Source organism: Roseibium marinum (genome assembly GCF_002906165.1).
Classification (GTDB): domain Bacteria; phylum Pseudomonadota; class Alphaproteobacteria; order Rhizobiales; family Stappiaceae; genus Roseibium; species Roseibium marinum.
Genome location: NZ_PPCN01000010.1, coordinates 1 through 115,343 on the forward strand (window position 1 = coordinate 1; position 115,343 = coordinate 115,343).

Annotated in this window: 91 protein-coding genes and 3 pseudogenes (1 of these 94 running past the window's edge); 34 read left to right on the top strand and 60 right to left on the bottom strand. The window is 61.2% G+C overall.

The genetic code is table 11. The features are described from left to right. Positions 1 to 110: 110 nt before the first annotated feature. Positions 111 to 359, bottom strand: a pseudogene (locus tag CLV41_RS19795) (integrase core domain-containing protein); the annotation flags it as partial. Between the two features lie 145 nt (positions 360 to 504). On the opposite strand from CLV41_RS19795, the gene CLV41_RS19800 reads away from it, so the two are divergent. After that, complete coding sequence (locus CLV41_RS19800; RefSeq protein WP_103224173.1) at positions 505 to 831, top strand: antibiotic biosynthesis monooxygenase family protein; 327 nt, start codon at positions 505 to 507, stop codon at positions 829 to 831. Positions 832 to 1,538: 707 nt separating this feature from the next. Here CLV41_RS19800 and CLV41_RS19805 read toward each other — a convergent pair. From CLV41_RS19805 to CLV41_RS19815, 3 genes are all read right to left on the bottom strand, one after another. After that, positions 1,539 to 2,855, bottom strand: a complete 1,317-nt coding sequence (locus CLV41_RS19805) for a GNAT family N-acetyltransferase (RefSeq protein ID WP_103224174.1) — start codon at positions 2,853 to 2,855, stop codon at positions 1,539 to 1,541. Between the two features lie 85 nt (positions 2,856 to 2,940). After that, a complete protein-coding gene (locus tag CLV41_RS19810) occupies positions 2,941 to 3,732 on the bottom strand; it encodes a glycerophosphodiester phosphodiesterase family protein (RefSeq protein ID WP_235867194.1) in 792 nt (263 codons plus the stop codon). A gap of 41 nt (positions 3,733 to 3,773) precedes the next feature. Continuing rightward, on the bottom strand, positions 3,774 to 4,238 hold the full coding sequence (locus tag CLV41_RS19815) for a RidA family protein (RefSeq protein WP_103224175.1): 465 nt from the start codon (positions 4,236 to 4,238) through the stop codon (positions 3,774 to 3,776). Positions 4,239 to 4,553: 315 nt separating this feature from the next. On the opposite strand from CLV41_RS19815, the gene CLV41_RS19820 reads away from it, so the two are divergent. Further along, a complete protein-coding gene (locus CLV41_RS19820) occupies positions 4,554 to 5,432 on the top strand; it encodes a cell envelope integrity EipB family protein (protein ID WP_103224176.1) in 879 nt (292 codons plus the stop codon). Positions 5,433 to 5,461: 29 nt separating this feature from the next. Here the strand turns inward: CLV41_RS19820 and CLV41_RS19825 are convergent, their stop codons facing one another. Genes CLV41_RS19825 through CLV41_RS19835 form a run of 3 tightly spaced genes read right to left on the bottom strand, consistent with a single transcriptional unit; the run spans position 5,462 to position 7,768 of the window. Next, entirely contained in the window at positions 5,462 to 6,757 is a 1,296-nt protein-coding gene (locus tag CLV41_RS19825; RefSeq protein ID WP_103224356.1) for a DNA polymerase IV, read from the bottom strand. A 50-nt stretch (positions 6,758 to 6,807) separates the two neighbouring features. Then, on the bottom strand, positions 6,808 to 7,476 hold the full coding sequence (locus CLV41_RS19830) for a hypothetical protein (protein WP_103224177.1): 669 nt from the start codon (positions 7,474 to 7,476) through the stop codon (positions 6,808 to 6,810). After that, a complete protein-coding gene (locus CLV41_RS19835; RefSeq protein ID WP_103224178.1) occupies positions 7,469 to 7,768 on the bottom strand; it encodes a DUF3572 domain-containing protein in 300 nt (99 codons plus the stop codon). Before CLV41_RS19835 ends, CLV41_RS19830 begins: the two co-directional genes overlap by 8 nt. A gap of 139 nt (positions 7,769 to 7,907) precedes the next feature. On the opposite strand from CLV41_RS19835, the gene CLV41_RS19840 reads away from it, so the two are divergent. Next, positions 7,908 to 8,279 (top strand): response regulator, encoded by a 372-nt coding sequence (locus tag CLV41_RS19840; protein ID WP_103224179.1) that lies wholly within the window; start codon positions 7,908 to 7,910, stop codon positions 8,277 to 8,279. A 580-nt stretch (positions 8,280 to 8,859) separates the two neighbouring features. On the opposite strand, the gene rpmG is transcribed toward CLV41_RS19840, so the two are convergent. The 12 genes from rpmG to ruvX form a co-directional block, all read right to left on the bottom strand. Then, positions 8,860 to 9,027 (bottom strand): 50S ribosomal protein L33, encoded by a 168-nt coding sequence (rpmG, locus tag CLV41_RS19845; RefSeq protein ID WP_068410285.1) that lies wholly within the window; start codon positions 9,025 to 9,027, stop codon positions 8,860 to 8,862. Between the two features lie 219 nt (positions 9,028 to 9,246). Next, entirely contained in the window at positions 9,247 to 9,648 is a 402-nt protein-coding gene (locus CLV41_RS19850) for a RidA family protein (protein ID WP_103224180.1), read from the bottom strand. Positions 9,649 to 9,738: 90 nt separating this feature from the next. After that, complete coding sequence (locus CLV41_RS19855) at positions 9,739 to 10,485, bottom strand: NUDIX hydrolase (RefSeq protein ID WP_103224181.1); 747 nt, start codon at positions 10,483 to 10,485, stop codon at positions 9,739 to 9,741. Further along, a complete protein-coding gene (locus CLV41_RS19860; protein WP_408014121.1) occupies positions 10,482 to 10,964 on the bottom strand; it encodes a DUF983 domain-containing protein in 483 nt (160 codons plus the stop codon). The genes CLV41_RS19855 and CLV41_RS19860 overlap by 4 nt, the downstream gene beginning before the upstream one ends. Continuing rightward, positions 10,961 to 13,213 carry a ribonuclease R gene (gene rnr, locus CLV41_RS19865; RefSeq protein WP_103224182.1) on the bottom strand — a complete coding sequence of 751 codons (2,253 nt, stop codon included), beginning with the start codon at positions 13,211 to 13,213 and terminating at the stop codon, positions 10,961 to 10,963. Before rnr ends, CLV41_RS19860 begins: the two co-directional genes overlap by 4 nt. Positions 13,214 to 13,275: 62 nt before the next feature. Next, positions 13,276 to 15,957 carry a type I DNA topoisomerase gene (topA, locus tag CLV41_RS19870; protein ID WP_103224183.1) on the bottom strand — a complete coding sequence of 894 codons (2,682 nt, stop codon included), beginning with the start codon at positions 15,955 to 15,957 and terminating at the stop codon, positions 13,276 to 13,278. A gap of 176 nt (positions 15,958 to 16,133) precedes the next feature. Then, positions 16,134 to 17,270 (bottom strand): DNA-processing protein DprA, encoded by a 1,137-nt coding sequence (gene dprA, locus CLV41_RS19875; RefSeq protein ID WP_103224184.1) that lies wholly within the window; start codon positions 17,268 to 17,270, stop codon positions 16,134 to 16,136. Continuing rightward, positions 17,267 to 17,932: a glycerol-3-phosphate 1-O-acyltransferase PlsY gene (gene plsY, locus CLV41_RS19880; protein ID WP_103224359.1), complete on the bottom strand. Its 666-nt coding sequence runs from the start codon at positions 17,930 to 17,932 to the stop codon at positions 17,267 to 17,269. Before plsY ends, dprA begins: the two co-directional genes overlap by 4 nt. Positions 17,933 to 18,120: 188 nt before the next feature. After that, on the bottom strand, positions 18,121 to 19,422 hold the full coding sequence (locus CLV41_RS19885; RefSeq protein ID WP_103224185.1) for a dihydroorotase: 1,302 nt from the start codon (positions 19,420 to 19,422) through the stop codon (positions 18,121 to 18,123). Between the two features lie 12 nt (positions 19,423 to 19,434). After that, positions 19,435 to 20,400 carry an aspartate carbamoyltransferase catalytic subunit gene (locus CLV41_RS19890; RefSeq protein WP_103224361.1) on the bottom strand — a complete coding sequence of 322 codons (966 nt, stop codon included), beginning with the start codon at positions 20,398 to 20,400 and terminating at the stop codon, positions 19,435 to 19,437. Between the two features lie 134 nt (positions 20,401 to 20,534). Then, positions 20,535 to 21,461: an AEC family transporter gene (locus tag CLV41_RS19895; protein WP_103224186.1), complete on the bottom strand. Its 927-nt coding sequence runs from the start codon at positions 21,459 to 21,461 to the stop codon at positions 20,535 to 20,537. A 74-nt stretch (positions 21,462 to 21,535) separates the two neighbouring features. After that, positions 21,536 to 22,021 (bottom strand): Holliday junction resolvase RuvX, encoded by a 486-nt coding sequence (gene ruvX / locus CLV41_RS19900; protein WP_103224187.1) that lies wholly within the window; start codon positions 22,019 to 22,021, stop codon positions 21,536 to 21,538. A gap of 461 nt (positions 22,022 to 22,482) precedes the next feature. Between ruvX and CLV41_RS19905 the strand changes: the two genes are divergently transcribed. From CLV41_RS19905 to CLV41_RS19915, 3 genes are all read left to right on the top strand, one after another. Further along, positions 22,483 to 23,187, top strand: coding sequence for a metal-dependent hydrolase (locus CLV41_RS19905; RefSeq protein WP_103224188.1), 705 nt, complete (start codon positions 22,483 to 22,485; stop codon positions 23,185 to 23,187). A gap of 62 nt (positions 23,188 to 23,249) precedes the next feature. Next, positions 23,250 to 23,798, top strand: a complete 549-nt coding sequence (locus CLV41_RS19910) for a cupin domain-containing protein (RefSeq protein WP_103224363.1) — start codon at positions 23,250 to 23,252, stop codon at positions 23,796 to 23,798. Positions 23,799 to 23,877: 79 nt separating this feature from the next. Then, positions 23,878 to 24,582, top strand: a complete 705-nt coding sequence (locus tag CLV41_RS19915) for a VIT1/CCC1 transporter family protein (RefSeq protein WP_103224189.1) — start codon at positions 23,878 to 23,880, stop codon at positions 24,580 to 24,582. Positions 24,583 to 24,681: 99 nt separating this feature from the next. Here CLV41_RS19915 and CLV41_RS19920 read toward each other — a convergent pair whose 3' ends face one another. The 3 genes from CLV41_RS19920 to CLV41_RS19930 all read right to left on the bottom strand — a co-directional run bounded on the left by CLV41_RS19920 (position 24,682) and on the right by CLV41_RS19930 (position 27,846). Beyond that, positions 24,682 to 25,878 (bottom strand): lytic murein transglycosylase, encoded by a 1,197-nt coding sequence (locus CLV41_RS19920; RefSeq protein ID WP_103224190.1) that lies wholly within the window; start codon positions 25,876 to 25,878, stop codon positions 24,682 to 24,684. A gap of 145 nt (positions 25,879 to 26,023) precedes the next feature. Continuing rightward, complete coding sequence (locus CLV41_RS19925) at positions 26,024 to 26,506, bottom strand: hypothetical protein (protein WP_208987626.1); 483 nt, start codon at positions 26,504 to 26,506, stop codon at positions 26,024 to 26,026. Positions 26,507 to 26,649: 143 nt separating this feature from the next. Beyond that, positions 26,650 to 27,846, bottom strand: coding sequence for an SH3 domain-containing protein (locus tag CLV41_RS19930; RefSeq protein WP_170107264.1), 1,197 nt, complete (start codon positions 27,844 to 27,846; stop codon positions 26,650 to 26,652). Positions 27,847 to 28,180: 334 nt separating this feature from the next. On the opposite strand from CLV41_RS19930, the gene CLV41_RS19935 reads away from it, so the two are divergent. From CLV41_RS19935 to CLV41_RS19945, 3 genes are all read left to right on the top strand, one after another. Further along, positions 28,181 to 29,368, top strand: a complete 1,188-nt coding sequence (locus CLV41_RS19935) for an ABC transporter substrate-binding protein (protein WP_103224192.1) — start codon at positions 28,181 to 28,183, stop codon at positions 29,366 to 29,368. A gap of 114 nt (positions 29,369 to 29,482) precedes the next feature. Further along, positions 29,483 to 30,070 carry a TetR/AcrR family transcriptional regulator gene (locus tag CLV41_RS19940; protein ID WP_103224365.1) on the top strand — a complete coding sequence of 196 codons (588 nt, stop codon included), beginning with the start codon at positions 29,483 to 29,485 and terminating at the stop codon, positions 30,068 to 30,070. A 111-nt stretch (positions 30,071 to 30,181) separates the two neighbouring features. Beyond that, positions 30,182 to 31,288 carry an alkene reductase gene (locus CLV41_RS19945; RefSeq protein WP_103224193.1) on the top strand — a complete coding sequence of 369 codons (1,107 nt, stop codon included), beginning with the start codon at positions 30,182 to 30,184 and terminating at the stop codon, positions 31,286 to 31,288. Positions 31,289 to 31,431: 143 nt separating this feature from the next. On the opposite strand, the gene CLV41_RS19950 is transcribed toward CLV41_RS19945, so the two are convergent. After that, positions 31,432 to 33,804 (bottom strand): hypothetical protein, encoded by a 2,373-nt coding sequence (locus CLV41_RS19950; RefSeq protein ID WP_103224194.1) that lies wholly within the window; start codon positions 33,802 to 33,804, stop codon positions 31,432 to 31,434. 363 nt (positions 33,805 to 34,167) lie between these two features. Here CLV41_RS19950 and ilvD point away from each other — a divergent pair, with 363 nt between their 5' ends. Beyond that, positions 34,168 to 36,012, top strand: a complete 1,845-nt coding sequence (gene ilvD / locus CLV41_RS19955; protein ID WP_103224195.1) for a dihydroxy-acid dehydratase — start codon at positions 34,168 to 34,170, stop codon at positions 36,010 to 36,012. Positions 36,013 to 36,444: 432 nt separating this feature from the next. Beyond that, on the top strand, positions 36,445 to 39,639 hold the full coding sequence (gene amt, locus CLV41_RS19960; protein WP_235867199.1) for an ammonium transporter: 3,195 nt from the start codon (positions 36,445 to 36,447) through the stop codon (positions 39,637 to 39,639). A 43-nt stretch (positions 39,640 to 39,682) separates the two neighbouring features. Here the strand turns inward: amt and CLV41_RS19965 are convergent, their stop codons facing one another. The 3 genes from CLV41_RS19965 to CLV41_RS19975 all read right to left on the bottom strand — a co-directional run bounded on the left by CLV41_RS19965 (position 39,683) and on the right by CLV41_RS19975 (position 43,880). Continuing rightward, positions 39,683 to 40,621 carry a hypothetical protein gene (locus CLV41_RS19965; protein ID WP_208987627.1) on the bottom strand — a complete coding sequence of 313 codons (939 nt, stop codon included), beginning with the start codon at positions 40,619 to 40,621 and terminating at the stop codon, positions 39,683 to 39,685. 400 nt (positions 40,622 to 41,021) lie between these two features. Further along, a complete protein-coding gene (locus tag CLV41_RS19970) occupies positions 41,022 to 41,405 on the bottom strand; it encodes a hypothetical protein (protein WP_103224196.1) in 384 nt (127 codons plus the stop codon). A 294-nt stretch (positions 41,406 to 41,699) separates the two neighbouring features. Continuing rightward, a complete protein-coding gene (locus tag CLV41_RS19975; RefSeq protein WP_103224197.1) occupies positions 41,700 to 43,880 on the bottom strand; it encodes an anthranilate synthase component I in 2,181 nt (726 codons plus the stop codon). A gap of 409 nt (positions 43,881 to 44,289) precedes the next feature. Here CLV41_RS19975 and sthA point away from each other — a divergent pair, with 409 nt between their 5' ends. Continuing rightward, positions 44,290 to 45,690: a Si-specific NAD(P)(+) transhydrogenase gene (sthA, locus tag CLV41_RS19980; RefSeq protein WP_103224198.1), complete on the top strand. Its 1,401-nt coding sequence runs from the start codon at positions 44,290 to 44,292 to the stop codon at positions 45,688 to 45,690. 207 nt (positions 45,691 to 45,897) lie between these two features. Further along, entirely contained in the window at positions 45,898 to 47,319 is a 1,422-nt protein-coding gene (locus CLV41_RS19985) for an 8-oxoguanine deaminase (protein WP_103224199.1), read from the top strand. 33 nt (positions 47,320 to 47,352) lie between these two features. Here the strand turns inward: CLV41_RS19985 and CLV41_RS28180 are convergent, their stop codons facing one another. Further along, positions 47,353 to 47,739, bottom strand: a complete 387-nt coding sequence (locus CLV41_RS28180; RefSeq protein ID WP_235867207.1) for a rhodanese-like domain-containing protein — start codon at positions 47,737 to 47,739, stop codon at positions 47,353 to 47,355. Next, positions 47,734 to 48,132: pseudogene (locus CLV41_RS28185) on the bottom strand (FKBP-type peptidyl-prolyl cis-trans isomerase); the annotation flags it as partial. The gene CLV41_RS28180 and the pseudogene CLV41_RS28185, both read right to left, overlap by 6 nt. A gap of 298 nt (positions 48,133 to 48,430) precedes the next feature. On the opposite strand from CLV41_RS28185, the gene CLV41_RS19995 reads away from it, so the two are divergent. After that, positions 48,431 to 49,984, top strand: a complete 1,554-nt coding sequence (locus CLV41_RS19995) for a class I adenylate-forming enzyme family protein (protein WP_103224201.1) — start codon at positions 48,431 to 48,433, stop codon at positions 49,982 to 49,984. Here the strand turns inward: CLV41_RS19995 and CLV41_RS20000 are convergent. Then, positions 49,981 to 50,556, bottom strand: a complete 576-nt coding sequence (locus tag CLV41_RS20000) for a MarR family winged helix-turn-helix transcriptional regulator (protein ID WP_235867200.1) — start codon at positions 50,554 to 50,556, stop codon at positions 49,981 to 49,983. The two genes, CLV41_RS19995 and CLV41_RS20000, sit on opposite strands and share 4 nt — an antisense overlap. Positions 50,557 to 50,792: 236 nt before the next feature. On the opposite strand from CLV41_RS20000, the gene CLV41_RS20005 reads away from it, so the two are divergent. Then, positions 50,793 to 51,770 (top strand): DMT family transporter, encoded by a 978-nt coding sequence (locus CLV41_RS20005; RefSeq protein WP_103224202.1) that lies wholly within the window; start codon positions 50,793 to 50,795, stop codon positions 51,768 to 51,770. Positions 51,771 to 51,804: 34 nt separating this feature from the next. Here CLV41_RS20005 and CLV41_RS20010 read toward each other — a convergent pair whose 3' ends face one another. Both CLV41_RS20010 and CLV41_RS20015 read right to left on the bottom strand, forming a co-directional pair. Then, a complete protein-coding gene (locus CLV41_RS20010; RefSeq protein WP_103224203.1) occupies positions 51,805 to 52,698 on the bottom strand; it encodes an ROK family protein in 894 nt (297 codons plus the stop codon). Position 52,699: 1 nt separating this feature from the next. Beyond that, positions 52,700 to 53,416 carry a class II aldolase/adducin family protein gene (locus CLV41_RS20015; RefSeq protein ID WP_103224204.1) on the bottom strand — a complete coding sequence of 239 codons (717 nt, stop codon included), beginning with the start codon at positions 53,414 to 53,416 and terminating at the stop codon, positions 52,700 to 52,702. A gap of 166 nt (positions 53,417 to 53,582) precedes the next feature. Between CLV41_RS20015 and CLV41_RS20020 the strand changes: the two genes are divergently transcribed. After that, positions 53,583 to 54,539, top strand: a complete 957-nt coding sequence (locus tag CLV41_RS20020) for a DUF6030 family protein (protein WP_146048610.1) — start codon at positions 53,583 to 53,585, stop codon at positions 54,537 to 54,539. A 4-nt stretch (positions 54,540 to 54,543) separates the two neighbouring features. On the opposite strand, the gene CLV41_RS20025 is transcribed toward CLV41_RS20020, so the two are convergent. Next, on the bottom strand, positions 54,544 to 55,470 hold the full coding sequence (locus CLV41_RS20025) for a pirin family protein (protein ID WP_103224206.1): 927 nt from the start codon (positions 55,468 to 55,470) through the stop codon (positions 54,544 to 54,546). Positions 55,471 to 55,618: 148 nt separating this feature from the next. Here CLV41_RS20025 and CLV41_RS20030 point away from each other — a divergent pair, with 148 nt between their 5' ends. Continuing rightward, complete coding sequence (locus tag CLV41_RS20030) at positions 55,619 to 56,143, top strand: P-loop NTPase family protein (RefSeq protein ID WP_103224207.1); 525 nt, start codon at positions 55,619 to 55,621, stop codon at positions 56,141 to 56,143. A gap of 84 nt (positions 56,144 to 56,227) precedes the next feature. After that, positions 56,228 to 56,833: a thiamine phosphate synthase gene (locus CLV41_RS20035; protein WP_103224208.1), complete on the top strand. Its 606-nt coding sequence runs from the start codon at positions 56,228 to 56,230 to the stop codon at positions 56,831 to 56,833. Between the two features lie 45 nt (positions 56,834 to 56,878). On the opposite strand, the gene CLV41_RS20040 is transcribed toward CLV41_RS20035, so the two are convergent. Then, positions 56,879 to 57,760 (bottom strand): LysR family transcriptional regulator, encoded by an 882-nt coding sequence (locus CLV41_RS20040; protein ID WP_103224372.1) that lies wholly within the window; start codon positions 57,758 to 57,760, stop codon positions 56,879 to 56,881. 297 nt (positions 57,761 to 58,057) lie between these two features. Between CLV41_RS20040 and CLV41_RS20045 the strand changes: the two genes are divergently transcribed. The 10 genes from CLV41_RS20045 to CLV41_RS20095 all read left to right on the top strand — a co-directional run bounded on the left by CLV41_RS20045 (position 58,058) and on the right by CLV41_RS20095 (position 71,013). Further along, the gene (locus CLV41_RS20045; RefSeq protein ID WP_103224209.1) at positions 58,058 to 59,557 is read left to right on the top strand and encodes a CoA-acylating methylmalonate-semialdehyde dehydrogenase; all 1,500 of its coding nucleotides are present in this window, start codon (positions 58,058 to 58,060) and stop codon (positions 59,555 to 59,557) included. 181 nt (positions 59,558 to 59,738) lie between these two features. Continuing rightward, positions 59,739 to 61,598, top strand: a complete 1,860-nt coding sequence (gene cydD / locus CLV41_RS20050) for a thiol reductant ABC exporter subunit CydD (RefSeq protein WP_208987629.1) — start codon at positions 59,739 to 59,741, stop codon at positions 61,596 to 61,598. After that, positions 61,595 to 63,265, top strand: coding sequence for a thiol reductant ABC exporter subunit CydC (gene cydC, locus CLV41_RS20055; protein WP_103224210.1), 1,671 nt, complete (start codon positions 61,595 to 61,597; stop codon positions 63,263 to 63,265). Before cydD ends, cydC begins: the two co-directional genes overlap by 4 nt. 268 nt (positions 63,266 to 63,533) lie before the next feature. Further along, a complete protein-coding gene (locus tag CLV41_RS20060; protein ID WP_103224211.1) occupies positions 63,534 to 65,138 on the top strand; it encodes a cytochrome ubiquinol oxidase subunit I in 1,605 nt (534 codons plus the stop codon). A 5-nt stretch (positions 65,139 to 65,143) separates the two neighbouring features. Continuing rightward, positions 65,144 to 66,301, top strand: coding sequence for a cytochrome d ubiquinol oxidase subunit II (gene cydB / locus CLV41_RS20065; RefSeq protein WP_103224212.1), 1,158 nt, complete (start codon positions 65,144 to 65,146; stop codon positions 66,299 to 66,301). 12 nt (positions 66,302 to 66,313) lie between these two features. Next, positions 66,314 to 66,433 (top strand): cytochrome bd-I oxidase subunit CydX, encoded by a 120-nt coding sequence (gene cydX, locus CLV41_RS20070; protein ID WP_103224213.1) that lies wholly within the window; start codon positions 66,314 to 66,316, stop codon positions 66,431 to 66,433. Positions 66,434 to 66,676: 243 nt separating this feature from the next. Next, positions 66,677 to 67,153 (top strand): TRAP transporter small permease subunit, encoded by a 477-nt coding sequence (locus tag CLV41_RS20075; RefSeq protein WP_208987630.1) that lies wholly within the window; start codon positions 66,677 to 66,679, stop codon positions 67,151 to 67,153. Then, positions 67,150 to 68,706, top strand: a complete 1,557-nt coding sequence (locus CLV41_RS20080; protein WP_103224214.1) for a TRAP transporter large permease — start codon at positions 67,150 to 67,152, stop codon at positions 68,704 to 68,706. Before CLV41_RS20075 ends, CLV41_RS20080 begins: the two co-directional genes overlap by 4 nt. 19 nt (positions 68,707 to 68,725) lie before the next feature. Continuing rightward, a complete protein-coding gene (locus tag CLV41_RS20085; RefSeq protein WP_103224215.1) occupies positions 68,726 to 69,790 on the top strand; it encodes a TRAP transporter substrate-binding protein in 1,065 nt (354 codons plus the stop codon). A 416-nt stretch (positions 69,791 to 70,206) separates the two neighbouring features. Then, on the top strand, positions 70,207 to 71,013 hold the full coding sequence (locus CLV41_RS20095) for a hypothetical protein (RefSeq protein ID WP_103224217.1): 807 nt from the start codon (positions 70,207 to 70,209) through the stop codon (positions 71,011 to 71,013). An 86-nt stretch (positions 71,014 to 71,099) separates the two neighbouring features. On the opposite strand, the pseudogene CLV41_RS28400 reads toward CLV41_RS20095, so the two are convergent. Next, positions 71,100 to 71,294: pseudogene (locus tag CLV41_RS28400) on the bottom strand (aminotransferase class III-fold pyridoxal phosphate-dependent enzyme); the annotation flags it as partial. A 170-nt stretch (positions 71,295 to 71,464) separates the two neighbouring features. Continuing rightward, positions 71,465 to 72,259 carry an IclR family transcriptional regulator gene (locus CLV41_RS20105; protein WP_103224219.1) on the bottom strand — a complete coding sequence of 265 codons (795 nt, stop codon included), beginning with the start codon at positions 72,257 to 72,259 and terminating at the stop codon, positions 71,465 to 71,467. Positions 72,260 to 72,635: 376 nt separating this feature from the next. On the opposite strand from CLV41_RS20105, the gene CLV41_RS20110 reads away from it, so the two are divergent. Next, entirely contained in the window at positions 72,636 to 74,738 is a 2,103-nt protein-coding gene (locus CLV41_RS20110; RefSeq protein WP_103224220.1) for a TonB-dependent receptor, read from the top strand. Positions 74,739 to 74,921: 183 nt separating this feature from the next. Here the strand turns inward: CLV41_RS20110 and CLV41_RS20115 are convergent, their stop codons facing one another. From CLV41_RS20115 to CLV41_RS20145, 7 genes are all read right to left on the bottom strand, one after another. Further along, complete coding sequence (locus CLV41_RS20115) at positions 74,922 to 76,160, bottom strand: saccharopine dehydrogenase family protein (RefSeq protein ID WP_103224221.1); 1,239 nt, start codon at positions 76,158 to 76,160, stop codon at positions 74,922 to 74,924. A 50-nt stretch (positions 76,161 to 76,210) separates the two neighbouring features. Next, positions 76,211 to 77,308, bottom strand: a complete 1,098-nt coding sequence (locus tag CLV41_RS20120) for a carboxynorspermidine decarboxylase (RefSeq protein WP_103224222.1) — start codon at positions 77,306 to 77,308, stop codon at positions 76,211 to 76,213. Positions 77,309 to 77,413: 105 nt separating this feature from the next. Then, positions 77,414 to 78,457 (bottom strand): methyltransferase, encoded by a 1,044-nt coding sequence (locus CLV41_RS20125; RefSeq protein WP_103224223.1) that lies wholly within the window; start codon positions 78,455 to 78,457, stop codon positions 77,414 to 77,416. Between the two features lie 152 nt (positions 78,458 to 78,609). Beyond that, positions 78,610 to 79,365 carry a 2,3-dihydro-2,3-dihydroxybenzoate dehydrogenase gene (dhbA, locus tag CLV41_RS20130; protein WP_103224224.1) on the bottom strand — a complete coding sequence of 252 codons (756 nt, stop codon included), beginning with the start codon at positions 79,363 to 79,365 and terminating at the stop codon, positions 78,610 to 78,612. 19 nt (positions 79,366 to 79,384) lie between these two features. Further along, on the bottom strand, positions 79,385 to 80,251 hold the full coding sequence (locus CLV41_RS20135; protein ID WP_103224225.1) for an isochorismatase: 867 nt from the start codon (positions 80,249 to 80,251) through the stop codon (positions 79,385 to 79,387). A 9-nt stretch (positions 80,252 to 80,260) separates the two neighbouring features. Next, complete coding sequence (locus CLV41_RS20140; RefSeq protein ID WP_103224226.1) at positions 80,261 to 81,895, bottom strand: (2,3-dihydroxybenzoyl)adenylate synthase; 1,635 nt, start codon at positions 81,893 to 81,895, stop codon at positions 80,261 to 80,263. Positions 81,896 to 81,929: 34 nt separating this feature from the next. Continuing rightward, on the bottom strand, positions 81,930 to 83,111 hold the full coding sequence (locus CLV41_RS20145; protein WP_103224227.1) for an isochorismate synthase: 1,182 nt from the start codon (positions 83,109 to 83,111) through the stop codon (positions 81,930 to 81,932). Between the two features lie 80 nt (positions 83,112 to 83,191). Here CLV41_RS20145 and CLV41_RS20150 point away from each other — a divergent pair, with 80 nt between their 5' ends. From CLV41_RS20150 to CLV41_RS20160, 3 genes are all read left to right on the top strand, one after another. Next, positions 83,192 to 84,838, top strand: coding sequence for a condensation domain-containing protein (locus tag CLV41_RS20150; RefSeq protein ID WP_103224228.1), 1,647 nt, complete (start codon positions 83,192 to 83,194; stop codon positions 84,836 to 84,838). 17 nt (positions 84,839 to 84,855) lie between these two features. Continuing rightward, positions 84,856 to 87,939, top strand: a complete 3,084-nt coding sequence (locus CLV41_RS20155; protein WP_103224229.1) for an AMP-binding protein — start codon at positions 84,856 to 84,858, stop codon at positions 87,937 to 87,939. Between the two features lie 84 nt (positions 87,940 to 88,023). Continuing rightward, on the top strand, positions 88,024 to 89,412 hold the full coding sequence (locus CLV41_RS20160; RefSeq protein ID WP_103224230.1) for a condensation domain-containing protein: 1,389 nt from the start codon (positions 88,024 to 88,026) through the stop codon (positions 89,410 to 89,412). 62 nt (positions 89,413 to 89,474) lie between these two features. Here the strand turns inward: CLV41_RS20160 and CLV41_RS20165 are convergent, their stop codons facing one another. From CLV41_RS20165 to CLV41_RS20185, 5 genes are all read right to left on the bottom strand, one after another. Beyond that, a complete protein-coding gene (locus CLV41_RS20165; protein ID WP_103224231.1) occupies positions 89,475 to 92,513 on the bottom strand; it encodes a condensation domain-containing protein in 3,039 nt (1,012 codons plus the stop codon). A 319-nt stretch (positions 92,514 to 92,832) separates the two neighbouring features. Next, a complete protein-coding gene (locus tag CLV41_RS20170) occupies positions 92,833 to 93,798 on the bottom strand; it encodes an ABC transporter substrate-binding protein (RefSeq protein WP_103224377.1) in 966 nt (321 codons plus the stop codon). A gap of 14 nt (positions 93,799 to 93,812) precedes the next feature. Then, on the bottom strand, positions 93,813 to 94,877 hold the full coding sequence (locus tag CLV41_RS20175; protein WP_103224379.1) for a FecCD family ABC transporter permease: 1,065 nt from the start codon (positions 94,875 to 94,877) through the stop codon (positions 93,813 to 93,815). Further along, positions 94,877 to 95,890: a FecCD family ABC transporter permease gene (locus tag CLV41_RS20180; protein WP_103224232.1), complete on the bottom strand. Its 1,014-nt coding sequence runs from the start codon at positions 95,888 to 95,890 to the stop codon at positions 94,877 to 94,879. The genes CLV41_RS20175 and CLV41_RS20180 overlap by 1 nt, the downstream gene beginning before the upstream one ends. Further along, positions 95,890 to 96,675 (bottom strand): ABC transporter ATP-binding protein, encoded by a 786-nt coding sequence (locus CLV41_RS20185; protein WP_103224233.1) that lies wholly within the window; start codon positions 96,673 to 96,675, stop codon positions 95,890 to 95,892. The genes CLV41_RS20180 and CLV41_RS20185 overlap by 1 nt, the downstream gene beginning before the upstream one ends. Positions 96,676 to 96,787: 112 nt before the next feature. On the opposite strand from CLV41_RS20185, the gene CLV41_RS20190 reads away from it, so the two are divergent. Together CLV41_RS20190 and CLV41_RS20195 are read left to right on the top strand one after the other, a co-directional pair. Next, positions 96,788 to 98,095, top strand: coding sequence for an NtaA/DmoA family FMN-dependent monooxygenase (locus CLV41_RS20190; protein WP_103224234.1), 1,308 nt, complete (start codon positions 96,788 to 96,790; stop codon positions 98,093 to 98,095). Between the two features lie 67 nt (positions 98,096 to 98,162). Next, positions 98,163 to 99,296: a type III PLP-dependent enzyme gene (locus CLV41_RS20195; RefSeq protein ID WP_103224235.1), complete on the top strand. Its 1,134-nt coding sequence runs from the start codon at positions 98,163 to 98,165 to the stop codon at positions 99,294 to 99,296. 226 nt (positions 99,297 to 99,522) lie between these two features. Here CLV41_RS20195 and CLV41_RS20200 read toward each other — a convergent pair whose 3' ends face one another. The 13 genes from CLV41_RS20200 to CLV41_RS20260 all read right to left on the bottom strand — a co-directional run. Beyond that, positions 99,523 to 102,321, bottom strand: a complete 2,799-nt coding sequence (locus CLV41_RS20200) for a VWA domain-containing protein (protein ID WP_103224236.1) — start codon at positions 102,319 to 102,321, stop codon at positions 99,523 to 99,525. Positions 102,322 to 102,346: 25 nt separating this feature from the next. Next, on the bottom strand, positions 102,347 to 104,107 hold the full coding sequence (locus tag CLV41_RS20205) for a hypothetical protein (RefSeq protein ID WP_103224237.1): 1,761 nt from the start codon (positions 104,105 to 104,107) through the stop codon (positions 102,347 to 102,349). A 13-nt stretch (positions 104,108 to 104,120) separates the two neighbouring features. Further along, the gene (locus CLV41_RS20210) at positions 104,121 to 104,657 is read right to left on the bottom strand and encodes a hypothetical protein (protein WP_146048611.1); all 537 of its coding nucleotides are present in this window, start codon (positions 104,655 to 104,657) and stop codon (positions 104,121 to 104,123) included. Positions 104,658 to 104,671: 14 nt separating this feature from the next. Next, positions 104,672 to 107,824, bottom strand: coding sequence for a phage tail protein (locus CLV41_RS20215; RefSeq protein ID WP_103224239.1), 3,153 nt, complete (start codon positions 107,822 to 107,824; stop codon positions 104,672 to 104,674). 70 nt (positions 107,825 to 107,894) lie between these two features. Continuing rightward, entirely contained in the window at positions 107,895 to 109,409 is a 1,515-nt protein-coding gene (locus CLV41_RS20220; RefSeq protein ID WP_103224240.1) for a putative baseplate assembly protein, read from the bottom strand. 11 nt (positions 109,410 to 109,420) lie between these two features. Next, positions 109,421 to 109,807, bottom strand: coding sequence for a GPW/gp25 family protein (locus tag CLV41_RS27840; RefSeq protein ID WP_103224241.1), 387 nt, complete (start codon positions 109,805 to 109,807; stop codon positions 109,421 to 109,423). Continuing rightward, positions 109,804 to 110,190 carry a hypothetical protein gene (locus CLV41_RS27845; RefSeq protein WP_103224242.1) on the bottom strand — a complete coding sequence of 129 codons (387 nt, stop codon included), beginning with the start codon at positions 110,188 to 110,190 and terminating at the stop codon, positions 109,804 to 109,806. Before CLV41_RS27845 ends, CLV41_RS27840 begins: the two co-directional genes overlap by 4 nt. Before the next feature lie 19 nt (positions 110,191 to 110,209). Further along, the gene (locus CLV41_RS20235) at positions 110,210 to 110,935 is read right to left on the bottom strand and encodes a hypothetical protein (protein ID WP_103224243.1); all 726 of its coding nucleotides are present in this window, start codon (positions 110,933 to 110,935) and stop codon (positions 110,210 to 110,212) included. A gap of 1 nt (position 110,936) precedes the next feature. Then, positions 110,937 to 111,404 carry a phage baseplate assembly protein V gene (locus CLV41_RS20240; RefSeq protein WP_103224244.1) on the bottom strand — a complete coding sequence of 156 codons (468 nt, stop codon included), beginning with the start codon at positions 111,402 to 111,404 and terminating at the stop codon, positions 110,937 to 110,939. Positions 111,405 to 111,413: 9 nt separating this feature from the next. After that, on the bottom strand, positions 111,414 to 112,532 hold the full coding sequence (locus CLV41_RS20245) for a phage late control D family protein (protein WP_103224245.1): 1,119 nt from the start codon (positions 112,530 to 112,532) through the stop codon (positions 111,414 to 111,416). Then, positions 112,532 to 112,846: a LysM peptidoglycan-binding domain-containing protein gene (locus CLV41_RS20250; protein ID WP_103224246.1), complete on the bottom strand. Its 315-nt coding sequence runs from the start codon at positions 112,844 to 112,846 to the stop codon at positions 112,532 to 112,534. The genes CLV41_RS20245 and CLV41_RS20250 overlap by 1 nt, the downstream gene beginning before the upstream one ends. Further along, entirely contained in the window at positions 112,843 to 113,412 is a 570-nt protein-coding gene (locus tag CLV41_RS20255) for a CIS tube protein (protein WP_103224247.1), read from the bottom strand. The genes CLV41_RS20250 and CLV41_RS20255 overlap by 4 nt, the downstream gene beginning before the upstream one ends. Before the next feature lie 3 nt (positions 113,413 to 113,415). Then, positions 113,416 to 115,343, bottom strand: partial view of a hypothetical protein gene (locus tag CLV41_RS20260; RefSeq protein WP_103224248.1) — the 3' portion only. It continues 253 nt past the right edge of the window; the window shows 1,928 of its 2,181 coding nt (coding positions 254-2,181); its start codon lies off the right edge, out of view — the gene reads right to left on this strand; its stop codon occupies positions 113,416 to 113,418.

Consider the following 115,343-nt stretch of genomic DNA (forward strand, 5'->3'; position numbering starts at 1 on the left):
ATCGGCGCGTTCCTGTTCGCTGGCGTGCGCTGTCTTTTTTTGAACGTGATAGCGTTGCGGGCCAGGAAGCGATCAACAGAACTGGTCGATGTTCTAGATGTGGTTTCTGATCAGGTTGTTCCGTTGAGGGCCTGATTTGGCGTTTTGCCATTGATGCCCATGTGTGGCCGTTTGTTATTGTACCAGTCAAGCCATCTTGGCAGATCGGTCTCTCGTGTCAGGGATGATTTGAAGGGGATGGCATAGGCCCATTCTCTGAGCATGGTCTGGATGAAGCGCTCCGCTTTGCCGTTTGTTTTAGGCGTATAGGGCCGGGTTCTGATGTGGCGGATGGAAAGCCTTGCCAAGGTTCTCCGGAACAGCTTCGCCTAAGCATGCTTAGGCCGAAAGAGGCAGGGACTTGATTGTATAGGGACCGGACATGCGTTACCAACAAGCCTCCCTCCCATCCCCATATTGCCCGCCCCCACAAAACGTGCCAGCCTTCCGGGGAGGAGGAGAGTCATGCCTGAGATATCCAGTGACCGGGATTGCCAGACCGTCATCACCACCTTCGAAATGACGCCGGGGACCTGTTTCGACCTTCTGGACGAGCTGAAGGATGCCTACGAGGAGTTCATCCGTCATCAGCCGGGGTTCATCGGCGCGGGGCTTCATGTCAACGACGCGCAGACGCGCATCGCCAACTATTCGCAGTGGCGGCGGCGGGAGGATTTCCTGGCGATGCTGAGGTCGCCGGAAATGCGCGAGCGCAACCGCCGCATCAGCGGGCTGTGCAAGAGTTTCGAACCGGTCATGTATGACGTCGCGGAGAGTTTCGAGCAGCCCTGACACGGTTCGTCTTTGTGGGACGGGCATGGCAAGGGGCGTTGCCGGGGCCGGCTGTCGTCCTTGAATTACATTCCTTCTCCGTCATGCCATGGCTCGACCATGGCATCCATGCCGCTCCGTTGCCACGAACCCGGGCCTGATCTTTTTAAGATGCCCGGCATGGATTGCTGGGTCAGGCCCTGAGTTCTGCTTGTTCCGGATCTGACCATTCGAGGCGGACACTGCGAACACCCGATAGAGGCTCTGGAAACGAGTAGACCCCGGCTCTGCGCTGCGCTTGTCCGGGGAGTCAACCGGGGGGATGTGGGGGCAAGATCGATCATCCGTATCCATGTGCCGCCACCACACCCTGCATCCCCGGCCTCGAGCCGGAGTCTTTCTCAGCTTCGTCCGGTTTCGGGGAAGGTCCCGGCGCAAGGCCGGGACAGCGCGGTAGGTGTGGTGGGCGTTCGGTCTCGTTCCGGGGGAATAGCCGAGGGGGATGCGGGCTCGGGATCGTCCGTATTCGCGGGCGGTCACCACACCCTGCATCCCCGGCCTTGCGCAGGGGTCTTTCTCAGCTTCGTCCGGTTTTGGGGAAGGTCCCGGCTCAGGGCCGGGACAGCGCGGTATGTGAGGGGCAGTCTCGTTGGTAACAACGACGCGCTGTGTGGCCGCGCGACCTGCGCGGTCGGAGGCCATGGCAGTGCGGCTGGCGCTTTCCGCGTTCAGCCGTCTTTCCGGAACGGGGCGTGCTCGGCGAGGGCGGCGTTCTCGTGTTCCACCGCCGCGCGTTCGTGTTCGAGGAAATCGGCGATCGCGTCGTGCAGGCCCTCATGGGCGATCCAGTGGGCGGAATAGGTGGTGGCGGGCAGGTAGCCGCGCGCCAGCTTGTGCGCGCCCTGCGCACCGGCTTCCACGCGTTTCAGGCCGTGGGCGATGGCGAAATCGATGGCCTGATAGTAGCAGAGCTCGAAATGCAGGAACGGATGGTGTTCCGTGCAGCCCCAGTTGCGGCCGAACAGCGTGTCGGAGCCGATGAAGTTGAGCGCGCCGGCGACGTAGCGTCCATTGCGTTTGGCCAGCACCAGAAGCGTGCGGTCGGCCAGCCGTTCGTTGATCAGCGAGAAGAACTCGCGGTTGAGATAGGGCCGGCCCCATTTGCGGCTGCCCGTATCCGTGTAGAAGGTGTAGAACGCGTCCCAATGGGCCTCGGTCAGGTCTGAGCCGGTGGCCCATTCCACCTCGATGCCCTCGGCGCTCAGCGCCTCGCGGCGTTCCTTGCGGATGGCCTTGCGCTTGCGCGAGGCGAGATCCGCCAGGAAACCCTCGAAACTGTCGTAACCCTTGTTTTCCCAGTGGAACTGCTGGTCGGTGCGCTGCAGATAACCGAGATCGCCGAGATTGTCCCATTCCGGTTTGGTCAGGAAAGTCGCGTGGACGGAGGACGCGCCGGTCCGCTTGCAGACCTGAACCAGGCCGGCGGCCAGCGCCTGCATTCCTGCTTCCCGGTTGACGCCGGGCCCGGTCAGGAACCGTCTGCCAGTGGCGGGGGTGAAGGGCACGGAGACCTGCAGTTTCGGGTAATAGTCGCCGCCCGCCCGGTGGAACGCCTCGGCCCAGCCGTGGTCGAAGACATATTCGCCCTGCGAATGGCTCTTCAGATAGGCGGGCACGGCGCCCAGAACCGCACCTGTATCGTCTTCCAGAAGCATGTGCCGGGGCAGCCAGCCGGTTTCGGCGGTGGCGCAGCCCGACGCTTCCAGGGCCTCCAGGAACGCATGCGACAGAAAGGGGTTGAAGGCGGTTTCTTCAGGCAACAGCCCGGCATCGTCAACCAGAGCGACGGCAAGGTCGTCCAGGCCGGAACATCGGGCATCTTTTTGCAGGACACCGCGGCCCGTCAGCTGCCAGCCGGGATTGGCGACCTGATCCCAGTCTTCCCGCGAGACATCCTTCAGTGACGACAGGATGCGCAGGGTTGCAGTTCGATCCGCTCCGGCCGACGCCGGTCCCTTGCCGTCCTTTGTGGGGAATGAGGTCATGCGTCAGAAAGAACCACGATTTGAAACCATGATCGAAATGTAGCGTCGCCATTTTGCAGTGCAAGAGGTTCGGGCCCGTCCCGGGTCAAATCGTGGGATTTTTGTCCGGATCGAAGCCTTCGAAAACGATCTGGTCGGCATATTGCGCCGCTTTCTCGCGTTGCTCGCGGGTGCGCACCGTCCAGCACATGATCGGAAGCTTGCACAGCGAGCGCAGCAGGCTGGGCCCGGCCTTGGGCAGGTCCTTGATGCCGTAGGAGATGAAATGCGGCCTTGTGCGCGGCGCGTGCAGGATATGGCGCAGGATGAACCGGTCCATGCGGCCGTGCAGGCCGTAGGCGGGACCCGGTTCCGCCCCGTCCGCCACGATGCCGCGCAGGACGGAGGGGTTGTGGCCCCGGGCGATGGACAGCATGTCCGGATCGAAGGTCTTGATCGCTGCCGGTCCCCTGTAGGCGGCCACCTGATCGGTGACCCGGCGCACAAATACCCCCTGGGCGTCCCGGCGCAACAGCGACTTGATCTCGATGACCAGCGCAACCCTGCCGTCGACAAGGTCGAACAGGTCCTGCAGCAGCCACAGCCTGTCGGCCCCGGTCTTCATGTGGATCTGCACAAGGTCGCGCGAGGACCGGTCTATGACCTTGCCGGTCCCCTCCGTCAGCCGGTCGAGCGTGTAGTCGTGGAACACCAGCGCCTCGCCGTCGGCGGTTTCCTGCACGTCCACCTCGATGGCGAAATCCTTCTCCACCGCCCCGGCGATGGCGGCCGGCGTATTCTCGATGATGCCGTTATCGGCGTCATGATAACCGCGATGCGCGATCGGGCGGGCGAAAACGGCCTGGAGATCCGGGGTCATGGCTTGGGTCTCGATCATCAGGGGCGGCGCCGGTGAAAAGCGCGGCGCCGAAAGGAAGACTAATCCGCGATTTCGAAAATAGCCTCGATCTCGACGGCCGCGCCGAAGGGCAGGGAGGCCGCGCTGACGGCGGAACGGGCGTGCCGGCCCTTGTCGCCCATGGCCTCCACCATGAAATCGGAAGCGCCGTTGATCACCTGCGGCTGCTCGGTGAAATCGGCGGTCGAATTGACGAAACCGACGATCTTGACGAGGCGCGTGGCCTTCTCAAGATCTCCCAGCGCGGCCTTAGCCTGCGCCAGAAGATTGATGGCGCAGAGCTTCGCAGCGGCCTTGCCGTCCTCGAGGCTGACATCGGCGCCAAGCTTGCCGGTGACCTGGATCTTCCCCTCTTTCATCGGCAATTGTCCGGAGATGAAGAGCTGGTTGCCGGTTCTGACGAAGGGAACGTAGTTGGCCGCGGGCGCGGCGGCCTCCGGCAGGGTGATCCCGAGGTCGGAAAGGCGGGCTTCAATGGTGCTCATAAGGGGTCTCCGCGCTGGAGTGTCTCGTTGAATTCTGCTGTCCGCAGGCCTATGTGAGGTTGTCCGGTGTCTTGGCGTAATTCGTCTGACGTGACAAGGCCAAATTCTTCGCCATCGCGACAAGGAAGCTGTGGAGGAGGGGACGCGGACCTGCCGGAAAGTGCCTCTTCCAGCGGATTTGTGTGAGATATAATCCGCACTTGAAGTTTTCACGGGCAACTGCTTATTCGCTCTGGCGAAACGGGCGGTTTGCCGCATAATGTCCGGCACGGGCCCCGGTGGCGCGTACCCCCGGACGAAAAAGAGGTTTGATTGATGCAGTGCGTTCCCAAGTCCGTATCCCTGACATTGCGGGGAGTGCTGCTTGCAATTGCCGTGTCGTCCGCCGCGGCAACCGGAGTTGTCGCCGGAACCATGGGACCGGGTGCGGCGTACAAACTGGTGCCGCACCGGGCCGTCTACGACATGAAGCTGGGCGATATGGAAGAGCAATCCGGCATCGCGGGCCTGAGCGGACGGATGGTCTATGATTTTTCGGGCAGCGCCTGCGAGGGCTACAGCGTCAATTTCCGTTTTGTGACCGAATTCCAGGATGCGAACGGCGGCTCGCAGATCACCGATCTGCAGACCACCTCCTTCGAGGAGCCGAAGGCGGCAAGCTACCAGTTCCTGTCGAAAACCTTTGTCGACCAGGAACTGGTCGAAGCGACGCGCGGGACGGCGCGCGCGGGCGCCGGGGCGAAGACGGTCGAACTGAAGGAACCTTCGGAAAAGTCGCTTGAAATCGGCCGCGAGGTGCTTTTTCCCACGGAGCATCTTCTCGCCGTGCTGAAATCGGCCGACGAGGGTGTGCATTTCCTGGCGGCCGACATTTATGACGGGGCGGAAACCGGCGAGAAGGTCTACGCCACGACGACGGTGATCGGCGCCAGGACGCTCAGCCCGGTCAAAGCCGGGGCGCAAGGGCCGGAGGCGCCGCTTGCCGGTCTTTCCTACTGGCCGGTCACCGTCGCCTATTTCGATCCGGCCGAGGAGAACGCGAGCGGCGAACTGCTCCCCGTTTATCAGTTGTCCTTCTGGCTTTACGAGAATGGTATCAGCGGACAGCTGAAACTCGATTATGGCGACTTCACCATCCAGGGCCGGATGGCGGCGCTGGAACTCTACGAAGAGGTCGAGTGCCCCCGGCATTAACGCGACCACGCAATAGTCAGCTGGGAAATTCAGGTCTTTTTTGCTTTTTCCGCCACTTTGGCCGCATGGGTCAGGCCGAGCTCGACGGCCGATTTGCCGAATTTGTCCCGCAGCCGGTCCACGGCCAGTTCGGCGTTCTTGCGCCGTTCGGCGGACTGATCGAGAAGATCTTTCGGGTCGGCGCGCTCCGCGGGTTCCAGATCGCTGACACCGATGCCGATCAGCCGGAATTTCCGGCCGTCGGTCTCAATGTCAAGAAGGGCCTCGCCGGCGGCGTAAATCCTGTCGGCTAGCTGCGTCGGGTCGGCCAGATGCCGCGCGCGCGTTGTCGTTCTGAAGTCGGCCGTCTTGAGCTTCAACGTGATACCCCGTCCGCAAATCCCGGATTTTTTCAGGCGGGCGGAGACTTTTTCCGACAGGCTGCGCAGGATCGGCCGCAAGGTGTCCAGAGTGGAGATATCCGTCCTGAACGTCGTTTCAGACGAAACGCTCTTCGCGCCCCGGCCCGGTTCGACCGAACGTGTATCCTCACCATTGGAAAGCTTGGCGAGACGCAGTCCGATCGACCCGTAACGGCGCGCGAGATCGACGGACTCCATCGTCTGCAACTGGCCGATGGTGCGGATTCCGTCTCTTTCCAGCTTCTGCTGAAAGACCTTGCCCACGCCCCAGATACGGCCGACGGGCATCGCCGCGAGCACGGTTTTCGCCTCCGCCGCACCGATCACCGAGAAACCGCGCGGTTTTTCAAGGTCCGACGCCAGCTTTGCCAGGAACTTGTTCGGCGCCAGGCCGACGGAGGCGCTGATGCCGATATCGTCTTCGACATCGCGGACGAATTTGGAAAGCGTTTCCGCCGGTGTCGCATGGTGCAGGCGCTGTGTTCCCGTGAGGTCCAGAAACGCCTCGTCGATGGAAAGAGGCTCCACTAGCGGCGTCAGCGCGCGCATGCGTTCGCGGATTTCCTTGCCCACCCGGGCATATTTTTCCATGTCCGGCTTGATGACCACCGCATCGGGACAGGCTTCCAGCGCCTTGAACATCGGCATGGCCGAGCGAACGCCGTAGATGCGGGCGATGTAGCAGCAGGTCGACACGACCCCGCGCTGGCCGCCGCCGACGATCACCGGCTGGTCGCTGAGCTCCGGATTGTCGCGTTTTTCAATGGCGGCGTAAAAGGCGTCGCAGTCGATATGGGCAATCGACAGCATGTCCAGTTCCGCATGCCTCACAAGCCGCGGGCTGCCGCAGGACGGGCATCGGGAGGATGCCGCCTCAAAGCGGTTGCCGCAGTCCCGGCAAAGGGCTCGATTTTCCGGAACCATATGGATCACAACAGGGTCTGGCGCGAAGGCTTGCTGCTCCGCTTGTATCATTACCGTTTCAGGATACCGCCGATAAAGGCCGCAGTCTCCTGCCAATCGCCCGTGACAAGGTCGATATGGCTTTCGCGCAGCAGCGATCCCCGGAACCTTGCATCGGCGACAAACTGGATCTGGGTGGCCGACGGCAGCGAGGCACTCACCGAACTGTGGTTGGTCGGGCTGTCGTCGATGAAGACGAAGGGACCGGGACGCCCGGCGGCAAGTGCGGCGACCGCGCCGCCTTTCGGTCCGGAATTGGCGAGCACGGGATATGGAATGCCCATGCCCGACAGCAGTTTTTCGCGCTGCGGCTTGTTGTGACCACCGGGCAGATTGGTCAGCAGCACGATTTCCCAGTCGCGCGCCAGTTCGCGCAGGGCGGCATCCGCGCCCGGAACCATATCCTGCCGATGGCTGGTTTCATCGAAAAAGGCCAGCAGGTGCCGGCGCACGTCGTCCGCCGGGAGCGCCGTCCGGTCGGCCTTGCCGCCGATATTGCCCGTCAGCCGGTATTCGTGTTTCAGAAAGACGAGATCACGCGCGTCCAGATAGGCTTCAAGATGGGTGATGAATTGCAGGATCACCTCGTCGACGTCGCAGACGATCAGCGGTCTGTGCGCGAGGGGAAGAGCCCGGATCTGGTCGAGGACCTCGGGAAGAACCGGTGTCGGTTCAGGCATGGTCTTCCTGTCCCCCGGCAAGGGCATATCGCGCCGCGGCCATCATGGTCGGCCTGACGCCGGAATTTTCGCAGAACGCCAGCAGGAGCGCTTCATCCATCATGTAGAACTCAAGCACTCCGGCCAGAAACCCGGGCTCTTCCGCGGCTTCCCGAATCACGTCCGGCCCGATCCCGGACATGGCGAGGAAACGCCCGACCTGTTCCGGATCCCGGCTGAGCTGCAGAAGCGCCTCTGTGGCGATCCCTTGCGCTTCTTCAACGGACAATGACTTTGCCTGTATATTTTTCATTGTGTTTTTTTGCCTTTCTGAAACGATTCCGGGTTAGAACAAACCTAATGTAGGCCGGGGGCAGGTTCTACCGCGGACAATAAAACGCCGCGATAACGATAATTGGAACCGGCTTTCAGCCGGATAAAGGGCCGGAAATATGGCAAAAACCGTGTTGATCGTAGAAGACAACGAGCTGAACATGAAGTTGTTTCATGATCTGCTCGAAGCACACGGTTACAATACCTTGCAGACCCGTACCGGGATCGAAGCCCTGCAACTGGCCCGTGAAAACCGGCCGGATCTGATCCTGATGGATATTCAGTTGCCGGAAGTCTCGGGTCTTGAAGTCACCAAGTGGATCAAGGAGGACGAGGATATCGCCTCAATCCCGGTCATCGCTGTAACAGCCTTCGCCATGAAGGGCGATGAAGAGCGGATCCGCCAGGGCGGATGTGAAGCTTATATCTCCAAACCGATCTCTGTGGCGAAGTTCCTGGAAACTGTGCGCGCCTACCTGGGCGAAGCCTGAGACACGATTACCCGTGGTTATGTTCCGGATAAAGAACTCGGCAAGGTTTCAGCCAACCGGAAGCCGACTGTTTCGGCTTCCGGTGAGGCGGTTCAAAGTGTCGAGCCTACTGCGACGCCCATATTAAGGTTACAGATTTACTAAGATGACATTGTTCCTGTGTATATTTTACGGAAGATGTTGCATTCAGGTTACAATAGAGTAGTGTGACCGCTGATCGGGGATATCCCCGATGGTCTATTTGGTGAGGGCATGATTGCCGTCGCAACACGCCAGATTAAAGATACCCCTCGGAGTGCTCAGGTCCGCCGCATCTCCTGGGTCCGTGGGGCAGGTCGGCAGGGAACCGGCCGAAGAGTGGCCTCCTCGAATGCCGTGTTCCCGCCGACCACTTTTTTTCCGCCGCAAATCCGTTTGAATTGAGCCAGCTGACCCGGCCTCCGGGCCGGTAGAGTTGCGTGTATCTGCATCCGTCCACCGGCGCTCTGACACCGGTTTGCCGCCGTCATGCGAGGCGTGCCGGGAAACGAAAAACCCGCCGGAAAGGGCGGGTTCTTGCAAAACAGCCTGAACGCCGGATCTACTTGATCTTGGCTTCCTTGAACTCGACATGCTTCTTGGCGATCGGGTCGTATTTCTTCTTGACCATTTTATCGGTCATCGTGCGGGAGTTCTTCTTGGTGACATAGAAGAATCCGGTGTCCGCCGTGGAGAGGAGCTTGATTTTGATTGTTGTTGCCTTGGCCATGGCCTTGGATCCTGTTCCTTGTTGTCGGGCATAGGGTTCTTGCGGCCAGATGGCTGGCGGTGAATCTGCCCCAATGTCTGAAATCAGCGCGAAACCTACTCATCGGGGCGCGAAAGTCAAGCGCTCCCTGCGGTTCGCGGCATGATTTGATGGCTTGAGAGGAAAAAATCTCCGGGGCAGTGTGGGGCATGAGGTCCCCATCCGTCCACCGGTTTCTCCTCACGCCAGCTTCGGTGACCGGCTGGCGACAGCCTTGATCTCAACGATGGCGCCTTCCCGGACAAATCCGTTGACTTCTATGGCGGTCCAGGCGGGATAGGGCTCTTCGACGAATTCCGCCCGGATAGTCTTGAACGTCTCAAGATGGGTCCGCAGACCGACGTGATAGCTCGTCATGTCGACAAGCGCCCCATAGCTGAGGCCCGCTTTCGCCAGGACCAGTCCGACCTTTCGAAATGCATTGCGGATCTGCGTTTCCGGGTCCTCCGGCAGGTCCCCATTTGGCTCCTCACCGGTGAAACCGGTCAGGAACACGAAGTCGCCGCAGGCGAGTCCGGGAGACATTCTCCAGTCCGTGTAGCAGGGCTTCAGTTCTTCGGGAACGACCGCATGCCTCTTCATGAGAAAAACTCCTGATTTTCCGGATTCAACGTATCACCCATGAATATGGAAGAACGGGCGGTGAAAGTCGCGGGGATTCAGGTCAGGACCCTAAATCAGCGTCCGGTTAAAGCCGCCCTTGCGGTAGAAATAGTAGGGGACGGGCGTCTTCGGAGACAGGTCCGGGTCCTTCTCCAGGCGCTCTTCCAGGTCGGCGAGGATCCGGGTGGTGATCATCGGCAGTTCCTTGCCGCGCGCCTCATCCAGGGTGAGCCAGGCGCAGTCCTCCAGTTCCCCGGAGGGTCCCTTGCCGTCCGGCAGACGGTCGGCGACAGCGTCGGCCCACACGGCCAGGAAACGCGTGTCGAAGCGGCGCGGACGCTGCGGTGGCGTGATGGCCCGGGCAATCATGCGCATGCCGCCGAGATCCGGCTGGATGCCCCGTTCCGCGAAGGCTTCAAATCCGCTGCCCAGGTGGAGGGCCGCGCCGGTCGATTTCTTCCCGATGAAAAGACCGGCTTCCTCGTATGTCTCGCGGATCGCGGCAAGGGCCAGGGCACGGACGCGGGCCGCCGATTTGACGTTTTTCAGATCTTCGGAGAGCTTCGCCTCGACGTCCGGATGATAGGGAACCACATTCGTGATCCTGGAATCGGACGGATCGACGCGCCCGCCGGGAAAAACGAATTTGCCCGGCATGAAGGTATGGCGCTTATGCCGCCGCCCCATCAGCAGGCGGACGGTGCCATTGCCGTTGCGATCGAGAATGAGCAGTGTCGCGGCATCGCGCGGCCGAATATAGGGATGATTTCCGGCCTGTTCGTCTTTCGCCAGCTGCTTCTCGAATGATCCGCTCATGAGAGCCTTTCAACGATGGCCGGCGCCGGGGCCGGCACGACCGGCAGATCGTCTTCCGCATCCGGGTCGAAACCGTGCATGTAAAGCGCCCATTGCAGCCCGATCAGCGCGCCCTTGATCGGACGCATGAGGGAAAGGGCAAGCAGGATTGTCAGTGGCAGCCAGAGGCTCATGTGGATCCAGATGGCCGGGTGCCAGAGGACTTCCACCGCCAGCAGCGCCGGGATAATGATGTGGCCGACGATGGTGATGGTGAAGTAGGGCGGGGCGTCGTCCGCGCGGTGATGGTGAAACTCCTGACCGCACTGGGAACAGGCATGAGCGTTCTTCAGGAAGCCGTCGAACACCTTTCCCTGGCCGCAATTCATGCATTTGTTGGCCGCGCCGCGCAGCATCGCCGCCAGGACCGGCCGATGCGCCTTGGTGCTGGTCAGCTCCGCTCCGTCCGGATTGGCGTTTGTCTCATAGAGAACCGTCACGAAGACCTCCTTCGTCTGTGTTTGGCTGGCGAGGTCTTCGTGCGTCCGCCCTTCGGCGGTCCGCGCCGGGCCTTGGGGGCCGCTTTCCGGATTTGCTTGCCGCCTATGCGGCCGTGACTGATCAGTTCGAATGTCAGCGATCCGGCAAACGGCGCGGCATCGACGAGCCTGACCTCTACCTGATCGCCAAGTTGGTAGGTCTCTCCGGTTTTGTCACCTATCAGCGCGTGCGACCCTTCGTCATAGCGGTAATAATCGAGACCGATGGTCGATGCGGGCACGAACCCGTCCGCTCCGGTGTCTTGAAGGCGCACGAAAAGCCCGGATTTCACCACTCCGGCGACCCGGCCCTGGAACGTGGCGCCTATCTGATCGCTCATCCACAGGGCGATCAGGCGGTCGATCGTGTCCCGCTCGGCCAGCATGGCGCGGCGTTCAGCCGCGGATATTTCCGCCCCGATCGCATCGAGTTTGCTTTCTATGCCGTCCTGCAGACCGTCTTTGCCCAATCCGAGGGCCGAGATCAGGCCGCGGTGGACGAGCAGATCGGCATAACGGCGGATCGGCGAGGTGAAATGCGCATAACGGCGCAGGTTCAGTCCGAAATGGCCGATGTTCTGGGGCGCATATTCCGCCTGCGCCTGACTGCGCAGCACCACCTCGTTGACGAGATGCGCATGCGGTGTGTCCTTCACCTTCGACAGGATGCTGTTGAAGGCGGACGGCCTCAGGCCGCCGGAGGTGGGCAGCTTCATGTTCAGCGTGGTGAGAAAATCCTTGAGGGCTTCCAGTTTCTCGGGTGTGGACGCATCGTGAACCCGGTAGAGCAGGGCGGTTTTCTGCTTTTCCAGCGTTTCCGCGGCGGAAACGTTGGCCTGGATCATGAATTCCTCGATCAGCTTGTGCGCGTCGAGGCGTTCAGGCACGTAGACGTGATCGACGGTGCCGTCTTCCTTCAGCTTGATCTTTCGCTCGGGCAGATCGAGGTCCAGCGGTTCCCGGTCGTGGCGGCCTTTCTTCAGCACCTCATAGGCCGCCCAGAGCGGCTTCAGGACACCCTCCAGAAGCGTCCCGGTCGTTTCGTCGGCAATCCCCTCGATGGCCTTTTGAGCCTGTATGTAGGACAGCTTCGCGGCGGAGCGCATCAGGACCCGGTGGAAGGTGTGCTTGAGCTTGCGGCCGGACTTGTCGAACACCATGCGCACCGCGAGCGCGGGCTTGTCTTCCTTTTCCCTGAGCGAGCAGAGCTGGTTGGAAATCCGCTCCGGCAGCATCGGGATCACCCGGTCGGGGAAATAGACCGAGTTGCCGCGCAGACTGGCTTCCCGGTCCATCGGCGAGCCAGGCGTCACGTAATACGCAACATCGGCGATGGCGACATAGACGGTATGGCCACCTTCGTTCTGCGGATCTTCGTCCGGCTCCGCGAAAACCGCATCGTCGTGATCCTTGGCATCGGGCGGATCGATCGTGATGAGCGGGATCTTGCGCCAGTCCTCGCGTTTGCCGAGCTTTTCGACCGGCTTGGCGGCTTCGGCCTGGGCCTCGACGCTTGCCGGAAAGACATGAGGAATGCCGTGCGACTGCAGGGCGATCTCGGAGATCGCCTTTTCCGATTTCATCGTGCCGAAACGTTCGACAATCGAGGCCTGCGGATGGCCGTAGCGGCCGGAACGCGTCACCTGAACGCTGACAAGGTCGCCGTCACCGGCTTCCTTGAGATCGCTTGGGTCTATATCCAGTTCGCGCTGTTTGCGGTCGATCGGCTCCAGATAGGGCGGACGGTCTCCGTCCCGTTTCCTGAGAATGCCGAGGATCGCCCCTTGCCGTTTTTCCAGCACCTTGATGACCCGGGCTGCGTGTGTCGCTTCCCCGCCGGTCTCCGCTTCGCTCAGGCGGATCAGCGCCCGGTCGCCGACGCCCGGCTGCGTTGCCTTGGTCTTGCCGGTCAGGATAAGGATCTTCGGCGGATCGCCCGCCTCTTCGTCCCAGTCCACGGGAACGCCGAGCAGTTCACCGTCCCGGTCCCGCGCCACCAGACTGGCGACGAACACCGGCGGCATGTCGCCGGGCCGGATCATGCGCTTGTTGCGCTTTTCAAGAAGTCCCTCTTCGGAGAGATCCTTGAGCATTTTCTTCAGGTGAATGCGGGCGCCGCCGATGATGCCGAAATGGCGGGCGATCTCGCGCTTGCCCGCGCGCCCCGGATTATCCGCCACGAAGGCGAGAATGTCCTCGCGCGAGGGCATCTCCCCGGGGACTTTTGCGTGTTTGCGATTTGTGTGCTTGCGCGTGCTAACTCGTTTTGCGTTCAAGACGCATCATCCCAGGGGACCTCACCGGACGAAGCATCGACAGGGGCCTTGGCTGTCTTTTTCTCACCCGTTTTTTTGGTCGCCGTTTTCTTGGTTGCGGTTTTCTTGGCAGCCGGTTTTTTTGCCGCCGTTTTCTTGGCGGCGGTTTTGCCTTTGCCGCCCTTCGAGGCCTTGGCGGCGATCAATTCGAGCGCCTGCTCTAGCGTCACCGCTTTCGGGTCGCTGTCATTGGGCAGCGTCGCGTTGATCTTGCCGTGTTTGACATAGGGTCCATAACGCCCGTCATAGACATTGATCGGGCCGCCATCGGGATGTTCGCCGAGTTCCTTCAGCGGCGTTGCCGCGGACCGGCCTCCGGTCTTGGCGCGTTTTTCAGCCAGGGCATCAACGGCGCGGTTGATGCCGACTGAAAAGACCTCATCGGCCGAGGAAAGATTGGCGTAGGTTCCCTCATGCAGCACGAAGGGGCCGTAGCGGCCGATACCGGCGCTGATCATCTTGCCGTCTTCCGGATGCGGACCGACCTCGCGCGGCAGGGACAGAAGCTGCAAAGCCTTGTCCAGATCCATGTCCGGCGCGGACCAGCCGCGAGGCAAGGAGGCCCGTTTTGGCTTGGCTTCCTCGCCGAGTTGCACGTAAGGGCCGAACCGGCCGTTGCGAAGCGACACATCGACCCCGGTTTCCGGGTCCTGTCCGAGGATTTTCGGGCCTTCATCGCCTTCGCCGTCTTCGCCGTTCGGCTTGCCGAGCTGGCGCGTGAAGCTGCATTCCGGGTAGTTGGAACAACCGATGAAAGCGCCCCAGCGGCTGACTTTCAGGGAAAGCTGGCCACTGTCGCAGGTGGGGCACTTGCGCGGATCGGAACCGTCTTCCTTGGCCGGGAAGATATGCGGGCCGAGCAGTTCGTTCAGTGAATCGATAACCTGGGAAACGCGCAGGTCCTTGATGTCGTCGACAGCGCCGGAAAAACCCTTCCAGAAATCGCGCAGGACCTCCACCCAGGAGAGTTCACCGGCGGAGATCTTGTCGAGCTGCTCTTCAAGGCTCGCCGTGAAGTCGAATTCCACATAGCGCTGGAAGAAACTTTCCAGGAAGGCCGTGACGATGCGGCCCTTGTCCAGCGGAATGAGCTGCTTCTTCTCCAGTTCGACATAGTCCCGGTCGCGCAGCGTCTGCAGCGTGGAGGCATAGGTGGAGGGCCGGCCGATGCCGAGTTCCTCCATCTTCTTCACCAGGCTTGCTTCCGTGTAGCGCGGTGGCGGCGTGGTGAAGTGCTGGGACGCTTCGATCGCCTTGGTTTCTCCCTCGACGGAGGCGGCGATCAGGGCAGCGCCTTCGTCCACGGCGGGCAGGCGTTTGGAGCCCTCGTCCTCATCATCGTCGCGCCCTTCCTGATAGAGAGCCAGGAAACCGTCGAAGCGGACAACCGAGCCGGTCGCGCGCAAGTTGGCGCGTTTGCCGGAACCGTCCGCCAGGATCTCGATGGTTGTGCGTTCCAGAACGGCGGATTCCATCTGTGACGCCATGGTGCGCTTCCAGATCAGTTCATAGAGCTTGGCCTGGTCCTGATCGAGGAAACGGGCAACGTCCTTGGGACGGCGGGAAAGGTCCGTCGGACGGATCGCTTCGTGCGCTTCCTGAGCATTTTTCGCCTTGGTGGAATAAATGCGCGGTTTTTCGGGAACGTATTTGTCACCGAAATCCTGACCGATGACGGTTCGGGCGGCGTCGACGGCCTCGCCGGCGATCTGCACACCGTCGGTACGCATATAGGTGATGAGACCGGAGGTCTCGCCACCGATGGATATGCCTTCATAAAGTTTCTGCGCCACCTGCATGGCGCGCGAGGCGGCAAAGCCGAGTTTGCGCGAGGCTTCCTGCTGAAGCGTGGAGGTGGTGAAAGGGGCCGCCGGATTGCGCCTGGCCGGCTTCGAGGCCACGCTGTCGACCTTGAAGCTGGCGTTTTCCAGCATGGTCCTGATCGTGGTGGCGTCCGCCTCGTTGGTGATGTCGAGGCGGCCGATCTTCTTGCCGTCGAAACCGGTGACGCCGGCCTGGAACATGTCGCCGGCCGGGGTCTTCATATTGGCGAATATCGACCAGTATTCCTGCGGACGGAAGACCTCGATCTCCATTTCCCGGTCGCAGATCAGCCGCAGGGCGACCGACTGCACGCGGCCCGCGGACCGGGCGCCGGGCAGCTTGCGCCAAAGCACCGGTGACAGGGTGAACCCGACCAGATAATCGAGCGCGCGGCGCGCCAGATAGGCGTCGACCAGTGGCACATCCAGCTCGCGCGGGTTGGCCATGGCTTCCAGAATCGCCTTCTTGGTGATCGCGTTGAACACCACCCGTTCGATCTGCTTGCCCTTCAGCACGCGCTTTTTCTGCAGCACTTCCAGAACGTGCCACGAAATCGCTTCCCCTTCGCGGTCGGGGTCGGTCGCGAGAATAAGGCGGTCGGCATCCTTCACCGCATTGGCGATCTCCGTAAGCCGCTTCTGGGACTTGCTGTCGACCTGCCAGGTCATGGCGAAATCTTCGTCCGGCTTCACGGATCCGTCTTTCGGCGGCAGATCGCGCACATGCCCGTAGGACGCCAGAACCGTGTAATCGGACCCGAGATATTTGTTGATCGTCTTGGCTTTCGCCGGAGATTCCACAATGACGACGTTCATTATTACCCGAATTATTTTTGCCGGAAACGGGACGTCCGCCCGGTGGAGAACATTATTTTTATGGCGAGACGATCACGGATCACACGCCTTGTGTCAAATGGACCTTTGAACCTTTCCGGTCAACCCGTCCGCTCGCTATACCGGTTATCCACCGGGATTCAGACCGAATCCGGTCCTTAAAGCAGGGCGGAAATCTTATTGCCGCGATGACGCTCGATCTTTCCCGCAAGCTCCAATTCCAGCAAGATGACGTGGATCGAACGGGTATCTGCGCCCAGGAACCGTATCAGTTCATCGAGATCGACCGGCGCCGGCCCCAGGGCGGAAAGCACTTTCTGCCGCAAGCTGTCATCGGGGTCCGGCGGCGGCGAAGGTGCGTTCCGGTCATCTTCCAGAAGCCGTTGCTGAAGAGGCAGCGCGGGTTCCAGGCGTCCGGAGAGACTTTCCAGGACGTCCTCGGCCGAGGTCACCAGCGTCGCACCCTGGCGAATCAGGCCATTCGCGCCTTCCGAGCGCGGGTCGAGAGGAGAGCCGGGAACGGCGAATATCTCGCGGTTCTGCTCAAGAGCGAAACGGGCGGTGTGCAGCGATCCGGAGGCCTTGGCCGCTTCGATGACGATGACACCCAGAGAAATTCCGGAAATCAACCTGTTGCGCCGGGGAAAATCCCGGCCGCGCGGTTTCCAGCCCAGAGGCATCTCGCTGATCACCGTACCGTCCCTGTCCAGGATCGCCGCCAGCAACCGGTCATGTTCGGGCGGATAAAGAACGTCGATGCCACCGGCGAACACCGCCACCGTTCCGGTCGCAAGGGCGGCCTCGTGGGCTGCCCCGTCGATGCCGCGGGCCAGTCCCGACACGATGACGAAATCCTGCTTGCCGAGATCCTGTGCGAACCGTGCCGCCAGTTTTCTCCCCGAAAGCGAGGCATTGCGCGCACCGACGATACCGAGTGTTTTCGGGTTTGCCAGGATCGTGCCGCCCTGAACCGAAAGAACCGGAGGCGGTCCGTCGATATGCCTCAAATGCGGCGGGTAGCCGTCTTCACCGAACGCGACGAGATCCGCGCCCCGTGCGCGGTGAGCCGCCAGTTCCGCTTCCGCATCTTCCGTAGAACACAGCCTGTAGCTTTTCTTGCCGCCGCGCCTGGAAAGCTCCGGGAGGAGTTCCAGCGCCCGCTCGGCGGAACCGGCATGGTCAAGCAGGTCGAAAAATGTCGCCGGACCGATATTTTCCGACCGTATCAGGCGCAGCCAGGCAAGACGCTGGGCGTCCGAGAGGCGGAGTGCCTTATACCGGGCCGGGTTGCTCACCTGCCTCGACCATCCGGTGCGGATGCGGCGTCAGAGACGGGTTTGGAGCTGGAACCGATCCTGCTTTCCCGGCCGCGCAGGAGACGGCCGATATTCTCATGATGTTTCGCCCACAGAAGAACACCCAGAAGCACGAACATTTCCGCCATCTGGAACTGGTGGAAGGCAAAATACAGCAGGATCGGGGTGGAGAGGCTCGCCGTCAGCGCGGAGAGCGAGGAATAGCGGAAGATGAATGCCATGGCGATCCAGATCGCCGCGGCCAGAAGGAACATGGGCCAATATAGCCCAAGCAGGACGCCCAGATAGGTCGCGAAACCCTTGCCGCCCTTGAACTTCAGCCAGACCGGAAACAGGTGGCCGAGAAAGGCGCCGAGACCGGCAATCAGGGCCATCTCCTGGCCGTACATCTGCCCGACGACCAGAACCGCGGCGGTCCCCTTCAGGCCATCGCCCAGCAGCGTTGCCGCGGCCAGGGATTTCCGGCCCGTGCGCAATACGTTGGTGGTGCCGATATTGCCCGAGCCGATCTTGCGGATATCGCCAAGACCGGCCATGCGCGTGACAATCAACCCGAACGGAATGGACCCGAGCAGATAGCCGAAGGCGAGGGCGGCAAGATAATAGGGCCAGGCGAATTCCCAGCTGATCGGATCAGGCACGCTGTTATTCCCCCCGTGAATGCGTATCGTCCCGGCGTCATGCCGTGGCGCGGCCAGAGCATCCATGCCGTGTTGTCGCGCCGTATGCAATTGTTTCCCTGGGCAATGTAACCGCATGAAATGCTGGATCAAGTCCGGCAACGACGAAACCGGTCCGCTCGGTCAGTGGACAAAAGAGCTTCAGGCGATCATGCGTGATTATAGACCGTTTTGCCGGCAACCACTGTGCGGAGCACCCGGCCCGAAAACCGGGCATCAACAAACGGGGAGTTTTTGGAACGGGATCGGATCGCGCTTTTTTCAAGAACCCAGGGGCGATCGAGATCGAAGATGGTGATATCGGCCGGAGCCCCCTTGGCGAGGCGGCCGGTTTCCAGACCCAGCCGGTCCGCCGGGCTGCAGGTCATGGTGCGAAGGAGGGTGATCAGGTCGACCTCATCGGAATGATGCAGCCGCAGGGCGGCGGCCAGCAGGGTTTCCAGGCCGATGGCCCCGTCCTCTGCTTCCGCCCAGGGATGCCGCTTGGTTTCCACATCCTGCGGGTCGTGGTTGGAGCAGATGATGTCGATGGTCCCGTCGGCGACGGCCGCGACCATCGCAAGCCGGTCGTCCTCGTCGCGCAGCGGCGGGGACATCTTGAAGAAGGTGCGGTAGTCGCCGATGTCGTTTTCGTTGTGGGTCAGATGATTGATCGAAACCCCGGCGGTAATGTCGAGACCCCGGCCTTTGCCGGTGCGGATGACGTCGGCGCTGTCGGAGGTGGAGATCAGGTTCGCATGGTATTTGCCTCTGGACATGCCGACAAGGCGCAGGTCGCGTTCCAGCATGATGATCTCGGATTCGCGCGATACACCTGACAGGCCCTTCCAGCTTGCGTTGAGGCCGGCATTCATGACGCCGCCGGCAAGGTCGGGATCCTCGGTGTGATGAATGACCAGCGCATCGAAGTCGCGGGCATAGGTCATCATGCGGCGCATCACCTGCGCGTTCTTGACCGACTTGTGGCCGTTGGTGAAGGCGACGGCTCCCGCTTCCTGAAGAAGACCGATCTCGGCCATTTCCTCGCCTCGAAGCCCCTTGGTGAGGGCGGCAAGGGGCAGAATGTTGACACTGGCGGTATCGCGCGCCCGGCGCAGGATGAAATCCACCAGTGCCGGATCGTCGATCACCGGATCCGTGTCCGGCATGATGCAGATGGTGGTGACGCCGCCGGCCGCCGCGGCCTGGGAGGCGCTTGCCAGGGTTTCCCGGTGTTCGGCGCCCGGTTCACCGACCGAGACGCACATGTCGATCAAACCCGGACAGGCGATAGCGCCCTTGCAGTCGATGATGTCCGCGCCGTAGGGAGCGCCCTGATTGGCCGCTTCCGGTCCGGCGGCGAGGATCGTGCGGTCGGCGATGATGATCGAGCCGGGTGCGTCCAGCCCGCGCGCCGGATCGATCACCCTGGCGTTGGAGAGAACCAGAGGTTTGGGTGCATCGTGAGCCACGGTGAAAGTCCTCTAGATTGTCTCGTTGTTCGGCAGGTTGGCTGCGAGCGCTTCCAGCACGGCCATGCGCACCGCCACGCCCATTTCAACCTGCTCGCGGATCAGGCTCTGTGCGCCGTCCGCGATGGACGCGTCGATCTCCACGCCCCGGTTCATCGGGCCGGGATGCATCACCAGCGCATCGTCCTTGGCATAGGCGAGCTTCTCCGCGTCGAGGCCGTAATAGCGGTAATATTCGCGCACCGACGGCACGAAGGCGCCGTTCATGCGTTCGCGCTGCAGGCGCAGCATCATGACGATATCCGCGCCCTCAAGGCCTTTGCGCATGGAGTTGAAGACTTCCACACCCATTTTCGCGATTCCCGAAGGCAACAGGGTGGAAGGCGCCACAACGCGCACGCGGGCACCAAGAGCATTCAGGAGAATGAAGTTGGAACGCGCCACCCTGGAATGGGCGATGTCGCCGCAGATCGCCACGGTCAGCCGGGCAATCTTGCCCTTGTGGCGGCGGATGGTCAGGGCGTCCAGCAGAGCCTGGGTCGGGTGTTCATGCGGCCCGTCGCCGGCATTGACCACCGAGCAGCCGACCTTGCGGGCCAGCAGATGCACCGCGCCGGCCGCATGATGGCGCACCACCAGCAAATCCGGATGCATGGCGTTCAGCGTCGCCGCCGTGTCGATCAGCGTCTCGCCCTTTTTGACCGAGGACTGGGACACAGCCATGTTCATCACATCCGCACCGAGCCGTTTTCCCGCCAGCTCGAATGAGCTTTGGGTGCGGGTGGAGTTTTCGAAAAAGAGGTTGATCTGGGTGCGGCCCTGCAGGACCAGCCTGCGCTTGTGGATCTGGCGGGAAACCTCGACGGCTTCCTCGGCCCGGTCCAGAAGGCCCAGAATTTCGTGGGGGTGAAGGCCCTCTATGCCCAGCAGATGGCGATGGGGATAAGGGTTGTCTCGATGGGTGTCTTTCGCGGTCATCGAGATCATGCCTATAGGAGGAATCGCCCTGGCGCACAAGACAGGAATTTCACGCGCGCCCCCGCTCTTACCAACTGTCCACACGCTTGCTAAATATTTGAACGGATGGACAAAAAATGAAAGCTGTATTCGGTTCAGGTGAACAGAAGCATGGCCAGAGGGATTGTCACTGTTGCGGCAAGGGTTTGCAGCGTGATGATCTCTCCCATCAGTTTCGCGTCGCCGCCCATCTGCCGGGCCAGGAGATAGGCGTTGCTGGCACAGGGAACCGAACTTGCAATGACGACCACCACGAGCGCGTCACCGCTCACGCCGAACAGCGACGCGAAACCGAAGGCTAGAAGCGGCATGAGGAGGGGGCGCAGAAATGTGCCCATGGTGAGGGCCGGGCCCGGTCGGCGCAGCGATCCGAGATCGAGCCCGGCACCGACGCAGATGATCCCGATCGGCAGGGCCGCGCGTGAGAAAATCTCCAGCGTGTCGTCAACGACGAAGGGCAGAGATATCCCGCCGAGATTGAAGACGAGGCCTGCCCCGATGGAGAGCATGAACGGGTTTGTGTAGAGATCTTTCAGGATCCGCGCCACGCTGGGCGTGGTTGTGCCGGCATAATGCGACAGGACCAGAATGCTGGCCACGTTCAGCGGAGGGATCATGAAAACCATGGCGACCGCGAGCATGGCAAGGCCTGCTTCTCCGGCGACATTGTCGGCGATCGCAAGGGCGATCATTCCGTTCCAGCGCAAGGTGCCCTGAAATATCGACGTGAACCGCTCCGGCGCGATGCCCCAGATACGCTCGATCGCGGGGCGGGCCGCAAGCAGGAGCACAGCCATCAGCGTAATTGACGCCACCAGGCTGAGCCCCATATTGAGAGTGGGAAAGCTGTTGAAATCGGCCTGGGCGATGATCCGGAACAGAACGGCGGGGAACAGCACGTAATAGGCGAGTTTCTCGATACCCCGCCATTGCTCTCCGGTGATCAGACCGGTCCGGGCGATCAGATAGCCGGAGGCAATCACGAGGATGACCGGTATCAGGGCGGCAAGTGTTGTCAGCATTGATGACTATTCGCGTTGGATGAGCCTGGAACTCGGGCCTCGGCGGGACCGGGGTCAGGCAATGGTGGGGTGTCTCAGGTATCTAGTCCCATGAAACCAAGTCGGTCCAGAAAGCCCTGCAGGATATAGGCGGCGGCCATCTTGTCGACGACTTCTGCCCGTCTGGCGCGGCTTGAATCGGCTTCCAGAAGGGTGCGCGTCACGGCCGCGGTCGACAGGCGCTCGTCCCAGTAGGTGATCGGCAGGTCGGTTTTCGGGGAAAGATTGCGGACAAAGGCCCGGGTGGCCTGGGCGCGCGGCCCCTCGCTGCCGTCCATGTTGAAAGGCATGCCGAGAACCATGCCGCCGATTTCGTGCTTTTCGCAGATCTCAAGCAGCTTTTCCGCGTCGGCGGTGAATTTCTTCCGGCGGATGGTCTCCAGCGGTGAGGCTATGCCGCGGCCGAGATCGGACAGCGCCAGGCCGATGGTCTTGGTGCCCAGATCGAGACCGATCAGGCGGCCGCCAGCGGGAAGTGCGGCGATGAAGTCCTCAAGGGAAAGCGCGGGGTCGTTTGCCATTGAACGGCTCTAACAGGGCTTTGCGGCGCATGCCAGCAAAACAATGAAAAGCCGGTCAGATGACCGCCCTGGACTGCTGACAAACTCCGCAGTCATTCCGGGCAGCGTGACGCGAAGCGTCATCGCGTGACCCGCAATCCAGATATCAGCGTGAGCGTATGCGAGCACCAAAACCTGCAAGCTCTGGGAACTCCGGCAATCCTGATGTCTGTACATGCGCGCTCCGGTTCGTTGAGCATGCAGAGGGTGAGCGGAAGTGTTACGGTCATCTGAAAATATGCAGGGAATCCGCTACCGCCGCCGATGGTTTCCGGCACAACTCACGGCGTTTGGGCATTCCCGGCGGCCGGTCACGATGTTGTGTCGGTTTGGCTGAACCGGAAACCCGGCATCAGGCTTGTTGCAGTCCCGCGGCGGCTGATAGCATCCGCGCTTATTGAGAACGGTATCGGGAGACATCGATGAAACTCACATGGTATGGCCATTCCGCATTCAAGATCGAGATCGACGGCGCTTCCATCCTGATGGACCCGTTCCTGACGGGAAATCCATCCTTTCCGGACAGCCTGAGCGTTGACCAGGTCGCCGAGGGGGTGACCCATCTTGTCCTGACCCATGGTCACGACGATCACATTGGCGATTCCATCGAGATACTGAAGAAAACCGGTGCGCAGCTGACGGCTAATTTTGAAATCTGCATGTGGGCGAACCGCCAGGGCGTCGAAAATTTCAGCCCGATGAATACCGGCGGCAAGGTGGACGCCGGACCTTTCAAGGTCGCGCTGACGCGGGCGGATCATTCTTCCTCCAAGCAGAGCGAAGGCGAGGCCATTTACCTGGGCAATCCGCACGGCGTGATCATCGAAGCGTCGGGTGAAAAGGTTCTCTATCACATGGGCGACACCGACATCTTTTCCGACATGGCGCTGATCAACGAGATCTACCGGCCGGGGATCGGACTGGTTCCCATCGGCGACCGATTCACCATGGGCGCGAGAACGGCGGCGATGGCCTGCAGTCGGTATTTCGAGTTCGAGGCGATCCTGCCTTGCCACTTCGGCACATTCCCGGTCCTCGACCAGACTTCGGACGCCTTTGCCCGCGAGCTCGGCGATGCCTCCGGTGCGATGATGACAATTGCGCCCGGTGACAGTATCGACGTATGACAGTGGAACGTCGGCAAGGCGCGCGTGTCTTCCCGGCTGAAGCGATTTCGGAAGAGACAATCATGTCCTGGACCAAATTTCCCATCTGCCTTGGCTTTGCCCTTCTGCTGGCCGGATCGCCCGCGCCGGCGGCCGACAAGTCGATCACGCCCGGCGGCAAACCGGCACCCTCGCAACCGGCCGCAAAACCCAGTTCCAAGGCCGCGATCGAGGCGCAAGCCGCGGCGAAATCGCCTTATGAAAAGGTGCAGGAGGTGTATTCCGGCGATGAGACGATTGCCGGGGAAACGGTTGCCTTTCCGAAAGATAACCCGTCCGTCAAGGCGCTGGTCGTCACGATGGAACCGGGCGAGGTCACCGAATGGCACCAGCATCATGCGCCGCTTTTCGCCTATATCCTGGAAGGCGAGATTACGGTGACCTACGAGGAGATCGGCAAGAAGGTCTACCGCGAGGGAGACGGCCTGCTGGAAGCCATGGATGTTACCCATCGGGGAGAAAACACGGGCGATGGACCCGCGCGCATTCTGACCGTGTTCCTGCTCGGGGACGGCGGCAAGCCGACCGTGATGGAGGCGGCGCCCGGAGACGACAAGGCCAGGGTGGAATAGGCGCTTTCCAACCTGCTGAGCGTCGCTGCGCCCGGTTTGTGGTCCATTGGCGCTCAGTTCAAATTCGAAAGGCAACAAAATGCCCGAAGCGTCCGCTCATCCGGGGGAACCTCACTACATAACACGCAGCGGCTGGTTACGTGCCGCGGTTCTTGGTGCAAATGATGGGGTCGTTTCCGTCTCGTCATTGATAATAGGCGTGGCTGCAGCCGATCCGGACCCGAGCACGGTCATAATCGCGGGCATCGCCGGGCTCTCGGCGGGTGCGATGTCGATGGCGGCAGGTGAATATGTATCCGTTTCATCGCAATCGGACACTGAGAAGGCCGATATCTCCAGGGAAAAGAGTGCCTTGCAGGAGTTTCCGGAAGCGGAATTGGCCGAATTGGCTGCCATCTATCAGGAGAAGGGGCTGAGCGAAAAGACAGCCCTCGTGGTTGCCAGGGAACTCACCGAGAAAGATGCGCTTGATGCGCATGTCCGCGACGAACTCGGGTTGTCGGAAGCGCACGCGGCCAACCCGCTTCAGGCGGCGTTTACTTCTGCGGCGACGTTCAGCGTTGCCGCGGCGATACCCCTGTTGGCTGCTTTTGCCGCACCCGAAAATTCGATTATTCCGGTCGTCCTTGTCGTCACTGTCATCGCTTTGGCTGCTCTTGGCGCGCTAGGAGCCAAAGCGGGTGCGGCACCTGTTTTGCGGGCCACTCTGCGCGTGGTGGTGTGGGGCGTCTTCGCTATGGCGGTCACGGCGGGCGTGGGCTGGCTTTTTGGCGTCGCTGTCTGAGTGGCGCCTGCATCCTGAAGCAACTCACTGAGCATCTTGGTTGCGTTCAACTGAATGAGGGCAAGATGCTTTGGCCGTCCTTGCTGCCAATCAGCAAACCTACAGCCTGTTCAGCAATGCCGGCGTCGGCCATGCGTCCGCGGGCATGCCGAGCTTCTGCTGGACATCCTGGACGGCGGCGCGGGTGCCCGAGCCCAGAATGCCGTCGATCTTGCCGACATCGTAGCCCTTGTTCGTCAGCTTGGTCTGAAGCTGCTTCATCTGCGCATCGTTCAGGCCTTGCTCCGGATTTCCCGCATTGTAGACCGGTGCACCGGCCAGGCGCGTGGCGAAATAGGCGGCGGTGGTCGTGTAGATGAACGACTGGTTCCATTCCAGATAGATGTTGTAGTTCGGATAGGCGAGGAAGGCGGGACCCTTGCGTCCCTGCGGAAGCAGGAGGGATGCGGGAAGGTTTGCGGAAATCTGCCCCCAGCGCGGCTGCACGCCGAGCGACGCCCACTGGGCCCCTGTCCGGGTCTTGTCAAGCCCGGTGGATGCCCAGTCGAGGTTCTGCGGCACGGTCACTTCCTGGAGCCAGGGTTCGCCCTTGCGCCAGCCGAGATGATGAATGAAGGCACCGGCGGTCAGGATCGCGTCGGAAGCGCTTTCCTTCAGCTTCACATGGCCGTCTCCGTCGCCGTCCTTGCCGAACTTGATGATGTCCTCGGGCAGCATCTGCACCATGCCAATTTCACCGGCCCAGGCACCGGTGGTGTTACGGGGATCGAGATCCCCGTGCTGGACCATCTCGATCGCCGCGATGAGTTGAGGACGGAAGAGATGCGGGCGGCGGCAGTCATGGGCGAGTGTCGCCAGGGCGTTGACGGTGTTGAAGTCTCCCTGGACGGCGCCGAAGTCGGTCTCGAGCGCCCAGAAAGCGGTAATGACGGGAGCGGGCACGCCGTAGTCCTGCTGGGTGCGCTGGAAGATGCCCGCGTATTTTTTCATGTTTGCGGCGCCGTTCTTCATCCGGTAACCGGAGATGACCCGTTTGGAGAAATCCAGAAAGGTCAGCTTGAAGACACCTTGCGCCCGGTCGCGGGAAAGCACCTTCCTGTCGATCTGCGCCCCGGCAAGCGTCTGGTCTGCCGCACGCGCCGAAAGGCCCTTGGCGACGGCCTCCTGTTTGACGCCAGCCAGAAACTGTCTGAAATCGCCGCCACATTGCTGGGCAAGGGCAGGCGACCCGGCAAGGAAGAGACCGGCCAGAGCGGCAGCGGCAAAGCGGGGAGAAAAGAGCGCGCGGCGGGTCATCAAAAGTCCTGTCGTCGTTGAGGCTTGTGAAAAGGCAATGCCTTGCTGAAATCGGCCACAGTTGACTTCGCTTCGCCCGCGAGGTCAACCGGGCTCGGGGCACGGAAAGGCGTCTTCCACGACGCAATCGCCTTGGAAATTCCTGCTACTGACAGTTTCCGAAGCCGGATCCGGCTGTAATGCTTCCGTCCGGCGTTTTTCTCAAAGGCGCATTGACACTGGCCGAGGACCGGCAATCGGGTGAAGGTGCGGCCAGGTTCGGCGCCGGGTAGAGCGGGGCGGCATTCACGTCCGAGGTTTGCTGCAGGCACATCTGGTAGGCCATGTCATAAAGCGCCTGCCATCCCCCCGGCAGGGAACCGAGATTGTCCAGGACACCGAGCGCCGCACCCGCCCGCGCCCCGCGCCGGGCTCCCGAAGGTCCGCGCCATGCGCCGCCCGCGACAGCCCCCGCCATGCCTCCGTCGACCGCGTCTCCGACAACATCTCCGCTGCCCATGCGGGCATTGGCGTAATCGGTGGCATAGGTCACGCAGTCGGTGCCGTCCGCGAAAGCAGCAGGGGCAGGGAAGGTGAACTGGACCACGAACGCGATAACGGCAAAGCGGGCAGATCTGGGGGTAAACATGGTCCGTCTCCTGAACTTGGCCGGAGCTTTCCCCGGAGTATTCAAGGCCGGGCACTCATTCCCTCGCCGTCCGGCGAGTGTGGCGATAATGGGTGCATTGTGCCTGTATCAGCTTAACAAGCCTCTACCCGGGCCGGTCGAATTCAATCGACCTGCGGGGCCTTTTCCAGAAACTTCTGGCCGACGTAGCCGGTTTGTCCCTCAAATTGAATGCCACACCACCATGCCCCGCAATCGCCGAACCGGACGTCTGCGCCTGCCGGGATGACGGCAAGGATTTCCGCGTTCTTGTCCGCCGACTGCCGCAGGTTAACGGCTGCGGCAATTTTGCCGGAGTTGGGAAAGGAAGGATCGGCGTTCCGTGTCTCCCCGGTTACCGCGGCGGCTGCATTCCCGTCGGCTTCCGAAACCTCCTGAACCGACATGGCCTGTGTGGCGCCGACGGCCGGTCCGGCCTCACTTGCTGATGTCTGGGCGGAATTTACCGGGACGGCATTTGCCGGAGCGGCGAGGACCGGAAGATCTTGCGTGGCGCTTTCGGCTGCTGCGGCGGGTACGGAAATCTGACGGAGGTCCAGCCGTGCCTGGATCTTGCCTTCCGGGGACCCGGCCGCGTTGGTGTCGACTGCCGTGGCCGAATTGAGCGGCGTTGCGGCCGTCAGACCTTGAGCCGCGAAGGCTTCACGCAACTTGTCCTTGGCTCTGGCTATCTGAAGCCCGTTGGCATCGGCCGTTCCCGCCAGCTCTGTGGCCGCAAGGTCAGGTGTTGAACTGCCCGGGTCAGGGGCAGCTTCTTCAATCAGGCGTTCGATTGTCGTTTCCGCTGCTGTGAGCTGCGCCGCAATCTCCTTGGAACTGCTCTCGCTGTTTCCTAGCAGACCGGTCATGGCGAGCGCGAGGGCACCACCGCCACAGGCGATGATGACAAGCGTGCTGGCGATCAGCGCCCTGAAACCGGGACCATGGCGTACCGGCTCGGATGAGGGGTGTCCGCTTTTGGCCGAACCGGCGGTAACGTGATCCAGTTCCGGGGGAGTGTCACTCTTGTTCGTCCGCTGAAAAACTCTCGGGATCTCAAGCGCCGCCTCTTTCTCGGATGAGACAAGCTTCGGCCTGCGGGTCTCTTCGGGGTCGGGACCGTCGGCCATTGCGTGCATCTGCAGGATTTTTTCCGCAAGGCCGTGCGGCGAAGACCCTTCGTCGGCCTGTGGTCCGTCAGTCGCGGGTTTTCGGATTTCAACCAGCCGCAGATCGCTTTTGGTCGCTGGCAGGTTGGCGGTGTCCGCACTGTTGTCGGGAAACGGATCGCAAGCGGTGGCTGGTGCGGAAAAAGAATACATGTGGCCCTCCTGCTGAAACTGCGTTTTTGGGCATGCCCGGAGCGGTCGACTATTCGATGAGACCATTAATCGCCGTCAATGCGCCGGGAGACGGGCTGCATTGCGGCAGCTCCAAGGAATTTTCGCGCGAATGTGACGCGTATGTGATGCGGTTTTCGTCTGTTTGCAAAAGCCTAACCAGTCTTTGCCATAATCATGGGAGAATCGTTTGCTGACGCGCCGCGGGGATAAACGCTGAAGCATCCCGCGTTCATTCGAACGCGGGATACGATGCTTCGGCGAAAGCAGGTTGACCTGGAGCTGGGCAGCAACTGGAACGAACGGGCAAGACACCATGAAACGCTGCATCTTCCGATTTTTCACGCAGGTAATCAGTCTGGTGGCTGGCCTGATGCTGGTGTGCCAGATGGCGGTGTCGCAGGAGGTTCAGGAATTGAAGATCGGCCTGATGGCGACCCTGTCAGGCCCCGCTGCGGTTTACGGCGAGCAGATGCGCGACGGATTCATGCTTGCCGTCAAGCAATCCAATGGCGCGCTGGGCGGCCTGCCCACCAATGTGCTGGTGGTCGACGACAAACTTGATCCTGCCTATGCCCTCGAGCAGGTGACCAAGCTGATCGATGAAAACGGCATCGATATTCTCGTCGGCGTGAACTTTTCCAAGATCATGCTCGCAGTCCACGACCCGGTGGTGCGGTCGAAAACACTCTTCATTGGAACCCATTCCGGACCGGCGCCAATTGCCGGCCGGAATTGCAGCCGCTATTTCTTTTCAATGGCTTCGCAGGATGACCAGGTTCATGAAACCATGGGCCGGTATGCGAGTTTGAAAGGGTATCAGCAGGTTGTCACGATCGCCCCGGACTATGAAGCCGCCCGCGATGCGGTGGTCGGCTTCCGGCGTCATTTCAAGGGACAGATCGCCCTTGAGATATTCACCAAGCTCGGGCAGACAGATTTTTCAGAAGAATTTGCACAGATCGCCGAAATTGAACCGGACGCGATTTATGCCTTCATGCCGGGGGGCATGGGGGTGGAACTCGTCAAACAGTTTCACGTCTCGGGCCTGAAGGGCATCATTCCCTTTCTGTCGTCCCAGACAATCAATGCTGTGACTTTGCCCTATACCGGCGAGATGGCCGAGGGCCTGTTTTCCGCCTCTCACTGGGCGCCCAACCTGGACAATCCAGCCAACAAGCGCTTCGTGCGCGACTTCGGCAGGGAATACGAATACCAGCCGTCGGTATACGCCGCGCAAGGGTATGACGCCGCCAGGCTCATTCATTTCGCGCTCGAACTGACCGGAGGCATCAAGGAACAGGAAGCGCTGCTGTCCGTCATCAGCTCCGCGCCGTTCGAAAGCGTGCGCGGGGATTTTCGCTTCAACTCCAACCAGTTTCCGATCCAGGATTTTTATCTGGTCGAAGGCGTGAGGCGCACCAGCAAGCTCTACGAAATGGAAGCTGTAGCGCGGGTTTTTGACGATGTCGGCGACGCCTATGCCGGCTCCTGCAGGATGTGATCCCGGCAATCTCGCCTCCGTTGATATGGAAATCTGAAACGATCAGTCCAAAACCGGATTTACAGATCTTGCATTCCGGACTGCATGGTCCATATCAGGGTCATGTCCGACTTGATGTCTTCAAAACACCTGCCTGGAAAAAAGGCGCCTGGACCGGGACGGCCGCGCAACTTCGATGAAGCTGCGGCACTCCAAACCGCGATGTGCGTCTTTTGGCAGAACGGCTTCGAAGCGACCTCCCTTGACGACCTGACCGCTGCCATGGGTCTCAGCCGTTCAAGCTTCTATGGGGCCTTCGGTGACAAGCAGACCCTCTTTCTGAGGGCGGTCGAACAGTATTCGAAAAACGGTATCCGTAATCTCAAGGAGATTGCGGAGGCGACGGAAGGCGATGCTGTCGAGGCGATGATGGAGGCCATCTCGGATCCACATGGCGGGTCGAGAGGCTGTCTCCTGGTCAACTGCGTCACGGAACTCGCGCCCCATGACGCCAAGGTCGCGGAACTCGGCCGCCGTCATCTTGAAAGTATCGAGGAGATCTTTGCAAAGGCGATTGATCCGCAGAACCCCGACGCCGTCCGCGACAGGGCACGCGCCTATACCTCACTTGCAATCGGAACCCTTGCCCTGCGCAAGGCCGGTATTCCCGCCGATCGCATAGCCGACACCCTGAAGCAGGCCAAAACGGTGCTCTCTCCCTAGGAACCGTCTCTGGTCTGCTTCGTTACACCCTAAACGAATGCGCCTGATTATGGACCGAACGATCCATAATCAGGCCACCCGAAACTAACAGACACTCGAAGGAATGTGTTCATGTCAGAACCGAAATTGTTTTCTCCGGCAAAAGCCGGTGCGATCGACCTGAAAAACCGCGTTGTCATGGCGCCGCTGACCCGCAACCGGGCGCGCGCCGAAGACGATACGCCCTATGACCTGCATGTTGAATACTATCGCCAGCGGGCAGGTGCGGGGCTGATCGTTACCGAAGGCTCGCAGATCTCCCCCCAGGGCAAGGGCTACGCCTGGACGCCGGGCATCTATTCCGATGACCAGGTGGAAGGCTGGAAAAAGGTGACCGATGCGGTCCACGCCGAAGGCGGCAAGATCGTCATTCAGATCTGGCACGTCGGCCGGATATCGCATCCCGTTCTCCAGCCCGGCGGCGTTGACCCGGTCGCCCCTTCCGCCATCGCCGCGAATTCCAAGACCTTCGACGGCACCCAGTTCATCGACACGCCGATGCCGCGGGCACTGGAGGAAAACGAGATCCCCGGTATCGCGGAAGATTTCGCCAGGGCAACGCGAAACGCTCGCAAAGCCGGCTTCGACGGGGTCGAGGTTCATGGCGCGAACGGTTATCTGATCGACCAGTTCCTGAAGGACGGGGCCAACCAGCGTGATGATGCCTATGGCGGTTCCGTTGAAAAGCGCATGCGGTTCCTCAAGGAAGTGATGGATGCCGTAACCGGAGCATGGAGCGCCGACCGTGTCGGCATCAGGCTGAGCCCGTTCTCCAACGCCAACGACATCACCGACAGCAATCCGCAGGAAACATTTTCCCATGCGATCCGGCTGCTGAACACCTACGGGCTGGCGTATCTCCATCTGGTCGAGGGGCAGACCGGCGGTCCGCGCGATATTCCCGAAGGCGGCGATCTTGCAGCGCTCTACGCGCTCTTCGACGGAACCAGAATGGGCAACAACGGCTATGACCGCGCCTCCGCGATCGAGGCCGTAGAAAGCGGTGCGCTTGATCTTGTCGCCTTCGGCCGTGCGTTCATTTCCAACCCGGATCTTGTCGACCGGCTGATAAAGAACGCCCCCCTCAATGAGCCCGACAGGGACACATTCTATGGCGGTGGCGAGAAGGGTTACACGGACTATCCCACCCTGGCGGAGAGCTCTGTCGCGGCGCAATAAGCCAATCCGGTTTCAGGCTGCCCGACATCCACCCCCTCCGGGGCGGTCTGAAGGATAGCCGGTGCGGGCTTCCGCCTGCACCGACTTTCTTTTGTCTAAGGGAAACTAGCTGAAACGGCGGTTGGTGGACGCTAAAGCCATAATCATAGATCGTCGCTTTCTCTGGACGTCGGTGGTTTACACGCGAGTGTTACCGGAGTGTCCGGTGAGACAAGCTTGAGCAATCGGAGCATCTTGTCGGCTTGCTGACCGTCACATAGGAAGTTTTGCAGTTTTTCTGAGTTTTTTTCCGAAAGACGCCACCCCAACGGTATTTCATTAAATGCGTCATAAGGCTCAATCACATGAAGTTTTCCGATGCCTGAACGGGAACGTTTGGGGTTGAAATATTCAGAGGCCACTTCCCGGGAGGTTTGAGACCGTTGAGACCAGGTTTTCAGAAGCCCCATTGGTGGCGTGAGGCCCAGTCCATAGGATGTATCCGATATCAAGCGGTCTGTACGCAGATTGATAGTGATCATATGGATCTTGACCTTGCACCACATGCTTTCCCCACTGCCCGTTGGGCAGCCGAACTGGACATGGTCCCTTAACAGCGTTACGATTCTGAGGGCTTGCTCCGTCCCGGAGGATTCAACATAGCCACCGTCGATATATTGTGTTTCGGCTGCAAAAAGCCTGAACTGTTTGGTTTTCCCTTCTTCCGTGTTAGCGCACTCTGAAGATAATGTGAGCCGCGTCAGGGCTCCTGCTGGTGAAGCATAGGGAAACCTCGCGCTCAGGACGGCGGCTTGGATCAGCGAAAGATCCCGGTTTTTCTCAAATCGCTGAGTGTCGGTCAATTTGATTGGATGGTCGGAGCAGTTTTCCATCGGCTTGTAAATAGTATGTCTCTCAGGCCGCTTTGCGAGAATTTCCCGGAATGTAGCGTCCTCTTGCGGGAAGCCTGTTACAGGTCTATTTTTGTCAGAATAACGACCGTGCAGTTTGAAGGGAGAGGATGCAACAGTTCGGCCAGAATTCAGTTCGGTAGTGTTAAGAACAAGAGCTGGAAGCCCGCTATCGGCTTTCCAATGCAAGCTGGCAGCATTTTCGAGATACTGCCTTGATCCGTCCTCATGACGGGAAACCGCAGAAAGGATGGCATTTTCAAGGGCGATTGCTCTGTCAGGAAAGGAAATGGGCCAAGTTGGCAAGAAGCGCTGCGGATAATCGAGTGTGACAAAATTGGCGACGATAGGCGCAAGAAGATCCTCATTGAGAATTTTGAACAGCTTGGGTTCGAGGAGGGCTTCCTCGTTTGCGCACTTCTTTCCTTTGCCCATCGCAATGAGCTGATTTTTCAGCAGCGCTCCATGGAGCGCTGCGCCGACCGAGCCACCGGATACGCCACTGACTGCAAATACGTGCTTGGAGAATAGGCCGCAGCCTTCGGAGGCTAGGCTGTCATCCAGCTTACTGAGGAAAAAGGCGGCGTTCTGAGCAGCATAAATTCCGCCACCAGCGGCCGCGACGATAAAAACCGGTATTTCCTGATCCGCGGCAATGTTTGCCGAATTATGGGTCTTATGGTTCAGCCATGCGTCGAATGCAGCATGGAGTTCGAGGGGTTGATTATCCGCATCAATGGATAGAAGCGGTTCAACTTCGTGATTGTTTGTCCAGTCATAATAGGCAAGGAAAGCGGTCCAGAGACCAAGTAAAATCATGTAAGGGACTTTGGTGCGCATATGTCCCCATGCAAGATAGGTTGCAAATATCAGGATGACTATAAAAAAGCCGACACCGTAGGTTAGAATACCAAGAGTTTGTGGTATCGTAATACCGAAATTAAGGATAACAAAAATATTGACGACCAAGAATGTTAGAAAGATATACCTTAGGTCTCTGAATTCCTTCTCGAGAAGTATTGAAACAAAAGAAAAAATTCCATGTCTTGTTCTGGCAAAGAGCAAATAAATCCAAGCGGCGGAAAGCGAAACACAGAATAATGAGGGGATATATAGTGTTTTATCTTGGGTGATCTGTCCGCTCTTCCAGGCAGCATAGGCAACGGTGAGCAGCGGAGCCACCGCCAGTATTCTAGGCAGCCATCGTCGAGTCCAGCTTCTCGTATCATTCTCGGAGCGGTAGTCCTGATTCAAATCCACTTGCAGGCAGCTGCCGTTGTCATTCCTGTTTGTTAGCCAACGTGAGGTGAACCAGATCGTAAACGGGAAGAAAACAAACAAGGTTGCTGTGCTCGACAACAGAGTGACAATGGAAATCCATCTTTTCTCCGCGTAAACAGGTTCGAACACATTGGAATACAAGGCACGGTATTCATCAATTGTTTGCTCATAACTTAAAAGAAATATGGAAATTAAGACGATGATGATTTGTGCCCTGAGCAGGTGAACGGTTTTCGTTACATCGGCAAGCCAAGCGGCAATCTTGTAAAAAACTGCCGTTATGGTCTTGTCCTTTTTTGGTCCTTGATGGGCGGAATCATTAGGGTCTGAATGGTTTGTAGTCATTGGAAATACTCCAAAACCGATATAAATAAAGCTTGATGAAAATCTTTATTATTATAACGTGAAAATATAAGTTTTGCAATTTCAGCTTGCAGCGCCTCGCTCCCGGAAAATTTCTTATTATATATTGGTGAGTTGGGCAGGTGGTTTTTGCCAATTTGTAATAATCGTACCGCAGCGTACGGGTTTTTCCATTTCTGCACTTTCTCCGGAGAAAAAAAACTGTCAAACCCTAGCTCAAATTCTCATCTATGAGTTTTTGAAACAATTTCGGGTAAAAGCGCTGGCATGGAGTGGCCGTCCTTTTACCGCCCGCCATGAGAAACGGCGCGAAAGTAGCTAGTGAGTAAATCAGGGAGACCCAAAATGCCCCCGTATCGTTCCAGAACATCCACCCATGGCCGCAACATGGCCGGTGCGCGCGGCCTGTGGCGCGCCACGGGCATGAAGGACGACGATTTCGGCAAGCCGATCATCGCGATTTCCAACTCCTTCACCCAGTTCGTGCCCGGTCACGTGCATCTGAAGGATCTCGGCCAGCTTGTCGCCAGGGAAGTGGAGAAGGCAGGCGGTGTTGCCAAGGAATTCAACACCATCGCGGTCGATGACGGCATCGCCATGGGCCACGACGGCATGCTGTATTCGCTGCCCTCGCGCGAGGTCATTTCCGACGCGGTCGAATATATGGTCAATGGCCACTGCGCCGATGCGCTGGTGTGCATTTCCAACTGCGACAAGATCACCCCGGGCATGCTGAACGCCGCCATGCGGCTCAATATTCCGGTGGTCTTCGTCTCCGGCGGCCCGATGGAAGCCGGCAAGGTGGTCTTCGAAAACGGAGTCGAGAAGGCGGTCGATCTGATCGACGCCATGGTGGCTGCCGCCGATGACAGCATGTCGGACGCCGATGTCCTGACAATGGAACAGAACGCCTGTCCCACATGCGGGTCCTGCTCGGGCATGTTTACCGCGAATTCCATGAACTGCCTGACCGAGGCGCTGGGGCTTGCCTTGCCTGGCAACGGCTCGACGCTCGCGACGCATTCGGACCGGGAACGCCTGTTCGTCGAGGCCGGCCATCTGATCGTCGATCTCGCCAAACGATATTATGAGCAGGACGACGAAAGTGTCCTGCCGCGATCGATCGCCAATTTCAAGGCGTTTGAAAACGCCATGACTCTCGACATTTCCATGGGCGGATCCACCAACACGGTGCTGCATCTGCTTGCCGCCTCCTATGAGGGCGAAATCGGCTTCACCATGGACGACATCGACCGCCTGTCCAGAAAGGTGCCGGTCCTGTGCAAGGTCGCGCCAGCGATCGAGAACATCCACATGGAAGACGTCCACCGGGCGGGCGGCATCATGGGCATCCTGGGCGAACTGGACAGGGCAGGGCATTTGCACTCCGATCTGCCGACCGTTCATTCCAGGACCATGAAGGAAGCGCTCGCGCGCTGGGATATCCGCCAGACGAACTCCGAAAGCGTGCATACTTTCTTCAAGGCCGCGCCCGGCGGTGTTCCGACCCAGGTCGCCTTCAGCCAAAGCCGGCGTTGGGACGAGCTGGATCTCGACCGGAAATCCGGCGTCATCCGGGAAGCCGAGCATGCCTACAGCAAGGATGGTGGTCTCGCCGTGCTCTACGGCAACATCGCCGAAGACGGCTGCGTGGTGAAAACCGCCGGTGTCGATGAAAGCGTTCTGACGTTCACCGGTCCCGCGCGTATCTTCGAAAGCCAGGACACGGCCGTTTCCGCGATCCTGACCAACAAGGTCAAGGAAGGCGATGTAGTGCTGATCCGCTATGAAGGCCCGCGCGGCGGTCCGGGCATGCAGGAAATGCTCTATCCGACCAGCTATCTGAAATCGAAGGGACTGGGCAAGGCCTGCGCGCTGGTCACGGACGGACGCTTTTCAGGCGGATCTTCGGGCCTGTCCATCGGTCACATATCTCCGGAAGCCGCGGAAGGCGGGGCCATCGGTCTCGTGGAAGAGGGCGACCCGATCGTCATCGACATTCCCAACCGTGTCCTCAAAGTTGACCTTACCGATGAGGAACTTGCCAGGCGGCGGGCGGCGATGGAGGCCAAGGGCGAGAGTGCCTGGAAACCGGTCGAAAAACGCAAGCGCAAGATAACGACAGCCCTTCGGGCCTATGCCAAACTGACGACCAGTGCGTCCAAGGGCGCTGTCCGGGTTGTCGATTGAGGCATAAAACTTCCAGGGCGGTGAGGCGGGCATTGTGCCCGCCTCACCGCCGACAAAGGCTCGCTCTTGCCGGTCGTGATCCCGGATTTTTGCTGCGCTGCGTCCTCTATGACGATCTGAAGGTTTGCCGACTGTCTGGGGCGGGCCGGAAAACCTGCGGGTCCGGACAAACGGGCGCTCTTCCCCCTGATGAATTATTGAGCGGGCGGAATTGCCGCAACATGTCATATTAGGCATCGATTTCCGTGAGATGACCAATGTTTTTCAAATAAAATCAATTAATTATCGGATTGTAAGGCGGAATTGGACGTCGTGACCGGCTGCCGAGGAATTAGGCGGATCTAGTTCGATGAAAACATTGTCAATTTTGGCAAGACAGAATTAACCTCTGCACGAAATCATACCCCTGTTTCGTATTTGCAGGACAATTGTATGATGATGCGGTCGGTTATCGCTGGAACCGTTTTTGGCGTTGCGGGATTACTCGCTGGAACGGTTCAGGCGACTGAATACGTACATGCCGTGTCCGTTCAAAAAAACCTCGACATGGTCTGGGTGCTGTTCGCGGCAGGGCTGGTGCTGCTGATGCAGGTTGGCTTCATGCTGCTCGAAGCCGGCCTTGTGCGCTCCAAGAATTCGATCAACGTTGCCCAGAAAAACCTGCTGGATCTGGCCGTATCCGTTCTGATTTTCGCGTTTTTCGGATTTTCCTTCGCTTTCGGCGCCGGAGGGAACTGGTTCGCCGGTTTCGATACGCGCCTTTTCGGGCTTTCCGGCCTCGACCCCTGGGAACTGACCGTCTTTGCATTTCAGGTGATGTTCTGCGGAACCGCGGCAACCATCATTTCCGGTGCGGTTGCCGAGCGCATGCGTTTGTCGGCCTATATCGGGTGTTCGGTTCTCACCGCGGGCCTGATCTATCCGGTCTTCGCGCATTGGGCATGGGGCACCGCCCTTTATTCCGACGCCGTGGCTATTTTGGGCAATGCCGGATTTGTGGATTTTGCGGGCTCGACCGTCGTGCACGGCACCGGCGCCTGGATCGCGCTCGCCGCCTGTACCCTGCTCGGACCGAGGATCGGCCGGTTCAGCAAGGATGGCAAACCGGTCCGCATTCAGGGGCACAGCGCGGTTCTGGCGACGTCCGGTGCCCTGATCCTGTTTGTCGGCTGGCTGGGGTTCAACGGCGGCTCCACGCTCGCCGCCTCCTGGGACGTGCCGGGAATTCTGGCCAATACAGTGCTCGCCGCGGCGGCGGGGACGGCTGTCGGCTATTTTCTCGGCCGCCGGAAAGACAAGTTCATTCTGCCTGAAAATTCGATCTCCGGATTGCTGGGCGGTCTGGTGGCCATCACGGCGGGGTGCCACATTCTGACCCCGGCGGGCGCAATGATCGTCGGCGGCCTTGGCGGTGCCGTCGCGATCCTCGGTGCTGTATTCCTGGAACGCACACTGAAGATCGACGATCCGGTCGGAGCCATCAGCGTTCACGGATTTTCCGGTGTGGTCGGCACGCTGGCACTCGCCCTGCTGGCTCCGGTGGAACTTCTGCCGCTTGGCGCCAGGTTGCCGCAATTGGCTATTCAGCTCGGTGGCGTGATTGCCTGTTTCGTCTGGTGTTTCGGTGCCGGCTGGCTTCTGCTGTCGGGTCTCAACCGGCTGCAGCCGATGAGACTGGATGCCGCCAGCGAGGATCTTGGTCTGAATGAAGCCGAACACGGCACCCGTCTCGGGATCGGCCATGTGGAAGACGCGCTCGATCGCCTGATTGCCGGCAAGGCGGACCTTTCCATGCGGCTCGACATTTCCAAGGGCGACGATTCAGAGCGCCTGACACGTCTGTTCAATGCGCTTATGGACACGGTCCAGAACGAGGAGCAGGCGCAGAACCGCGTTGCCGACGCTCAGCGGACCCGGGAGGAGGCGGAACGGCTTTCGGCGCTCGCCAATGCCACTTTCGATGCCATCGTGATTTCCGTCGACGGGCGCATACTCGACGGCAACAAGACTTTCGAGGAACTCATCGGCTACGGGATCGACGAACTCGAAATGCGCGGCCTGTACGAGTTCGTTGACAACGAACTGGCCGGCACTCTTGAAGAGCATCTGATCCGGGCCGAAAAAGAGCCGAGGGAAGTGACCCTCATCAACAGGGACGGCGGGCGTGTTCCCGTTGAAATCCGCACACGTGTCATCTCCTATCGCGGCATCCCGACCCGGGTTTCCGCGCTTGTGGATCTGCGCGAACGGAAGAAGGCGGAAGCGCAGATCCTTCATCTGGCCCAGCACGACCCGCTCACCGACCTGCCGAACCGGGCCGTCTTCAACGCCGAACTGAAACAGGTGATGGAAAAATGTGCGCGGAGCGGCCACACGGCGGCGCTTCTGCTGGTCGATCTTGACAGGTTCAAGGACATCAACGATCTGCATGGCCATCCGGTCGGTGACACCGTCATCAGGATCACCGCGGATCGTCTGAGAAAATACTGCCGCAGTTGCGATACGGTGTCCCGGCTGGGTGGCGACGAATTTGCGATCATCCAGAACAGGGTACAATTCACCAATCAGGCGGAAGACATGGCTCTGCGGCTTGTTCAGGCGCTGTCCGAACCTGTTGATTGCGGTCTGGGACTTGTTCTCAAACCGACCGCCAGCATCGGCGTTGCCTTGTTGAAGGGCGGAGATGACGCGGATCAGGTTATCTCCAACGCCGACATCGCCCTTTACAATGCCAAGAACAGGGGCCGCAATACCTATTGCCTGTTCCTGTCCGGTATGGGCGATGAGGTCCGGCAGCGCCGGGCGCTGGAAAAGGATTTGAGCGCGGCGCTCTCCGAGGACCAGTTCGAACTGTATTTCCAACCGCGCATGAACCTTTCCACGTGCAGGATCGAAAGTTACGAGGCGCTCATCCGCTGGCATCACCCCGAGCAGGGTCTGATCAATCCGGCCGAATTTATTCCGGTTGCGGAAGCATCCGGCCAGATCGTGGCGATCGGAAAATACGTCCTGGCGGAAGCGTTGCGTGTTGCATCGACAACGATCCTGTCGTCGAATATCAGTCTCAACGTCAGCCCGGTTCAGTTCCGCGACAGGGATTTTGTCGATGACGTTCAGCGTGCCATCGCCAATTCCGGCATTCCGGCTGAGCGGATCGAACTCGAGATCACCGAAACTACGCTGATTGAAGACGATGCCAGAGCGCTTGCAATTTTGACGCGGCTCAAGGAAATCGGTGTGAAGATCGCACTGGACGATTTCGGAGTGGGGTATTCCTCGCTGAGCTATCTGAGCCGGTTTCCCTTCGATTGCATCAAGATTGACCGCTCCTTCGTGCATGAGGCACGGCGCAACTACGGGTCGCTCGCAATCATCGAAACGGTGGTGCGTCTCGGCAAGGCGCTCAACATGCGCGTCGTCGCAGAGGGCGTGGAAGACACCGAAAAGCTCCTGCTGTTGGCGCAGCGCGGCTGTCACGAAGTACAGGGCTTCCTGATCGGCAGGCCGGCGCCGGTCAACAGGCTGGTCAGGGAGATTCCGGTCGAGGTGCAGGAAGCTCTGGACACACAGAAATTCGGCGGGCTGCAGATCTTCGAGGCGGAAACGCCCAAGGATTTGGCGAGTTGATATTCGCTGCGTTCGCGTTTCGAGCGCTGCATTGTTTCGCCAATCAGTTCAGCTGTGTTTCCGAAACCGGGATCAACATGGTCCGGCTCAGCAGTTCATCCGGATCCTGAATTTCCGGGACCTGGTTGCAGTCCGAGGTGTCCGGCCGGTCTTCCGATCCGGTTTCCTTCAAGCCGGCGCAAATCGGAATTGCGGCCTGGCGGGTGCCCTTCACGGCGGCGGTTATGACGTCGAACAGCGACCCGTCTGTCTCCAGCAAGGCCAGCGCCAGATGTTTGGCGAAGAGCGAGATCGTCCGGTCTGCGGAATAGTTCGCAAGCTGGCCGGCGCCGGAGGAGGAGACGAGAGCCTCGGGCCGGTCCTTGAAGTCGACGGAATGCCGGTCCAGCAAGTGCGGATTGACCGCGTGCGAATTGTTCGTGTCGAGAATGAGAATGACTTCCGCGGCAGGGATCGTATGGATCATCGCGGCAAAGGCCGAAGCGGAGATCCAGGTTCCCTCGCTGATCGCCTGACCGGCCGTTTCCGGCTTCTGCCCGGCCCAGAGTTCAAGGACATACCCGGACTGGTCCGTCGCTGGGTCCGTGTCGTCCTTGCCGAGGGGAAGATTGGCATAGATGATGAGCCGGTCGGACGGTCCGAGCCGGTTTGCAAGTTCGGTCGCCTTGCGCTTGAGAGCGGCGGCGCTCGCCCCTTCGTTGACAAGGAGATGTGTATTGTCGAGCCCGGCATCGACCCTGGGCGCCAGCGACGTCACCACTTTTTCCAGGCTGTGCCTGCAAATCTCCAGAGACTGAGGATTCCAGACAGGGCAATTGCCAATTCCCAGAATGTGGTTCTCAAGATGGGCTGTCTCCTGGGCCAGTGGAGAAAAGGGCCAAAGCAAAGCGGCAACCATCAGCCCCGCAAAGGCTATGACGCGGAACCGCTGTCCTTGCCACCGCGCAACCTGTGTGCGGGTCCATTGCGCGTTTGCGCTCATCCTGTCTCCCCGGGGTCGTGTTCTTTGAAGTCGTGTCCCGCTTGCAGGATCCGCCTACATTATTATTTGCCCCCTGAAGCCCGGTTAAATGCAGCCTCGAGATTCCATAGAACTCTGAGGTGAATTGTTAATCAACAATATTTTCCATGAACATGGTTTTGTGATGTCGTCGGGATTGAAAGACAGCACGAAAAGTCACGAACTCTGGATTTGATCTGTCAGTTTGGAGGTAAAGTGCGTTCGGATCATGAGTTGCGTCAGGTAACTCTGGTGTTCTGGCCGTTTGGCTGGATGGGTTTTCCGGCAAATGACGGGAAAGCCCATTGATGACACCGAATGTTATGCGTCGCCCGAAACGAGAAGACCGCGCCCTGAAGGCGCGGCCACTCTCGATGGTTTATCAGGAATCGTCGGTATCGATCATCGGCTGATTGGTCGGCTCGTCACCGCTCAGATCGCCGTAGATTTTCCTGGTACCGTCAGCGGGAAGGTCATCGGAGGCGTCCATTTGAGCCTCCGCATTGGTTTGCGCCTGCTGCTTGAGCGTCAAAGGCTCTTCACCGTTCAGGTCGCCAACCATATCCTTGGTCCCGTCCAGGGGCAGGTCATTGGAACTGTCGGCCTGTGCTTCGATATTCGCGGAGGCCTGTGCAGCCGGCTTCAACGGTTCTTCACCGTTGGCATCGCCATTGAAGACGCCTTCAGCCTGTACGGATCCGACGAGCGCGGTCGAAACAAAAAGAGCGCTGAGGACCGGGGTCATGGTTTTCTTGAAAGAAAGCATATGTTTTCTCCTTGGTTTGTTTGAACGCCGCCTGCCGGACGTTGCCTGTCTGGCAGCCTCGGTGGCGTTCGGGGAGAAAATGCAGTCACTTGCCAGGACGTTCCGAAATTTCCGGTCACAAAAATTTCAGCCGGCCGGGCTTCAAGTTAACGGAACGGATTCGACTGGAAAGCATCCGCGCCCAGGCGATGGGGCCGGTCGGTGGATGCGGCAAGCCCCGCGTTGATCCGGACGCCGCGACGTGGTGTCGTCGGGCTTTCAACGCTTCAACTGGGATGTCATTTCATCCTCAGTTCAGATAGCCTCCGCCATCCGATTGGCTGAAACCAGCCGGGACACGACATTCTCGATGATCTTGTGGCCCGCTTCCTTGTCGAGAGACATGATCGACTCGGGATGAAATTGCACGGCCGCGATCGCTTCCTTCTGGTGTTCGATCGCCATCACCACGCCATCCTCGGTTTCGGCTGTCACGCGGAGGTCGGCGGGCAGCGTGTCGCGCTTCGCATGGAGCGAATGGTAGCGGCCGACCACCACAGGCGCTTGCAGTCCCTCGAAAAGAACTGAGTTGCCGGTGATGCTGATGGGCGAGGGTTTGCCGTGCACCGGTACGTCTAGCTGGCCGAGTTCGGCGCCGAAATATTCCGACAGCGCCTGCAGGCCGAGGCAGACACCGAAGATCGGCAGCGCGCGCGCGCGGGCTCTTCCGATGGTCGCCGCGCAATCGAAGTCCTTCGGTTTTCCGGGGCCGGGCGACAGCACGACCAGATCCGGATTGACGTCATGGAAGACATGGTCGGCCACGGGTGTCCGGTAGGTGACCACATCCGCGCCGGTCTGCCGGAAGTAATTGGCAAGCGTGTGCACGAAGCTGTCTTCATGGTCGACCAGAAGGATCTTCATGCCTTTGCCGGGTTTGCGCTCTACCTGTTTCTCAAGCGCCTTGGTGGCCAGACCGGCTTCGCGCACGGCTGCGCGCATGGCTTCGGCCTTGAGTTCGGTTTCCGCTTCCTCGTCTTCCGGGACGCTGTCGTAGAGCAGCGTCGCACCGGCGCGGATCTGCGCCGTACCGTCCTTGATGCGCACGGTTCTGAGTGTCAGGCCGGTATTCATGTCGCCGTTGAAGAGAACAGCGCCGATCGCCCCGCCATACCAGGCGCGGGGAGACTTTTCATGATCCTCGATGAACTGCATTGCCCAGCGTTTCGGTGCGCCGGTGACGGTCACCGCCCAGGTGTGCGACAGGAACGCGTCGAGCGCATCCATGTCCTCGCGCAGGATGCCCTCGATATGGTCCACGGTGTGGATCAGCCGGGAATACATCTCGATCTGGCGGCGGCCGATGACCTTGACCGAGCCCGGCACGCACACCCGGCTCTTGTCGTTGCGGTCGACGTCCGAGCACATGGTCAGTTCCGCTTCGTCCTTGGCCGAGTTCAGGAGCTTGCGGATCTGCGCCTCATCCTCGATGGCGTTCTTGCCGCGGCGGATGGTGCCGGATATCGGACAGGTTTCCACCCGCCGTCCACCGGTCACCCGCACATACATTTCCGGTGACGCGCCGACGAGATATTCACTGTTGCCGAGATTGAAGAAGAAGGAATAGGGCGAGGGGTTGATCTGCGACAGGCGCCGGCAAACCGCGGAAGGCGGGTTGGCGCAGGGCTCATTGAAGGTCTGGCCCGGAACGACTTCAAACAGATCGCCGCGGCGGAAATAGTCCTTGGCCTTCTCTACCAGCCTTGCATATTCCCCCGGCTCATGGTCGCCCCGGCCCGGATCCCCGTTGGCCGGCGCGTAGGGATGGCTCTCGCCTGTCCGGTCCAGCCCTCTTGTGGTCTTGCCGTTGACGACAAAATCATATTCCAGCACATAGGCGCGCTTGCCGTGGTGATCGACGATCAGGATTTCGTCCGGCAGGAACAGCACCACGTCACGCTGATCGTCGGGCCGCTGCAGTTTCAGATCGATCTGTTCGAACTGAAAGGCGACATCATAACCGAAAGTGCCGTAGAGCCCGAGCTGGTCGTCGCCGCAGGCGAACAGATCCTTCAGCGCCCGGATAATGGAGAAGGTCGAGGGTTGGCGGGACCGCTCTTCCTCGTTGAAGAGCCGGTCCGGCTTCTTGACCGTCAGATTGATCCGCGTCTCCGAAGCCTCAAAGGTTTCGACGTGTTCATGCGACTTCAATGCCGCGACGAGGGCGGGCAGAAGGATCTTGCCGCGATCGTTCAGCGTGCGGATCTCCACCCGCCGGTCGGCCGCTTCCAGCACCAGCGGCGGATTGACGATGGCCATGTCCCAGCGCGTGTACCGTCCGGGATATTCATAGGACGAGGCCAGGACCGCGCCGAGCTCCCCGTCCAGCCGGTCGATCCATTCGGACGTTCCAGTCTCATAGTCGGAAGGGCGTGACGTGCGCAGGATGGTGATCCCGCCATTCGTTTCAAAGGTCTGGTCTGCCAGCACCGGCATGATTCTTCTGATCCCGTTCTGGTGGCTGCCTGGAAATGCCGGCGGCCTTATAAAGCACCAAGGCCGCCAGCGGTATTCCGCGGCGGCCTTTGGTTTGATCTATGATCCGTTCAGAGCATGACTGATCGCTGGCCGCCTATTTCGCGCCGCGCCACCACCATGCTGCTTTCAAAATCGTTTTCATGAAAAAAGGGATATCGGAAGGAGAGGGGGATGGCAATGGGCATCTGTCGGCAAAGTGTCGGCAACCGGAGCTTTCAATGAGCGGTTCCGGTCCCCTGGTCGGAATTACGGAGTGCCTGCCGCAATCTTACAGTCCTTCCACCTCAATTTGCCCTTGCCGCCTTGACCCCCGATCCGCGATGCTGTTGTTGCGGTGCAGCGGCGGACAGACGGCAGTGAGGGGCACATGGATAATTACGATCTTATCGTGATCGGCAGCGGACCGGCGGGCCGGCGGGCGGCCATCCAGGCGGCGAAGTTCGGCCGCAATGTGCTGGTGGTCGAAAAAGGCGGCCGTGTCGGCGGCGTATCCGTTCATACCGGCACCATTCCTTCCAAGACCCTGCGCGAAACGGTGTTGAACCTCACGGGTTGGCGCGAGAGGGGCTTTTACGGCCGCTCCTACCGGGTGAAGGACGATATTACCGCCTCGGACCTGAGGGCGCGGATGCACATCACGCTCGACCATGAAGTGGAGGTGCTGGAACACCAGTTCGCCCGCAACAAGGTCGACACCATGCGCGGACAGGCGAGATTCACCGACCCGCACACCATCGAGGTGGAGGGCGAGATCGGCGAAGTCCTGAAATTCACCGCCGACAAGTTTATCGTCGCCGTCGGCACCAAACCCTTCCGGCCGGAGTATGTGCCCTTCGACGGCGAATATGTTCTCGACAGCGACGATATTCTCGATCTGGCCGACCTGCCGCGTTCCATCGCGGTCATCGGCGCCGGCGTCATCGGTGTCGAATACGCGTCGATCTTCTCCGCGCTCGACGTGCACGTCACCCTGATCGAACCGCGCGATTCCATGCTCGATTTTCTCGACAAGGAGCTGATCGCCGATTTCACCCACCAGCTGCGCGACCGCGGCATGGCCCTGCGCTTCGGTGCCAAGGTCGAAAAGATCGAAAAGCATGGCGCCGCCAATTGCGAGATCACGCTCGAGGGCGGGCGCTCCATACGCTCCAACGTCATCCTGTTCGCCGCCGGCCGCATGGGGGCGACACCCTCCCTCAATCTGGAAGCCTGCGGGCTGGAAGTCGATCACCGGGGACGGCTGAAGGTCGACCCGATGACCTTCCAGACCGATGTGCCGCATATCTTCGCCGCAGGCGACGTGATCGGCTTCCCGAGCCTTGCCTCCACCTCCATGGAGCAGGGCCGGATCGCGGCCTGTCACGCGCTCGGCGAAACGGCCTATGATCCGCCGGAATATTTCCCCTATGGCATTTACGCGGTTCCGGAAATTTCCACGATCGGCATGACCGAAGAGGAGATCAGGGAGCGCGGCATTCCCTATGAATGCGGCATCGCCCGCTTCCGGGAGACCTCGCGCGGCCACATCATGGGCCTCGACAGCGGCATGCTGAAAATGATCTTCTCGCTCAAGACCCGCCGCCTGCTCGGCTGCCATATCGTCGGCGAAGGGGCGACGGAACTTGTCCATATCGGTCAGGCGGTCCTGAACCTGCGCGGCACGCTGGAATATTTCGTCGAGAACACCTTCAACTATCCGACCCTGGCCGAGGCCTACAAGATCGCCGCCCTGGACGCCTGGAACCGCATGCCGCCGCCGGAAGAGTGAGGGGTAGGGACCTGCCGGCCTGACTTGCACCGTGCAGGCTGCGGAAGGGCCCCGGCGCTCAGGCCGGGGGGCGCTGACGCGTGAAACGCAGTCCCGGACCTGATCCGGGACCATTTCCGCAGCCTCGCGGCGCATGGCGACCTTGAAGAAATATTCCTTTTCGCGGATGGTCCCCCGATCGACAATTTTCCTGCTTGAAAGCCACCCATGCCGCAGACCCTGCTCCTGAAAGATGCCGACATTCTTGTCACCATGGATGGGGAGCGCCGGGAAATTCCCGGTGGCGGACTTTTCGCCGAGGACGGCATCATCCGGCAGGTCGGCCCGTCCGGCGATCTGCCGCAGACCGCCGACAGGGTGATCGATGCCTCCGGGCATATCGTTCTGCCGGGGTTCGTCAACACCCATCACCATCTCAACCAGACGCTGACCCGCAATCTGCCGGCGGCGCAAAACAACAATCTGTTTCCCTGGCTGCAGGCACATTACCGGATCTGGGCGAAAACCAATCCCGAGGCCTCGCGAACCAGCACCCTGATCGGACTGGCGGAGCTGGCGCTGTCCGGCTGCACCACCGTCTTCGATCACACCTATCTTTTCCAGAGCGGCAACAAGGTCGACTACCAGATCGAGGCGGCGCGCGATCTCGGCGTGAGATTTCACGCAAGCCGGGGGTCCATGTCTCTCGGCGAGAGCAAGGGCGGCCTGCCGCCGGACGCGTATGTGGAAGACGAGGAGCACATCCTCAACGACAGCATCCGCGTGATCGACCGCTATCACGACGCGTCGCATGGCGCGATGACACGCATCGTCCTGGCACCCTGTTCGCCGTTTTCCGTGTCGGAAAATCTGCTCCGCGACAGCGCGTTATTGGCGCGTGACAAGGGCGTGATGCTTCACACCCACCTGTGTGAAACGCTGGACGAAGAGCGCTACACGATGGAGCGCTTCGGCAAGCGCCCGGTGGAATGGATGCAGGAACTCGGCTGGACCGGACCGGATGTCTGGTTCGCCCATGCCATCCACGTGGATGACGACGAGATCCGCCTCTTTGCCGCAACCGGCTGCGGCGCCGCCCATTGTCCGTGCTCGAACATGCGCCTGGCCTCGGGCATCGCGCCGGTGAAGAAATACATGGCCGCAGGGGTGAAAGTCGGCCTCGGTGTCGATGGTTCCGCAAGCAACGACGGTTCCAACATGCTGATGGAGGTCCGTCAGGCGATGCTTCTTGCGCGGCTCAATCTGGGCCTTCAGCCGGTGGCGGACCCGCAAGGCAACGCGCATCCTCCACTCTCGCACCCTTCGCGGACAGATGAGTGGATGACCGCCCGCGAAGCCCTGGAACTGGCGACCCTCGGCGGCGCGGCTGTTCTGGGCAGAAGTGACGTAGGGTCATTGGAAACAGGCAAGTGCGCGGATTTCTTCACGCTTGACCTCAACACGATCCATTTCGCCGGTGCTCTGCACGATCCGGTCGCGGCGGTGGTCTTCTGCGCGCCGCAGGCGGCGAAAACCACGGTCGTCAACGGGCGGGTGATCGTCGAGGATGGCCGCATCGTCACCATGGATATGGCGCCGGTGATCAGGGACCATAACCGCATGAGTCTGCAACTGGCGGCGGGCATTTAGAACTGGTCGAATCGCGGATGTTTTTTCAGGAACTCAACAGAGCCAGCAATTCTCCGGCGTTTCCGCCTCGGTGACTTCACCGCCGTCCTGAATCCAGCTGGTGATGCCCTTCTCGACATTGGCAACCTTGGTGAAGCCGGCCTGACCGGAAAGATATTCCGATAGCACCTGACTGCGGCGGCCCGTCCGGCAGATGAAGACAACTTCGTCGGCAGGCCCTGAGATCAGTTTCTGCAGCTCCGCGCCGAACTGCGGATTGACGTTGCCGTCGGCATCAAAAAAGGTCAGCAGATGGCTGCCCGGGATGACCCCTGTCTGTTTCCACTCCTCCGGCCGGCGGATATCGATGACCTTGGTGCCCGCCACGAGCTTCGCCTTCAGCTCATCGTTGCCGATATCGGAAAATTTCTTCCCCTTCACGTCGAGCAGTTCGATCTCGAATTTCAAAGTGGCATCGGGTGGAATGACGCCGCCCGCGCCTTGAGAGCCGTAAGCCATCCCGGGGGGGATGATCAGCTCGCGCTTGCCGCCGACCTGCATGCCTTCAACGCCTTTTTCCCAGCCCGGGATGACCCGCCGCTCTCCAAGGGTGAAGGAGAAGGGCGTGCCGCGATCGACGCTTGAATCGAACTTCGTGCCGTCCATCAGCCAGCCGGTGTAATGAACCACCACCGTTTCGCCGACATTGGCCTCTTCGCCTGTCCCTTTCTCAATGTCGCGGATCTGCAATTCCTCTTGTGCGGACGCAGAGACCGAGAAAACCAGGGTGAAGGCAAGTATTGCGAGATATCTGATCATTGAAACCTTTTCCATCTAGCCGATGTACCGACGCCTGCAGGGAACCTGATACAGGGTGCCGCCGAAAGCAAGGCCAACCGGATCACTTGCGCCTCGGCTTTCCGGCCGTTGAAAGAGTGCCGCCCGATAGTGGTAAATCAAGAGGGAAATAGACCTTTCCGATTGCCAGTGGGTGCTGCCGTGAAAAACGTATGTGCTTTCCGGACATGGGCTGAAAGTGAGTTCCCTGTTTTGGCGTATGAGGAATAAGTATTTTTTCAACCGGATCCGGTAAGGAAGCGCGACAAGATGTTGCCTTTTTGGGAGGGAAGTCATGCCGATTGCCGGGCCACCGCTGAAAAAACCGCTGGAGCTTGCCGGGATCTTGAACCTCGGGCTGAAGACCAAACCAGACGAGGAGGTGCTTGTATCGCCGCGCCGCCGCTGGACGTGGCGGGCGCTCGAGGCAGTGTCGAACAGGCTGGCGGGCAATTACCTGGGGCTCGGCTTGCTGCCCGGCGACCGTGTCGCGTCGCTCATGCCGAACCGGACGGAGCTTCTCATCCATTATCTGGCTTGCATGAAATGCGGACTGGTCGCCGTACCGCTGAATTACCGTTATATGGCGCCCCAGATCGATCATGCACTTGAAGTTGCCGAACCGAGAATCCTGCTTGTTCACGAGGAACGCCGTGAAGACCTGGAAACCAGTCGACACGCGGGGCGGCTGGACCTCGGCCAGATAGTCTATCGGGATGACTGGGATACCGGGAGGAGCGCCGTTTCGCCGTTCGAAAGCCTCATGACGGAGGACCCGGCCAATTGGATTGTTCCTCCCGGGCCGGAAGACCCGGCGATAATCTTTTTCACCTCCGGAAGCACCGGTGTACCCAAGGGTGTCTGTCACAGTTTCGAAACTCTGGGCTGGATCATTGCCAGTGCGGTGGAAAGTTTCGAGATGAAGCCGGACGACATCATGGTGCCGGGCGGATCGGTGTCCCATGTCGGCGGCCATCATTTGTCCATGATGACCATTGCCGCCTGCGGAAAGGTCGTACTGCCGAGAACCTTCGATGCCGACGAAATTCTTCCGCTGCTGCGAAGGGAACGGCCGACCAAGATGTGGATGCTGCCGTCCGCGCTCTATGCCCTGGTCCTGGAGCACGGAGCCAGCAAGGAGGATTTCGCCTCCGTCAAGGCCTGCTTTTCCGGTGGCGACAAGGTTTCGGCGGCACTTGAAGAGGAATTTACCGCGCTGGCCGGCATCCCGATCGCGGAGGATTACGGAATGACCGAGATTGGCATTCCAACGGTGTCTCCACCCACGGCACTGAAGCTCGGTTCTGTCGGGCCAATCGGTCCCGGTTACCGGGCATCGCTGCGTGGCAAGGATGGCCGGGAGGTTGCCGTGGGAACCGACGGGCGGCTCTGGATAAACTTTCCGGGCAACATGGTCGCCTATTGGAACAACCCCGAAGCCACGGCTGAGACGGTGGTGGACGGATGGCTCGACACCGGCGACGTGATGAGTGTCGATAGCGAAGGCTATCTCTGGTTTCACGGCCGTGAAAAACAGATCATCATTCATGACGGATCGAATATCTGTCCGCAGGAAGTGGAGGCTGCGCTCCTGGAGCATGCTGCGGTGGAAAGCGCTGGCGTGGTCGGTGTGCAGAACTGGCTGCATGGCGAAAACGTGCGGGCGTATGTCACGCTGGATCCGGACGCGGATGTCCCCACGATGCAGGACCTCATTCAATTCGCCCGGGCTCGCGTGGGGTACAGGGCCCCGGAGGAAGTGATTGTTCTCGACGCAATGCCGCTCAATGCAACCGGCAAGATCGACCGTGTGTCCCTGAAGAAGATGGCGGCCGAGGGGAGGCGCTAGGGAGTCTTTTTCTCTGCCGCCGAGCGGATCAGCTTTTCGAGCAGGTGTGAGAGTTCGCTCTGCTCGTCTTTGGTGAGGCCGTCGACGGCCGCGTGCAGGGTCTCGACGTAATCGGGAATCTTTCCCTTGATCAGCCGGAGGCCCTTGTCGGTCAGGCAGACGGAAAGGGCGCGCCGGTCTTCCGGATGCGGGCAGCGCTCAATGAAACCTGCCTTTTCGAGCCTGTCGAGGCGTGCGGTCATGCCGCCCGAACTCATCATCGTGGTGCGGTAGAGCTCGGTCGGCGTCAGCTTGTAGGGCGGGCCGGAGCGCACGAGCGTCGCCAGCACGTCGAATTCACCGGTTTTCAGGCCGATATCGGCATAGGCGGGCACCTGATAGTCCCGGCTCATCACCTGGGCCGCCTCGTTCAGCCGGCCGATCAGAACCATCGGCAGCAGCTTTCCGGAAAGTTCGGGCATTTCGTCCTGCCATTGCCGGCGCGCGCGCTCGGCGCGGTCCAGCAGCAGGTCAGCAGGGTCTCCGAAGAGGTGAGGAGCGGGCTTCTGGGGATCTCTGGATTTCATGGTCATGCTCTTCTTCCCGAAAGACCGTTGGCGCGTGAGGCTACTTGTATGATCCCCAGGATTAAGCTCTGGAAAAATTTCGCCATTCCGGTGACCGCACCGAGGAGATACCTGCCTTCTTTACGGTGGAAGTCGTTGGAATTCAAGAATCTTGATATCAAGTATCTTGAAATAAAGATAAATGTTGTTATCTCTTCCCGAAAGCGGTCGCCGGCCGCGACGTGAAGAGAAAGGAACATCCGATGGCGAACATTACCGGGGTCGGGCAGCAGCATGCATCCTCCAGCCGCAAGACTTCTCGTACGGGCACCGAAGCGGCAGGCCTGTTTGACCAGCCGGTCGTATTGCTGCTTGTCATTGGCGGGTTTCTGGCGCTCTCCACCATCATCGCCAAGGCGGCTCCCGGCCTGGGCTGGCATCCTCTGGCGTTGCTGCAATGGGCTATTCTGGGCGGTGCGGCGGGTCTTTTTACCCTGAGCAGGATGTCCGGCCGGAAGGAAGGGCAGACCGGCGAGTCGGTCGATCGCAGGCAGCTTGCCGTCTATCTCGGTTTCAGCGGTCTGCTGTTCGTCGTGCCCAACATGATCGCGGTGGTCGCCGCTTCAAAGGTCGGCGCGGGCTTCGTGTCGCTCAGCTATGCCTTTCCCCTGGTGCTGACTTACGCATTCGCCGTTCTCCTGCGGCTGGAGCGCCTTCAGCTTATGCGGGGGGCAGGGGTTCTGGCCGGCCTCGGTGGCGCTGTTCTGCTGGCCGGTTCGGGTTCGAAATTGTCCCTGGAGGCATCGTGGTGGTCGCTTTTCGCGCTGACCATTCCGGTGTTTCTGGCTGTCGGAAATATCTACCGGACATTGAAATGGCCCAAAGGCGTCGGCCCGGTCGATCTGGCCGTGGGCATGATGGCGGTCGGATTTGTCGGGCTTGCCGCCTTCAACGCGGCCATGGGCACGCCCGTCGCGCCTGCTTCCTGGACAACCGGCGCCGTCGCGCTGCTTGCCGCGCAGATCGCGATCTTCACCCTTCAGTACGGCCTGTATTTCCGTCTGCAGCAAACGGCAGGCCCGGTCTATCTGAGCCAGATCGGATCCGTCGCGGCGGTCACGGGCCTTGGCCTCGGCTTCCTGGTGTTCGGCGAGGTTCCCGATGCCGGCAGGCTTGCGGCAGTGGTCAGCGTCGGTGCGGGGATTGTGCTGGTGACCCTGGGCCGGCCGCGAACGCCCTGATCCTTGCTGAGAAAATCCGGTTTGCCGGGGCTCGTCAGCTCCAGAGCCAGGCGGCTCCGCGCACGCCGGAGCTGTCGCCATGAACGGCCTTGCGGATCGGTGTCTCGAAGGTGTCGGAGAAGATGAAGGGAAGCATTGCCGGGGCAAGATCCTCGTAGAGTTCATCGATATTCGACATGCCGCCACCGAGCACGAACACATCCGGGTCCAGCAGATTGGCGCTCATGGCAAGCGAACGCGCAAGACGGCTCACATAGGCGTCATAAACCGCATTGGCCACCGGATCGCCGGAGCGTTTCAGCGCAATGATCTCGTGCCCCTTGAGAAGGTTGCCGGTCCTCTCCTTGTAGTCGAGCTGAAAACCGGTGCCCGAGCACCAGCGGTCGATCACGCCCTTGTGGCCGATCCAGCTGTCCGGTCCGGGAAATTCTTGCTGCGTCAGCCAGGGAACGGTGATGGCGCCCCATTCGCCGCCAATGCCGTTCGCACCCAGATGCGCCTTCCCGTCGATGGCGATGCCCGACCCGCAGCCGGTGCCGACGATGATCGCGTGCACCACATGCGCTCCGGCTCCCGCGCCGTCCGTCGCCTCGGAGACAGCCAGGCAGTTCGCGTCGTTCTGAATGCGCACGGGGCGGTGGAGAACCTCTTCCAGGTCCCGGTCCAGCGGCTTTCCGTTCATCCAGGTTGAATTGGCGTTCTTGACCAGCCCGGTTTTGGGCGAGAGGGAGCCGGGAATGCCAAGGCCCAGCGTGCCGCTCTGCCCGGTCGCCTGTTCGGCGGCATCGACAAGCGTCTTCACAGCGGCAAGGCAGCCGTCATAGTCTCCCTTGGGCGTGTCGAGCCGCTGCCGGAAGAGTTCTTCTCCCGCGTCCGACAGCGCGATGATCTCGATTTTTGTGCCGCCCCAGTCAATACCCAACCGCATGTCATCCCACCCGTTTCGGCAGCTCGAAAGCCGCCGCCTGTCCGTCTTCCAGTTCGTTCGTCTGCTTGCCGTAGCTTTTGAACTTCTTGAGTATATTTGCCATTTCCGTGGCATCTAGAATGACAGGGTCACCAAGCGTCAGCGCGGACAGATACTGATCGGCGAGGTCCTCCACCCCTTCCGCGACCGACAACGCCTTGCCGAGGGTCGGACCGCCCGCGATCTGGCCGTGATTGGCGAGCAGGCAGGCGTTGCGCTCTCCCAGCGCGGCAGCCATCGCCTCCGACAGCGCCCTGGTGCCGAAAGTGGCATAATCGGCGCATTCGATCCGGTCGCCGCCCGCCAGAGCCACCATATAGTGGAACGCGGGTATGCCGCGACGATGGCAGGCAAGCGCCGTCGCGCGCGGGCTGTGGCAATGAACGACGGCACCGCAGGCCGGTTTAGCCAGGTAAAAATCAAGATGCATGCGCCATTCGGAAGACGGCAGGACATCTCCCCGGTAGCAGCCGTCCAGATCCATCGCGACGATCTTGTCTTCCCTCAGGTCCTCGTAAGGCGTCCCGGAGGGCGTCACCAGAAAACCGGAATTTATGCGTGCACTGACATTGCCGGACGTGCCCTTGGTGAGACCGAGCCGGGAGAGCGCACGCGCCGTTTCGATAATCTCACGCCGCACGTCAGGGCCGTCGGCGGGAAAGCTAGAATTTTCGGACATTTGGGCCTTCAGACTGGATTCGGCGAATACAGGAGCAGGTGGGTTGCGGAACCGGTACCCCGGTTCAGACCCTAATTGACAGAGCTCGGGTTGCGTTTTCAAGACTTTGGTTTGATATATCGCGAACCTTGCCCCGGCAACAGATGGCGCGGTGGAAACGGACTGAATGGCAGGCTGGACGGACAGGATAAGGCAGTTGCTTTCTCGGGATGCGGTACAGGACCGCGACCTGGAGGAAAAAAAACGGCCAATCCGGAGAACCGGCCCTGGGTCGAACGCCCCGCACTGGGCTGTGGAGGAGAGCGATCCGGCGACCGCATCCGGCAAGTCCGCTACGGCTGGTCAAAAGACCGGGCAGCCCCGAAAATCGCAGTTTGTCACCCACTATTATGTTTGGGGAACGCTGGCGTTTTTGCTGCTGGGCTCCGCCTCGGGCGTGCTGGTCTGGCGGCTGAAGCAAGGTCCGGGTGCCGAAGCGACAGGACCGCGCCTCAGTGACCCGCTTTTGCCATTGGGCGACCGGGAACGGGAGGAACTGCTCAATCCGTCGCCGGAACTCAGCGCGGAGCTGAAACGCGGCTTTCATGGCAAACCCTCGGCGCTCTGCGCCGAACTGCATGATCTCGGGCTGGAAAATCCGGGCTGGAAGAGAGCGCCCTTCCAGCCCGACCGCTGGCAGTGCGCTTCAGATCTGGTGGCGCTGACCACGCCAAGCGTCGATTACGGCTCCACGACGCTGTTTTTCCTGCTCCGGGGCCCTTCGCAAGACAAGATCGACTATCTGCGTCTGAAACTGGTTGTCGAGGACCCGAAGCAGAAACAGATCGGGCTGGACGCCGTCTGGCTCGTGATCGATGCTCTGGCCACCCGCTACGGCTGGACGGTTCCCGGCCCGTTCCGGCAAGCGATATCCGGATTTGAGAAGCTGGAGACCATCCATCGGGGTGTCAGACTGTCGGTCGCCCCGGAGGACCCTAAACTGACCGGGGATCCGTGGGCTGGCCGCCGTCTCAACATCATCCTGAATTTCGGCGAGCCGGACCTGATCCGGCCCGCCGACCGTTTCGAAAAAGCGCCGCCTCTGGAAAGCGGCTGGAGTGTCGAACAACCTGGATCGCGGTGAACCTTCAGCGGTCCGGCAAGGGAATAAACTCTTCGGCGTCGCCCGGAACGGTGTCGAAACGTCCGCGCCGCCAGTCTTCCTTCGCCTGTTCGATCCGCTCCTTGGAGGAAGAGACGAAATTCCACCAGATGTAACGCCGTCCGTCCATCGGCTCGCCGCCGAGAACCACAAAACGCGCCGCCTCCGGTGTGTTATTCTCGACCACCAGATGATCGCCCGCCTTGAAAACCAGCAACTGGGCCGGATCGAAGCTCTGGCCGGCGATGCTGATCCGCCCGGATACCGTATAAAGGCCGCGCTCTTCCCAGCCCGCGTCGAGCGGAATTTTCGCGCCGGGCTCCAGCGAGATATCGGCATAAAACATGTCCGAGGCCGTCTGGACCGGAGCCTTGTGTCCGAAAAGCTGGCCGGCAATCAGCTTGACGGAAGCTCCCTTGTCGGAAAATTCCGGCTGCGCGTCCGCGCCGAAATGTTGAAAGGCCGGTGCGCCTTCCTCCAGATGTTTCGGCAGGGCGACCCAGCTTTGCAGGCCGAACAGCGGTCGCTTTTCAAGCCGGCGCTCCGCCCGCTCGCGTTCGGAATGGACGATGCCCTTGCCCGCGCTCATCCAGTTCAGCGCTCCGGGCGTGATTGCGATTTCGGTGCCGAGACTGTCGCGGTGATACATTTCCCCCTCGAACAGGTAGGTGACCGTCGCAAGGCCGATATGCGGGTGCGGCCGCACATCGATGCCGCCGCCGACAAGCAGTTCGGCCGGCCCCATCTGGTCGAAGAAGATGAACGGGCCGACCATCCGGCGCCGCGCGGAGGGCAGGGCCCGGCGAACCGAGAAGCCGCCGAGATCGGAGGTCCGCGGGACGATAATGGTCTCGACCGGATCGCAACTTGCGGCGTCTCCGGCGACTGGGTCGGGGGTATTCAACCAGCTCATCTGCCTCTCCTTGAATATCAATGCGCGTCTGGAGATCAGATAAGAACTTCTCCGTAATAATGTCCATTGAACAGTGTGTTTGCGTCTTTTCATTCTTGCAAGGACCGTTATAAAGGCCGGCCTTTCCTGCAAATCTCGGTGACTTTTCATGAAACGCGTCATGATCGTCGGTGCCCCCGGATCCGGCAAAAGCATGCTCGCGATCGCGCTTGGCAAGAAAACCGGCCTGCCGGTCCATCACATGGACAAGATCCACTATAAGCCGGGCTGGGTCGCACGCACGAAAGCGGAAAAGGACAGGCTCACTCACGAAGTGCATGTCCAGGATCGCTGGATATTAGAAGGCGGACATTCAAACACTTACGGGGAACGGCTCGCCCGCGCCGACACCTTCATCTGGCTTGATATGCCCGTTGGCGTCCGTTTGTTCCGCGTATTGCGCCGATCCGCGAAATATTATGGCCAAAGCCGCCCGGACCTTCCGGACGGCTGTGTGGAACCTTTCAATCTTGAAACCTTCGAGTTCCTTCATTCCATCTGGCGGACCCGTCACAGCGCCCGGCGCAAGTTGGAGGCCATTTTTAGCGCGCCGCCGGCGCATCTGTCGGTCCACCGGCTGGAAACTCACGCGGACGTCCGGCAATACCTGGCCGGTCTCGCAGACGGGTACTGATACCGTGCTCCCGCCTTGACAGCGGGGGCGCCGGGCGACATGGCAGGTCCGGCAACATCTTTTTACCGGCAGGGCGGCGCTAACATGAAACTCGATCCTTTTTATCCTCTCGTCGACAGCTCCGGATGGATCGAACGGCTTGTCCCGCTCGGCGTCAAGCTGGTTCAACTGCGCATCAAGGACATGCCGGAAGCCGAATTGCGCCGGGAAATCGCTGTTTCGAACGCGATCTGCGAAGATCATGGTTGCCGGTTGATCGTCAACGACCACTGGCAACTCGCCATCGAGGAAGGCTGCGATTTCGTCCATCTGGGTCAGGAGGATCTGGCCGATGCGGACGTCAGGGCCATCCGCAAGGCCGGTCTTCGTCTTGGCGTTTCCACCCATGACGGCGAAGAATTGGAAACGGCGCTGTCGGTCGATCCGGACTATGTCGCGCTGGGGCCGGTCTATCCGACCGGTTCGAAGGAGCTCAAATGGGCACCGCAGGGGCTGGAAAAGATCGGCGGCTGGAAACGGCAGATCGGCGGACTGCCCCTTGTGGCCATTGGCGGCCTTACTTTGGAGCGGGTGTCGGGCGTTTTTGAAAACGGCGCCGACGTGGCGGCCGTCATTTCCGACGTCACCGGCAACCGGGATCCGGAAGCCCGGACACGGGAGTGGCTTTCGCTGACGGAAAAATGGCGATGAAGGCAGAATTGCCCGATCCAGACGATTTTCGGTTCTGGCAGTCTTTCAGGCGAATATCGCTTTATCGTGCGCGACCTGATCGCGCAGGAAGTCCTGGACGGCGGCCACGTGGCGCAGCGGACGGGAGCTTTCATGGGTCACCATCCAGTAGGCCCGGCGGATCTTGATCTCCGGCAGAACCGCTACAAGGCTGGGATCAGCGCGCGCGATGAAATCGTGCAGGATGCCGATGCCCGCGCCCGCGCGCACCGCCTCGGTCTGGCCGAGGGCGGAGGCGATTTCGAACCGGGCCGACCAGTCGCGCGTTATTTCCGTGCCGTAGCTGAGCGAAGGGGAATAAAGAATATCCTCCACATAGCCGATCAGATCGTGCGCGCTTAAATCGCCTGCTGTCCCGGGCGTGCCGCGCCGGTCGAGATAAGCCCGGGAGGCGTAGAGACCGAGCGCGTAATCCACCAGTTTGCCCGCAACGAGGCGCCCGGTTTCCGGCCGGTCGACCGTTACCGCAATGTCGGCTTCGCGCCGCGACAGCGAGAAGGAGCGGGGCATTGGAACGAGCTGGATCGTCAGGCCGGGATGTCTTTCCGTGAGCTTGCCCAGGCGGGGTGCAAGATAGGCGACCCCGAACCCGTCCGGCGCGCCAATGCGCACGGTGCCGCTAATGCCGGGCGTATCGCCGCCGAGATCGGCCTGCGCGGCAACGGCCTCCGCTTCCATCCGCTCCGCCCGTTCAAAGAAACGGTCGCCGCTTTCGGTCAGGACACATCCGGACGTTGATCGGTCGAACAGCCGTGCGCCCAGGCTCTCCTCCAGGGACGTAAGCCTTCGGGCGACGGTGGCGTGATTGACGCCAAGCCGTCGTGCAGCCGCCAGGATCTGGCCCGTGCGGGCAATGGCAAGGAATACGCGGATATCGTCCCAGTTCATGATCAGCCGGTCCGGTTGCGGTGTTGGTCCCTCATCACCGGGCTTGACCCGGTGATCCAAGCCGTTTTCTCTCCAGGGGGAAGCATTTCCAGGAGGCGAGGCCGAGGCATGGAGTGCCGGATCAAGCCCGGCAATGACGGAAACATATGAGACGTCTTTGTACCATAACTATAAAAAACGCACAACAGATACGGAAAACTGCGGCTTGTTTATTGCAAAAATAAAAGTCAAAAAGACAGAGAATTAAAAGCCAGAAACAGGGTCTGCGCGCGGCAGGGCTTATGGGAGAAACGCAAAATGCAGAAAATCGGTCATTTTATCGGCGGCAAGCATGTGGATGGTACATCCGGCCGTTTCGCGGATGTCTATAATCCGGCCACCGGCGAGGTGCAGGCTCAGGTCGCGCTCGCCAGCCAGCAGGAAATGGACGCGGCCATCGCCAATGCCGCTGCCGCGCAGCCGGCCTGGGCGGCCACCAACCCGCAGCGCCGTGCCCGCGTCATGATGAAATTCGTCGACCTGCTCAACCGCGACATGGACAAGCTGGCCGAAGCGCTCTCACGTGAACACGGCAAGACCCTGCCGGACGCCAAGGGCGATGTGATCCGCGGCCTGGAAGTCGCGGAATTCTGCATCGGTGCCCCGCATCTCCTCAAGGGTGAATTCTCCGAGGGCGCGGGTCCGGGCATCGACATGTATTCCATGCGCCAGCCGCTCGGCGTCGTCGCCGGCATCACGCCGTTCAACTTCCCGGCGATGATCCCGATGTGGAAATTCTGCCCGGCGATCGCCGCCGGCAATGCCTTCATTTTGAAGCCTTCCGAGCGCGATCCGTCCGTGCCGATCATGCTCGCCGAACTGATGATCGAGGCCGGTCTGCCCGCCGGTATCCTGAACGTCGTCAACGGCGACAAGAGCGCTGTGGACGCAATCCTGGACGACGAGACCATTCAGGCCGTCGGCTTTGTCGGCTCCACGCCTATCGCGCAATATGTCTACTCGCGCGCAACGGCCTCCGGCAAACGGGCGCAGTGCTTCGGCGGCGCGAAAAACCACATGATCATTATGCCGGATGCCGACATGGATCAGGCCGCCGACGCGCTGATCGGCGCGGGCTACGGCGCGGCCGGTGAACGCTGCATGGCGGTTTCCGTCGCGGTTCCGGTCGGGGAAAGCACCGCCGACGCACTGATCGAAAAGCTGACGCCGAAGATCGAAGCCCTGAAGATCGGTCCCTACACGGCCGGCAACGACGTCGATTTCGGTCCGCTGGTCACCAGGGAAGCCCTGGCGCGCGTCAAGGGCCTTGTCGAGCAGGGCATCAAGGAAGGGGCTAAGCTCGTTGTCGACGGCCGCGACTTCTCCATGCAGGGCTATGAGGACGGTTTCTTCATGGGTGGTTGCCTGTTCGATAATGTCACCAGGGACATGGACATCTACAAGACCGAAATCTTCGGCCCGGTTCTCTCCGTTGTCCGCGCGAAGGACTATGAGGAAGCCCTCGACCTGCCGATGAGCCACGAGTACGGCAACGGCACGGCGATCTTTACCCGTGACGGCGATACGGCGCGCGATTTCGCCTCGCGCATCAATATCGGCATGGTCGGCATCAACGTGCCGATCCCGGTGCCGCTCGCCTATCACACCTTCGGCGGCTGGAAGAAATCCGGCTTCGGTGATCTCAACCAGCACGGTTCGGACGGGTTCAAGTTCTACACCCGTACCAAGACCGTCACCTCCCGCTGGCCGTCCGGCCTGAAGGATGGCGCCGAGTTCTCCATTCCGACGATGAAGTAAGATCGGACCAGCCTGCTTTCTGCTGAAGGCAGGAAGGTTCAGAAAATTTTGAGAGGGCGGCGCAATCGCGTCGCCCCTTTTTTGTTTTCCGCAGGTCTTTCTGCACTCCTGACCTGACCCGTTTCCTTGTGGAACTCGAAATACAGGCGCGGTAAGACGGGAGGGCGGGGAAACCGTGGCAATGTGCCACTTGAATTCGCCGGGGGAGCGCGACATCACATTTGCGATGCTAAAGAGATTGACTTCACAGACACCCGGAGCGGGAGAGACGGCGCAGCGGCAAGCAAATGCCGCTATCGGTCAGCCGCTCGCAAGTGAGGGGCACAGCCTGCGCCGGACCGGCTACCTCCTCGGGATGTCCGATCTGCTGTGGATCCCGCAAGCCGGATTGATCTCAATTGCCCTTGGAGCAATGCTGGCGGACCTCTTTGGGGCCGGAGCAACCAGCCCTCAATCCGCATCGGTTTCCGGTCAGCTTCTCGTGATCGTCGCGGGCCTGGTCTGCCTCGCGGTGCTCAGGATGCTTTTGCAGAACCGCGCACTGAACGGCGCCCGCCGCATTGCGCGCAAGATCCAGAGCCGGGCGAGGGCGGACATCCTGCGGGTGGCGGTGGAGCGGTCCCCCGCCGCGGTTTTTCCCGCGTCGGGCGTTTTCGCGGCCCAGATCACCGAACAGGTCGATCTTCTCGGGCCCTATTACCGCAATTATGTCCCGCAAGTCATGCGCCTGAAACTGGTGCCGCTGGCGATCGTTCTTGTTACGGTCTGGTTCAGCTGGCTGGCCGCGCTGATCCTTTTGATTTGCGGACCGCTGATCCCCGTCTTCATGGCGCTCATCGGAATGCGGGCGAAAGCCGCGAGCGCGGCGCAGCAGGAAGAACTGACCCGATTGAGCGGTATACTTCTGGACCGTATCCGCGGACTGGAAACGCTGGTCCTGTTCGGCGCGGCCGAACGCACCGAAGACGATATCCGCTCCGCCGGAGAGCGCTTCCGGCTCGGAACCATGCGCGTTCTCAAGATCGCCTTCCTGTCCTCCACCGTCCTGGAGCTGTTTTCCGCGCTCGGCATCGCGTTTTGCGCGGTCTATGTCGGGTTTTCGCTGCTGGGAGATATTGAGTTCGGCACCTGGGGCGCCCCGTTGACCTATTCGGGCGGGCTGTTCGTCCTGCTGCTGGCGCCGGAATTTTTCGCGCCGCTCAGGGCCTATGCCGCGGCCTATCACGACCGCGCCGCCGGTGTGGCTGCGCTGGAGAAACTGGCGGCACTGATCGAGGAAATCGGACCGGATAGTCCGCAACTGCCTGAATGCATCTCTATGGAAAACCCGGCTGCGGTCGCTGTGGATGGCATCTCATCGCCGCCGTCGATCCGCTTTTCGGACGTGACGCTCTCCCTTGCGGGGCGGCGGGTCTTCAGGAACATGGATCTTGATGTGGCACCGGGAGAAACGGTTTTTCTCACCGGACCGAGCGGCAGCGGCAAGACGACCCTTCTGGATTGTCTTCTCGGATTTCATCTGCCCGAGGAGGGGGAAATACGGATCGATGGAAAGAGCGCACGGCTGGTTGCCGGTCTTCTGCGCCGCAATGTGATCTGGATCAGCCAGTCCCCGCGTCTCTTCCATGGAAGCCTGAAGGCCAATCTGCTCAAGGGGGTGGAGGACGGAGCTCCGGTAAGCGAAGACGACCTCTGGACAGCTCTGCGTCTGGCCGGCGCGGAGGACCTTGTTAGGCGTCTGCCGCACGGGCTTGCCACCCCGTTGGGGGAAGACGGGTTTGGCCTGTCGGTCGGCGAAATCCGCCGCGTGGCGCTGGCGCGCGCCGCCATGCACCGCAAGGCAACACTGGTCCTTGCCGACGAGCCGACCGCGGGTCTCGACGAAGATACAGCGGCCGACGTGATCCGGGGCCTGAAAACCCTCACGGCCGGCCGCACCTCCCTGATCGCCTCCCATGATCCGGCTGTCCTCGAAATGCCGGGCCGGACCATTGATCTTGCCGAGCTGACGGCCGGAGTGAGGGAGGGGGCCACGCCATGAAAGCCGTCTGGCGGATCGTTTCCTCTCAGCACCAGCATGACCGGTTCCATTTCTGGCTTGGCATTCTCGCGGCCATCCTGCCCGCTGTTGCCGGTATCCTGCTGCTCGGGGTCTCCGGATGGTTCATCACCGCCGCGGCGCTGGCGGGGCTGAGCGGCGCGTTTCTGAACATTTTCGCGCCGAGCGCGATCATCCGCGCGCTCGCCATCGTCAGAACCGCGGGAAGATACGGAGAACGGGTGGTTACGCATGACGCGACGTTCCGGTTCCTGACCGCGTTGCGCAATCAGCTTTTCGCCGCGTTCTTGACAAGGAGAGACCGCCACCGCCGGTCAGGTGTTCTCCTCAACCGCCTGACCCTGGATATCAGCGCACTGGACACGGTTTATCTACGGATCGTCGTGCCGGTCCTTCTGTGTGTTTTCACCGCTGCCGCTCTCTTGTGCGTCTGGTTTGCCATAGCCGTTCCGGTGTTTGTGGCAGGGGTCGTGTTTCTGGGTGCCTGGGCCGGGCTGGCGTGGATTTCGGTCGCCCGGGCGGACAGAAAGGCCGCGCGGCGGGCGGATGCCGCTTCGGACGCCATCAGGCTTCGGGCGGCCGATCTGGTCGCGGGCCGCCGCGACCTTGCCATCTATGGCGGTCTCGATGCGGTTGCGGCATCTATCCTGTCCGCTGACGAACGGTTGACGGCGGCCGAGGACGTGGAGGAACGCCGGGCAACCCGGTTGATTTGTCTCTCGGGCCTTGTCGGCCAGGTTTTTCTTGCCGTCTCCCTTGCCGTGGCGGTCGTGGGAGCAGCGCAAGCCGCGTTCAGCCCGGCTCTTGCTGCCGGGCTGGTTCTGGTCGTGGTGGTTTTGCCGGAGCTGTTTTCCATGGCCCTGCCGGGCCTGGCCAGACTGCCGCGCACCGCATTGGCGGCCAAACGGGTATCGGCCCTTCAATCCGTGGCACCCGCGCGAACGTCCAACGCGCAAACGCCCGCGATCCATCGGCCAGGCGACAATCCTCCACTGCTTGGCTTTGAGGACGTGACTTTCCGCTATCCGGGAGCCGCGCGCGATGTTCTCGAGACGCTGTCATTCGACATCGGCAAAGCGGAAGCGGTCGCGATTGCCGGACGAAGCGGGTGTGGCAAGAGCACTGTCGCGGCCATCGCGTCACGCATGCTTGATCCTCGCGCCGGCCGCGTATGTCTGGATGGACGGGACCTTGGCGAGTACGACGAGCAGACGCTGCGCCGGTCGATCACCGTGCTCGGTCAGCGGGCGTATCTGTTCAATGACACGGTCGCTGCCAATCTGCGCATCGCAAATGCCGACGCGACCGATGCGGACCTTTGGACCGCATTGGAGCATGCCGCGCTGGTTGAGCGGATTTCCGACAGCTCGCAGGGACTTGGCACAGTTCTGGGCGAGGGGGGGCTCGGCCTCTCCGGCGGCGAGCAACGGCGGCTGGCGCTGGCGCGGGCGTTTTTGACCCGGCCGAAACTTTTTATTCTCGATGAGATGACGGAAGGGCTCGACAGCGAAACTGCTCGTGATGTTCTGTCCCGGTTTCTGCAATTCAGAGGAAACGCGTCGGTTCTGATGATCGCGCACAAGCGGCTTGAGCTTGATGCCGCGGACCGGATACTGCGCCTGCCTGAACCTGGACATGAAATCCGGTGAGTAAAGGCAGCTTCGCCGAAGTTTCCGGGGGCCGGTCACCATCTGTCGCATTGACCTTGCCCGGCCGCTGGGTCACGATCCCGGATGTGGAAGGTCATAGTATAAGGTCCTGACTTTAGCCGGTTTATCTCTTTTGTCGGAGCTGGAAACTCTGGTTTGAATCCAGGTTCGCCCGTACACATCAAACCCGCATCGTATGTGAGCCTTCACGCCTTGGATGCAAATGCATCGCGCTCAAGTCGGTTGTGGCTTGAAAAGGGGAAAAAAGATGGAATTCGACGTTGTCGACCTGTCCCGCCTGCAATTTGCCATGACGGCGCTTTACCATTTCCTGTTCGTGCCATTGACGATCGGACTGTCCGTTCTGCTTGCAACCATGGAAACGGTCTATGTGATGACCGGCCGTGAGATCTGGAAGCGCATGGTCAAGTTCTGGGGCACGCTCTTCGGGATCAATTTCGTCCTCGGGGTCGCGACAGGCCTCACCATGGAATTCCAGTTCGGCATGAACTGGGCCTATTTCAGCCAGTTTGTCGGCGACGTCTTCGGAGCGCCGCTTGCGATTGAAGGCCTGATGGCGTTTTTCCTGGAGGCAACCTTCGTCGGCCTGTTCTTCTTCGGCTGGGACAAGCTCTCCAGACGCCAGCACCTTGCCGCCACCTGGGCCGTGGCGATAGGAACCAATCTCTCCGCGCTGTGGATCCTCATAGCCAACGGCTGGATGCAGCATCCGGTGGGCTCCGTCTTCAATCCGGACACGATGCGCATGGAAGTCTCCAGCTTCTATGACGTTCTGTTCAACCCGGTCGCCCAGGCGAAATTCGTTCACACGGTCTCCGCGGGCTATATCACCGCCGCCATGTTCATGCTGGGCATATCCGCCTGGTACATGCTGCAGGGCCGGCACGTGCGGATCGCCAAACGGTCGATGGCAATTGCCTCGGCCTTCGGTTTTGCCTCCGCCCTGTCGGTTGTCGTCCTGGGAGACGAGAGCGGCTATGAAGCCAACCTGAACCAGAAGATGAAACTCGCCACCATCGAGGCGATGTGGGAAACCGAACCCGCGCCTGCGTCTTTCAACCTCGTTGCGTGGCCGGACATGAAGGGTCGCGACAACCTATTTGCCATCGAGGTGCCCTTTGTGATGGGCCTGATCGCCACCCGGTCCCTCGATACGGTGATCCCGGGAATCAAGGACCTTGTCGAGCACTCGAAGGATCGCATCGTGCAGGGGGCTATCGCCTGGGATGCCTTGCAGAAAATCCGCAGCGATCCCAAGGGCGTCGATGAAGAGGTGCGCAACACCTTCGCCAGGAATTCAGAGTCCCTTGGCTACGCCTATCTTCTGCTGCCATTTACCGACAATCCGATGGAAGCGACAGCCGACCAGGTGGATGCGGCCGCGTGGTCGACCGTACCTAACGTCCTTCCGATGTTCTACGCGTTCCGGATCATGGTCGCCTGCGGGTTCTTCTTTATCCTGATGACGGCGGTCTTCTTCTATTATTCCTCCTCGGGGCAGCTCGATGCGCTTCGGGAAAAGCGCCGTTGGCTGCTGCATATCGCGGTCTGGTCGATCCCGCTCCCCTGGATTGCCTGCGAGATGGGCTGGTTCGTCGCCGAATATGGCCGTCAGCCCTGGATCATTGAAAGCATGCTGCCGACGGCGGTCGGGGTTTCGAGCCTCAGCGTGACGGAGGTGTTGCTGACACTTGCCGGGTTCGTGGCGCTTTACAGCACGCTTCTGGTGATCGAGGTCGCCCTGATGATCAAATATGTCAGGATAGGCCCGGATGACGGGGACCCGGCAGACCCCTCGTCTGAAACGTCACCGCGTCCGGTCTCCGGCGCAGCCCCTGTTCCAGCGGAGTAGGACATATGGTTCTTCATGAATTGATCGATTACTCGACGCTGAAAATGATCTGGTGGCTGCTTCTCGGCGTGCTGCTGATCGGATTTGCGGTCATGGACGGTTTCGACATGGGCGTTGGAACCCTGCTGCCCTTCATTGCCGAGACCGATATAGAGCGGCGTATCGTGATCAACACCATCGGCGCGACCTGGGAAGGCAATCAGGTCTGGTTCATCCTGGCGGGCGGGGCCATCTTCGCCGCCTGGCCGCCGCTTTACGCAATCAGCTTTTCCGGTTTTTACCTTGCGATGTTCGTGGTGCTCGCCGCCATGATCCTGCGGCCGGTGGCATTCAAGTACAGATCCAAGCGGCCCGACCCGTCGTGGCGGAGCGCCTGGGACTGGGCCTTGTTTACCGGCTCCTTCGTTCCGGCGCTGGTGTTTGGCGTTGCGGTGGGCAATGTCCTGTTGGGTGTGCCCTACAAGCTCGATTCGGACCTGCGCATGACGTATGACGGTTCGTTCTTCGGGTTGTTTTCCCTCTTCCCCCTGCTTTGCGGATTGCTTTCCGTGACGATGCTGGTCATGCACGGCTCGGTCTGGCTGGTCATGCGGGCCAGCGGGGATATCGCACGCCGGGCCCGCCGTACCGGCACGGTTGCCGCCGGTTTTGGCATCGTGCTCTTCGCGCTTGGCGGGTATCTGGTCGCCACCGGTTTTGTCGAAGGCTTCCGGATCACTTCCGAAGTCGATCCAAACATGGCGGCCAACCCGCTTGCCAAGCAGGTGGTGGTGGAGGGCGGCGCCTGGATGCGCAATTATGCGGCGCATCCGATCCTTTGGCTGGCGCCCGCAATCGGTTTCCTCGGCCTCGTCGGAACACTGATCCTGCTGCAGACACGACTGGAAATGCTGGTCTTCGGGTTCTCCAAATTGGCGGTGTTCGGGATCATTTCCACCGTGGGCGTCTCCATGTTCCCCTTCATCCTGCCATCCTCGGTCCAGCCGGAGGCCAGCCTGACGGTGTGGGACGCGGCTTCCACGCATCGGACCCTGTTCAACATGCTCGTGGCGACGGCGATCTTTCTGCCGATCATCCTTGTCTACACGGCTTGGGTCTACAAGGTGCTTTGGGGCAAGGTTGACGAGGAAACCATCGAACGCGACAACCATACGGCTTACTGAGGAGATGAACGGATGTGGTATTTTGCCTGGGCGCTCGGCATGCCTCTTGCGTGCTGCATGGCGATCATGAACGCCATGTGGCTGGAAATGCGTTCCGATGACGCACGCAGGCCGCGCGGCGACGGTTCCTGAGTCTTACGGGATTGACCGTGCAAACCGCGAATGCGCGGCGGAGACTGGCCGCGGCAGCGGGAATAAGCGAATTTCGGTCTTTTGGAGGGCGGAAACAAGAAATCCTGTTACCCCGCATGAATTCCGGCAAATCATTGTATACACGCGTGATTCCGCCAATTAAGTTGGTCCGCTCCCGAGCTGGCGGGACGTGACTTCTGCTGGCGATCGAAGAACCGTAATTTTGCGCAAAACGGACATTTTATGCGGAATGTGTTTGTGACCGTGCGGTCGGTCTGCATGGGGCTGGCCGTCATCGTCTTTCTCGGACAACTCGCCATGGTGCTGATGCGCTATCTTCTCGGCGTCGGCTTTCTGGAAATCCAGGATGGGGTCAACTACGCGTTCGCGGCGCTCGTTGCCCTGTCGGTCGCCGTGACCTTCGATGCGGACAGACATGTGCGTGTGGATGTCCTGCGCCAGAGATGGAGCGCGCTCACCAACCGGCGGGTCGACTGGCTTGGCGATCTCCTGCTTGCGCTGCCGGTTTTCGCTCTCATGGCGTGGTCGGCGTTCCCGCTGGTGCGAAGTTCCTGGGCCATTCTCGAAGGCTCGCCGGAAACCGGCGGCCTGCCGGGCCTGTTCATCGTCAAGACCTGCCTCCTGATCCTGCCGTTGTTGATTGTTCTGCTTGTTCTTCACCGCTTTGCCGGTCTCATTCGGCGGATTGCCGCCAGATGAACCCGGATCTTCTCTGGCTTGCCGTTCTGGCTTTCGCCGTCTTCGGCGCAATCCTCTCCGGTGTTCCTGTCCTTCTGGCTATTGCCGGCGCTCCGACGCTGATTGCGCTTCTCGCGGCAACAGCGGGGGATTTCGACCTGGTCTTTTTTCAGGCGGTGCCCCAGCGGGTCTACGGCGTGATGACCAACCCGCTGCTTCTTGCCGTGCCGCTTTTTGTGCTCATGGGGCTGCTGCTGGAGAAATCCGGTCAGGCCGAGCGCATGCTGAAGAGTCTCACGGCCGCGCTCGGCGGCAACCAGTCGGCGCTGGCGGTGTCGGTGGTGCTCGTCAGCGCGTTGATCGCCGCCTCGACAGGCATTATCGGCGCGACGATAGTCATGCTCGGCACCATCACGCTGCCGGCGCTTTTGTCCGCCGGTGTGAACAAGCATATGAGCAGCGGGCTGATTTGCGCCAGCGGCACGCTCGGCCAGATCATCCCGCCCTCTATCGTGCTGATCCTGCTCGGGGATCAGGTCTCAAATGCCTATTTCCAGGCGCAGCAGGAAGCCGGCAATTTCGCGCCGGATCCCGTGACCGTCGGCGACCTGTTCGCAGGGGCGCTTATTCCCGGACTGCTGCTGGTGGCATTCTATGCGGCCTATGTTCTGTTGAAACTGCGCGCATCTCCCTCCAGGGACCAATCGGCCCCTGTCCGCACCGAAATTTCCGCCGGTCAACTGGCCCGCAATATCGCCCCGACGCTTGGGCTCATCGTTGCCGTTCTCGGCAGTATTCTGCTTGGCATCGCGACCCCCACGGAGGCTGCCAGCGTCGGTGTGGCCGGAGCCATCCTGATCGCGTCGGCGGTCGAAAGCCGCCCCAGTTTGCGCATCGCGTCAGCCTGCGCCGCGCTTGCCGTCCTGCTTCTGGGATTGCGTCAGGCAGGACTGTTCGGCCTGGAGTTCTCCGGCGGACGCATCGCCTGGTCGCTCCTGACGGTGATTTCGGTTTCGCTGACGGCATGTGCCTTCGCGCTGCTGCTTGCCGCGATGGTTTCGCTTCTGCGCGGCGGTGTGCTTCTGCCGGCGTTGCGCGAAACCGTTACGATCACCGGCATGATCTTCGGCATCGTGATCGCCGCCGGTATCCTGTCGCTGGTCTTTCGCGGTTTTGACGGCGACGAACATGTCGCCGAGCTGTTGCAGTCGTTGCCCGGCGGGGCCTATGGCATGCTGTTGCTGACGATGCTGGTGATCTTCCTGCTCGGCTTCATTCTGGAATTCGTGGAGATCATTTTCATCGTCGTTCCCATCGTCGGGCCGATCATCCTGCAATCGGACATCAGCCCGGTCTGGTTCGCGGTGCTGATCGCGCTCAATCTGCAAACATCGTTCTTGACACCGCCATTCGGTTTCGCGCTCTTCTATTACAGGTCGGTCGCGCCTGCGGAAATCAGGACGGCGGATATTTATGTCGCGGTTATTCCGTTTGTCGCCATTCAACTGCTGGCACTGGCACTTGTCGCCGCCTTTCCGGCGCTTTCAACCTGGTTGCCCGCAATTCTGTTCTGATCAGTCGGGGAGATAATCTATGAAAAGACGTGATTTCTTGAAGGCGGGCGCTATTGCCGCACCCGCAACCATGCTGGCGGCACCGGCAATTGCCCAGGGCAAGGTCGAGTGGAAGCTGCCGACGTCCTTTCCGGCCAAGGCGCCGGGTGTCGGCACGAACGTCACCACCTTCGCCGACCGCGTGGCCGCCATGTCCGACGGCCAGCTGACCTTCAAGGTCTATTCGAGCGGCGAACTCGTGCCACCGTTCAGCGTCGAGGACGCGGTAGAGCAGGGGACGGCTGAAATAGGTCATTCCACGCCCTATTACGCGGCGTCGAAAAACTCGGCCCTGCATTTCTTTTCCGCCGTTCCCTTCGGCATGACGGCCGAAGAGACAACCGCCTGGCTGCGTTATGGCGGCGGACAGGATCTGTGGAACAGCATCTATGCCGAACGCGGGCTGGTCCCGTTTTATTCCGGAAACTCCGGCGTCCAGGCAGCCGGCTGGTTCAAGAAGCCGATTGAGAGCCTGAACGATCTGGCCGGACTGAACATGCGTATCGCGGGCCTTGGCGGGGAGGCGATGCGCAAGCTGGGTGTCAATGCCGTTCTGCTGCCGCCTCCGGAAATCTTCCCGGCGTTCCAGTCCGGCGCGATCGACGCGGCCGAATGGGTCGGACCGATGCTGGATCAGGCTTTCGGCCTGCAGAAGGTCGCGAAATACTGCTACGTTCCTGCCTTCCACGAGCCTTCGGCGGGTCTTGAGATCGTCGTCAACAAGGAGGCTTACGACAGCCTGGCGCCGCACCTGCAGGCCATTATCGCCAACGCCGCCGAGGCCGCTTCGGTGGAAACCACGGCCCAGTTCGATTATTACAACGCGGTCGCCATGCGGAAGCTGAAATCGGAAGGCATCACCTTTACCGCCTTCCCGCAAGACGTGACGGCAGCGCTCAAGACAGCCGTTGCCGAGGTCATGGCGGAAAACGCCGCCTCCAACCCGTCATTCGCCGAAGTCCAGAAAAGCTATGACGCGTTTCTCGATCTTTCCAGGGACTATGCGGTTCTCATGAAGGCGGCAACCTACACACAGCGGCTTTAGGGTCTGTGGACAATTAGGTTTGGGTCGCGGCGCGAGCCGGATTTCGGTGTCTGAACAGGAGGAAAGTCCGCAGTGGTGCGGCCCACCACAAGGACTTTCCGACACAGTCGGGACCGAAATCCGCCACGTCTCGAAGAGATTTGGCGCAAAACGCCCATTTCGGCGTCGCAATGTCTTGAAAGGGAACACCCTTCCTGCGACGACCTTGCTTCTTGAACTGGGCGTTTTGCATCCAAACCTCGACCAATTCCTTATTGTCCACAGACCCTAGGTGTTTAGTCCCGGCATTTGATGGATCGTTTTGATCCCTGCGGTGCGCGCGGATCTATCATTTGGCCGCCGTATCAACCTGTGATAGTTTTCAAGAATTGAATACAATCGAGGAATTTCCCGACTGATATTTATGGAGAGAGACTATGAAGGGTATTCTCGCCGCCGTATTTCTTACCCTGGGGTTCTACATTATCCCGGTTCCCGCGCATGCTGCGGACAATCTGCCACCGCCCGGATCGGACAGCTGGACCGTACCCACCCAGTTCCTCGCGTGTAGCGGCAACCCCTACGCGCTTTGTTATTATTCCGGCCCCGATATCGCGACGCCGAGCAGACGGTATTCCGACCCGCCGGTCCTGCCATGCAAGGTGGATCCCAACGGCCCCGGGGCAGCCGAATGCACCTGCTACGCGGTAACCGACTTGCCTGACGTTTCGGACAAAAATCCCCTGAACCTGGAACTTCAGTACAATTATGTCCTGATGACCGGCATCCTGCAGAAAGAAACACACAAGAAAACCATAGAGGAATGCGGACCACTGGGCGGTAAATGCCTCAACCTGACAAACCTGAACAGCTGTGCCGGTTCCGATTTCCAGGGCGAGGGCTGTCAGCAGGCGGAGGTCTGCTCGATGCTTGGCAATATCGGTACGGGCTCTCCGCAGACGCTTTACAAGAATCTGAAAGATGTGACGCTGATTTCGACTTTCAGTTTGGATCATGTCTCGGAGCACAGTTTTGGCTCGACCGCATGCGAGGGCGGTCTGTATGCAGGCTGCATGACCGCTCCGTGCAAACAGGACGAAAACGGCCTGACAACCTGCCAGTGTCCCACTGTCGACGGTCCTTATCAGATCGGGCAGAGATCCGAACGGCTCAGGGAACTTGGCCTTGGCTGCGACATTTCTCCGAATGTCTGGTCTGCCGCCAACCGTATCACACCGCCTTGAAATCAAAGCGGCCCAAACCGCGCGTTTCAGGGTCAGGATGCTTGAATAATGCGACAAACGCCGGGAAGTCTGCTCTCGCGGCGTTATTAAGTCCATACCCGCGTGCCCGGACGCCACGCGTCGCTTCGAAGCAAGACGAGAAGAGAAAGCGGAATCCCTCCACCTGTGCCTTTGGATATAACGAAGAGGTCCGTGGAAACGTTATAGTGTTCGAATGAGAACCATTTACCGGTTTGGCCCAATCCGCTTTGTATTTCATCAAATGCGAGCAAAAATCCATATCTGTCGCAGGCCTTTCACAAACGAATGAGGAGCAACGTGACGACCGCGCTCATAAAAAGGGATCAGCTCAAGTTTTCGACAGACGAGCGGACCGTGCCCACGGAGTTAGAAAACTGACGCCCGCGGAACCGATTGAGATCGGGATGTTTTCGACCTCTGGTGTTTATTGTCACTTGAGTGAAAAGGCTGCGGTGCCCCCTGTTTCCCGCGCGGCCTGTTTGGCGCAGTCAAGCAGTGCCTTCCTGTCTTCCGGCTTGTGCAGCAGACCGAGATTTGTGACCGTCGTCATGACACATGCGATTTCCTGTTGCGCATCGAATACGGGAACCGCCTGACCGGTAATGCCGGGCAGAAGATGGTCGGTCAGCTCCGCCCAGCAGGTTGAGCGCACGGTTTCCAGGGTCTCTCGCGAGGGCCGCTTGCCGCGGAAATGCGTGGGCTGCAGCTTTCGCGCCACATCGATCTGTTTGTCCGGCAGAAAGGCCTGAAAGACCAGTCCGCACGCGGAATTGTCGACCGGAAGAACGTCGCCCAGTCCAACGGAACTGATGGAAAAGAGGGCGCTGCGGTACCAGCGCACAACAGTGGGGCCGCGCTCCGTCCAGATGGCCACGCCGGCACTCGCGGCCAGGCCGCTGGCCAGCTTCTTGGTGTGTCTCCCGGCGATATCGACGGGATCTATTCTCTTCAGGGCGCCGATGCCGATGCTCAAGGCCGTCGGGCCAAGATCGTAAAAGCCGGTCTGCGGGTCCTGCATGACCAGCCCCTCTTTCACCAGGCTCTGCAGATAGCGATGGGCCGTCGGGCTGCCGGTCCCCGCTTTCCTGGCGATCACACCCAGGGCCATGGGTTCGGACCCGTTGGCGAGAATGTTCAGAAACCGCGTTGCAATGGAAACGGACTGGATGTTTCCGGAGCGTTTGCGCGCCGGGCCCTGCGTATCTTCATCGTCCTCGGCGCTCATGAGCCCGGCACATGGTGCGGAAACCGCTGGGGCTCTCCCGCACTCCCGTTTTTCAAAGTGTTTTGCAAAGGTTCTCTCTCCCGTCTGCCCATAAGGGTATGGGGCAAACGCGGTGAGTTCAATCGGTCATTTCTGATATTTTTCGTTAAAATTCAGCTTGTTGAGGATCAGTGTTGCCGTTTCGCAACTTTTATTCATGAGTTTTTAACTCATGTTGAAATGTGTAATGAGTTCTGTATAGTGAAATTCAGTTGATCCATTTTCCCGAGGGTTGGGCAAGTGATGGTCGCATTGGGCAATGGAACTACTCCTCAAAAAACTGTCGCACGCCAGATCACGCCAGCTTGCGCAGAACCATCATCATCAGGGTAATAAGATGAAACTGACACGAATTTCAACGTTGCTTGGAAGTACAGCTGTGATTACTATTTCACAGTTTGTTTCCTGTATCGCGTTCGCTCAGGATACTGGAGCAGGCGACGGTTCAGATGTCACTGTTCTCGATACGATTTATGTAAGCGGGGAAAAAATCTCCCGCAGCCTGCAGGAAACGGCCAGTTCGGTGGAAATCATTACCGCCGAGGATCAGGAAACGCGTCCTGAAGAACAGAGTGTTCAAAGTGCCATCAAGGACGTCCCGAACGTCTACTTTCCCGGAACGGTGGGTGTTGCGCCCATTATTCGCGGACAGGATACACAGGGACCGAACACAGGTGCGGTCGCATTCTATTCCGGCACTGTGCCACGGGCCTCGATCAATATCGACGGGCACTACCAGACCTATTTCGAAACCGTGTTCGGGGCGACGTCCATCTGGGATCTAGATCAGATCGAGGTCTTCCGCGGACCTCAGACCACATCGCAAGGCGCCAACAGCATCGCCGGCGCGATCATCGTAAAGACCAAGGATCCGACTTTCACACCGGAAGGCGCCCTGCAGGCGGAATACGGCAGCTACAATACCCACCGGGTGTCCGGCATGCTGAGTGGGCCGCTGAGCAGCCAGCTCGCCGCCCGCGTCGCGCTGGACTATTACGGCCGCGATACCTTCATCGACTACATCAATTCAAGCTTCTCCGAGGAGGTCACGGACCTCGACATCATGTCCTTCAATGGGCGTGCGAAGCTGCTCTATACGCCGGACGCGATTCCGGGATTGACGGCAAAGCTCACCTATGCGGCGGCGCAGAACAACCAGCCGACATATGAAGCCGCCACCGTTCAGCCCTTCGACAGGCTTGAAAACGATCAGGCCAGCGTGCCGAGCTTTTATTCGCGCTCGAATACCGGGATCTTCGATCTTTCCTACGAGTTCGAAAACGGTGTCGTTGTCAGCAACCAGACACAATACACCGACCTCTATGTCGATCGCCGCCTTGAAACAATCGGCAATGGCGACGCGACCATCGACCAGCAAAACTGGACGAACGAGGCTCTGGTGAACTTCGGCACCCAGGACAGCATGTTCAGCGGTGTCGCCGGCCTGTACGCCGCCCACACGCAGTCGGACGAAAGCCTTATGCTGCCGTTCAACGGGTCACCGGATTTCGAGGACTCAAAAACCAATCTGGGCGTCTTCACGGAAATCGACTATCGCATCAACGAGACCTGGACGCTGACAGGCGGTCTCCGGTTCGAGAGCGACCGGATCAAGCGCGAAGGTCTGTCGACGACGGCGGCCTTCAGGCCGGTGGACTTCAAATATGACGAAACCTTCAACGCGGTCCTGCCCAAGGTCGCCCTAGCTTACAACATAACGCCGGATGTGACCGTGGGCGGCCTGATCAACCGGGGTTTCAATCCCGGCGGTGTTGCCTTTGATTTCCTCAATGGCGAGGTCTTGCCGTTTAAGGAGGAAACCTCCTGGAACTACGAGATCTTCGGCCGCGCAAATCTGCTGGACGACAAGCTGTTTGTCTCGGCGAACCTGTTCTACACGGATTACCAGGATTCCCAGCGGTACTTTCAGACCGTCCTTCCCGGCAGTTCTGTAACCCAGCTCCTGACGCTGAATGCGGAAAAGGCTCATGCCTATGGCCTCGAAGTCTCGATGAGTTATCAGGTGCTGGACAATCTGCGCGTCAATGCCAATGCTGGCGTGCTGCAGAGCGAAATCACTCAGTTCGACACGCTTCCCACGGTGGAAGGCAACGAATTCAGCAAGTCTCCTGGCTATACGCTTGGTTTCGGCGTGGACTGGAGCGTCTTGGAAAACCTGGTGCTGTCGGCAAATGTCGAGCATTTCGACGGCTACTATTCCGACGACCTCAACTCCCAGGCCTTTCAGGTGGATCCCTACACGATCGCCAATGCCCGTGCGACGTACCAGATTCACGACCATTTCCAGATCTATGGATACGTGAACAACATCTTCGACGAACGTGTTCCGACCTATCTGGAAAACCGGCCGGGTGTCGCATCCTTCGCGATCATGACGGCACCGCGCATGTTCGGTGTGGGCGCAAAGGCGACGTTCTAAGAGCCACGGCAACGTCGAAAAGCAGCCGGCGGCACGGGAGAAACCCGGCCGCCGGTTTTTGTCTGATGGTGAAGCTACCGGGCTCGTTTGGCGGATGAAGAACTCCGCTGCGGCCGGTCCCGCACAGCTTCCCATGCCATCAGCCCTGGCCATGGCCGGGGCTGATGAGTCCGTGACCTGGTCCTAAAACGCGATAGCCCGGTCGCCGGCCGCGTCCTTGATGCGGGTCGGCAGGCCGATCCGGTTCAGGATGCCCAGGAACGGATGCGGTGGCAGTTCTTCCACGTTGGCCATCTTCCTGACGTCCCACTCACCGGTCGCGATCAGCATGGCAGCGGCGACCGGCGGCACGCCCGCCGTATAGGAAATCCCCTGGCTGCCGACTTCCTCATAGGCTTCCTTGTGATCGGCAACATTATAGATGAACACCTCGTGGTCCTTGCCGTCCTTGATGCCCTTCACGAAGTCGCCGATGCAGGTCTTGCCCGTATATTCCGGCGCGAGCGAGGACGGATCCGGCAGGCAGGCCTTGACCACCTTGAGCGGCACGACTTCCTGCCCCTCGGCGGTCTTGACCGGCTGTTCCGACAGCAGGCCAATGTTCTTCAGCACGGTAAAGACGTTGATGTAGTGTTCGCCGAAGCCCATCCAGAAACGGACATCCGCACCGTCCATGTTCCTGGACAGAGAATGCACCTCGTCGTGGCCGCACAGATAGGCCATGCTCTTGCCAACCACCGGCAGGTCGTATTCCTTGCCGATCTCGAACATCCTGTTTTCCTGCCATTCGCCCTTCTGCCAGGAATAGACCGTGCCGGTGAACTCCCGGAAATTGATCTCCGGGTCGAAATTGGTGGCGAAATACTGCTGGTGGCTGCCGGCATTGATATCGACGATATCGACCTCTGTGACCTTGTCGAGATAGTCGTCCTTTGCAAGGCGGGCATAGGCGTTGACGACGCCCGGGTCGAACCCGGCGCCGAGAATGGCGGTCACGCCGGCCTTCTCGCATTCTTCCGCGCGTTTCCATTCGTAGTTCGCGTACCAGGGCGGGGTTTCGCAGATCTTGCCCGGCTCTTCGTGAATGGCGGTATCGATATAGGCAGCACCCGTCTTGAGACACGCGCTGAGCACGGACATGTTCAAGAAAGCCGTGCCGACATTGATGACAATCTCACAACCGGTTTTCAGGATCAGGTCCGCGGTGGCCTCGATGTCGAGAGCGTTGAGTTCGTGCCCTTCGAGAACGCCCGGCTGTTTGAGGGCGTTTTTCTCGTGCACGGTCTCGATAATACGGTCGCATTTCGTCTTTGTGCGCGAGGCAATGTGGATGTCACCCAGAACATCGTTGTTCTGCGCGCATTTATGCGCCACCACCTGAGCGACACCTCCGGCGCCGATGATGAGAACATTCTTTTTCATAAGATCGTAAACCTTCCTTGGAACTTGAGAGGGTGTTCGAGTTTCCGGTCTCAGGACAGACTCTGTTCGTAATCCAGGTAGGTGAATTCGCGGATGGGCGTGATCGTGCCGTCCAGTTCCTTCACCGCTATGGCCGGCATTTTCACGCCGTTAAACCAGTTCTTCTTGACCATCGTGTAGCCAGCCGCGTCCTGGATCGAGACGCGGTCACCGGTCTTGAGCGCGTTGGGAAAATCGAACTCGCCGAAGATATCCCCGGCGAGGCAGGATTTGCCGCAGACCATGTAACGGTGCGGACCGTCATTCGGTTTCACCTTTGCGCTTTCGCGATAGATCAGGAGATCGAGCATATGCGCTTCGATGGATGCATCGACGATCGCCAGGTTCTTGCCGTTGAAGAGCGTGTCGAGCACGGTGGTTTCGAGCGTTGTCGAATTGGTGATCGAGGCTTCGCCCGGCTCCAGATAGACCTGGACGCCGTAGGTTTGCGAAAACGCCTTCAGGCGGTCGGCAAACAGATCGAGTGGATAGGTTCCGCCGGTAAAGTGGATGCCGCCGCCAAGGCTGACCCACTCCGCCCGTTTCAACAGCTCGCCGAATTTCTGTTCAATGTCGCCGAGCATCCGGTCGAACAGGGAGAAGTCGGCATTCTCGCAGTTGTTGTGGATCATGAAGCCGCTGATGCGATCCATGACCCTGGCCACCTTTGCGGGATCCCATTCACCCAAACGCGAGAACGGGCGGGCAGGATCGGCAAGGTCGAAACTGGAGGAACTCACTTGCGGATTGAGGCGCAGTCCGCGAACGATGCCCGCGGATTTTTCAGCAAACCGCTCCAACTGGCTGATCGAATTGAAGATGATCTTGTCCGCATGGGAGATCACCTCGTCTATCTCGTAGTCGGCATAGGCAACCGAATAGGCATGCGTCTCCTTGCCGAAGCGTTCGTGGCCAAGACGCACCTCGTTGAGTGACGACGACGTGGTGCCGTCCATGTAATCGCGCATGAAATCGAACACGCACCATGTCGCGAAACATTTCAGGGCCAGAAGCGCCTTTGCGCCCGACCGCTCTCGCACATAAGCGATTTTCTCCAGATTGCGGAGCAGGCCGGCCTTGTCGATCAGGTAGTAAGGGGTCTGTATCATTTATGTCTAACGCCGTTGTTGAATGCGGCCGCATTGCACGATTGCGGCCGCATTTACAAGAGTGGTCGGGCATAAGCAGACCCCAAACAGGCCTGAACGCCAAAATCAATCGGCCGCGCGGAACTCCAGAATGCTTACCGGACTGGCCGTCGGCGTGACTGATAGCGTTTCAAAGCCTGTTTCGGCAAGAAGGTGCGAGAATTCCTCCGCGGTCCGCTCCCGCCCGCCGAGCTGTGTCAGCATGAAAATGTCCTGTGACGAGCCGCGGGCGCCGGCATTCGCGTCATTGGCCATCATGTCGATCAGGAACAGCCGTTCGTTTCCCGCCAGGGCGCGTTTCGTGTTGTTGAGAATGATCCTGGCCGCGTCGTCGTTGAAGTCATGGAAGACCCGGCTGAACAGATAGATATCCGCACCACCCGGGACGGTTTCGAAAAAGGATCCCTTCGCGATGTCGGCACGGTTCTGTTGCCGCATTTGCTCAAACTGCGGATCGTAGGCCTCGATGCTGCGCGGCAATTCGAACAGGAGGCCTTCGGTTCCCGGATTTTTCTCCAGAAGCTGCGCAAGGAACGATCCGTTGCCGCCACCGACATCCATGAGCGTTGTGCCGGGGGCAAAATCCAGTTCCCTAACGACGACCGCCCCAATGCCCCTTGAAGCGCCGTTCATCTGGTCGTCGAACCGCTTCTGCGCGGCGCTGTCCTGCGCGTGCCAGTCGAAGAAGGCGGACCCGTGGGTCAGATCGAAGGCTGTCGTTCCGCAGCGGAGCTGGTCGGTCAGACTTTCCCAGGAGCGCCACAGAAGCGGGTCCAGTTCGCAGGCGACCCAGTTGCGCAGGCTCTGGGGATGTTCAGGTGCAAGGTACGCGGTCACGGGCAGGGCGGTGTAGCGGCCCTGATCGTCGCGGCCGATAACGTCCTCATTGACCAGGTGATTGAGAACCCTGTCGAGCGGCTGCGGCTGAGTGCCCGTCGCTATGGCAAGCTCCGCCACCGGGCGTGCTCCTTGTTCCAGGAGCGCCGGAATGCCGAGCTCGACCAGGACCCGGATGCACTGTGACGTCCTGTAGGCGGCGATCTGCGCCATCAACTTGAAGGGCGGGACGGCCGCCGGTTGACCGGGCGAAACTTCTGCGGGTGCCGACATTTACGCAATCCTTTTAGCTGTTGAATAATCCGGGTTCCGGACGTGGTCCGTCTGAATGTCGCAAAGCCGGTTTTCCACCCATGACGGGGTCAGGACAAAGTCTTCGCGAACCGTCCACAGCACATGAAAAACCGGCGGAATGGGTCCATACCTTAGGCTCCAAGGGTTGCCCCTCCGTCGACCACGATGTCCTGAAGCGTGATGTGTCCTGCGAGGTCCGAGGCGAGAAAAAGTGCCGTTTCGGCTATGTCGTCGATGTTCGCGATCTTGCCGAGCGGAATTCCGAGCTTGAACTGGTCGGGCAGGCCCGAGACCAGTTGTTGGTATCCGGCGGTTCCTCCCACCATGTCGCTGAGCATCGGCGTGTCCGTCGATCCCGGAGAAACGATGTTGCAGCGAACGCCGTAAGGCGCGAGTTCCAACCCGATACAGCGGCTGAGGCTCGCCATGGCCGCCTTCGACGCGCAATAGGCGGTCATGCCCGTGCGGGGCACATGCGCCGCGTTCGAGGCGATGTTCACGATGGCGCCGCTTCGCTGCGCCTTGAACACCGGTATCCACTGCCGGAGCAGATAGAACGGGCCGCTGGCGTTGACGTCAAAGCAGGTCTGCCAGTCCTGCGGAGTCAGGTCCTCGGCCGCACCGGTTTTCAAAGTACCCGCCGCATTGACCAGAATGTCCAGCCCGTCGTGCTCGGCTTTGAGAGCGTTGCAGACGTCTTCAACCTGACCTGAATCGGCCAGGTCAACCGCAACGATACGGAACGGCAGGGCGGATTCGCCTGCCTGCCGGTCCAGCCCGGTTACATTCGCACCGCAATCGCAAAAGCGTTCCGCGATGCGGCGGCCTATCCCGCTGGCCGCTCCCGTCACCAGCACGCGCTTGCCCGTGAATTGATGGATACCCATGGCCGGTTGTCCCGGTTCGTCAGGCTGCAAGTGACTTGCTCTCGATCAGGGACCACCAGCCGTTCAGGGTCGGGACCCTCGCCAGTTCGTCGAAACCGACGACAACACCGCGCTCTTTCAGTTCGCTGGCGAGCTTCATCACCTGAATGGAATCGAGGCCGTAGAAAATCAGGTTTTCCTCCGGATCGAGTTCCGCGTCGTCCTCGATCAGTTCCAGAACTCGGGCCTGCAACCACTCCCGGGTCGGATCCGACGCCGCGGCTTCGCCCGTCAGGCCGGCCGTGTCGATGACCGCGCCACAGCGGGTTGCGACGTATTTCAGGGCCATGCGATGTTCGGCTTCTGAAAAATCCGCGACCGCATCGGCAATCATGAAAGCCTGAATGTCATTCATGAAGGCGTCCGCGACGGTCATCAGGCAGCCGATATGCGCATAGATGCCGCCGACAATGAGCTGGTCCCGGCCGAGCGATTTCATGCGCTCCTTGAGGTCGGATCTCTGAAACGCGCTGTAGCGCCATTTTGTCAGAACCACGTCGTTTTCGCCGGGCTCGAGGCCCTTGACCACCTGTTGTAACGCAGGATCGGCTACGGTCAGCCCGGGTCCCCACATGTCGTTGAGCAGCGCCCGGTCTTCCGGTGCCTGATCGTGAGGCTGGGCGGTATAGAATACCGGAACGTTGTTTTCATCCGCCCAGGACCTGACACGCTGCAGATTTGAAATCAGCTTCTGGCGAAGATCGCCATCCTCGCCGTAAAAGCGCAGGAAATAGTCCTGCATGTCGTGAATAAGCAGAACGGCCCGTTCGGCATCCGGCTTCCAGGAGGTCTTGTTGGCGGGAAACTCCCGCGGCATCGGATAGTCTGAGATTGTCGGAATGGTCATGAGACACCTTTACTGGGTTAAGGCGGGAGCAAATTTCTGTGCGAGGTCCGCGCGCAGCTTTTTCTTGTCGGGTTTGCCGAAGGCGGTGAGGGGAATGGCGTCTGCAAAACTGAAACGGTCGGGCAGCTTGTATTCGGCGACGCCGAGCGACATCAGATGCCGTCGCAGAGCGAGCGGTTTGATGCAGGAGTTTTCCGAGACAATGACCGCGCAGCTCTTTTCGCCGAGCATCGGGTCCTGAATGGCGACCAGCGCCACTTCGCGCACGTCGGGGTGAAGCAGCAGCAGACTTTCAACCTCTTCGGCGGCAATCTTCTCGCCGCCCCGGTTGATCTGGTCTTTCACGCGCCCGACCACGCTCAGGTAGTCTCCGTTCGAGCGGCACACCAGGTCGCCGGAATAGTAGAAACCCTCGTCGTCGAAGACCTCCGCATTGTGGTCCGGGCTCCGGTAGTAGCCGCGGAACGTGTAGGGGCCTCTTGTCGCGAGCCTGCCCGTCTCGCCATCGGGGACCGGCTGGCCGTTCTCGTCCACGATCTTGATTTCGTCGTCGGGGCTGATCGGGCGTCCCTGTGTCGTGAAGACAAGCTCGTCCGGATCGTCGAGGCGGGTGTAGTTCACCAGTCCCTCGGCCATGCCGAATACCTGCTGGAGCTTGCAGCCGAGGATTTCGGGAACCATGCGGGCATGGGATTGGGGAAAATGCGCCCCACCCACCTGCAGGAGCTTCAGACTGGCAAGCGCGCTGCGGTGGTCGGGTGCCGCCTGAAGCCAGAGATTGACGGCCGACGGCACCAGGCCCGCCATGGTCACACCATGCTTGCGGATGAGCGCGAAGCAGGCAAGCGGCTCCGGGTTCGGTGCCAGAACCATGCAGCCGCCCGCGTGGAAGACGCCGAGCGCACCGGGGGAACTGAGCGGGAAATTATGCGCTGCCGGAAGCGCGCAGAGAAACCGCGTCTCGGGTGTCAACTCGCAGATTTCCGCGCTGGCGCGCACGCTGTAGTCGTAGTCGTTGTGCGTGCGGGGGATGAGCTTCGGCGTTCCCGTGCTGCCGCCGGAGAGCTGGAAGAAGGCGACCTCACCGGGGTCCGTGGGACCAAAGTCCGCAACGGCATCGTCCGGTTTGGTCTGAATCCAGAGCGACAGGCTTGACCCGGGCGCTTCCTCTTCCAGGAGAAGCACCGCAAGCGGACCGTCCCGCATGTCTCGCAGGTCTTTGATGAAGTCGTCGTTGGCAAACAATTCGTGCTGGCGGCTGGCAATCAGGAGCGTCGGCCTGATCTGCTTCGCATAGGCCGTCATCTCGTGCCGGCGATGGCTGTAAAGCGCATTCACCGGCGCCACGCCGGCCTTGAGCAGAGCGAAGAAGACGATGTAGAACTCGGCGACGTTCGGCAATTGCACCAGCGCGGTGTCCCCGGGTCCCAGGCCCCGGGAGGCCAGCCTCGCGGCCAGGTTGGTGGAAAGCTGGTTAAGCCGCTCGTAGGAGAAGGTCCGCTCACCGCAGATCACCGCTGGCGCCGACGGCTGGAGCTGTTGCTGTTGCTCCAGAATCCGGGTGAGCGGCCGGTCGATCCAGTAGCCGTGTTTGCGGTACCGCTGGGCCAGATCGACAGGCCAGCGCTGAAAATCTACGTTCATTGGAGTAACCTGATTTTTTGAAAGGTTCGGACGGTTATGCGGCAATGCCGCAGGCGTTGAGCATCGTGCCCAGCTTGGTCTGGACTTCCGCCCATTCGCAGTCCGGTTGCGATGCCTCGACGATGCCGGCACCCGCGAACAGGCGGACCTTGTCGTGCTCGACGATGCCGCACCGGATGGTGATCGCCCATTCGCCGTTGCCTTCCGCGTCGCACCAGCCGACCATTCCGGTGAACAGCCCCCGCTCGAAGGGTTCGACGAAGCGGATAAGGCGTTGTGCCCGTTCTGTCGGGTAGCCGCAGACCGCGGGTGTCGGGTGGAGAAGACAGGCAAGCTCCAGAGCCGTGATCGACGGGTCGTTCAACAGTCCGCCAATCCGGGTCGAGAGGTGCCAGAGGGCAGCTGTACTCAGGAGCGATGGCTTCTCCGGCATATCGAGGTCGGCACAGAAAGGCTCAAGGATGCGCTGAATGTCCTCGACGACGAGCCTGTGCTCGTACTGGTCCTTTTCCGAAACAAGAAGCCGGTCGCTGGCATCCTTGTCCGCGACGGGGTCGGTCAGTCGTTTCGTGGAGCCGGCGAGCGGATTGGAGACAACCCGGTTTCCCGTCTTGCGAAGCAACAGTTCCGGACTGACGCCAATCAGCTCGCCGCCATCGGGCAGCGGCACATGAAACTGGTAGCCGTCCTTGTTCTGGGCGCGCAGACTGCGCATCAGCCAGTCCACATCGACCGGCGCGGCAAACTGCAGTTCCCGCATTACCGAGAGCACCGCCTTGCGAACGTCGCTGTGCTGGAAATTGACGATTGCGTGCTGGACCGCCCGCTTGAAACCGGACTCGTCGGGAACGCTCCGCTGTTCAAGAAGTGCCGGCATTTCCAGGTGATTACCCGGCGAAGCATCTCCGTCAATCCGTGTTCGCCATTCGTGGTCTTCCGGCACGTAGAGGCAGGAAACTTCGCTGAGATCGAAGGGGATGGCGCCGATGACAATCGGATTTTCCTGTCCGGCCTTCCTGCCGCGGTCCAGGGCTTCCTCAACGGTCCGGTGAAAGAGATCTCCCGCTGTTCCTCCGTTTCGAACCGGCACCGCGATTCGCTCCCGGATACCTTCGGCGTGCAGTTCATTTTCGCCTGAGGTGAACAGAAATTTTCCCTTGGTATCAGGCAGGATGTCCATGTCCTCATGGCACATCACTCGCGCTCCGATTGTCATGGAGCATCTCCTATATGAATGGTTGACTTTCGTAAATACTTGAGTATAAGACTCATGTTTTGTCAACACCAAAAGTCGCAATGAAAAACCTTACACCCATGCAGGCCGCCTACTGGACGGGCCGGCAAGCCAACGGTTTCCTCGGAAATGTCGCGGCCCATCTTTATGTGGAATTCGATTGCGGAAAGCTCGATCCGCATCGGCTGGAGAAGGCCGTCCGGAAACTTTATGAATCCCATGACATGATGCGCATGCGCATCACGCCAGACGGGCGCCAACATATTGGAAAAACGGAAGAAAGCCTCTCCTTCGAAATCGAGGATCTGACCGGGCTGGATGCCGGTGTTCTCGATAGGCACCTGGCGGACAAGCGGGAACGCTGGACCTGCCGCACGCTCGATCTCGCAGCCGGACAGACCTCCGCTTTCGGGCTGAGCGTCCTGCCTGGCGGAGCCTGCCGTCTGCATGTCGACACGGACATGGTGGCCATCGACCCGCCCAGCTTCTGTCTTCTGATGGAGGACCTTGCACGGTTTTACGAAGACCCCCGGATCGGCATCGAAAAGGGCAAATCCGGGTATTTCGACTGGCTGGACCGGAAAAATTCCGACTCGGACCTCGCAAGGCGGCATTCAGAGGACAAACGCTGGTGGCAGGAGCGTCTGGCGGGCCTGCCGCCCGCCCCGAATCTCCCGGCGGCGGCGATATCTCGGCCCGTACGAAGCGGCCGGCTGGCCGCGATGCTCTCGCCCGAAGAGCGCAGGTCTCTGACACGCACTGCGCGTGGACTGAGAATCACGCCATCGGCCCTGATGCTGGGACTGTTTACCGCGGTTGTTGGCGAAGCGACCGGCGACGAAAGGTTCCGTCTCAACGTGCCGATGTTCTGGCGGGCGCCCTTTACCGCCGAAGTCGAGCGGCTCGTGGGGGATTTTTCCAACATTCTCATCCTGGCGGCCGACCCGTCTCCCGGTGAGCCGCTCGGGTCGCTTTGCAAACGTCTGGCTGAGCAGATGCTCGATCTCCTCGCGCATTCGTCCTATCCCGGCGTGAACGTGATGCGTGACCTCTCGCGGGCAAGGCGCTCCTTGCAGACCGCCCCGATCGTTTTCACCTCCGGTCTCGATCTGCCGGGGCGCGATCTGTTTTCAGAACGGGTGGCCCGAGTGTTCGGTCCGATGAGCTGGGCCGTTTCCCAGGGCCCTCAGGTCGCCCTCGATGCGCAGGTGGCTGCCATGAGCGGCGGTATCCTTATCAACTGGGACATCCGCTATGACGCGTTGCCCGAAACCTGGATCAACTCCGCCTTCGACACCTACGTGGCGCTTGCCAGAAAGATTGCGAAAGACCCGGCGGCACTGGAAGAGCCGGCATTTCCCCGTGAGGCCACCGCCCACGCCGCCGGTAACGCCAGCAGGCATACCGAATACATGCTGCGGGAACTGCTGACCCGGCTGGTACCCGCGGCCGGCGCACATGGTCCAGGCGAAATCCGCAAGCTCGGGCTCTCCGATGGAGACCTGACGGGTTTTGTGGCCTTCCTCAATCGCTACATTCCCGGCACGAATCTCACACTGGAAGACATCGGACCGGCGAGCACCGCCGCCAGTCTCGCCAGCGTCATCAGGGTCCGGTCCGCCGGGGCCTCGGAGAAGGTTGGTCTGGCCTACCTGAAAGCAATCGACGCAAGAGACCGGGCTTCGCTTGAAGCCCAACCCGCCGAATAATCCCCGCTGGAGACACCATGGAAACCGAACTGACGTCATTGCAGCGTGCCTATCTGCTGGGCCGGAGCGAATATGTGCCGCTTGGCGGCGTGGCAATGCAGGAGTTCCGCGAATATCGCGGCCGTTTTGATCTCGATCTCCTGGAGCGGCAGCTCGTTCTGCTGGCGGAAAGACACGAGAGCCTCCGCACGGTCATCGACCGGAAGACCTATTCCAGGCACATTCTGGAAAAGCCCTCGGTGGATTTCCTTTCCATCGACCTGTCCGGGTTGGCACCGGAGGAAGCGGACCGCAAGATCGACGAATTGAGGCAGGAATTCTCGCATCGGCTGTTCGACCTGACCGCTCCTCCCTGGCAGGTCGTCGCCTTCAAGCTGCCTGAACCGGCGGAAAAGACCGACGATACCTGTGCCGTCTTCTTCCGGTTCGATGCCCTGATCCTGGACGGATTTTCCATTGCGGCCCTGCTGGCCGAATTGTTCGAGGACAAGCGGCCCGAAGTCGCGCCCCCGGCCGCATCCCCGGCTGCGCCCGATCGCGACATGGTGCGCCGGGACGCGGAATACTGGAAATCCAAACTGAAGTCTTATGAAGGGGCCCCGCGGCTGCCGTGGAAGAAGCCTCTGGAAGACATCAAAACCTCCCGCTACGAAAGGGCCGGCCTGACCGTCGACAAGGAGCGGCTCCGGATATTTTCCCGCCTGGGTGCGAAGAACGGCCTGTTTCAAAACACGGTTCTGTCGGCCGCGATCCTTGAAGTCCTGTCGCACTGGTTGAGCGAAGGACCCCTGCATGTGGGCATTCCCGCCGCGCCGCGCACGGGCGGCGGCTATGCGAACCGGTCTACTTTCTTCGCCGTTGCCTGGGAAACGCGGCAGGGCACTGACCTCGCGGAGCGCGCGAGGACACTCCAGACAGATGTTCTGGAAGCGCTGGACCACTTGTCGTTTTCCGGTGTCGACATCAACCGGTTTCTCATGGACATCGGCGGCACCGAAGGCGGCGTCGCCCTGCCGGTCGTTCTTACCAACGGCCTCTCCTGGCCGACACTCCCCCCGGATCACCCCATCCGTCTGCGGGATTGCCTGACGCAGACGCCTCAGGTCGCGATGGACATTCGCCTGACGACCACTTCGGACGGCGACCTTGCGGTCGATATCGACTATGCCGTGGAAGCGGTCGACGCGGCCGTGGTCCGGGATATTCTGGCGGCCATCGACAAGGCGGTGCGGGTAATCTGCGAAACAGAAACGCTTGCGTTTAGCGCCCGCGACATTCTGGATTTCAGCCACTACCGGTTCAATTCACCGGAGGAAGGCTATTCCAGCTGCGGCTATTTGAACCGTATTGCCGACCACATGTTCAACGCGCCACCCGAAAACGATGCCCTCATCAACGGCGACCGCCGTGTTTCCTACGCGGACTTGGGAGCCGGCGTTCACAAGGCACTGACATTCCTGGAAGAGCGGAAGCTGGAAAACGGCAATATCGTCGTCTTGTCGCTGCCACGCTCGCCGGAACAGACAATGCTGACCCTGGCCTGCGCCCTGAGAGGCATTATCTGGGTTCCCGTCGACGCCTGCGCGCCTGCGGACCGCCTGAAATACATGTACGACAACTGCAGACCCGATCTTGTCGTCGGCTCCACGCCCGTGGCGGGCTACGAGGTGATTCCGGCCGAAACCGTGCTGAACACAGTTGCCTCGAAAGATCCCTTCGCGCTGATGCCTCGCCTGGAAGATCTGTCATCAAGCGACGCCGCCGCCTATTACCTTTATACGTCCGGCACCACCGGAAAGCCGAAATGTGTCGTGCTGTCCAACAGGTCCACGGACAATGTCATCGGCAGCACCAATGCGGAGTGGGAGATCACGTCCAGCGATGTTTTCATCTCTGTCAGCCCGCTCTATCACGACATGTCGATCTACGAGGTGTTCGGCTGCCTGACCGCCGGGGCCACTCTGGTCCAGCCGGTGCAGGGTGAGGAAAAGGATGCCGTACGCTGGAACCAGCTTGTTGCCGAACACGGTGTGACGATCTGGTCGTCCGTGCCGACGATTTTCGAGATGCTGCTGTCGTGCCGCAAGGGGGAGGAGCTCAAGTCCCTGCGGTTGATAAATCAGGGCGGTGACTACCTGAAACCGGCGGTGATTGCCGAATTGCGGCAAACCAATCCCGGGGCACGGCTGAGCTCGATCGGCGGACCGACTGAAACCACCATCTGGAGCATCTGGCACCGGATCTGTCCGCAGGACACCGGCAATATACCCTATGGCCGTCCACTGCCTGCCAACAGCTACTTCATCCTCAACGAACACGGCGAGCACTGCCCGCCCGGGGTCGTCGGCCGTATCCATTCCTGCGGTGTGAACACAGCTCTCGGATATCTGCAGGACGGCGAGCTGCACCAGCATGACTTCGTTACGATCGAGGATGAACACGGTTGCAGCGTCCGCGCCTTCCGGTCGGGAGACAGGGGCAAATACCGCCACGACGGCATCATTTTGTTCGACAGCCGCGTTCAGGGTTACATCAAGGTGCGCGGCGTCAGGATTTCGATTCCCGACGTCGAAAACGAACTTGTGAAACATCCCGAGGTCTCGCGCGTCCTGCTGACGGATCTGGGCGACGAAAGGAGCGGCGAGACCGAACTGGGGGCACTCTACGAACTGGTCGCCGGCAGCCGGATCACGGATGCGGACCTGCGAAGTTTCGCAAGGCGGCATCTGCAGGAATCGCACATTCCCTCCCGGTTCCTGAGGGTGGACAGCATTCCGCTTTCGGCCAACGGCAAGCCGGACCGCAGGCAGGCACGGCGTATCCTTGCCGAGACATCGGCAGCGAAGCGGCCGCCACGGCCGCGGCAGGAACCGGAAAGCCGGCGTGTCCTCGATATCTATCTGGGTGTGGTCGGCAACGGGCAAAGCCGCCCCGTGGACGGCTCCACCGACTTCCTGTCGATAGGCCTTTTGCCGTCTCATCTCAAACCGATTTCGGCCCGGATCAACGCGGAATTCGGTGTCGCGCTTCTCCCCAAGCAGCTTCTGCAATGCCGCAACGCCGATCAGGTGCATCAGCTTGTGGCGGCGCAGTGCGCATGAGCAGAACCGCGACGAGACGCTGACTATTGAAAAAAGACGGACAGGCGCTGTCCGTATCCGCACTGACATTAAGGAGGACTGTTCATGCCGGACATCAATCCCACCGGCGACTGGATGCCGCTGACTTTGCCACAGCTCGATTTTTGGGAGGAATTCACCTTCCACCCGGACCAGCCCGTTTCAACAGTCGCGCACTTTATTGAAATCGAAGGGGACGTGAACGAAATCGCCCTGAAACGCGCGATAGATCAAACCATCGGGGAAGCCGAAATCCTGTCCGCGAGGTTCGAGGCGGAGGAAAAGGGTGAAACTCCCATGCAAATCTGCGATCCGGACCTCGTCCCGGAGTTGAAGGTCACCGACTTGAGAGGCAAGGAAGATCCGCTGGCCTCCGCCAGAGAGCTGATGGAACAGGATCTGACGGCAAAACTGGATCTCAGGCACGACAAGCTGTCGGCCCATGCGCTCTACCGTGTCGGCGACGCGCGCTATCTCTGGTATATCCGCGCGCATCATATCATTGTCGACGGCTACGGCCTTGCCCTGATCGAGCGGCGCTGCTCCCAGCTCTACAATCATTGTTGCGGGGCGGGTGATGCCGGCCTCCCATTTCACTCGCTTGCAAGTTTTCTGGACGAGGAAAACCGGTATCAGGACAGCCGTCAATGGCAAGCCGACCGGGCATTCTGGACGGATTATTTTAGCAAGGCGGAAGGTATCGAAGTGCTGGAACGGGGAGATGAGGACTACGGCGGTCCCGGTCTTCACGGCAGGTTTTCTTTCCCGTCCGAATTTTCCAGCGGACTGCGGACAACCGCGGCCGCCGTGGACATCGGCTGGCCCGATCTGCTCACGCTGGCCTCCGGGCTCTATCTGTATGCAACGCTGCCCGAAACACACAAACGGACTTCGGACTCGCTGACCCTGTGGCTTCCTTTCATGAGCCGCTGGGGCAGCATCGGGGCGCATATGCCGGCTCTTCTGGTCAATATCCTGCCATTCCGGATGCAGGTGAAAAGGTCCGAACCTCTGGCGGACTTTCTGAAACGGTCCGCGGCGGAACTGCGGCAGCAGAGGCGGCACAGCCGTTTCAGGATCGAGCAGATTTCGATGGATCAGGGCCTTGCGGAAGGAAGCCGGTATTTCTTCTCGCCCCTGATCAACGTGCTGCCGTTCAATTCGCCGACATTCAACGGCTGCCGGGCACAGCGGCATATTCTCGGCAGCGGGCCTGCCGACGGTTTCAATCTGACTTTCCGGGGGGAGGGCGATGGCAGGGAACTGGTCCTTTGCCTGGACGCCGATCCCGCTCTGACCGGAACGAAGGAATTCGACCGGCATGAAAAAGAGCTGCCGTCGTTCCTGTCCCGCATTCTTCAGCCGGACATGCTCGATCGCCCGGTCGGCACCCTTTTCGGGGAAACGTCCTCTGCCGCGCGTCTTGAAACAGAGGCTCAGCATTTCCCGATGTAGCCGCTTTCTCCTTTCGGAGCGTCATGCGTTCAGTTGAACGCATGACGCTCCGAAAGACCGGTTCAAGCCTGCTTCAACTCACTCAGCGGTCTTGCGGACACGCCGGGCTGCGAGAACCGGCTGAACGTGTCCATGACCGTTGCCTGGATCGCATCCACCTGTTGCGGGCTGTAGCGCCTTGACTGGTAACTCATCAGCACCCGAATGGACCGGTCGCCGTCGATCACCTCTTCCATCACCTCGAATTGCAGTCCCAGGTGGGAGTCGTGCTTGTCGGGATCGACCTGGCGGAACGCGGTCCGGCCGCCGTCAGGCTTCGGCAGACTACCGTTCAGCTTGTTCTGCGCGTGGATCTGAATGAACACATCGAAAAGATGATCCCGTTCGCACGTCATGCCGAGCGCCGTTTCGACCAGGTCGATCGGAATGTCGGTATAGAGCATCGATCCGTTGATCATGTCCTTGATGTTGCCGATCAGCTTTCCGACCGTCGGTTCGCCGCCGAACCGCACACGATGGGCAACAACGGTGGTGAAATATCCGATCGTGTCGAAATAGTCCGGGTCCGTGCGGCCTGAAGCGGATGTGCCTATCACCAGGTCCGTCAGGCCTCCTAGCCTTTGCAACGCAGCGGAAATCGCTGCGTAGACGACATTGAAAAGGGACGCGCTGTTTTCCTTGGCAATCGCATAGAGACCTTCGGAAATCTCCTTGTCCAGCCGCATCTCGACCCAGCCGCCGGCGACGGTTTCGCTTCCCGGCTGCTCCGCCGGCGCGGGCTCTTCAGAGAACAGCACGAGTTCTCTCGGTGCATCGCAGAGCATGTCGGTCCAGTAGGCAAGGTGCTCGCCGTTGACGCCCTCAAGAACCTGCTTGCGCGCGAAGTCAAGAAAGGGTGCCGGTTTCCCCGACCAGACCGGCGCGGAGCCGGCCGCCCTGGCCCGATAGGCCTCCACAAGTTCGTCCATCAACAGGTTGACCGACCATTCGTCGAGCGCAAGGTGCTGGAACAGGAACGAAAGCATCTGCCGGCCGGTCTCTGGATCTCTCAGGAACCTCAGCCTGACCGGCAGTTCCTTCGACAGGTCGAAGCAGTAGCCGGCCTCGGCGCTTCGGTCGGTATCCGCGCTCTCTTCGCTTGTCCAGAACCACTTGTAGTTGCCAAGCTCCGCAACAGGAACGACCCTTTGCAGGACTTGCCCGTCCTCGTCTTTGAAGAACAGGGTTCTGAGGCCGGAATGCCGTTTCATGAGGTCCAGAAACGCCTCGCCGAAGACCGTTTCATCGACGGTGTCGAGAAAGTCCAGGGCGAACGGCAGATTGAAGATCTCGTTGTAGCCGAGGGCCGAGTAGATCTTCCAGAGCGACATCTGCGCCAATGCGAGAGGGGCCACGGCAGCATCGGTATGGCCCGTATCGATCTCGTCCGACCCGTTGACGTCCGCCTTTTTTGCGCCTTCGACAATTCTGGCATGATGTGCGAGCGCCGAGGCCGTCGGGTTGCCGAAAAGATCGTTGAAGCGGACCTCGATACCATGATTGTGCAAGAGGCGGCCGATGATCCGGGTCGCGACCAGAGAATGGCCGCCAAAGTCGAAAAAGTCGTCATCCGGTTTCAGGTCCGGCGTGGCCAGCGCCTCGCGAAACTCAAGCAGGATCGCGGATTGGACGGCTGCGATATCGGACCGGCGCCCGTCTCCAGGCGTCGTGGCCGGCTCTTCGGAAAAGGCTTTCCCGGAGAATGACGGCAATGTATTTGACGGGAAATCGCCGGTATCTTCCTGAGAAATGCCGTTTTGCAGGGCACCGGTAAACAGGTCCAGCACCAGGCTGCCGGCATGCCGGCTTACCTTCTGGCCGGTGACCAGTTCCAGAACCGTCCTTCCTTCCGCGTCGAGACCGACGCCAAGTTCGAAATCGGAGCGCAGCTCCGGCGTCGGCAACGGAACCCGGTCCAGGGTCACGGTCGGCACATCGAAGAATTGCTGAGGATCGGTCAGCCACCTGACGGAAACCTTCGGCAGATCAACCGCCGAATTGGCATCGTTCGCCGGAGTTCCCGTGTCCGCAAAGGCCTTCATCCGGGCAAGGATCCGGGCCTCGGCATCCTGCAAATCCATGTCGTGCGAAATGACGACCTTCACGGTGTCCTTGTAGGCGAACGCCACTGAATGGTCGCCCAGCCGATCCTCCGGTCTTGCCGGAAACACGGCTTCGATCCGCTCATGTCCGCCGAGCCTGCAAAGGAATTGGGCGAAGCGGACTCCGATCGATGCCAGCTGCGAATAAACGTCCGGGACCGGGTCCTGCGGTTGTCTGGAAAGCCCGGTCTCGATCACGGCGCCGTATCGGCGCGCAAGCCGGTCGTTCGAGGCAGGCTCGGAGAACGGCACGCTGAAATCGACAACCGCGGTTTCCGGCGACACATCCTCCCGGCGCAGCCAGGCGAGGGGAGCAATGCCATGAGTGTCAAACTCGAGCTCAACCGCATCGTTCAGCGACGGCGCGGCGAGCGGTTTGCGGCCATAGGCACGCGCCAGGTTTCTCAAGATATCCTCGGGCGAGCACATCTCCTCGACGATGCGGTGGATGAGAAGGGTCAGGATCACTTCGTCCAGGCAGAAAATCACCAGAACCTTGAAGGGCGGTTCGGATTCGCTGACCCAGGAAGCCTGCTGACGCGCCAGGATCAGGGAAACGGCCTCCTGGCGGCAATCGACATTGACGATTTCCAGGGTCTCGCCACTCTCCTCGGCCGGATATTTGAGCAACTCGCCATCGTCGCTGAACCGGTAGCGCATGGTGAGCTCCGGGAGCGCGCCCACAAGTGTGTCCACAGCCCGGGTCAAGCGCGCGATATCGGGTATGCCGCCCAGCTTGTAGGCCAGGGCATGGCGCAAGGTCAGGGCTGCATCCTGTTTCTGCGCCAGCCAGATCCGCTCCTGGTGCTGTGTGACGTTGAGCGGTTCGGACGATCCCGCCATTTCCGGAACCCGGGCGGGTTCTCCGACAGCATGATCGACGTCCACTTGGGATTTGAGCACTTCGTCGAATCGCTCGAACTCACTTGCCGTCAACAGGCGGTCGAAGCCTCCGGTCATTTCAATCTCCTGATACTCAATGCTGGTGCTGGTTGCGTATCCTCGAAAACCTTTTCGATACAAGGGCTTCTGGCGGTCTGCAACGGCAACACAGGAACCCTCGGATCGGGCTGGTGACAAGAGCCATTTCTATCAGAGACACCCATCGGGAGCAATTAAACTTGTATCAAATACTCATATTTTCTACTTCGGCCGTCTTTCGCGCGATGTCATTGACCGTTTTCAGAACCAGGCCGCAAATAGACGAGACCACCCGAGCCTCAAAAAGGCTGCCGGGTGGCCTGTGCCGTTATGCGCTGCAAAGGTGAAAAGGGCGGTTCTACCGCTCTTTCCCGCTCCAGTTCTCGACGGCATCCAGCATGTGTTCAGCGCTCGCCACTGTCGGCGTAATGACCTTGGCGGGATCGACGAACAGGATGCGGTCTTCCAGAGCGGGTTTCATGAAGCGGTCCCAGCCGGGCACGATCTTGCCGAGCTTGGCGCGCGTTCCCGCTTCATCGCGCCCTTCGTCCATGTAGTTGTTCAACAGGACGAGGACATCCGGATTCAGTCTGCCGAACGCCTCGGTACTGAGCGGCATCAGCATCATCGATCCGCCGCCGGCCGTGGTGCCGTCCGTATTGTTGACCTCCAGGCGGGTATAGCCGAGATCCTCAAGGGCCTGCACCATTCCCGAGGAGTTGCCGACCACATTGAGCTGATCGGTCAGGAAGATGGGAAGATAGGTCTGGCCGGCCGTGTTGGCGGGCAAAGAGGCGTGGAGTTGGGCGACACGCTCAAGATAGGCCGCCTTGCGGGCCGCAAAGGCCTCCTCCTGGCCGACAAGCGCCGCGAGATCTTCCTGGACGTCGAAGCCGTGCACCTTTGTGCCGCCGATATTCTGCAAATAGACGGGGGCCACGGTGGCGAGCTGATCCACCTTGCCGGCATCCAGTTCCGTGGCAAGGATCAGGTCGGGCTCCAGAGCCCGCAGTTTTTCCAGATCGGGCTGGCCAACGGGTCCGAAACCGCCGGGTTTGGGTTTTCCTTCTCCAAGTACGGTGTCGATAAAGTCCACCGCGATGACGAACTCGCCGTCTTCGGTCCGGCCGTAGCTGCCGGTCACCTCTAGCCCGAGATCCATCAGAGGGATCCCAAGCAGCGGCTCGTGCATGACGACGATCCGCTGCGGGTGCTCGGGCACCGTGACTTCGCGGCCCGTGTCGTCGGTGACTGTGCGCTCCGCCGCGAGGACCGGGCTTACCGCCAGAACGGCCGCGACTGTGCATGCAATCAGAAAACGCATAATGAACCTTTCTTTCAACGTGACTGTTGTTTCCTCAGCGCCTGAAGACGCAGGGCAATGATGAAGAGCGGGACACCGATCATCGTCAGGCTGAGTCCCAGCGGCAGGGGAAGACCTCCGGCGAGACTGCGTGTCACGGCGTCGGCCGCAACAACAAGGATTCCGCCCACAAGACCGGAGAGAAAGAGCCTGGCCCGGGCAATGGCCGGTGAGATGAAGCCGGCGATATGCGGCGCAAGAACGCCAAGGAAAACCAGCGGCCCCACCGCCGTCACCGCGGCGGCGCTCAGCACGACGGCGAAAACAAGAATGACCGGACGCGATCTTGCCACGGGCTCTCCGAGCGCCATCGCCATTTCCGTTCCCAGGTCGAAGGTCGCCATGGCCGGACCGACCAGCAGGATCCCGGCAAGACTGAGCACAAACAGCGGTATGAACGCCGTGATCATCGTCCAGTTGGCCTGGAAGAGAGACCCGGCCAACCATTCCGAAAGCGCGATGGAGGTTTCCGTCGGCAGGTAAAGAATGAGAAGCGAGCCGAAAGAGGATAGAACCGTTTCAATGGCGATCCCCATCAGGACGATCGACAGGCCGCTCGACCGCTCCCCTCCGACCAGCCAGAGGAGCAGTCCCGCGACGCAAAGCCCTCCGGCCACCGCGGCAAGCACAACAAGGCTTTTCGGTGCCGCGGGGGCGACGATCAGAAGAAGCATGATCATCGTCATCGATCCCTGACTGAAGCCGAACAGGCCGGGATCTGCGAGCGGGTTGCGCGCGATTGACTGCAACAGCGCGCCGGAAAGCGCGACCGCCCATCCCACCATGAAACCGAGCAGGATCCGTGGCAGCCGCACCGTCCAGAGAGCATAGCCCTCGGCTCCGGAAAGCGGATCGCCGGAAAGCGCGCTCAGCAGATCGAAAAATCCGGTATTCGTGAGACCAAGTCCGGTGGAAATCGCCGCCAGGAGAACAGCGGCCACGGCAAAACCGGCGCCCGCGCGGAGATTGCCGATCCGCATCTGAAGACCGTTTGACAGGCGCAGAACCCGTTTCCCGTCCATCGCTGTGCCGCGCCTGATCATGCCGTCTCCCGATTTGACGGCGAAAGATAGAAACGCTTGACGATCACCACGAAAACGATACCGCCGAGCAGATCCGTCACCAGCCCCGTGCTGAGGACATAAGGATGCAGGGCTTGTCTGGCGACAAGGTCGGCCAGGAGGCAGATGACGGCCCCGGTTGCGAAGGCGGCGGGCAGGGCGAAGACAAGATTGTTGCCCACGAAGGGGCGCACGATATGCGGCACGACCAGGCCGACGAAACCGATCGGGCCGCATACGGCAACCGCTGACCCCGACCCGAGAACGGCGGCAAGGATCGCGGCACGGGACACAAGCGGAACATTGACACCGGCCGACGCGGCCTTTTCCGCTCCGAACAGGATCAGCGTCAGAGGGCGTGCGAGCACGATAAAGGCAGCTATGGAGGCCGCGCCGATCCACCAGAACATCGCCAGGCGGTCGATATAGGCATGGTTGATGTTGCCGATCACCCAGCTGAGAAAATCGGAGCGCCGCGCGGGGTCGGACAGAAGCAGCGCATTGGTGATGCCGGTGAACAGCATGGAAACCAGCGCGCCCGACAGGATAAGGGACAGCCCGCGCGGATCGTTCTGGCGGCCCGCGAAGCGGGCAACCGCAACGCAGGACAAAAAGCCGGCCAGAGCACCGGCCAGCGCGGCGGCGCCCTGCAGGCCCGTTCCAATGTTAAAGAGCAGTGCGCCGGCAACCAGGAACATGGCCGCCCCGGCATTGACACCCATGGTGGCGGGCGAAGCCAGGGGGTTGCGCACAAGGCTCTGCAGCACGACACCGCTGGTGGCGGAGATACTTCCGACATAGATCGCTGTCAGGCTCCGTGGGACCCTTTGGAACAGAAGAACGGCTTCCTCGTAACTTTGCGCCTCGAAATGCAGAAATGCTGCGATCAAACCCGGAATTTCGGCCGGTCGAAATCCGTAAAACAGATGCGCGGCGAGCGTGAACGCCAAAATGGGCAGGGCCGCGAGAAGAAAAAGACCGCGCTTTTCCATCAGGAGACAGTGGCGTGGCCCGCACGCTCCGGAAAGCAGACGAGGCGGCCGTCCCGCCGAAAAATCTGCGTCCTGAGGTCGAAGACCTGCTCGATATTCTGCGTGGTCACCGTTTCGGCAACCGGTCCCGCCGTCAGGCACTTGCCCGACCGCATAAGAATGACGTCGTCCGCGAATGCGGTCGTCAGGTTAAGATCATGCAGGACCGCGATGACCGTCTTGCCGTGGGTCTCCGTCAGGTCCCGGACCAGTTCGAGAACGGCAAACTGGTACTTCATGTCCAGGTGGTTTACCGGCTCGTCCATCAGGATGACGTCCGTGTCCTGGGCTAGCACCATGGCGATCCAGGCGCGCTGGCGCTGGCCGCCCGAAAGCTTGTTGACCGGAAAGTCGGCCCTGTCGCTCAGGCCGACCGTTTCAAGCACCTGCCGGTAAAGCGCGCGGTCGCGCTCCGAAGGCCCGCCAACCAGCGAATAGCGCGCGTAACCCGCCAGCTCGATCAGTTCGCCAAGCGTCATGTAATCCGGGCAGAAACAGTCCTGCGGCAGGTAGGCAATCCTGCGCGCGAGCTTTTTCCGGCCGATCCGCGGCACCGGTTCGCCCTCCAGGAAAATGTCCCCGGAACGCACGGGCAGGAACCCCATGATCGCCTTCAACAGGCTGGATTTTCCGCAGCCATTCGGCCCGACGACCGCCGTCAGCCGGCCCTTCTGGAACCGGACGGAGACATCGCTCAGCACATCCAGTTTTCCATAAGCCGCGCTTACGTGTCTTGTCTCCAGCAATTTCGACCTCTTGACCTTCTGCAATGCAGAAGTCTTTATACTATCCGAAACGAGCCAGCAAACCCAAAGCAAGCTCTCAAACTCGTTTCCAATCCAGTCAAGAGCGGATTTGATGCCCCCCTTAAAGAAATTGCATATCGGAATGTCGCTCGCCCCGACATGGCTCAGCGGCGATGCCTGGCGGCGCCCGGACAGTGGTGTCGAAGGCCTTTACGGCAGCGACCTTTATCTCGACATCGCGCTGCGTGCGGAGCAGGCGAAGCTGGACTTCGCCTTTCTGCCGGATTCGCTGTTTCTGAATACGACCCTGCTGGACTCCGGTACGGGCTTCGCCAGTCTCGACCCGACACTCCTCCTGGCATCGATCGCGCGCGAAACTTCCCGTATAGGCCTGCTTTCGACCGCCTCGACGACCTTCTATCCGCCCTATATTGTCGCGCGGCAGATCCAGTCCCTGAACTGGCTCAGCAACGGCCGCGCCGGCTGGAATATTGTCACGGCCCTGGACGGCAATGGAAATTTCGGCCTGTCCGAGATGCCGAGCCCGGAAGAAAGATATGCCCGGGCGGCGGAGTTCACCGAAGTCGTCAGGCTGCTCTGGGAGAGCTATCCCAACGAAGCCCTGAAACTGGACAGGGAGAGCGGCCGGTTCGCCGATCCTAGCCTCGTCAAAGTCATCGACCATGAAGGGGCCTTTTTCAGCGTCAAGGGCCCGCTGAACCTGCCCCGCCACGGCAGGGTGCCGATCCCGCTCGTGCAGGCGGGGGCTTCCGATGCCGGACGTGCCTTCGCCGCCTCGGTGGCCGACGCGATCTTCGCTTCCACCCCGGACAGGTCGGCCGCCGGTGACCTGCGCTCGGACCTGCGCAGCCGCGCCGAAGCGCGCGGACGGCGCGGCGACGACATCCGGCTTCTACCCGGCCTCAGCCTTTACCTTGCTCCTACACGCGCGGAAGCGCAGGAGCTTTTTGCGGAGACCAATGCCCGCACGAGCCGGGAGCGCTGCCTGGTCACCGTCCATGAAATGACGGGTCTGGATCTTTCAAGCTGGCCGGCGGACAGGCCGGTGAGGGCATCGGACCTGCCGCCGCCTCCGGAAAAGGTGCGCAGCCGGACCCATTCGCAGTTGCTGCGGCGGATGATCGAACGGGACGAACCGACGGTCGAGGACCTGCTCCGCCGCCCGGAAGTCATCGGGTCCGCCCACTGGCTTGTCGTCGGGACACCTGCCGACGCGGTGGCTGAGATCAGGGACTGGGCCACAGCCGGAGCGATCGACGGTTTCGTCGCGTTTCCGGGCGGTTCGGTGGAGTCCGTGCGGCTGTTTCTGGAACAGGTCGTCCCGGAGCTCAGCGATCTGGGCCTTTTCCGCAAGGACTATGCGGGCGCGACCTTTTTCGATCATCTGAGCGACAACTGAAACCCGTGCGTCAACGGACCGACAGGCAATTTCAAAAGGCCACGCTTCCCAACTGAAGGAGGATCCAGTGACCACGAAGAAGATTCTCGATTTCCTCGACCGCCACCGGACCGAGGGGCCGTGTCTGGTCGTCGACCTTGAGGTCGTCCGCAAGAATTACCGCACCTACAAGCGCGCTCTGCCGCGCACGAGAATCCACTATGCGGTCAAGGCCAATCCGGCTCCGGAAGTCCTGGCGCTGCTCGTCCGTCTCGGTGCATCCTTTGATGTGGCTTCGATCCGGGAAGTGGAGATGGCCCTGCGTGCAGGTGCATCCGCGGGCAGCATTTCCTACGGCAATACGATCAAGAAAGAAGGCGATATTTCGCGTGCCCACCAACTGGGTATTCGCCAGTTCGCGGCCGACTGCCCGGAGGAAGTTGAAAAGATAGCCCGCGCGGCGCCCGGAGCACAGGTTTTCTGCAGGTTGCTGACCGATGGAGCCGGCGCCGAATGGCCGCTCTCACGCAAATTCGGCTGCGATCCGGCCGTCGCGTGCGACGTCATGCGCCACGCCCGGCGGCTCGGACTTGATCCCTGCGGGCTGTCCTTCCATGTCGGCTCGCAGCAAACCGATCCGTTCGCCTGGCAGCGCGCTCTGGAAGAGGTCGTGCGGGTATTTCACGTCCTTGCCGGCGATGGCATTGTTATCAAGTGCCTCAATCTCGGTGGCGGATTTCCATCGCGCTATCTGCGCGACGTTCCGCTGGCGGCGGACTACGGCCGCGAGATCCTCCGCGCCCTCAGATCCCGTTTCGGCAACGCCTTTCCCGATACGGTGATTGAGCCCGGTCGCGGCCTTGTCGGCGATGCCGGGGCAATCAGGTCCGAAGTCGTCCTGATTTCACGGAAATCCGGCAGCGATCCGTTGCAATGGGTCTATCTCGACATCGGCAAGTTTAACGGACTGGCGGAAACGATGGACGAGGCGATCCGTTACCCGATAACGAGCAGATACGGCCGCGGGAAAGCGGTGCCGTGCATCCTGGCGGGCCCGACCTGCGATTCTGTGGATGTGCTCTATGAAAACACGCCCTGCCGGCTGCCCCATGACCTTAAAATCGGCGATGAGGTTCTGATCGGCGGCACCGGAGCCTACACGGCCACCTATGCCTCCGTGGGGTTCAACGGTTTTCCGCCTCTGGAGGTGCATGTCGTGTAATTGAGGCGCCTGGTTTCTGACCTGAAGGGTCCAGGTCAGAAGCCTGGCGCCTGAAAAAGAGGGCCTTTTGCGCTCCGGTCACGGTCACCCTGACCGAAACGGATCCTCCAGGACGAGAAGGGGCCCGTAACATTCTTCTGACTTCGGAAGATATTTTATTCTCTTCCGGGATTTGGGCTTGGTTCGCCGCTAAGCGCGCGCCCTGATGGCGCGCGCGTTGCTCTGCCTACCGGGTGACGCGGGGCGGTATGGGGGAGACCTGCAGCGCGGGGACCCAGGTACCAGGCTCTTTTTTCCCTTCGGCGGCGGTCGCCGAGTAGACCGCCGAAACCGCGAGATTGGCGCGGGCGCCGATGGTCAGCATCCCTTCGACGAAACCGGATTTGCGAAGGTCGCGGTAACCGCCCACCAGCCGCGCGCAGTCAATCGCCATAGCCTGCCCGGCCGCCAGACTGAGGCTGCCCAGGTCCTGTGGTTTGCCATCCGGGATAGCCGGAGCGAAGCGCAGGGTTACGCGTCCGCCGCCGCCGGTCGCCAGGAGATTGACCACAGTGTGGTAGAGACCGGGTGCGAGCGGACCTCCGGGCTTTTCAATGCCCCCGCAAATCATCTTGACGTCCCAGGCGCGATCTGTTTGCGGGGCAGAGCCACCATCCAGCTCGCGCACAAAAGTTGCATCGCGCAGAGAGATTGTGGGATTGCAGGTGGTGCCTGCGGGACAGCCGACCACGACTTGGTAGGAACCGTCAAGATTGTCCACCACCGCGCCGATCTGCTCGGCGTTTCCTCCAACCGCGATGGCGGTGGCGAAGGCCGGGCCGACCAGCACACCGTTGGCGTCTTGCGGCGTGAATGTAAGCGTGGAACAGGTCAAACCGGCAGGACAGACCTGCGCAGGTTTGACCGCGATGGAGGCAAGGGTTCGTTTTTCGTCAATCAGCAGGGACTTGACGAAGTCCGTCCGGAACACGCGCTGGAACGGCCCGTTGAGTTTGGAATCCGGCGCATCCACTTGAAACGTAATGTTATAGACCCCCTCAAAAACAGAGGAGTCGGTTTCAGCCAGGTAAATGCCCGGATCGGTTTCCTTAAGATCGTAGGTGATCCCGGAAGCCTGACTCAGTGCCTTTCTCAGTTCGTCTCCGGGACCGGAAACTCCGAGCGCAGTCAGCGCTTTGGCCGCCGCCGCCGAAAACGGGTCACTGTCCGGAATGTTGACTTTCGGAGTGATTTTGAGCCTGGCAAGGACATCCCCCCGATTTCCCTGCGGCGCGCGGACGGTGGCGCGTACCGAGCCGTTGGGCAGACCGGTGACAGGCTGGCCCGCCTCGGTGAGTTCGGCGCGCAACCGAAACGGCTTGTTCAGTCCAGGAGACGCCTCGCGCACGTTGAAAGTGGTGGCGATGGTGGCATTGTCGGAGATGATCGTGGTGGTGGCATCGAACACCCTTGAGACCTCGAAGACAGGTCGGGCAACGAGCGTCCAGTCGCCGCCGAGATCGTCGATACGGATCCGGCGCCCCGACGCATCTTCACCGTAGGCGGGCGCGCGCAAGGTCATCGCCCAATGGTCGCTCCCACCCTCGGAACGGTGCGCGCTGGCGATATCGATGGTGATGCCGTCCTTCACCAGGGTCATGGCTGCCAGTCCGTTGCCCGGCCGCTGCCAGCCCAGCAGCGCGGTGAAACTGATGGAATCGCGGCCGATGCTGAAACTGTGAGTGAGGGTATCCGGTCCGGTGTCTCTGACGAGTTGGTGCGAGGCGATGTCCACCAGCTCCAGCTTGTCGCCGATCAGCGCGCGGTTGAGCACTTCAAGAAAGAAGGTGACAAGTTCCGGGTCGCCCGGATCGACCGAGGTCGTCTCGACCAGAAGACCCGCGCCCATCTCGTCCTGGCAGCGAACGTCGCTGATCGCCTGCAGGTCGAGTGGATCGGCGGTGCCTTCGGCACGCAGCGCGAAAATGCACAGATCGAAGCCGGTCGGCACGTCCTGGATATTCGCTCCGGTGTCGGAGTTGGAATTGGGATTCAGCCGCAGGATGTCGCCCACAAGCCGCAGGTAGACCGGGTTGTTCTGGATGCCGTCGGAAAACAGCATCATCAGATTGTTCTCGCCGGCATTTGCTGCCAGCACGTTGTCGAGCGCATCCACGCCGTCCCCGATCGAAGTCCCTCCGCCAGGGGAAAGCGTGGAGTTTATCGAGGTGACAATGCCGTCGATGGTGGGCGTATTTGCGCCGATGAGGTTTTGTATGGTGTGCGAGGACGTGTCGAAGGCCACGGCGGCGATCTGGTCGCCCGGAAGTATATAGGCCTTGGCAACCGTCGCCATCTGCCCCAGCCCGCGCGTCAGCACGGCCCACCGGGTTGGTTCGCAGCCGGCGGGCGGCGGGCCGGTGACCTCGCAGCCCGGTTGCAGCGGATTGTTCGACCAGCCCATGGAGCCCGATTTGTCTATGACCAGTCCGAGGTTGGCCTGGGGACGGGCGGCGATGGGTTGCGGCGGGCCATTGGGGGCGGTGTTGGAGTCAAAATCGGTGAAAGTGTGGAACGGCAGGGCCGGAGTGAGATTCTGGATCTCGACGCGGATGTTCGCGGAGGCCTCCAGCAGACCGAGATGGTAGATCACCACATCGGTATACCCACCCGAGGAGTCGAGCCGATAGTAGCAGCTGCCGGCGGTCGTGGCGTCGAACTCCGGTTCCAGGCCTCCGCCAGGAATGGGTGTTGTGCATTCCTTGGGCGTTGAAAAGGGTGGGGAGGTGCCGGCGGTCAGCCGCACGCAGGCTCCGCTGGTGCCACAAGTGCCGGTGGCTGCCAGCGGCAGGGCTGTCGCGTCCGCCGAGACGAAGCGGAATATAAAAGGCTTGGTGTTCGTGCCATGAGCGCTGTTGAACGTGGCGTCCCAGCCGGCGCCATCTTCCGACGGGGAAGAATTCGTGAGGTCAATGGTGACCGGGGCGGCCAGTGCCGGCAGGGCCAGTGTGGCCGCGAATACCGGGCCGAGCAGATAACGGAGCATAACTGATTTCTCCTTTCGGGGTCTGTCAGACTTCGAACACCAGCGCAAAGCCGCGCAGGTCGGTCGATGTGCGGTAGGTAAGACGGATGTTGCCACCCGGCTCTTCGGTCATTGTCGGCTGGAGCGGGATTTCGGATGCCGTCGCGATGGTTGCTCTGAGAAGCCGGCGGCGGTCGGAAAGATCGAAGCCGCCGGGAGCGACTTCCAGCCTGGCCGTTTCCAGGTCGAAGGTCGTGCTGCCTCCGTCGCGGACGGTGAAGGCGAGGGTTGTCTCGCCCGTCGGCGTCGCCGCCGAGGCGAGGCCGATGGCGGCGGAGGTGACGGAATTGGTGACCGGGGTGAATCCACCTTCCCACGCGGTGGTGTCGGGGTCCCACCGCTTGGTCTCGAAACCCCAGGCAGGCCCGCCCTCGGCCTTCACCAGCCGCACACCGCCTTCAGGTGCACGGCCCAGCGAGAAGACCACGTCACCCGCTGCAGCGGCGTCAGCCACGGCCGCGGGACTGGCGCTGGCGGCACCCGGGGTGATTGTGCCCGATTGCAGCACCGTACCGGCCGAGGTGTCCCGCCAGACGATGTGGAGGGTGTCCGTCTCGTCGGTTGCGGTGACCGGGTTTGCGTTGTCACTACCGGTGGAAACGGTGATTTCGGTGGCCCAGACGCTCGCCTCGTGGCGCCGGGCGAAGATCTCATCGACTCCGCCACCGCTTGAACCTTGATAAACCGCCCAGATCACGTCTCCCGGCTGGGACGCGATGCAGAGGCTGCCGGTGGACAGTCCGCCGGTCAGATCGAACTGTTGGGCAGGTGCACCGAAGCCGCCTCCGGGCAGTTCGTCCTGCCGGAACAGTGCGTTGGTGCCCGGCGCGCCGGATGGTCCTATCCACCAGAGCCGGCGAAGCCCGCTGGGGCCATAGGAAAGTCGAGGGAAGCCGGGGGTGAGATTGTTGAATGTCTCGGGTCCGAGGATGGCCGCGCGGCCATCGCGCAGGATGGCGTTGATCACCTCGCGCAGGGAAAACCCCAGACGCGGTCCGGAGCCGTCGACCGCGTAGCCCGGACCAAAGCTGTCCGCGGCGATCTGGGCGAAATCTCCCCGCGTGGGCGTTGCCACGCCGGTACGGCGCAGATCGGTCACATCGGCGGCGTTGATCTGGTCGTCGCCGTTGCGCCGGTCGATACGGGCGAGAGCGAGATAGGCATGGCCTGCCTCGAAATCAGGGTCGCCGCCGTCGGGGAGTGCCGTTCCCTCGCGCCAGCGAACGGCAAATTCGCGGATCAGCCGGGCGCTGGATTCCACGCCGAGCGCAGGAAGCACAAGGCTGGGGTCTTCGGCCGCTTCCAGGAGCCGCTCCCAGACATCCAGGTAGATGGTCAGGGTGCCGTCCGCGGCTGGCGTGGGAATCTCGGGGATCTCCACCGTACCGAGCCGGGCCGCGGTGTCGGCGGCTCCGGGTTGGCTGCTGTGCAAGGGCTGGCTTCGAAAAAGCCTGTCGGCGACGAGCCGCACCGCGTGGCCCTGTACCATCATCAGCCCGGCTGCGGGGCCGGAAGGGCCGGCGAGAATGTCGAAGTCATTGTTAGCGCCGGTGCCCGAGATCTCGAAAGCAGAGGAGTCCGCGGGGGCACCGTCGCCAACCACGTCGCGCAGGATAAAGCGCACTTCCGCGCGGCGGATATCGATTTCCTCGTTCAGGTCGCAGTCGCATAATGGTGTGCCCTGGGCAAAGCGCACGGCACTGAAACGGTTCAGCGGGTCGAAGGTGTCGGGCGTGATGACGGCCATCGGAACTCTCCTTTCAAAACCTGAGCCAGATCGTGCGCTCGAGTGGCGCGACCGGATCCTTGTGGATGACGGGGTGGGTGACGTAGTCGATCAGTACGGAGCTGCCGTCGAGATCGCCCACGAGGCCGAACTCTCGCAGCCCCGCGTCAGTGTGGTTGGCGTCGGGCCAGGGCGGCTGACCGGCACCGAACACGGCAGCGATGCGCACAAGATTGGTGGGCGTTGGAGATGCGACATCACCATCGAGGAAGTCGAGTGTGAGGTCGGCAAGCGGCAGCACGAAAGGGTTGGCGTCGACCAGGGCGGTCCGGTCCGTGGTTGCCGCGGGCGTCCCCGCGCTGTCCCAGGCCGGATTGCCCCGGCCGATGGCCAGTCCGCTGATGCCGGAGGCGGTGGGGGCTCCGCGCATGAAGGTCGCGAGCAGGCGGCGGCAATCGTTGACGACGGCGTTCTTGCGGATGCCGCTGTCGAAAAGGACGTGGCCGTCGGGCGCGCGCAGGACGTCGCGCCAGTCGCCGCGAAGGCCGGTGGTCTCAGGGGAGGATGTCATGGCGCGGCCTTTCGTCATTGCAAAGGTAGAAAGAACAGCCGGTTGCGCAGCGAGGCGAGATCCGCCGGGTCGGCGGTCCGGTGCGTGAGGCTGTTAGTTAGCAGGAAGCGCAGGTCAGGCGCGGCGGCGGTGCTGGCATCGGCGTAGGGGCCGACATTTTCCACCACGGGTCCGCGATCCTCCCACCGTTCCCCGATATCGTCGAAGGGGCTGTAGACTTCCTCCAGAGTGCGTTCGGGCGCAACGGCGAGGGCGAGCCGCAGATTGATGGGCTTGTATCGCTCGAGCACCCCGGCCAGCCGGGTTTGACGCTCCGCGGTCAGCGGTGCGCCGGTGGCCGCGCGGCGGATATAGGCGGTCACGGTTTCGCGCGTGCGCAGCTCGGATGGAGATAGCGCGGGTTCGGCAATGGCCTGTGTGCCGGGCCGCCGGACGAGCCCGAGGGGGCCAATTGGGCGCTGGGCCGTATAGGTCAGCAGATCCGTCTGGCGGTCGCGCAGGCCGAGCCGTGCCGTGTCGGACGGATCGACGGTGAGCGCTCCGGCGGCATGGGGAACAAGACCCAGCCCGTCCTCCCGCCGGCTCTTGAGAGTGGACCCCGGCAGGTTGCGGGGCGTGCGCGTGGCTGCGGGAGCGTCATCGGAACGGAAGATCAGCTCCAGCGTACCGTCGCCGAGGCTCAGTGGCAGCGGCGCGCTGTCGTTGAAGGCATCGGAAAGCACGGCGGATGGAGTGGCTGCGGGACCGGCGGCAAGCGGCACGGAAAGGCTGTGCAGCGCGCGGCCGCCGCTCCGGTCGGAGCTCAGAAACAGCAGGAAGCCGCCGCCTGTCTCTGGTCCGGGAGCCGGTTCGCGGTCCGCCGCGCGGCCGCCGGGCGGCTGGTTGGTGATTGCGGCCTCGGCGTCCCATCCCGGGATGCCGGGGTCGAAGCGGCGGCGGCGGACGGTCCAGCGGTCTTCCCCGGGAGCCGTTGGGTCGCGGCGGGCAAAGAAAAGATGCACCAGACCGTCTGAGCCGAGCCGCGCGGCCGGTTCGGCGGCATGATCCGCAAGCTGCTCGACCGGCGCCCACGCGCCAGCAGAAAAGCGCGTGGCCAGAAGCCGGCGGTTGTCGGCGGCGTTCACGACAAAGAGATAGGCCCCGCCCGCGCCGTCGGGGGCCAGAAAAGGGTCTTCCAGCCTGCCGGCGGGAAGCGTCGGAGAGGTTGCGTCGGCAAGCACCAGATCGAGCCCGTCGTTTCCGGAAGCGCTGGCGCGTGCCGGGTCGAGACCCAACACAGAGGCGGCGGTGGAGACACCGGGCCTCAGATCTAGGCTGAGCCGCACACCGCCACCTGCCTCATCGCTGACCAGCGCCACGCCGCCGTCGGCGCGCGGCTGGGCGGTGACACCGTCGAGCCGCAATGTGAGCAGCGAAACCAGTTCGGTCTGGGTCACCGCCGCGGGGTCGGCGAAATCGGTGGCGGCAAAGGCGATGCCTGTGCGCCGGGTTGCGCCGTCCCGGCGTGCGACCGTCAGCGCCAGGCTGGTGCCGGGAGGCAGGGACCAGGGGCCGGAGCTGCCCAGTGCCAGCCGGGCGGGGGCCGGATCGCCCAGCATGGCGAAACGCATTTCGATACGCGCGCGGGCGGTATTCGGGTTGGCGAGCCAGGCGAGCAACACACGGTCATCGGGCAAACGCATGGCTGCCGGACGGGCGGCCGGATCCGGGCCGGTGTCGAGCGCGAAGCTGTCCAGCCAGCGCGCGTTGCGCCGAACGCGCGCACGGATCCGTGCCCGGGCCGGCAAGGGGGGCGTCGAAACGGAGGCAACAGGAAGCGATGGGGCGGGGGCAAAGGGCAGATCGGGGGCGGGGGCGGGCAAACCCCGCAATCTGTCCTGCGCGGCGCGGCGCGTAACGGCGTCCGCGGGGTCGAATGTCTCGTAGAACATTAAGGTGGCATTGTCCGGCCCGGCTGTTGTCGCGACGGGCCGTCCGGCCGGGGCGGCGTCTGTGGAGCGGGGTGTGCACCGGGTGAAAAGCACGCGCAGCCGGGCCTCGGGGCCCGTTTCAGCGGTGGCAATCTCCAGTTCCCCACCGGGCAGTTCCCGTGCTGTCAGTTCCGGGGCGAGCGTGTTGATCACCGTGGCCAGTTCGGCAGCGGTCACCGCGGTGATGTCATCCACGTCGCCGGCATCGAGCCGGAGGTTGAAGGGGGCTTGCGAGCCGATCTCGAGGCGCAATGTGCCGCCGGGCGGGAAGTCGAACGGGCCGGTCAGGGAACCGGTGACGGTGGCAGGCGTCGCGGCGCCGCCGCTGGCTTCCACCTCGGGCAGGCCGAGCAGCGGAGCGAGGTCGTCGGCGGCGCGCCAAAGTCCGTCGCGTTGAATGAGGCTGCAGAGCGACCTGCGTGCCGGACGGTGGGTCCGCAGCAGACGGGCATGCCCTTCCACGAGATCGACCCGCCAGCCGGTGGAGCGTTCGATCAGGGTGGCGATGCCCTCGACGGAGCCGTTGCGGCGCAAAAGTGACGGTGCGAAACGCACGTCGTTGCGCCGGCGGGCGAGCGGCAGCGTTTCGTCCAATGCCCAGCCAAGGCTGTCGGCCAGCGCCCGCAAGGCGACCGGGGGACAATGATCCACGTCGCGCATGAGCGGCAGCGCCTCTGCGGTGCTGCGTATCAGATCGAAGGGGCGAAACAGCGCCAGGGCGAAGCGGCGAAGCGGACCGCTGCCGGCAAGTTCGGGCGGCAGGGCCGCAAGGGCGGAGCGTTGAGCCGGCGTAAGCACACCGAGGGCGGCGGCATCGAGCGGCGTGTCGAACCGCTGGTGGATCGCGGGCAGAAGTGCGTAGAGCCGTTCGGCTATGCCGCTGTGTTTGGCGGCAAAGGCTGTAGCGAGCGCTGTTTCCCCGTCGTGCAGGATGCCGGCGTCGTCGCGGGCAAAGATCCGGTAGTAACGAAAGGCAGGCGCCGCCGGGTCCTTGTCGGCCAGCGCGGCGATCGGCGGACCGTCGTAAAGCACTGTGCCGTCGTCGGAATTCCGCGGATGGGCGCGTTCGCGGCGCAACACCCGTATGCTGGTGAAGGCACCGGGCGCGAAGGCTTCGGAATCAGGGTTGGTCCAGGCCAGCCGGACGGTGCCGTCGTCCAGCCCCGGACGGGCGATGATATCGGTCACGGCCCTCATGGGTGGCCTCCCGGCGCGGAGCGGGAGGCTCCGAACCTGCAATCGGTACCATGCTGAGTGCGGTCCGCGATCATCCGGGCGTGTCCTCTAGCATCACCAGTTCCAGCGGCAGACCATCGGTGCCGCGATAGGGCCTCGGGAGCTGCCAGGCGGTCAGTTCGACAACCCCGTCACCGTCCACTCCACCATTTTGCGTGGTGGTGAAACGGTCGATGAACAGGAAGTCGACGCCCGCGAGGCTTTGTATCCGGTCATACAGACGGCTGAGATAGAGCGGTTCACCGAAGTCCACGGCGTCGAACGCGAAGAAGCGCTCCATCTCACTGATCACCGCATCGCGCACGGCGTTACGGGGCATGAACGGACCGGGGCGGACCCGGGCGCGAATGTAGACTTCCACGATGTCGGGCGGCAGCAGGCGCAGTTCCGTGCCGAGAATTCGGCGCGGTTCCAGCATGGCAGCGACATTGGCGCGCAGGGTCTCGGACGGTTCGGCCACCTGGCCCTGGGGCGCGAGGAAGAGGGCGACGCTGTTCCAGCCGGCGGCCACGGCGCGGGCTTTTCCGATGCCGGGAACGGACAGGGCAAGATCCTCGTAGTCGGCACGGCTGACGGCACGGTCCTGGGCCCGGAAAAGGCGTGGCGCGAAACGGCGGGCGACGTCCAGGTTCTCGGCCGCCCGGCCGCCGCCCGCCGCGCCGAGCGTGGTGGCGCCGCGAATGAGAGCGAGTTCGGGCCGCAGAGTGCTGCGAGCGGGAATGTTGCCCGCCGGACCGCCGCCGGTACGGTAGTCCGCGAGAATTGTGGCCGGGACAGCCAGAGAACCGGCAGGCGGCGCATAGCCGTTCACCCCGTCGCCGAGCAGCGCTGAGGCGATACCGTTCGCTGCGCGTCGGATAATGAAATGCCGGTCGGTCGGGCCGCTGTCGAGAAGCGTCTCCACTTCCTGCCAAACACGCGGGCCGCCCGCTTCGCTGACGGTCAGGCGCACCGATCCGGGCAGGACGTTCGGCTGCGACAGCGCATAGAGCTGGTTGGCGGACCCGTCGGCGCGGCCGATCTCCTCGCCGGACGTGGTGCGGCCCTCGATCACCGGAAAAGGCAGGGCATAGCGCAGGCCGCTGCGGGAAGCGTCGACGTTGCCCAGATCGGTTGCGGTGATCGTCACGTCGCGGGTCAGCTCGAAGCGGATGGTCTGGCCGCTGGAGGCGGTGAAGGAGAAGCCGGTGCCGATCGGAAGGATGAGCGGAGGAACGATCGACGCGTCGAAGGCCAGTTCCACCTCGGCGGTGGCGGCGGTGGCAGGCGCCCGCTCATAGCCGATCCAGCGCAGAAGCTGGGTCAGCGCTTCGGGATCGTCACCGGTCGAGGGCATCAGGTTCTGCGCGATGCGCGTCTGGTAGTAAAGTGCGATATCGGCGGCATAGGCGACGTACTGGCGCAACAGCGCGCCGATGTCGTTGTCGCTCTGGTCCGTGTATTCGGGCAGATTGCGGGCCGCGAGTTCGCGTAACGCGGCATCGAGTGAATCGAAATCGACGGCTGTGTAATCGATCGTTGGGGGACTGGTGCCGAGCTGATCCATTTCCACGCTCCTCAATCGACCGCGAGTTCAAACCGTTCAACGCCGCCGGTCAGCGCGGCGCGGTAGGTGAATGCGATTTCCAGCCGTTCGCGTACCCTGACGACCTCGATTTCCGAGACGATCTCCAGTTCGGGCGCGAAGGTGGCGATCGCGCGGGTCAACTCGTGGCGCACCAGGCCTACGAGGGTAGGCTCGCTGGTCTCGTTCACCGCGGACTGAACGCCACCGCCGAGCGAGCGCCGCATGGCGCGCTCGCCAATGCGGGTCAGCAACAGGTGGCGCAGGTTCTGGGACAGTTTCTCTGTTCCCCGGGAGCGGGCAACGCCGCCGTTTTCGAACCGGAAGGGGAAGGACGGGCCGAGAATGGGTGCGCGGCCGGGTCTGCCGCCGGAGGTCATCGGATCGCTCCCGTCAGACGGCTTGGCCGGCGGGACGGCGGCGCCGTGGGGGTCGGCAGTTTGCCGACGTCCTGTCGCAGGGCCTTGAGTGTCTGCGCGTCGGCGATGACCTTGGTCACACCCATGCGCCACTTCTCCATTTCCACCATCCATTTGGTTATGGCGGACAGCCAGTCGAAAAAAACGCGGTCGGAGTCGCGGTCGGCGCGGGTCTGGGCCGGGCCGACCGCGATATCGAACACGGCCTCGCCCAACGGTGCGATGTTGGCACGCACGTCCGGACGGTCGAGCTTCAGCTTTTGTTCGTCGGGCATAGTCTTGCGCATTGCCTCGATGAACGCATCGACGCAGATATCGGGGGTTGTGCCCAGGCCTTTGCCCATCGTTCATGCTCCTTCTTGTTCAGCCGCCGGCGATGGCGGCAACCACACTGACCGCCTCGTCCAGGGCGGTGACGGCTTCTTCCAGCTGGGTGATCGCGGCTTCCGCATCCGCGGCGGCGGACAGGTCCGCGCTCGGAAGGCCCACTTCTATGCCGACGATCCCGGTAAGAAGCCCGATGATGTCCATGATCGGCGCGATCGGTCCCATCATCGCGTTGGCCTGTTCGAGCGCGATCTCCGCATTGGCGGCGGCGCAGTCGAGCGAGGCGGTCAGCTGGAGGCTTGGCGGCTCGATGGACAGGTCTAAATCGGCTCTGGCGAGGGCGATGTCCGCCTTGAGACTGATCGACGACTTCAATAGGGTGATGACGCATTTGATGAATGAGATCAGCAATTTGAGAATGCCGACGATGGTCGGGGCCAGTCCCGCCGGGGTGAGCGAGACGAAGAGCCCGGAGATGCCGCCGATGGCGGCGATAAGGTCGGGTCCGTTGACCAGCGGATTGGTCGCGAAATCCTTGATCGCCACGATCACCTTGAGGATCTGCAGGATCGGCGCCAGTGACGACAGGGTGGGGGCGAGCTGGCCAAGCAGGTTCATCGTCACCTGGCAGTCGTTCGGCATTCCCTTGGACATGTCGAGGAAGGCGGAAAGCTTCGCCCCGCCGATTAGGGTGATCGACGGGATCTCCGGCGGTTCGGGAAGCTTGATACAGGGGATCTCGAAGGTGTCGGCCATGGTCATGTCAGATCGTGAAGCTTGCGGGCATCGGCGCGACGGGCCGGCCGTTGATGGTAACGATGGGTGCCTCGATGGTGATGGCGCCGGAGGCGCGAATGGTCAGGCGGGTCGGGGAGAAGATCTCCATGGCCTCCGCTCCGGCGGTGTCGCGCATGACGACGACGTGGCCTGTCGGAGAACGGATGGAACGCACGGTGGGATCGCCGCCGGGGGCGCTCACCGACCAGCCGCCATTCAGGATCTGGGTACCGACCCATACCGGGTTGTCGAGTTCACCACCTTCGAACTGAAGCCAGACCATGTCGCCTGTTTCGGGGATGAAGAAATGCCCGTGCGGCAGCAGCGGTTTGGCCCAGACCGTCTCGCCCGGCTCGAAAACCTGCGGTGCGGAAAGCTGCACCCTGCCAATACCGTCGGGGTCCGTGTTTTCCTGGACCGTGGCTGAGTAGAGACCGTAATATCCGTCTGCCATGCTGCCTCCTTAGCGCGTGCAGTTGAAACTGGTGGTGAAGCCCCGGGTGCCGACCGCGTGTGTCACCGAGTTGACGTACCATTCGCCGTTGTCGCGCTCGGCGCAGCCGTCAATGGTGACGATGGACTTGGCGCGCATGAAGATCGTTGCGATGACCGAGCCAGAACCGGACTGACCGAGGGTGCGTGTCGGTTCGGCCGCGTTGCGGCGGGAGACCTCCACGGGATCGCGGCGGACCTCTCCCGCGGTAAGGCGACGGGCGGCGATCTCCGCCTGGAAGGCGCGTTTGCGGGCGGTGCCCGCGGTGTAGAGTGCCTCGATACGGGTTCTGTCGGCAGGACTGGCGACCGCGAGGCGGGTCGGGTCGAGGTACCAGATATGGATCTCGGGCGGCGTGTCCTCGGACTCGACGATGTCGTTGCCGTCGTCGTCGACGTCGTGCAGCGCCTTCTGCCGGTCGACAAAGGAAACGTCGAACTTGGCGGAGAAGCTCAAGAGGTTGGATCCGGGGCCGAGCCGGTAGCGGAGCGGCAACCGGTCCACCCGGCGGGCGGCGAGCACGTCGCGCTCGGGGATGAAATAAAGCGCCTCCTGGCCGTCGGCGTTCAGCTCGACAAAGCACTTGGCCTTGTACTTGCGCGCAAGCTCCTGGAGAAACGCGAGATCGGTCTTGCCATCCTGATGAAGCGGCTTGCGGTCGACATCCGGATCGGGATCCAGCCGGACGGTGATGTCGGTGAAGCCGTGGCGCTCTCCGATCTCACGCACGATCGCGGTGACAGTGGTGTCCTTCCACTTCTTTTTCCGCTCCTCGTAGCCCATGCGGATCGAGCCGTCGGACCCCTTGAGCGACACCTGCGGCAGACCGTTCGTGCCGTAGCCAACCTCCACCTTGGTCACCACCGCCCGGATGAGGAGAGCGTGTCCGTTCGGTTCCGCATAGCCGAGGTCCACCTCGATCTCCGACCCCTCGATCAGGCAGTCGGCGAGGAAAAGCTGCGGGTCGGCGACGGTGACGGTGACCTCGTCCGCCCGCCGGTCGTCCTCGGTGACCGATGCGGCGGTCACCCAGTCGGTGATGTCGATACCTTCAAGAGTGACCGAAAGAAAGCTTGCGAGGACGGGCATCAGAACCTCCTCGCCCGGCCGGCGCGGGTCGGGCCGGCCGGCAACGGGATCGACAGGGTCTGGCCGGGCTGGATGTCGAAGGGATGCAACAGCGGGTTTGCGTCGAGGATCGCCGGCCAGAGCCTCTCGTCGCCGAGATAGAGGCGGGCGAGCGAATCCACTGTTTCTCCGGAGGTCACCACGTGTTCGACCAGCCTGCCTTCCGGCTCGGGGCGGAGCAGGCGCAATCCGCTTACCCGTCTGGGAAGGCCATCGGGACCGGTGACTTCGACGACCGGCAGAGTGGCCTGCCGGGACCCTGGCGAGACGGTCATGCCGCACCTCCCAGGGGAACGGTCAGATCGGGCGCGCCATAGGGCACGATCTCCTTTATCGTCATCCGGAGCGAGGCCGAGACCGGCAGCAGGGCGGCGTTGAACATGGTCTCTTCGACGGTCAGGTCGCTCAAAATGCAGTCGAGCACGCGCGTGCCCAGCGAGAGGACACAGACCGGCGGCGAGCGGAACTCCCGCGTGCTGGCGAAAGTGGCCGCCTGGCTGATGCCGGCGGACCGCCAGGATGGGTTGAGCGGGTAGAGCAGGGCCTGGTACTTGGCAATCTCGCCGCTGATGTCGCCGTCCTCGCCGATCTCGATCCGCCCGTTATTGGCGGCAAGCACACCCGCGATCTCGGCGCGGAATGACAGGCTGCGCTCGCCCCCCCTGACATATTGCCGGAAGGGAAGGATCTGGCCGGGTGCGTCGATGTCCGCATAGGTGACGGTGCGCCGGTCGGAGATCTTTTCGGGATTGAACTGGAAATAGGCGACGATCGGCGGCGCGGCATTGCGGGCGCGCAGCGAGCCCTGGGTGACGGAAGGTTTGAAGGGATGGTTGGTCATCGCTCAGCCTGCCTCCGCCCTGACGCCTTGCGCGAAGGCGTCGTCGCGGCTCAGTTCCGCCAGCCGGCTTGCGATCTGGCGCACGATCTCATCACCGAGCGCGGGTACGGAACCCTCGTCCACGGACTGAGCCGACACGGTGATATTGACAGCCCCGACAGAGACCGAGTTGTCGGCCCTCGGTGCGCCGGCTACCCCGCCGCCCTCGGCCATCGCGCGGGTCTGGCCCGGGTTGAGCACATATTCGCCTTCATGCAGCATGTAGGGGCCCGTGCTGTTGACCGGTCCGCCGGTGGCCATTCCGGGCAGCGATATCGAAGGCAATGAGGGCAGGGACGGCAGCGAGATCGAGGGCAGATTGCGAAGCGCCTCAGCCAGCCTGGAGGCATTGCTGGCGACGGTGTTGAGCAGGTCGGCCATCGCCCGCAGCACCTCGGCCAGCGCCGACAGGTGCGGACCTCCGATCTGGGCGGCGAGGCCGACGGCAAGCGTGGTCGCGGCAAGGGCGGCCAGCAGTCCCACGATCGTCCAGAAATTCGCCGGGTCGATGCTGGCCAGGGCGGTGGCGAGCGATGCGAAGGACTGGGCAACGGCGGCGATGGCGAAGGCGGCCTGGATCGATTGCTCGTCGAAGAGCATCAGCACCAGCCCCAGCAATCCGATGAAAATGACAATACCCAGAAGGCCGGCGGCCACGGTCTCCAGCTTGCCGCTGTCGGCCAGTTCGACGATCTTGTCGGCAATGGCGGTGAGTTGCTGAAAGACCTGGGCCATGGCCTCCATTGCCGGTGCGGCGTCGTCAGGAAAGAGCCGCAGGGCGAGACCGAGAAGTCCGACGAACAGCACGATGCCGATCAGTCCCTTGGCGATGGTCTCGAAATTGCTCTGTTGCGCGACGATGTTCTCGGCCAGCGCGTTGAGCGCCTCGAAGAGTGCGGGCATCTTTTCCATCGCCTGAATGGCGGTCTCGTCAAAGATGCGGAAAGCGGCGGCGGTGAGCAGCAGAAAACCGGCGAGAGCCAGCAGGCCGAGGGCGATATTCTGCAGATCGTCGCCCTTGAGGTTCTTGAAGAAGTGCATCAGGAGCACAAGTCCGACACCAAGCAGGATAAGCGATTTCACCAGCTCACCCGTGTTGTCCGGCATCAGCTGCAACGCTCCGGCGATGCCGTAAAGCAGCACGAGTGAAGCGGCGACGCCGACGATGACGCCGACGATTGCCTTTCCGCGGGTGAGCAGGAGCGCGAAGGCCAGAAGCACCGCGGCCACCACGGCCACCAGAATGGCTGCCCACATCATCAGGTCGGCGGCACCTTCCGGCATGAGGTGCAGCGCGCCGGCCAGGGCCGCAATGCCCAGAGCGGCGACCAGGGCGCCGACGCCCAGGACAAGGAGCGCGACGCCGGCCGGCCCGCCGAATATGGAAAGGAGCACCAGCAAGCCGGCTAATTTGGCAAGCTCGCTCATCTCGGGAAGTTCCTTGAGCGCCGCGGCGAGTGCATGGATCCCAAGCGCGGCCACCAGCGCGCCGATGCCGAAAATGAGAAGCGCGGCACCGGCCGGTCCGCCGAGTACCGCCATGGCCGTCATGAGTCCCACCAGCGCGGCGAGATCGAGGATCAGGTCGCCTAGATCGATCGATCGCAGGTTCGGGCCGATGTCGAAGACGTACTCGACCGACAACCGCCATGTGGCTCCGATAAGCAGTTTGATCGCGCCGAGGATCGCGAGGAGGATCTGGGAAATCAGCGACAGGTAGCCGGTGATCACACTCGCGAAGCGCAGCAGACCGGCAACGTCCCCCATCAGGGCCAGCAGCGCCGAGGTCTGGATCGAGAGATAGCTGCCGATCTGATTGAGCTTGACGTTTACGGCGCCGAGCGAACGCCAGATCTGGTCGAGCTTGAGATAGATCAGGATGGCGAAGACGA

Excerpts from the sequence above, each read along its gene's own strand:
- cydB (WP_103224212.1), top strand. The coding sequence starts at position 65,144 with ATGGTTCTTCATGAATTGATCGATTACTCGACGCTGAAAATGATCTGG.
- CLV41_RS19850 (WP_103224180.1), bottom strand. The coding sequence starts at position 9,648 with ATGAAGAGGCATGCGGTCGTTCCCGAAGAACTGAAGCCCTGCTACACG.
- CLV41_RS19890 (WP_103224361.1), bottom strand. The coding sequence starts at position 20,400 with ATGACCGCGAAAGACACCCATCGAGACAACCCTTATCCCCATCGCCAT.
- CLV41_RS27845 (WP_103224242.1), bottom strand. The coding sequence starts at position 110,190 with ATGGGCAAAGGCCTGGGCACAACCCCCGATATCTGCGTCGATGCGTTC.
- CLV41_RS20120 (WP_103224222.1), bottom strand. The coding sequence starts at position 77,308 with ATGATACAGACCCCTTACTACCTGATCGACAAGGCCGGCCTGCTCCGC.
- CLV41_RS27840 (WP_103224241.1), bottom strand. The coding sequence starts at position 109,807 with ATGACCTCCGGCGGCAGACCCGGCCGCGCACCCATTCTCGGCCCGTCC.
- CLV41_RS20235 (WP_103224243.1), bottom strand. The coding sequence starts at position 110,935 with ATGACCATGGCCGACACCTTCGAGATCCCCTGTATCAAGCTTCCCGAA.
- CLV41_RS19925 (WP_208987626.1), bottom strand. The coding sequence starts at position 26,506 with ATGTTTACCCCCAGATCTGCCCGCTTTGCCGTTATCGCGTTCGTGGTC.
- CLV41_RS19840 (WP_103224179.1), top strand. The coding sequence starts at position 7,908 with ATGGCAAAAACCGTGTTGATCGTAGAAGACAACGAGCTGAACATGAAG.
- CLV41_RS20215 (WP_103224239.1), bottom strand. The coding sequence starts at position 107,824 with ATGAGGGCCGTGACCGATATCATCGCCCGTCCGGGGCTGGACGACGGC.
- CLV41_RS20155 (WP_103224229.1), top strand. The coding sequence starts at position 84,856 with ATGGAAACCGAACTGACGTCATTGCAGCGTGCCTATCTGCTGGGCCGG.
- CLV41_RS20200 (WP_103224236.1), bottom strand. The coding sequence starts at position 102,321 with ATGCTCCGTTATCTGCTCGGCCCGGTATTCGCGGCCACACTGGCCCTG.
- CLV41_RS20005 (WP_103224202.1), top strand. The coding sequence starts at position 50,793 with ATGGCGAACATTACCGGGGTCGGGCAGCAGCATGCATCCTCCAGCCGC.
- CLV41_RS19820 (WP_103224176.1), top strand. The coding sequence starts at position 4,554 with ATGCAGTGCGTTCCCAAGTCCGTATCCCTGACATTGCGGGGAGTGCTG.
- CLV41_RS19965 (WP_208987627.1), bottom strand. The coding sequence starts at position 40,621 with ATGAGCGCAAACGCGCAATGGACCCGCACACAGGTTGCGCGGTGGCAA.
- CLV41_RS20000 (WP_235867200.1), bottom strand. The coding sequence starts at position 50,556 with ATGACCATGAAATCCAGAGATCCCCAGAAGCCCGCTCCTCACCTCTTC.
- dhbA (WP_103224224.1), bottom strand. The coding sequence starts at position 79,365 with ATGGGTATCCATCAATTCACGGGCAAGCGCGTGCTGGTGACGGGAGCG.
- CLV41_RS20240 (WP_103224244.1), bottom strand. The coding sequence starts at position 111,404 with ATGGCAGACGGATATTACGGTCTCTACTCAGCCACGGTCCAGGAAAAC.
- CLV41_RS19970 (WP_103224196.1), bottom strand. The coding sequence starts at position 41,405 with ATGCTTTCTTTCAAGAAAACCATGACCCCGGTCCTCAGCGCTCTTTTT.
- topA (WP_103224183.1), bottom strand. The coding sequence starts at position 15,957 with ATGAACGTCGTCATTGTGGAATCTCCGGCGAAAGCCAAGACGATCAAC.
- CLV41_RS19905 (WP_103224188.1), top strand. The coding sequence starts at position 22,483 with ATGAAACTCACATGGTATGGCCATTCCGCATTCAAGATCGAGATCGAC.
- ruvX (WP_103224187.1), bottom strand. The coding sequence starts at position 22,021 with ATGGCAAACGACCCCGCGCTTTCCCTTGAGGACTTCATCGCCGCACTT.
- CLV41_RS20080 (WP_103224214.1), top strand. The coding sequence starts at position 67,150 with ATGAACCCGGATCTTCTCTGGCTTGCCGTTCTGGCTTTCGCCGTCTTC.
- CLV41_RS20165 (WP_103224231.1), bottom strand. The coding sequence starts at position 92,513 with ATGACCGGAGGCTTCGACCGCCTGTTGACGGCAAGTGAGTTCGAGCGA.
- CLV41_RS19835 (WP_103224178.1), bottom strand. The coding sequence starts at position 7,768 with ATGAAAAATATACAGGCAAAGTCATTGTCCGTTGAAGAAGCGCAAGGG.
- CLV41_RS20060 (WP_103224211.1), top strand. The coding sequence starts at position 63,534 with ATGGAATTCGACGTTGTCGACCTGTCCCGCCTGCAATTTGCCATGACG.
- CLV41_RS19945 (WP_103224193.1), top strand. The coding sequence starts at position 30,182 with ATGTCAGAACCGAAATTGTTTTCTCCGGCAAAAGCCGGTGCGATCGAC.
- CLV41_RS19930 (WP_170107264.1), bottom strand. The coding sequence starts at position 27,846 with ATGTATTCTTTTTCCGCACCAGCCACCGCTTGCGATCCGTTTCCCGAC.
- CLV41_RS20095 (WP_103224217.1), top strand. The coding sequence starts at position 70,207 with ATGAAGGGTATTCTCGCCGCCGTATTTCTTACCCTGGGGTTCTACATT.
- cydX (WP_103224213.1), top strand. The coding sequence starts at position 66,314 with ATGTGGTATTTTGCCTGGGCGCTCGGCATGCCTCTTGCGTGCTGCATG.
- CLV41_RS20145 (WP_103224227.1), bottom strand. The coding sequence starts at position 83,111 with ATGACAATCGGAGCGCGAGTGATGTGCCATGAGGACATGGACATCCTG.
- CLV41_RS19920 (WP_103224190.1), bottom strand. The coding sequence starts at position 25,878 with ATGACCCGCCGCGCGCTCTTTTCTCCCCGCTTTGCCGCTGCCGCTCTG.
- rpmG (WP_068410285.1), bottom strand. The coding sequence starts at position 9,027 with ATGGCCAAGGCAACAACAATCAAAATCAAGCTCCTCTCCACGGCGGAC.
- CLV41_RS20190 (WP_103224234.1), top strand. The coding sequence starts at position 96,788 with ATGCCCCCCTTAAAGAAATTGCATATCGGAATGTCGCTCGCCCCGACA.
- CLV41_RS19975 (WP_103224197.1), bottom strand. The coding sequence starts at position 43,880 with ATGCCGGTGCTGGCAGACCAGACCTTTGAAACGAATGGCGGGATCACC.
- CLV41_RS20255 (WP_103224247.1), bottom strand. The coding sequence starts at position 113,412 with ATGACCAACCATCCCTTCAAACCTTCCGTCACCCAGGGCTCGCTGCGC.
- CLV41_RS19805 (WP_103224174.1), bottom strand. The coding sequence starts at position 2,855 with ATGACCTCATTCCCCACAAAGGACGGCAAGGGACCGGCGTCGGCCGGA.
- CLV41_RS20180 (WP_103224232.1), bottom strand. The coding sequence starts at position 95,890 with ATGGAAAAGCGCGGTCTTTTTCTTCTCGCGGCCCTGCCCATTTTGGCG.
- CLV41_RS19895 (WP_103224186.1), bottom strand. The coding sequence starts at position 21,461 with ATGCTGACAACACTTGCCGCCCTGATACCGGTCATCCTCGTGATTGCC.
- CLV41_RS19855 (WP_103224181.1), bottom strand. The coding sequence starts at position 10,485 with ATGAGCGGATCATTCGAGAAGCAGCTGGCGAAAGACGAACAGGCCGGA.
- CLV41_RS20030 (WP_103224207.1), top strand. The coding sequence starts at position 55,619 with ATGAAACGCGTCATGATCGTCGGTGCCCCCGGATCCGGCAAAAGCATG.
- CLV41_RS20170 (WP_103224377.1), bottom strand. The coding sequence starts at position 93,798 with ATGCGTTTTCTGATTGCATGCACAGTCGCGGCCGTTCTGGCGGTAAGC.
- CLV41_RS19810 (WP_235867194.1), bottom strand. The coding sequence starts at position 3,732 with ATGATCGAGACCCAAGCCATGACCCCGGATCTCCAGGCCGTTTTCGCC.
- CLV41_RS20015 (WP_103224204.1), bottom strand. The coding sequence starts at position 53,416 with ATGTCCGAAAATTCTAGCTTTCCCGCCGACGGCCCTGACGTGCGGCGT.
- CLV41_RS20020 (WP_146048610.1), top strand. The coding sequence starts at position 53,583 with ATGGCAGGCTGGACGGACAGGATAAGGCAGTTGCTTTCTCGGGATGCG.
- CLV41_RS20040 (WP_103224372.1), bottom strand. The coding sequence starts at position 57,760 with ATGAACTGGGACGATATCCGCGTATTCCTTGCCATTGCCCGCACGGGC.
- CLV41_RS20220 (WP_103224240.1), bottom strand. The coding sequence starts at position 109,409 with ATGGATCAGCTCGGCACCAGTCCCCCAACGATCGATTACACAGCCGTC.
- cydD (WP_208987629.1), top strand. The coding sequence starts at position 59,739 with ATGTGCCACTTGAATTCGCCGGGGGAGCGCGACATCACATTTGCGATG.
- CLV41_RS20035 (WP_103224208.1), top strand. The coding sequence starts at position 56,228 with ATGAAACTCGATCCTTTTTATCCTCTCGTCGACAGCTCCGGATGGATC.
- CLV41_RS20110 (WP_103224220.1), top strand. The coding sequence starts at position 72,636 with ATGAAACTGACACGAATTTCAACGTTGCTTGGAAGTACAGCTGTGATT.
- ilvD (WP_103224195.1), top strand. The coding sequence starts at position 34,168 with ATGCCCCCGTATCGTTCCAGAACATCCACCCATGGCCGCAACATGGCC.
- CLV41_RS20250 (WP_103224246.1), bottom strand. The coding sequence starts at position 112,846 with ATGACCGTCTCGCCAGGGTCCCGGCAGGCCACTCTGCCGGTCGTCGAA.
- CLV41_RS20025 (WP_103224206.1), bottom strand. The coding sequence starts at position 55,470 with ATGAGCTGGTTGAATACCCCCGACCCAGTCGCCGGAGACGCCGCAAGT.
- CLV41_RS20135 (WP_103224225.1), bottom strand. The coding sequence starts at position 80,251 with ATGACCATTCCGACAATCTCAGACTATCCGATGCCGCGGGAGTTTCCC.
- CLV41_RS19940 (WP_103224365.1), top strand. The coding sequence starts at position 29,483 with ATGTCTTCAAAACACCTGCCTGGAAAAAAGGCGCCTGGACCGGGACGG.
- amt (WP_235867199.1), top strand. The coding sequence starts at position 36,445 with ATGATGATGCGGTCGGTTATCGCTGGAACCGTTTTTGGCGTTGCGGGA.
- CLV41_RS19800 (WP_103224173.1), top strand. The coding sequence starts at position 505 with ATGCCTGAGATATCCAGTGACCGGGATTGCCAGACCGTCATCACCACC.
- CLV41_RS20210 (WP_146048611.1), bottom strand. The coding sequence starts at position 104,657 with ATGACATCCTCCCCTGAGACCACCGGCCTTCGCGGCGACTGGCGCGAC.
- CLV41_RS20010 (WP_103224203.1), bottom strand. The coding sequence starts at position 52,698 with ATGCGGTTGGGTATTGACTGGGGCGGCACAAAAATCGAGATCATCGCG.
- CLV41_RS19915 (WP_103224189.1), top strand. The coding sequence starts at position 23,878 with ATGCCCGAAGCGTCCGCTCATCCGGGGGAACCTCACTACATAACACGC.
- CLV41_RS19950 (WP_103224194.1), bottom strand. The coding sequence starts at position 33,804 with ATGACTACAAACCATTCAGACCCTAATGATTCCGCCCATCAAGGACCA.
- cydC (WP_103224210.1), top strand. The coding sequence starts at position 61,595 with ATGAAAGCCGTCTGGCGGATCGTTTCCTCTCAGCACCAGCATGACCGG.
- rnr (WP_103224182.1), bottom strand. The coding sequence starts at position 13,213 with ATGCCCTCGCGCGAGGACATTCTCGCCTTCGTGGCGGATAATCCGGGG.
- CLV41_RS20085 (WP_103224215.1), top strand. The coding sequence starts at position 68,726 with ATGAAAAGACGTGATTTCTTGAAGGCGGGCGCTATTGCCGCACCCGCA.
- CLV41_RS19825 (WP_103224356.1), bottom strand. The coding sequence starts at position 6,757 with ATGGTTCCGGAAAATCGAGCCCTTTGCCGGGACTGCGGCAACCGCTTT.
- CLV41_RS19985 (WP_103224199.1), top strand. The coding sequence starts at position 45,898 with ATGCCGCAGACCCTGCTCCTGAAAGATGCCGACATTCTTGTCACCATG.
- CLV41_RS20140 (WP_103224226.1), bottom strand. The coding sequence starts at position 81,895 with ATGAACGTAGATTTTCAGCGCTGGCCTGTCGATCTGGCCCAGCGGTAC.
- CLV41_RS19815 (WP_103224175.1), bottom strand. The coding sequence starts at position 4,238 with ATGAGCACCATTGAAGCCCGCCTTTCCGACCTCGGGATCACCCTGCCG.
- CLV41_RS20115 (WP_103224221.1), bottom strand. The coding sequence starts at position 76,160 with ATGAAAAAGAATGTTCTCATCATCGGCGCCGGAGGTGTCGCTCAGGTG.
- CLV41_RS20150 (WP_103224228.1), top strand. The coding sequence starts at position 83,192 with ATGAAAAACCTTACACCCATGCAGGCCGCCTACTGGACGGGCCGGCAA.
- CLV41_RS20160 (WP_103224230.1), top strand. The coding sequence starts at position 88,024 with ATGCCGGACATCAATCCCACCGGCGACTGGATGCCGCTGACTTTGCCA.
- CLV41_RS20105 (WP_103224219.1), bottom strand. The coding sequence starts at position 72,259 with ATGAGCGCCGAGGACGATGAAGATACGCAGGGCCCGGCGCGCAAACGC.
- CLV41_RS19935 (WP_103224192.1), top strand. The coding sequence starts at position 28,181 with ATGAAACGCTGCATCTTCCGATTTTTCACGCAGGTAATCAGTCTGGTG.
- CLV41_RS19830 (WP_103224177.1), bottom strand. The coding sequence starts at position 7,476 with ATGCCTGAACCGACACCGGTTCTTCCCGAGGTCCTCGACCAGATCCGG.
- sthA (WP_103224198.1), top strand. The coding sequence starts at position 44,290 with ATGGATAATTACGATCTTATCGTGATCGGCAGCGGACCGGCGGGCCGG.
- CLV41_RS19995 (WP_103224201.1), top strand. The coding sequence starts at position 48,431 with ATGCCGATTGCCGGGCCACCGCTGAAAAAACCGCTGGAGCTTGCCGGG.
- CLV41_RS19910 (WP_103224363.1), top strand. The coding sequence starts at position 23,250 with ATGTCCTGGACCAAATTTCCCATCTGCCTTGGCTTTGCCCTTCTGCTG.
- CLV41_RS20205 (WP_103224237.1), bottom strand. The coding sequence starts at position 104,107 with ATGGCCGTCATCACGCCCGACACCTTCGACCCGCTGAACCGTTTCAGT.
- CLV41_RS20125 (WP_103224223.1), bottom strand. The coding sequence starts at position 78,457 with ATGTCGGCACCCGCAGAAGTTTCGCCCGGTCAACCGGCGGCCGTCCCG.
- CLV41_RS20075 (WP_208987630.1), top strand. The coding sequence starts at position 66,677 with ATGCGGAATGTGTTTGTGACCGTGCGGTCGGTCTGCATGGGGCTGGCC.
- CLV41_RS20245 (WP_103224245.1), bottom strand. The coding sequence starts at position 112,532 with ATGCCCGTCCTCGCAAGCTTTCTTTCGGTCACTCTTGAAGGTATCGAC.
- CLV41_RS20045 (WP_103224209.1), top strand. The coding sequence starts at position 58,058 with ATGCAGAAAATCGGTCATTTTATCGGCGGCAAGCATGTGGATGGTACA.